Source organism: Streptomyces sp. NPDC091649 (genome assembly GCF_044756785.1).
Lineage (GTDB): Bacteria > Actinomycetota > Actinomycetes > Streptomycetales > Streptomycetaceae > Streptomyces.
This window is the reverse complement of record NZ_JBIVTR010000001.1, coordinates 171234-286576: the sequence shown is the minus strand read 5'-3', so window position 1 is coordinate 286576 and position 115343 is coordinate 171234. Positions and strand designations below refer to the sequence as shown.

Here is a 115343-nt window from a genome sequence, read left to right as displayed (position 1 = left end):
CGCGAACGCGGGCGAGGAGTCTCCGGTTACGCCTTCGCCCGCCACCGGCACGCGGTGGCCCGGCTGCTCCGCGACACCGAGCACGGGCTGCTGCCCCCCGGCTGCACCTCCGCGGTGCTGCTGGACCGCGCGGCCGCGGGGGCGCTCGCCCGGATCTCCTTCCGGGCCGCGCAGCCCGCGCAGCCCGCCGAAGGTTAGGGTGCTGGCCGGAGCAGGACGGCCGCCCCGCGCGGCCGAGGCGGTGGAGAGAGGGCACAGAGGCAGTGGACATTCCGGCACCCGCACCGGCGCATCCCCAGCAGGGGTGGCCCGCCAACGAGCTCGAAGAGGTGCTGACGGCCTCGCTCGGCGTCCCGGACGCGGGCGGCCGCCTCGTCGAGGTGCTCGGCCGCAGTTCCGTCTGGGTGCCGCTGCCGGCCGGCGGCTCGCCCGCGAGCGCGGACCTCGACCTGCCGATGATCGAGCTCGACGGCGCGGCCTTCGTCCCCGTCTTCAGCTCCGAGGCCCAGTTCCTCAGCTGCGTCGGCAGCCACATGTCCTTCGCCGTCGCACCCGCCCGCGACTTCGCCCGGGGCCTGCCCCCGCAGGTCGGGATCGCCGTGAACCCCGGCGGCGCGGTCGGCGTCCCGGTCCCGCCGCCCGCCGTCGCCGAGCTCTGCCGGGCCGGCCGCACCAGCCTGGACGGGCCCGCGACCGGCGGCCGGGTCCGGCTGTTCGAACCGGACTGGCAGCACGACCCGGTCGACTTCCTCGCCGCCGTGTCCGAGGAGTTCGACGCCACCGGAGTGGTGAGCACCGCCCGCCGGGCGCTGGCCAGCATCGAGGGCGACGACCCGGTCCTCTTCGTCGGCGTCGAGTTCGCCGCCTGGGACGGCGCGGGGCAGAGCGCTCCCATGGACGCCGTCGGCCGTGCGCTCGGCCGGGTCCAGGCGCCCTGGCCGGTCAACCTGGTCCTGCTCGATGTGGCCGAGGACCTCGTCGGCGACTGGATGCGGGAGAAAGTTCGCCCGTTCTACCGGCGCGAGGGCCTCTGACCCCGCGCGGGTCCCTGATTCCACCGACACGGCGGTCACCGACGGCAACGGACCGGCCCCCGTCGGACCCGGGCGTCAAGTCGGTGTCAGAAGTGGCGCATAAGCTGGTTTGATGGCGTGGTCGCTCCCGTGTGCCCGGGAGCGTCGGCGCGAACACGACGGATCGACGAGGGGCGGAACCCAGGGTGAGTGCGTCAGGCACTGCGGCGGCCGGTGGGGCCTTCCCTGATCGAGCGGCGCCGGGTGCCTCGGGGAAGGTCGAGCACCTGATGCGCCAGGTGACCCCCGGGCGGTACGACGCCTACGAGGCGCTGCTCGCCGCGGTCGCCGAGGGCCGGATCTGGATGCTGCTCTGGCACGGCACGGCCGGCTCACCGGACGCCCAGTACGGCAACATGGAGATCGACGGCCTGGGCTACGCCCCCTGCGTCACCTCCGCCCAGGAGCTCTCGGCCAGTGGCTGGAACCGGGCCCACGAGCTGGTCACCGGACGCGATATCGCCCGCGCCCTGTTCCCCGACCGCTGGGGCATCTGGCTCAACCCGCACGCCCCCGGGGGAGGCGTCGGCATCCCCTGGCTCGACCTGCGGCGCATCGCCACCGGCCTGGACCGGCTGCCCGCCGGGCCGCTCCGGCTCACCGACCCCGCCATCGAACTCCCGCAGTTCTACGCCCTGCTCACCCAGAACGCCCACCGCACCCCCGCGATCCGCTCCCTGCGCCGCGCCTGGGTGCACCCCGCGGTCGGCGTCCCGTATCTCGCGATCGGCCTCGACCTCTACGACACCGGCCGCGCCTCCGTCGAATCGGTGCGCGAGATGATGCGGCAGTCGGTCGGGGCGGTCCCCGAGGGGCTGCCCGTCTCCACCGTCGCCATGTCCGACGAGTACGACCCGGTCGGCATGTGGCTGCGCGCGAACGCCCGGCCCTTCTACGACCGCGAGGCCCACGCCCCCGGCGGCCCGCCGCCCCTCGCCGCCCCCGGCTACGGATACCCGCCCCAGCCGCGCTGACCGGCGCGAGCCGGACGCCCGGGGCGCGCGGGTTCCCCGCCCGCCCTGCTCGGGGCTCCTCGGCGGCGTTCAATCGGGTGGCCTCCGCGGCGTACGCGGCGGTGCGCAACGCCGACGTCGGTCACCCTCCGTCGAACTCCCGTCGAACTCCCGGCGATGTCCGGCTTGTTAACTTCCACCGCGAGGATGTCCCGGAACTGGACGGTTTGTTAACTGTCCGGGTCTCGACTAGGTCTCACCGCTATCCGGACTGTTCTCTTGCGGCAGGCACCGTCTGTAGTGTGCGGCCATCAAACCTCACCACATGGCGAACCAGGGGTGGACCCATGCGAATATTCAAGTCCCGGACCGTCCGGGCGATCACGACAGCGGTCGCTGTCGGTCTGATCGCCACGGGCTGTTCCAGCGAGCGGGACGAGAGCGACTCCAAGGGGGGCGACAAGGACACCTTCGTCTTCGCCGGAGCCGGTGACCCCGGTTCCCTCGACCCGGCCCTCGCGAGCGACGGCGAGACGTTCCGTGTCACCCGTCAGGCGTTCGAGGCGCTCCTGGAGCACGAGCCCGGTGGCAGCAAGCTGGTCGGCGGCCTCGCCGAGAAGTGGTCGAGCGACCCGGCCGGCAAGGTCTGGACGTTCAACCTGCGCCAGGGCGTGAAGTTCCACGACGGCGAGGCGTTCAACGCCGCCGCGGTCTGCGCGAACTACGACCACTGGTTCAACTGGAAGGGCACGTACCAGTCCAGCGCGGTCTCCTACTACTGGCAGACCATCATGGGCGGGTTCGCGAAGAACGAGGACGCCGAGGCGCCCGAGCCCAACTACAAGTCCTGCACCGCCAAGGACGACAACACGGCCGTCATCGAGGTGAACGAGCCCTCGGCGAACCTGCCGGGCGGATTCTCCCTCCAGGCGCTGGCGATCCACTCGCCGAAGGCCATCAAGGAGTACGAGAAGCAGGACGCGAGCGCCAAGGGCGACGCGATCACGTACCCCAAGTACAGCCAGGAGGCCGGCACGGTCGCCGGCACCGGCCCGTACAAGATCACGAAGTGGAACAAGGGCAACAAGGAAGTCTCCCTCGAACGCTTCGACGGCTACTGGGGTGACAAGGCCAAGGTGAAGAACCTGGTCTTCCGCACCATCTCCACCGAGGAGACCCGCCGCCAGGCGCTCCAGGCGGGTGACATCGACGGCTACGACCTGGTCGCGCCGGCCGATGTGACGACGCTGGAGAAGCAGGGCTACGAGGTCCCCACCCGTGACGTCTTCAACATCTTCTACCTCGGGATGAGCCAGTCGGCGAACCCGGCGCTGAAGAAGCCCGAGGTCCGTCAGGCCATCACGCACGCCATCGACCGCGAGAACCTCGTCAACACCCAGCTGCCCGAGGGCGGCAAGGTCGCGACCCAGTTCATGCCCGACACGGTCGCCGGCTTCTCGGACAAGGTGAAGACGTACCCGTTCGACACGGCCAAGGCGAAGGACCTCCTCAAGCAGGCCGGTGCGGAGAAGCTGAGCATCGACTTCTGCTACCCGACCGAGGTCACCCGCCCGTACATGCCTGCCCCGCAGGACATGTTCGAGCTGATGAAGGCCGACCTGGAGAAGGCCGGCATCACCGTCAAGCCGAAGGCCATGAAGTGGGCCCCGGACTACCTGGACGCCACCGAGGCGGGCTCCTGCGCCCTGCACATGCTCGGCTGGACCGGTGACTTCAACGACGGCTACAACTTCATCGGCACCTGGTTCGCCGGGCCGGACAAGCAGTGGGGCTTCAAGGACGAGAAGGTCTTCGACGCCGTGAACGCCGCTTCCAAGGTCACCGACACCGCCGGTCGCACCGAGGCGTACAAGAAGGCCAACGAGGCCATCATGGAGTACGTCCCGGGCGTGCCGATCTCGTCGTCGCCGCCGGCCATCGCGTTCGCCAAGAACGTCAACCCGCCGAAGGTCTCTCCGCTGACGCAGGAGAACTTCGCCGAGGTCTCCTTCAAGTAATCGCACACCAGCGGGTCCGCCCGGCCACAGCAACCAGGTGGCCGGGCGGGCCCGCATCGACGCACGTGAGAAAGGGGCATGCGGGGTGCTGCGACTCGTCGTAAGAAGACTTCTCCAGCTCATTCCCACCCTGCTCGGCCTGTCGGTCCTGCTGTTCCTCTGGCTGAACCGACTGCCCGGCGGACCCGCCACAGCGATCCTGGGCGAGCGGGCCACCGAAGCCGAAGTAGCGAGAATCAACCGGGCACTCGGGCTCGACGAGCCCGTCCACGTCCAGTACTGGCGGTTCCTCAAGCGCATCTTCGAGCTCGACCTCGGAACCTCCACCCAGACCGGCCAGCCGGTGTGGGACGAATTCACCCGCGCTTTCCCCGCGACGGCGGAGCTGAGCGTCGCGGCGATTCTGATCGCCGTCGTCGTGGGCATCCCGATGGGCTACCTCGCGGCCAAGCACCGCGGCGGCTGGCTGGACGTCGCCTCCGTCTCCGGCTCACTGCTCGGCATCTGCATCCCGGTCTTCTTCCTGGCCGTGCTGCTGCGCGGGATCTTCTCCGTACAGCTCCAGTGGTTCCCGAGCCAGGGCCGGCTCGACCCCGGCATCAACGCCACCGACGTCACCGGATTCGCCGTACTGGACGGTCTGTTGACGGGTGAGTTCGACGCGAGCTGGAACGCGATCATGCACTTGGTCCTGCCCGCCGTCGCCCTGGCCTCGATCCCGCTCGCCGTCATCGTCCGGATGACCCGGGCCAGCGTCCTGGAAGTGCTCGGCGAGGACTACATCCGCACCGCCGAGTCCAAGGGCCTGGACAAGAAGACCGTGCGCGGGCGCCACGTCCTGCGCAACGCCCTGCTGCCCGTGATCACCGCGGTCGGCCTGCTGACCGGCAGCCTGTTCTCCGGTGCGGTGCTCACCGAGTCCGTCTTCGACTTCGGCGGCCTCGGCTCCTTCATCCGTACCGCGATCGACGGCCGCGACTACCCGGTCCTCGTCGGGTTCATTCTCTTCATCGCGATGGTGTACGTGCTGATCAACCTGCTGGTCGACCTCGCGTACAGCATCATCGACCCGAGAGTGCGGGTGCACTGACGTGACGATCCTGACCAACAAAGCAGACAAGGTCGACCGGCTCGCCGAGCTGACCCAGAGTTCCGAGACCGTCGCCGGCACCAGCCTGTGGCGTGAGGCGTTCCGTCGGATGCGGTCGAGCAAGATGGCGATCATCGGCGCGGCGATCATCGGCGTGTTCGTCGTCGTCGCGATCGTGGGCCCCTGGGTCGCACCGCACGGCCCCACCGCGCAGAACTGGCGCAGCGAGGTCTTCCCCAACCAGGGCAAGTTCATCGGCATGCGCGGCGAGAACTGGTTCGGCCTGGACCACCTGGGCCGCGACATGTTCTCCCGCTGGCTCGTCGGCGCCCGGCAGACGCTGCTCGTCGGCGTCGTCTCCATGCTCATCGGCCTGATCGTCGGCGCGTTCGTCGGTGTGCTCTCCGGAGCGGCCGCCACCCTCGGCGGCAGGGTCGGGCAGCGCGTCGACACCGTGATCATGCGCTTCACCGACATCATGCTGTCGCTGCCCTCGCTGCTGCTCGCGGTCTCCATCGCCGCGGTCCTCGGCCAGTCGCTGACCACTGTGATGATCGCCGTGGGTGTCGTCCAGATCCCCATCTTCGCCCGCCTGCTGCGCGGTTCGATGCTGGTGCAGGGCGGTGCCGACTATGTGCTCGCCGCGAAGGCGGTCGGTATCCGGCGCAAGCGGATCGTGCTCACGCAGATCCTGCCGAACTCGCTGAGCCCCGTGATCGTCCAGGCCACCCTGAGTCTGGCCACCGCGATCATCGAGGCCGCGGCCCTGTCCTACCTGGGGCTCGGCAACCCCGACCCGGCCATTCCGGAGTGGGGCGTGATGCTCTCCCAGGCACAGCGCTTCTTCGACAACGACCCGATGATGGCCGCCTACCCGGCCGTCGGCATCATCATCACCGCCCTCGGCTTCACCCTGCTCGGCGAGGCCATGCGCGAAGCCCTCGACCCGAAGTTGCGAGGCTGAAGTCCTATGTCACTGCTCTCCGTTGAGGAACTCAGCGTCACCTTCACCGCCGCCGGCCGCAAGGACGCCACCGCCGTGGACGGCGTCTCCTTCGAGGTCGACCAGGGCCAGGTCGTGGGCCTGGTCGGCGAGTCGGGCTGCGGCAAGTCCGTCACCTCGCTCGCCCTGATGGGCCTGCTGCCCCGCAAGGGCGTGCGCGTCGGCGGCCGTGCCGAGTTCGACGGCCAGGACCTGCTGACCATGAACGAGCGCAAGCTCCGCGACCTGCGCGGCAGCCAGCTGGCGATGATCTTCCAGGACCCGCTCTCCTCGCTGAACCCGGTCGTGCCCATCGGCATCCAGGTCACCGAGATCCTCCAGCGCCACCGCGGGCTGAAGGGCGAGAAGGCCCGCAAGGAGGCCGCGTCCCTGCTCGACCGGGTCGGCATCCCCGACCCGGACCGGCGGCTCAAGGAGTACCCGCACCAGCTCTCCGGCGGTATGCGCCAGCGGGCGCTGATCGCCATGGCGGTCGCCTGCGCCCCCCGGCTGCTGATCGCCGACGAGCCGACGACCGCTCTGGACGTGACCATCCAGGCGCAGATCCTGGAGCTCCTGAAGGAACTGGTCGACGAGGAGGGCACCGCCCTGCTGATGATCACGCACGACCTCGGCGTCGTCGCCGGACTCTGCGACGAGGTCAACGTCCTGTACGCGGGGAGGGCGGTGGAGTCGGCGGGCCGCCGCGAGCTGTTCGCCCATCCCACCCACCCGTACGCGCACGGGCTGCTCGGTTCCATCCCGCGCCTGGACGCACCCCGCGGCGAGCCGTTGCAGCCGATCCGCGGGTCCATCAACGACAAGATCGCCTGGGCCGACGGCTGCGCGTTCGCACCCCGGTGCGACCACTACACGATGGAGTGCCTCACCGGCACCCCCGAACTGACCGAACCACGCACGGCCGGACACCAGGTGCGCTGCGTCAACCCGGTCCTGCCCAAGGCGGAGGTCCCGGCATGAGCCTTCTCGAACTGGACGGCGTCAAAGTCCACTTCCCGGTCAAGAAGGGCCTCTTCTTCGACCGTACGGTGGGTCACGTCTACGCGGTCGACGGCATCTCGCTGAGCGTCGAGGCCGGCCAGACCTACGGGCTGGTGGGCGAGTCGGGCTGCGGCAAGACGACGCTGGGCCGCGCGGTCCTGCGGCTGAACGACATCACCGAGGGCGAGGTCGTCTTCGACGGCACCGACCTGGCGAAGCTGCCCTCCGAGGAGATGCGAGCCTTCCGCCGCAGGCTTCAGATGGTCTTCCAGGACCCGCTGGGCAGCCTCAACCCCCGGCAGAACATCGAGTCCATCCTGTCCGAGGGCATGGCCGCCCACGGCATCGGGAAGGACGGGGCGGAGCGCCGGGAGAAGATCAAGGACATCCTCGCCAAGGTCGGCCTGCCGGCCAACGCGATGTCCCGCTACCCGCACGAGTTCTCCGGCGGCCAGCGCCAGCGCATCGGGATCGCCCGTGCCCTGGTCCTGGAACCGGACGTGATCATCTGCGACGAGCCGGTTTCCGCGCTGGACGTCTCCGTCCAGGCGCAGGTGATCAACCTGCTGGAGGAGCTCCAGGAGTCGCTGGGCCTGACCTACCTGGTCATCGCGCACGACCTCGCGGTCGTCCGGCACATCTCGGACGTCATCGGGGTGATGTACCTCGGCGGGCTCGTCGAGGAGGCCCCGAGCGACGCGCTCTACGCGGGGCCCCGGCATCCGTACACCAAGGCGCTGATGTCGGCGGTCCCGGTACCCGACCCCGAGGTCGAGGACCGGCGGGAGCGCATCCTGCTCCACGGCGACCTGCCCTCCCCGGCGAACCCGCCGGCCGGCTGCCGGTTCCACACCCGCTGCCCGTGGGTGCAGGAGACCAAGTGCGCCACGGAGCGCCCGCCGCTGCTGGACACCGGCGACGGGCACAAGGTGGCCTGCCACTTCACGGCCGGGATCGAGGCCGGGACGGTGAAGCGGGCCCTGCCCACGGGCGCCGACGCGGTCACCGCCACGGAAACGGTGGCGGCCGATGCGGTGGAGACCGCGGAAGGTGAGGCCGAGGCCGCCGGGAAGACGCCCGCGTCCGTCCCGGCCCAGGCCGACGCCGACGTCGCGCGACGGGCGGAGGGCGGCCCCACCTCCTAGCACCGGCACAATTGCCCGGTGCTCACCGAACTGTTCACGCCCTCCGTCCAGCATGCGCTCGACCTCGTCGGGATCTTCGTCTTCGCGATCTCGGGCGCCCTGCTCGCCGTCCGCAAGAACTTCGATGTCTTCGGCATCGCGGTCCTCGCGGAGGTGACAGCGCTGGGCGGAGGGCTGTTCCGTGACGTGATGATCGGCGCGATCCCGCCCGCCGCCTTCACCGACCTCGGCTACTTCATCACCCCGCTGTTCGCCGCCGGCCTGGTCTTCTTCCTCCACCCGCACGTGGAGCGCATCCAGGTCGGCGTCAACGTCTTCGACGCGGCGGGGCTGGGCCTGTTCTGTGTGGCCGGCACGGTCAAGGCGTACGAGTACGGCCTCGGGCTGACGTCGTCGGCGGCGCTGGGCCTGGCCACCGCGGTCGGCGGCGGTGTGCTGCGCGACGTCCTGGCCAACGAGGTGCCCTCGCTGCTGCGCTGGGACCGCGACCTGTACGCCGTGCCGGCGATCGTCGGCGCGACCATGGTGGCCCTGTGCATCCGCTTCGACACGCTCAACGCCCTGACCAGCGCGCTGGCGGTGATCACCGCGTTCACCCTGCGTCTGCTGGCGCTGCGCTTCCACTGGCGGGCGCCGCGCGCGTACAACCGCTCGTCCGCACGGGCCGAGAAGGGCTCCGCGGCCACGTAGGAGAGGAGAGCCCCCAAAAAGCTACCGTTCGGTATGGCGGCCGATGTACCGTGCATTCCATGGCACAGGCAGCGACTGAGGCGGCGCAGACCGCACGGGCAACCATCGGCGACAGCGAGTTCGACCGGGACACCGCGATCACCCGGCGCGAGGAGGGCGTCTACGATGCCGACCTCTCCGCGGGCTGGACCATCATCCAGGCGGTCAACGGCGGCTATCTGCTGGCCCTGCTCGGCCGGGCCCTGGGCGACGCCCTGCCGCACAACGACCCGTTCTCCGTCTCGGCGCACTACCTCACCGCCTCGGTGCCGGGACCCGCCGTCGTGCGCACCGAGGTCGTCCGCACGGGCCGCACCCTCTCCACGGGACAGGCGTCCCTCTTCCAGTACGCCGAGGACGGCAGCGAGATCGAGCGCATCCGGGTCCTGGCCACGTACGGCGATCTGGACACCCTCTCCGACGACGTCCGTACGACGGCCCTGCCGCCCGCCATGCCCGACCGGGACCACTGCCTCGGCCCGGGCGACGGCGCGCCCAAGATCCCCGGCAGCTCCGCCATCACCGACCGCCTCGACATCAAGCTCGACCCGGCGACCGTCGGCTGGGCCCTCGGAGCCCCGTCCGGCAAGGGTGAGATGCGTGGCTGGTTCGGCCTGGCGGACGGCCGCGACCCCGACCCGCTGTCGCTGCTGCTCACCGTGGACGCCCTGCCGCCGACCGCGTTCGAGCTCGGCCTGTCCGGCTGGACCCCCACCGTCGAGCTCACCACCCACATCCGCTGCCGTCCCGCCCCGGGCCCGCTGCGGGTATCCATCACCACGCGCAACCTCGCGGGCGGCTTCCTCGAAGAGGACGCGGAAGTCTGGGACAGCGCCGACCGCCTCGTCGCCCAGTCCCGCCAACTGGCCAAGGCCCCGCGCGGCGAGTAGCCGCGGCGGGGGCGGCAGGCAGCCGGGCGCCGGAGGCGGGCCTCCCGGGGCGGCGGGGCTCCCGGGGCGGCGGGGCCCCCGGGGCGGCGGGCCTCCCGGGCGTGTCCGCTCACCCCTCGTCCAGCCAGTGCTCGCGGCCGATCGATACCAGCCGCAGCCGGCGCCGGGCCACCCGGACGATCTCCCGCTCACCTGCCGGACCGGCCTCCAGCAGGGCCGACGCGGTGATCACCATGTGGTCCACATAGAGGCCGCCCAGCATCAGCAGGTCCTCCGCCCGCCACCCGGCCGACTCCGGCTCCTCGCCCAGCGCGGACGCCACCTCCTCCGCGAACCGCAGCAGTTGGGCGGCGATGGCCGCGCGCACCGCGCCCACCCCGCCGTGCTGCTCACGGGCGATGAACCGGAAGTGGGCGGGCTGCGCGCCGACATGGCGCGCTATCACCTCCACGCTGCGGTCCAGCCGCTCCTCGCTGTCGCCCGTCGCCGCGAGCACCGCGCCGATCAGCCCGTGCAGGCTGCCCAGGGTCTCCTCGACGAGGGCGACGCCGAGTGCGGCGGTGTCCTCGAAGTGCCGGTAGAAGGCCGTCGGAGTGACCCCGGCGGCCCGGGTGACCTCCCGCAGGCCCAGGCTGCTCAGGCTCTGGTGTTCCAGCAGCGCGAGCGCCGCGTCCAGAAGCGCCCGGCGCGTCCTGAGCTTCTGGGCCTGGCGGATGCCGGCGGGGGTGTGACTCATGCCATTCAGTAAACAACCGTTCTCCGAGTCGAGGAAGGGGGCAGGGGTTTAGGCTTCTGAGTCAGTGAACACTCGTACTCCGACTGGTTTCCGAGTGGCCTCCGGAACGGCTCCGGAACGGCCTCCGGACGTCCTCGTCGTCGCACAGAGAGGTTCCGCCGTGCTCGTCCTCGTCGCCGCGCTGCTGCTGCTGGGGATCGCCCTCGGGGCGGTCGCCCACATCCCGCTGCCGCTGACCCTGGTCGCCGCGAGCGTGATCGGCGGCTGGCTGCTGGCCTTCGCCGTCCGCGAGCGCACGTCGCGCCGCACTCGCTGACCCGCTCCGCCGAAGCGCCCGCGCCCGCTCCGCCGAAGCGCCCGCATCCGTCGAGCCCGCCGTTCCCCGGACCGATCCGAAGGAGCTCGCACCATGACCCCCACTGACCTCGCCCGCCGCCCGGCCGCCACCGATGCCGCCGGCGGCCGGGAAGCCGGCGGCGCCGCTCCCGAAGGCGCCGCTCAGCGCCCCGCTCCGGTCGCGGATACGGATACGGCCGCCGGGGCCTTGCGGGCCGTGGGCCGGGACGCGGACGGTCTCGCCGTCGCCTCGTTCGTCCTCGGTCTCGTCGGGCTCCTGGTCTTCAACATCCTGCTCGGGCCCACCGCCATCGTCATGGCCCTGATGGCCCTGGCCCGCCGCACCCGCCGCCGGGGGCGCGCCCGGCTGGGGCTCGCCCTGGGCGTCGCCGACCTCGCCGTACTCGCTGCCCTGGTCACCGTCGACGGCACGGTCGTCTGGGACCTCGGCGGCTGACGCCCGCACCTGGTGCCGCCCCGTACGCCGTACCCTCCGTTCCGGGCCGCCTCCGTACCGGGCCCCGTTCCGGGCCCCGTTCCGGGCCCCGTTCCGGGCCCCGTTCCGGGCCCCGTACCGGGCTCCGAGCCGCCCGCCGCACGCCGGCGCGGGCGTGCGCGGGGACCGGGCCGTGACGCGCCCGGCATGCGCCCCGCCCGGGGCTCGTAGAATCGGCCCCACCATGGCCTACCTCGACCACGCCGCGACCACCCCGATGCTTCCCGAAGCGATCGGGGCGATGACCGCCCAGCTCTCCGCCACCGGCAACGCGTCCTCGCTGCACGCCGCCGGGCGCCGGGCCCGCCGTACCGTCGAGGAGTCCAGAGAGGCCCTCGCCGACGCCCTCGGAGCACGCCCCAGCGAGGTCGTCCTCACCTCCGGCGGGACGGAGGCCGACAACCTCGCGGTGAAGGGCCTCTACTGGTCCCGCCGCGACGCCGACCCCCGCCGTACCCGGGTCCTCTCCGGCCCCGTCGAGCACCACGCCGTCCTGGACGCCGTCGACTGGCTCGCGGAGCACGAGGGCGCGACCGTCGACCATCTCCCCGTGGACCGCTACGGCCGGGTGCACCCCGAGGACCTGCGCGAGGCGATCCTCCGCAATCCCGACGACGTCGCGATGATCACCGTGATGTGGGCCAACAACGAGATCGGCACCATCATGCCGGTACGGGAACTGGCGGCGGTGGCCGCGGAGTTCTCCATCCCCATGCACGCCGACGCGGTTCAGGCGTTCGGTCAGCTGGAGGTCGACTTCGCCCGCTCCGGACTGGCCGCGATGACGGTCAGCGGCCACAAGATCGGCGGCCCCTTCGGGATCGGCGCGCTGTTGCTGGGCCGGGACCACACCCCCGTACCCGTGCTGCACGGCGGCGGCCAGGAGCGGCACGTGCGCTCCGGCACCCTGGACGTGCCCGCCGTCGCCTCCTTCGCGGTCGCCGGACGGCTGGCGGCCGAGCGGCGCGAGCAGTTCGCGCGGCGGGTGGGCTCCCTGCGCGACGACCTCGTGGCCGCCGTGCGCCGAGCCGTGCCGGACGCCGTCCTCGGCGGCGACCCGGACCCGGCCGGACGCCTCCCGGCGAACGCCCACTTCAGCTTCCCGGGCTGCGAGGGCGACTCTTTGCTGCTGCTGCTGGACGCCCAGGGCATCGAGTGCTCAACCGGTTCCGCGTGCACCGCCGGGATCGCCCAGCCCAGCCACGTCCTGCTCGCCACCGGCACCGACCCGGACCTGGCCCGGGGCACCCTGCGCTTCTCGCTCGGCCACACCTCGACCGAGGAGGACGTGAAGGCGCTCGCCGAGGCGATCGGCCCGGCGGTGGAGCGGGCGAGGACGGCCGGTCTCAGCTGAGGCGGGCGCGGCTACGCCTTCGCCGACGGCGAGGGGGAAGGGCCGGGCGTCGCCGTCGCGGCCCGCCGCACCAGCTCCAGGTAGCGGTCCCAGTCCCAGTGCGGTCCCGGATCGGTGTGGTCGGTGCCCGGCACCTCCACATGGCCGATGATGTGCTCCCGGTCGACGGGTATGCCGTGCCGGGCGCAGATCGACGCCGTGAGCCGCGCCGAGGACGCGTACATCGCCTTCGTGAGGTCCTTCGGCCGGTCCACGAACCCCTCGTGCTCGATGCCGACGGCTCGCTCGTTGTACGCGCGGTCGCCCGCCTGGTACGCCACGTCCAGCTCGCGGATCATCTGCACCACCCGCCCGTCCTGTCCGACGATGTAGTGCGTGGCGGCCCGGTGGGCGGGGTCCTGGAACACCCTCACCGCGCTGGCGAAGCTGCCCTGGGTGACATGGATGATCACCCGGTCGATCGTGAAGTCGTCGGGGCGGTCGGCACGCCGCCAGTTCGCCTCCGACGCGGCGACCCAGGTCGCCCCCGGGTAGTCCAGCTCGCCCGGCTTCCGGGGCTTCTCGACGCCGGGCACCCGCCACCACAGGCGCTTCACCCGGTCCCGCGCGAGCACGGCGGCCGTGCCGGCGGCCGCCACCGCACCGCCGCCGATCAGCAGGGCGCGCCGGCTGACGCCGTTGGCCGGCGTCTTCCGCGACGACGAATCTGCGGGCTGGTCCGACGCCCGGGTGCTCTCGTTGTTCCCCATGTGATCGTCAACGCGTATCCGCGAGCGTTCGGTTCCCGGTGACCCGTACCCTGGGGGAGCTATGACTCAGACTTCCCAGCGCCCCCTGCGTGTCCTCGCCGCGATGTCGGGCGGCGTGGACTCCGCCGTCGCCGCCGCCCGCGCCGCCGAGGCGGGCCACGACGTGACCGGTGTCCACCTCGCCCTGTCCGCGAACCCCCAGTCCTTCCGGACCGGGGCCCGCGGGTGTTGCACGATCGAGGACTCCCGGGACGCCCGCCGCGCGGCCGACGTCATCGGTATCCCGTTCTACGTCTGGGACCTGGCGGAACGCTTCCGCGAGGACGTCGTCGAGGACTTCGTCGCCGAGTACGAGGCCGGGCGTACGCCCAACCCGTGCCTGCGCTGCAACGAGAAGATCAAGTTCGCCGCGCTGCTCGACAAGGCCCTCGCCCTCGGCTTCGACGCCGTGTGCACCGGCCACTACGCCACGGTGGTGCTCGCCGAGGACGGCAGCCGTGAGCTGCACCGCGCCTCCGACATGGCCAAGGACCAGAGCTATGTGCTCGGCGTCCTGGACGAGAAACAGCTCGCCCACGCCATGTTCCCGCTCGGCGACACCCTCACCACCAAGGACGAGATCCGGGCCGAGGCCGAGCGCCGGGGCCTGGCCGTCGCCAAGAAGCCCGACAGCCACGACATCTGCTTCATCGCCGACGGCGACACCCAGGGCTTCCTGGCGAACCGCCTCGGCGGCCCGGCCGAGGGCGACATCCTCGACGAGTCCGGTACGAAGCTGGGCACCCACGAGGGCGCGTTCGGCTTCACCATCGGCCAGCGCAAGGGCCTGAAGATCGGCCACCCGGCGCCCGACGGCAAGCCGCGCTACGTCCTCGACATCTCCCCGGTGAACAACACCGTCACCGTCGGCCCGGTCGAGGCGCTCGACGTGACCTCGCTGACCGCCATCAAGCCCCGCTGGTGCGGTACGCCGCCGTCCGGCCCGGGTACGTACACCGCCCAGCTGCGCGCCCACGGCGGGGAGAGTGAGGTCACGGCCGAGCTGGTGGACGGCACCGAGCTGAACGTCACCTTCACCGAGCCGGTCCGCGGCGTGGCCCCCGGCCAGGCGGTCGTCCTCTACGACGGCACCCGGGTCGTCGGCTCGGCCACCATCGCCACGACGGGCCGCCGCGAGCGGATGCCGACGGGCGGCTGAGCACCCGCCCCTGAGTCCCGCCCCCGAGCCCGGGCCTTCGTCCGGACCGGCCGGGGGCCGACACGACGCGTGAAGCGCGCGACCGCCCCCCGGCTCAGGACGCCTGCCGGTAGGCGTACACGTCCCGGGCGAAGAAGTCCGCCAGCACCGGGGCGAGCACGTGGGGCGCCACCTCGCGCATCTGGCCCGTCAGCGTGCGGTGCCGGCCGCGCGGCAGGGCCTCGGCCAGGGTCCGGGTCGCCGCGCGCGCCGGGGCGCCGCTGAAGCCGCCGCAGACCACCAGCGTCCGTGCGGTGACGGCCGCGAACCGGTCCGCCGGGACCGTCCCGTCGCCCAGCAGGGCGTCGTCGTACGCCAGGGTGTGCGCCATCGCCTCCAGCTCCGCCCATCTCGGGGTGCGGCGGAGACGGGCGGCCGTCTCCGGCGCGACGCCCGTCATGGACAGGAACAGCTCCACCGCGCCGCCCCGGTCCCCGGCCGCCAGCAGCCGGTGCAGCCGGGCCGTGCAACGGGCCTTGAACAGCAGGCCGGACGCGCCCGGCGTGTAGGGCGGCTCGTACACGGCGAGCCGCTCCACCGGGAGCCCGGCGGCCGCCGCCTCCAGCGCCAGCGCCCCGCCCGACGACATCCCGAACACCGAGGCGCCCGCTCCGGCCGCACCGACGACGGCGGCGAGATCCTCGGCCTCCCGCGCCACGGTCCAGCGCCCGGCGTCACCGCTGGCGCCGCGGCCCCGGCGGTCGTAGGTGATCACTGTGAAGCGCGGGGCGAGCAGAGCCGCCAGCGGTACGTCGGCCGCCGCGGCGCTCAGCGCGCCGCCGACCAGCACCAGCGGCGGCCCCTCGCCCAGGCGGCGGTAGGCGATGGGCGTGCCGTCGGCGGAGAGAGTCCTGTCCATGGGAGTGCAGACCGCAGCGGCCCGGAAAACTCATCGCCGCGGGGAGGGAAAACGCGGCCGTTCCGGTCGAGGCGCCCGGCCGGAGCGGCGCCCTCGCGTCCCCCGGGGGCCCGCGAGGGTCCAAGGACAGCGCGGCCGCCGGGGTCCTCGACCGTACCGGTCACTTCTTCACGGGCTTGCGGGACGGGTTGTACAGCTTCTTCGGCAGGAAGGTGGACGTGGGCGCCTTCTGCGTCTGGCAGAACTCCTTGAGCGACTGACGCTGTCCGGCCTGCTTGCCCTCCTTCGGCGGAGGAACCGCCGGCGTCAGGTACGGGATGTAGACGAAGTCGCCCCTGGCCTGCGCGTCGGGCATCGCCCTTCCGTAGTACTCGAACCCGCCACCGGACGCGGCCGGCGTGAAGTCGTGGTACTTGCCGCCCCTGACGTCGGAGGCCGAGAGCTTGAAGAAGGTGTACTTCGTGATGTGCGCCCGGCTCAGACCCGTCTCCTTGCCCAGTTCCTCGACCGTCGTCCCGTCCGCGACCTCGGTCCACTGGGCGGGGTCGAAGTCGGCGACCTTCTGGTTTTTGGTGAGCATCAGGATCTTCTTGAGGGTTTCGGCCCTCTCGGGGTTCTCCATGCCGGGCTTCTTCAGGTCCGTGCCCAGCGAGACGAGCTGGCCGAACTGCTTGTCGCTGAGCGAGGTGAAGTACTGGCCGTCGGTGTCGATGTCGTCGCCGCTCGCCGACGGCTCCGCCCGGATCGAGGTGTTGGGGCCGACGAACTGATTGCCCGCCTGCCACTCGAAGAAGGAGTGACGGATGTCCTGGAAGGAGATCCCGTGCACGGACTCGGTGTTCGGGACGCCGCGGTCGGCGAGCCGCTTCCTCAGGGCCTCCCGGTAGGCGGGGGTGTTCCCGACCTCCGGTGGCACCTTCACCTTGAGGTTGGCGAGCATGCCCTCGGTGATGACCTTGGGTATAGCGGCGGTGAGGACGTCGAGCCGCTCCTCCTCGCTCAGGGCCGCGAGGGCGGTGGTCAGCGTGGCATGGGCCACGATGTGGTGCGCGGTGGTCGTCCACCCGTTGTGGTCGGTGGCCTTGGCGTACGGGTTGTCCTCGCGCCGCTGCACGGCGGGCGACGCCGGGGCCGCGGCGGCCACGGAACGCTGGGCGGCCACCGGCGCGTCCGGCACGGGCCCCGAGAGCACCCGCCTCGCGTTGGCCTCGGCCTCGCGTTCGAAGCGGTCCGACGGGTCGGACACCTTCAGCCCGGAGCCGTTGTCCGTGCCCGCGACCGGGCCCCGGCGCTGCTGTATGACATGGGTCAGCTCATGGGCGAGGGTGTGCTTGTCGCCGCCTCCCTCACCGATGACGACATGGCTGCCGGAGGTGTAGGCGCGGGCTCCGACCTCCGTCGCCGAGGCTCTGGCCGCGCTGTCGTCGTGGATGCGCACGTCGGAGAAGTCGGCGCCGAGCCGTGCCTCCATCTCGCCGCGCGTCGCGGCGTCCAGCGGCCGGCCGCCGGAGCGCAGGGTGTCATGGACGGCGGAGCGCTGTACCTGGGGCCGTTCGGCCGGCTGATGGCCGCACCCGGCGTCGTGCCGATGCCGCTCCGGCCCCTCGCTCCGTACGCCCGGCCGTCCCGCCGAGTGGAGCATCTGCAGTACGGCGGCGTTGCCGACACTGCTCTGGAGGGCGAGGAGAGCGGGCTGCGGTGACCCGGCGTCGCCGACCGGGCCGGCCGGCGGCACACGGCTCGCCGCGCGACTCTCCTTCCCGGCCGCCGGTTGCTGGACCTTGCCTTGATCGCGCATGGATCTTCTTCCGCAGAGAGTGACACTCCTTCCTGCATACCGGCTCCGCGCGCGCGGGGACATGACCGGGAGGGCAGCGTTCGACGTCTGCGGAGGCACCACCCACGGTGCCCACCGGACAGGGGCGGTGCGGCCGTGTCCGCGACGGGCCGAACGGGAGACCGCCCGAGGCGGGTCGTACGGTGGCCCCATGAACATCTGCGTCTTCCTCTCCGCCGCCGACCTCGACGACCGCTACACCGTGCCCGCCCGGGAGTTCGCCGAGCTGCTCGGCCGGGGCGGGCACACCCTCGTCTGGGGCGGGTCGGAGAGCGGCCTGATGAAGGTCGTCGCGGACGGCGTGCAGCGGGCGGGCGGACGGCTCGTGGGCGTGTCCGTCGACTTCCTCGCCGCGAAGGCCCGGACCGACGCCGACGAGATGGTCATCGCCCGCGACCTCGCGGAGCGCAAGGCGCTCCTCCTGGCGAAGGCCGACGCCGTGGTGATCATGGTCGGCGGGACCGGGACGCTCGACGAGGCCACCGAGATCCTGGAGCTGAAGAAGCACGGCAAGCACACCAAGCCGGTCGTCCTGCTGAACACGGCGGGCTTCTACGACGGGCTGCGCCAGCAGTTCCAGCGCATGGAGGACGAGGGCTTCCTCCCCGTTCCCCTGACCGACCTGGTCTTCTTCGCCAAGGACGGCGTCGGCGCGCTCGCCTATCTGGAGGAGTCCGCCGGTCACCAGTGAGCAGGGGCGTCCCTCGGACTCGATGATCACGGCTCGGCCTAGGATCGCCCCATGTCTACCCACCTCATCACCGGCGCCGGTTCCGGCATCGGGGCCGCTGTCGCCCGCCGTCTCCTGGAGCGCGGTGACGACCTCGTCCTGCTGGCCCGCGACGCCGGCCGCGCCAAGGAGTTCGCCGACCGCTACCCGGGCGCGCGCACGCTCGTCGGCGACCTCGGCAACCCCGACCGGCTGTCCTGGGCGTTCGGCCAGCAGACCATGCCCGAGCGGATCGATACCCTGCTGCACATCGCGGGCGTCGTCGAACTCGGCACCGTGGGGGAGCTCACCCCCACGGCCTGGCACTTCCAGCTCAACGCCAACCTGATCGCCCCCGCCGAGATCACCCGCCTCCTCCTCCCGCAGCTCCGCGTCTCCCGGGGTCACGTCCTGTTCGTGAACTCCGGCGCCGGGCTCGCCGCCCACGCCGAGTGGAGCGCGTACGCCGCGAGCAAGCACGGCCTCAAGGCGCTCGCCGACTCCCTGCGCCACGAGGAGCACGGCAACGGCGTACGCGTCACCACCGTTTATCCCGGCCGCACCGCCAGCCCCATGCAGGCCAAGGTGCACCAGCAGCAGGGCCAGGAGTACGACGCCGCCCGCTGGATCGACCCCGAGTCGGTGGCGACGACGATCCTGATGGCCATCGACCTGCCGCGCGACGCCGAGGTCAACGACCTCACCGTCCGCCCCGGCCGCTGACGCGACGCCCCGCGTACGCGGTGGGCGCGCGGATGACCGTAGGCTTCCCGCGTGAGCGAGAAGAGCAAGTTCAGCGGGTGCCCGGCGACCGGCATCGGGTCGATGCCCGGAGGAGACGCGAGGGAGGCGGCGAAGACCGTCACCGGCTCCTTCGCCGACGGCCAGGGCATGCCCCACCTGGCGGAACTGCCCACGCGCGGGCCGGGCGCCGACATGACCGGCCGGACCATCGGCATGCTCGTCGAGATGTACGGACACGTCGAGCCGAGCGGCTGGCGGATCAGCGACCGGCCCGGCCGCGACACCCGGCGCGCCCGTTCCTGGCTGGGTGAGGACCTGGACGCACTGGAGGAGTTCACCCAGGGGTACGAGGGCCTGCTCAAGGTCCAGGCCGTCGGTCCCTGGACCCTGGCCGCCGGACTGGAACTGCGCGGCGGCGAAGCGATGCTGGCCGACCCGGGCGCCTGCCGTGACCTGGCCGGATCGCTGGCCGAGGGAATCCGCGCCCACCTCGCGGAGGTCCGCCGGCGGATGCCCGGGGCGAAGGTCGTCCTCCAGCTGGACGAACCCTCCCTGACCGCCGTCCTGCTGGGCCGGGTCCGCTCCGCCAGCGGCTACCGCACCTACCGTGCCGTCGACCGCCAGGTGGTCGAGGCGACCCTGCGCGACGTCCTGGCCTCGGCGGGCGAGGACGGGACGACGCTCGTCCACTCCTGCGCCCCCGAAGTGCCTTTCGGGCTGCTGCGCAGGGCCGGGGCCGACGGAATCTCGATCGACTTCTCGTTGCTGACCGAGCGTGAGGAGGAGGCGGTCGGGGAAGCCGTCGAGGGCGGCACCCACCTGTTCCTCGGTGTGGTGCCCTCCACCGACGCCGCCTCGGACGCATTGTCGGACCCGGGCGGTAGCGTCATGGGAGTCAGGACGCTGTGGAGCAGGCTGGGGCTGAATCCGGGGACTCTCGCCGAGTCCGTCGCGATCACCCCGACGTGCGGCCTCGCGGGTGCGTCGCCCGCGTACGCCCGTACCGCGCTCGCCCACAGCGCCAGAGCGGCGAGGTCGCTCGCGGACAACCCTGAGTGACGGGGACGACGGGCAAACGGGAGGACGGGACGATGGCCGGCGAACAGCGGGTGGAGCAGGAGAGCTCGGTTCCGGCGGGTGTGCGGGAGGAGCACGCCCTGCTGGCCGAGCAGATCGAGGAGCACCGCTTCCGCTACTACGTGAAGGACCAGCCGGTCATCAGCGACGGCGAGTTCGACCGGCTGATGCGCTCGCTGGAGGCGCTGGAGGAGGAGCACCCGGCGCTGCGCACCCCGGACTCCCCGACCCAGAAGGTCGCCGGGCCCTACCGCACGGAGTTCACCTCCGTGGAGCACCGCGAACGCATGCTCTCCCTGGACAACGCCTTCGACGACGAGGAGCTGGCCGCCTGGGCGGACCGGGTCGGCAGGGACGTCGGCACACCCGGCCACCACTTCCTGTGCGAGCTGAAGGTCGACGGCCTCGCCGTCAACCTCACCTACGAGCACGGCCGCCTCACCCGGGCCGCGACCCGCGGCGACGGCCGCACCGGCGAGGACATCACCCCGAACATCCGGACCATCGCCGAGATCCCGCACCGCCTGACGGGTGGGGACATCCCGGCACTCGTCGAGATCCGCGGCGAGGTCTTCTTCCCCATGGAGGACTTCGAGGAGCTGAACGCCCGGCTGGTCGCGGCCGACGACAAGCCCTTCGCCAACCCGCGCAACGCGGCGGCCGGTTCGCTGCGCCAGAAGGACCCCAGGGTCACCGCCACCCGCCCGCTGCACATGGTGGTGCACGGCATCGGCGCCCACGAGGGCCTGAGCATCGACCGCCTCTCCCAGGCGTACGAGCTGCTCAACGCCTGGGGGCTGCCCACCGCCCGGCACAACAAGGTCGTCGGCTCCCTCGACGGCGTACGGGAGTTCATCGCCCACTACGGCGAGAACCGGCACTCCGTGGAGCACGAGATCGACGGTGTCGTCGTCAAGCTCGACGAGATCCCCCTCCAGGGACGCCTGGGCTCCACCTCGCGCGCCCCGCGCTGGGCCATCGCCTGGAAGTACGCCCCCGAAGAGGTCAACACCAAGCTGGTCAACATCCGCGTCGGCGTCGGCCGCACCGGCCGCGTCACCCCGTACGCCCAGGTCGAGCCGGTCGAAGTGGCCGGTTCCGAGGTCGAGTTCGCCACCCTGCACAACCAGAACGTGGTCAGGGCCAAGGGCGTCCTCATCGGCGACACCGTGGTCATCCGCAAGGCCGGCGAGGTCATCCCCGAGATCCTCGGCCCGGTGGTCGACCTGCGCGACGGCACCGAGCGGGCCTTCGAGATGCCGTCCCACTGCCCCGAGTGCGGGACGGAGTTGCGCCCCATGAAGGAGGGCGACATCGACCTCCGCTGCCCGAACGCCCGCTCCTGTCCTGCCCAGTTGCGCGAACGGGTCTTCTACCTCGCCGGGCGCAAGAGCCTGGACATCGACCACTTCGGCTATGTGGCCGCGGCGGCGCTGACCCGGCCGCTGGAGCCCGCCGAGCCCGTCCTGCGGGACGAGGGCGACCTGTTCTCCCTCACCATCGACCAGCTGCTGCCGATCCGCGCGTTCGTCCTGGACCAGGACAGCGGGCTGCCCAAGCGTGACCCGAAGACCGGCGAGGAGAAGATCGCGACGGTCTTCGCCAACCAGCGGGGCGAGCCGAAGAAGAACGCCCTCGCCATGCTGGAGGGCATCGCCGCCGCCAAGGAGGCCCCCCTCGCGCGGGTTCTCACCGGGCTCTCCATCCGGCACGTGGGCCCGGTCGCCGCCCAGGAGCTGGCCCGTCAGTTCCGCTCCATCGACCGGATCGACGAGGCGAGCGAGGAGGAACTGGCCGCCGCCGACGGGGTGGGGCCGACCATCGCGGCCTCGGTCAAGCAGTGGTTCGCCGAGGACTGGCACCGCGAGATCGTGCGGAAGTGGCGCGAGGCCGGCGTACGGATGGCGGACGAGCGTTCCGACGAGGACGAGGGACCCCGCCCCCTCGAAGGTCTCACCGTCGTCGTCACGGGCACCCTGGCGGGCCACACCCGGGACGGTGCGAAGGAGGCGCTCCAGGCCCTCGGCGCGAAGGTCGCCGGATCGGTGTCCAAGAAGACCGCCTTCGTGGTCGTCGGCGACAACCCCGGCTCCAAGTTCGACAAGGCGATGCAGCTGAAGGTTCCCGTGCTCGACGAGGACGGATTCGCGATCCTGCTCGAACAGGGCCCCGAACGTGCCGAGGAGGCGGCCCTGCCGGTCCCGGAGGCCACGCCCGGAGCCGCAGCGGAGAAGAGCACGGAGTAACCGCCCGCCGGACCGGTGTTCGCCCGGCGTTCTCCGGATCGAGACGCCTTCGAGACGCTGCTCCGGCGTGGCGCGGCCTGTGCGGGGAATGAATCGGGGCAGAGGGGCGAAGAAGGGTCGGCCGGCCCCCGAACGGCCCTGCCGTACCACTCGTTCGGGTCACCGGCGGATGGTGACGGGTGGTCGGTTCGCATTCGGGCAAGAGCTGTGGAGCGCTGCCCCTGGAAGCCTTTCGCGGCCTACTGTTGAGAGGTGCGCCCGCCGTGCACGGCCGCTCGACCGGGCCGTGGCGCCACGGGAGCGGGCGCCACCGAGGGACATCGGCACCGCCGGCTGTGAGAGGGACGGAATGAAACCGACCGAGAGCGCCGCCCCGGTGTCGCGGCTGCGAGGTTTCGTCGGCCTCACGCCCCCCGTGGGCGCCGTCGTCGTGGGCATCGCCGCCCTGCTGCTGGCGGTCGGCTCCTATCGGACCGTCCAGCTGGGCCACGCGCTCTTCCCGGACGGGGCGGTGGGCTGGTCCCTCGCCGTGCTCACCGGAATCATCGTCGGCCATCTCGTGGCGCTCGGCCGCGACCGCTGGTGGGGCGGCACCGGCTCCGGGGCGGCCCTCACCCTCGCCGTGCTGCTGCTGTACGGCTGGCTGCCGGCCGTGCTGGTCAGCCTCGCCGTCGTGGTGCTCGTCGGGACCGCCCGCAGACACCGCTGGTGGCAGGGGCTGCTGCACGGCGGGGTGGACATGCTGGGCATCGGCGCGGCCGCCCTCGTGCTGGCCGCCTTCGGCGAGGTGCCCACCGTCGAGAACCCCTGGCGGCCACTCGACTGGGGTATCGCCGCCGTGCCGGAACTGCTGCTGACGGCGTCGACGTATCTGCTCGTCACCCGGGTCCTGCTGTGGTACGCGCAGGCCCCGCACAACGGCGGGCTGCCCACCATCGCCCGTACCGCGATGCTGCGGCAGGGGCTCGTCGCCGTGGCGCTCCTCGGGCTCGCCCCGCTGATCTGCGCCGTCGCGATGTCCATGCCCGTCCTGCTGCCGCTCTTCGCGGTCCCGCTGATCGCGCTGGACTCCACGCTCTGGATCGCCCGCGCCCGCGCCGAGGAGCAGCTGCGCGACCCGCTGACCGGGCTGCCCAACCGTCAGTGGCTGCTGGAGCGGACCTGGTCGGCACTGGAGGACGCGGAGAGCATCGGCACCCGCTCGGCCCTCGTCCTGATCGACCTGGACCGGTTCCGGGCGGTCAACGACACCCTGGGCCACCTGGCCGGCGACCGGCTGCTGCTGCAGATAGCGGAGCGCCTGAGGCTCGCCCTGCCCCGCGGCGCGGAGGCCGCCCGGCTCGGCGGCGACGAGTTCGCCGTCCTGCTGCCGCACACCGACTCGACGACCAGCGCCCAGCAGGTCGCCCGCCATCTGGTCGCCGCGCTGTCCTCGCCGCTCGATCTGGACGGGCTGACCCTCGTCCTGGAGGCCAGCGCGGGGGTCGCCGTCTACCCCGACCACGCCCTGGACGCCGAGGGCCTGCTGAGGCGGGCGGACGTCGCGATGTACCAGGCCAAGCGGGACCGCACGGGTGTGGAGGTCTACGAGTCCAAGCGGGACAGCAACACCCCCGACCGGCTCGGGCTCCTCGGCGATCTGCGCCGGGCGCTGGACGCGAGCGAGGTCGAGCTGCACTACCAGCCCAAGGTCCGCTTCGACGGACAGGTGGTCGGCCTGGAGGCGCTGGTGCGCTGGGTGCACCCCGAGCGCGGACGGGTCCCCCCGGACGAGTTCATCGCGATCGCCGAGTCCTCCGGCCTGATGCCGCACCTCACGGAGTACGTCCTGGAGACGGCGCTCGCGCAGGTCGCCCGGTGGCGGGCGCAGGGCCTGTTCGTGCCCGTGGCGGTCAACGTCTCCCCGCGCGACGTCCACACCCCCGGCTTCGCGGGGGGAGTCGCGGCGCGCCTGGCCCGTCACGGCGTGCCCGCGGGAGCGCTCCAACTGGAGATCACCGAGCACGTACTGCTGGAGGACCCGCAGCGCGCCGCCGACACTCTGGCCGGGCTCACCGCGCACGGCGTGAAGATGTCCCTCGACGACTTCGGCACCGGCTACTCCTCCCTGGTCCACCTGCGCAGACTGCCGGTCAGCGAGCTGAAGATCGACCGGTCCTTCGTGGCCCGGCTGGCCGTCGACCACGAGGACGCGGAGATCGTCCGCTGCACCATCGACCTGGCCCACTCGCTGGGTCTGGTCGTCGTCGCCGAGGGCGTCGAGGACGACGAGACGTGGGAACGGCTGCGGGACCTCCGGTGCGACGCGGTGCAGGGCTGGCTGGTGGCGGCCGCGATGCCGCCCCTGGAGACGACGGCGTGGCTGCGGGCGCGCGGCGAGCACGGCTGGCGGCGGCCGGCGGAGCTGAGGGCGCAGGCGGCGGCCACCGCCACCGGGTCGGCGACCGGCTCGATGAACCCGTCGCTGAACGGCGTGGCGAAAGGCGCGGCGAACGGCGTGGCGAAGGGTGCGGTGAACGGCGCGGTGAAGGGAACGGCGGAGACCGAGAGCCCCTGAGCGACCCGGGGGCGCCTCCTCCGGTTCCCGGGGGCCGCCGGAAAAGGGCTGGGCCGATCGGGGTGGGGTACCCGCTCCCGGAGGACCCCATAGGATTGGGGGCCGGCGGCACATTTTCCACCAGCCGCGTGGAAACGAGCCCCGGCCCCCGGCCAGAACCACACACCAACCCCTGAGGATCGCTGCATGCCTGGCATCACGCGCGAGGAGGTCGCCCACCTCGCCCGGCTGGCGCGTCTGGAGCTGAAGGGCGAAGAGCTCGATCACTTCGCCGGTCAGCTCGACGACATCATCGGCGCGGTCGCCCGCGTCTCCGAGGTCGCCGACCAAGACGTACCGCCGACCTCCCACCCGCTGCCGCTGACCAACGTCATGCGCGCGGACGAGGTCCGTCCGTCGCTCACCCCCGCGCAGGCGCTCTCCGGCGCCCCTGCCCAGGAGCAGCAGCGTTTCAAGGTGCCGCAGATCCTGGGGGAGGACTAACCGCCATGACGGACATCAGCACCATCATCAAGCTCACCGCGGCCGAGATCGCCGGGAAGATCGCCTCCGGCGAGCTGACCGCCGTCGAGGTCACCGAGGCCCACCTGGCCCGGATCGACGCGGTCGACGAGAAGGTCCACGCTTTCCTGCACATCGACCGCGAGGGCGCCCTCGCCCAGGCCCGTGCCGTGGACGCGAAGCGGGAGGCGGGCGAGAAGCTCGGCCCGCTGGCCGGCGTGCCGCTCGCGCTGAAGGACATCTTCACCACCAAGGACATGCCGACCACGGTCGGTTCCAAGATCCTTGAGGGCTGGATCCCGCCGTACGACGCCACGCTCACGCAGCGGCTGCGCGCCGCCGACGTCGTCATCCTCGGCAAGACCAACATGGACGAGTTCGCCATGGGGTCCTCCACCGAGAACAGCGCCTACGGCCCCACCGGCAACCCCTGGGACCTCACCCGCATCCCCGGCGGCTCCGGCGGCGGCTCCTCCGCCGCGCTGGCCTCCTACGAGGCCCCGCTCGCCATCGGCACGGACACCGGCGGCTCGATCCGCCAGCCCGCCTCCGTCACCGGCACGGTCGGCGTCAAGCCCACCTACGGCGGCGTCTCCCGCTACGGCATGGTCGCCTTCTCCTCCTCCCTCGACCAGGGCGGGCCCTGCGCCCGTACGGTCCTGGACGCGGCGCTGCTGCACGAGGCCATCGCCGGGCACGACCCGCTGGACTCGACCTCCATCGACGCGCCGGTCCCGCCGGTCGTCGAGGCCGCCCGCAACGGCTCCGTACAGGGCATGCGCGTCGGCGTCGTCAAGCAGTTCCGCGGCGAGGGCTACCAGGCCGGCGTCCTGAAGCGGTTCGACGAGTCGGTCGACCTGCTGAAGTCGCTCGGCGCCACGGTCGTCGAGCTGGACTGCCCGTCCTTCGACCTCGCGCTGTCCGCGTACTACCTGATCGCGCCGTCCGAGTGCTCCTCCAACCTGGCCCGCTTCGACGCCATGCGCTACGGCCTGCGGGTCGGCGACGACGGCACGAGGTCGGCCGAGGACGTCACCGCGCTCACCCGTGAGGCGGGCTTCGGCGACGAGGTCAAGCGCCGCGTCATCCTGGGAACGTACGCACTCAGCTCCGGCTACTACGACGCGTACTACGGCTCGGCCCAGAAGGTCCGCACCCTCATCACCCAGGACTTCGAGAAGGCGTTCGAGCAGGTCGACGTGATCGTCTCCCCGACGACCCCGACCACCGCCTTCCCGATCGGCGAGCGCGCCGACGACCCGATGGCGATGTACCTCGCGGACCTGTGCACGATCCCCACCAACCTGGCCGGCAACTCCGCCATGTCGCTGCCCTGCGGCCTGGCCCCGGAGGACGGTCTGCCGGTCGGACTGCAGATCATCGCCCCCGCCATGAAGGACGACCGGCTCTACAAGGTCGGAGCGGCCGTCGAGGCCGCGTTCGTGGAAAAGTGGGGGCACCCGCTGCTTGAGGAGGCTCCGTCGCTGTGAGTGCCATGGCAAAGAAGGCCAGTAACTTCAAGAAGTCCAAGACCGGGCTGTACATCTCGCTCGGCAGTACCGCGTTCGGCGCGATCACCGTCGCCAAGCAGGCGAAGCTCGCGCGCGAGGACAACGACGTGCTGCGGCTCGTCGACGCGGCCGTCTCCGCGGCCGCCATCGTCACCGGACTCGCGATCCTCTATCGCGAACTGAAGCGTCTCGGCGACGACGACGTCCTGCTGGGCTGAGAGGGAAAGTTTCACCGTGACTGTCACTGACCTGGTGTCGTACGAGGACGCGCTCGCGTCCTACGACCCCGTCATGGGCCTTGAGGTCCATGTCGAGCTCGGCACCAAGACCAAGATGTTCTGCGGCTGCTCCACGGAGCTGAAGCAGGACGCCAACTCCCAGACCTGCCCCGTCTGCCTCGGACTGCCCGGCGCGCTGCCGGTCGTCAACGAGATCGGCGTCGAGTCGGCCGTCAAGATCGGTCTCGCGCTCAACTGCGAGATCGCCGACTGGTGCCGCTTCGCCCGGAAGAACTACTTCTATCCGGACATGCCGAAGAACTTCCAGACCTCCCAGTACGACGAGCCGATCGCCTTCGACGGCTATCTGGACGTCCAGCTGGAGGACGGCGAGATCTTCCGGGTGCAGATCGAGCGCGCCCACATGGAGGAGGACACCGGCAAGTCGACGCACGTCGGCGGCGCCACCGGCCGTATCCACGGCGCGTCCCACTCCCTGCTCGACTACAACCGGGCCGGCATCCCGCTCATCGAGATCGTCACCAAGCCGATCGATGGAGCCGGCGCCCGAGCCCCCGAGGTCGCCAAGGCGTACGTCGCCGAACTCCGCGAGCTGATCAAGGCTCTCGGGGTCTCCGAGGCGCGCATGGAGATGGGCCAGATGCGCTGCGACGTGAACCTGTCGCTGCGCCCGCACGGCCGCGAGGCGTTCGGTACCCGCTCCGAGACGAAGAACGTGAACTCGCTGCGTTCCGTCGAGCGGGCCGCGCGCTTCGAGATCCAGCGGCACGCCGCCGTGCTGTCCTCGGGCGGCACGATCGTGCAGGAGACCCGGCACTTCCACGAGGAGGACGGCTCCACCACGGCCGGCCGCATCAAGGACAACGCCGAGGACTACCGCTACTTCCCCGAGCCGGACCTGGTCCCCGTCGCGCCCGCGCGCGACTGGGTCGAGGAGCTCCGCAAGGGCCTCCCCGAGCTTCCCCGGCTGCGCCGGGCGCGGCTCAAGGAGGAGTGGGGCGTCACCGACCACGACATGCAGTCCATCCTCAACGCGGGCGCGGTCGATCTGATCGTCGCCACCACCGAGGAGGGCGCGCCCTCCGACCAGGCCCGCAAGTGGTGGATGGGCGAGCTGGCCCGTAACGCCAACGAGACCGGCCGCGGTCTGGACGAGCTGCCGATCACCCCGGCGCAGGTCGCCCGGGTGGCCGCGCTCGTCGCCGCCGGCGACCTCAACGACAAGCTGGCCCGCCAGGTCATCGAGGGTGTCCTCGCCGGCGAGGGCGACCCGGACACCGTCGTCGAGAAGCGCGGCCTGAAGGTCGTCTCGGACGAGGGCGCGCTGTCCACGGCCGTGGACGAGGCCATCGCGGGCAACGCGGCCATCGCGGACAAGATCCGCGGCGGCAAGGTCGCGGCGGCGGGCGCGCTCGTCGGCGCGGTCATGAAGGCCACCCGCGGCCAGGCGGACGCGGCCCGCGTGCGCGAGCTGATCCTGGAGAAGCTCGGCGTCGAGGGCTGATCCCCGGCGGGCCGCCCACGGGGCGGCCCGGCCGCCGCCGATCGCGTCCCCGGAGGGGCGGTGCACCCGCGCAGCGCGGGAGCACCGCCCCTCCGGCCGTATCGCCCCCTCGGGGCGCCTCGCAGGCCGCCCCTCCGGTTTGGACTTTCCGGCCGGCCTGTTGGACGTTCACCACCGGGCCGTACGAGGGCCTTCCCGTCGCCACCTGGCGTGACTAGCTTCCCGGCTGTAACCACCGGAACCAGGAGGCTCCTTTGACCACGGACATGTCACGGCGACGGCTCTTCGCGCTGGGCGGCGGCGCACTCGGCGCCGCTGCGGCCGGATCGTTCCTGCCGCCGTCGCTCCAGGCCGCCATCGCCGCGCAGCCCGCCCACGCGGGGTCCGGCGGAGACCTCGGGTCCATCAAGCACGTGGTGATCCTGATGCAGGAGAACCGTTCCTTCGACCACTACTTCGGCACCCTGCGCGGCGTACGCGGCTTCGGTGACCGCAACGCCGTCGAGCTGCCCACCGGCGGGACGGTGTTCGAGCAGCCCGGCGCGTCCGGTACCGCCGTGCTCCCCTTCCCGGTGCGCGGAGCGGCCGAGGAGCAGAAGAAGGACCTCCAGTACATCGGAGCCCTCGACCACTCCTGGAACGGCGGCGCCCGGGCATGGGGCGGCGGCTGGATGAACGGCTGGATCAGCGCGAAGACCGCCGCCACGATGGCGTACTACGACCGCCGCGACATCCCGCTCCACTACGAGCTGGCCGACACCTTCACCGTCTGCGACGCCTACCACTCCTCGATCCACACCTCCACCAGCCCCAACCGCAACCACCTCTGGAGCGGGAAGACCGGCTTCGAGCAGAACGGGAAGCGGGCCGTCGGCAACGACGCGTACAGCGAGGGAACCCACCCCGGCTACGACTGGTCCACCTACGCCGAGCGGCTGGAGGAGGCCGGGCGCAGCTGGCGCACGTACACCGAGTGGGAGAACTTCACCGACAACCAGATCGAGTTCTACGCCACCTTCAAGGCGATCGCCCGCAAGGCGCTGGCCCGGACCGGCGGCCACACGTACATGGAAGCCTTCTACGCGAAGGTCCGGGCCGCCTCCGGGGCCGAGCGGGAGCGGCTGCTCGGGCTGCTGGAGGAGGGCGTCGCCACCCTGGACCGGCGCGAGCGCAGCCTGTTCGAGCGGGGGCTGCGCCGGGTGCCGACCGGAACGCTGGCGGACGAGTTCGCCAAGGACGTGGCGTCCGGGACGCTCCCGGCCGTCTCCTACCTGGTCCCCTCGGCGATCGACTCCGAGCACCCGAGCGTCTCCACACCGGTCCACAGCGCCACCGTGGTCTACAAGATCCTCGACGCGCTCGGCAAGCATCCCGACGTGTGGCGGCACACCGCCGTACTGATCAACTACGACGAGAACGACGGCTTCTTCGACCACGTCCCGCCGCCCGTCGCACCCCCCGAGGTCACCGACGAGCAGTGGGAGGGCCGGCCCACCGGGCTCGGCATCCGGGTGCCGCTGCTGGTCGTCTCGCCGTGGACCGTCGGCGGCTACGTCTGCTCCGAGGTCTTCGACCACACCTCCGTCATCCGCTTCCTGGAGCGCTGGACCGGTGTGCGGGAACCCAACATCAGCGACTGGCGGCGGCGCGTCACCGGCGACCTCACCTCCGCCTTCGACTTCGACCGGCCCCGGCGGCAGCCCTCCGTGGAGCGGCCGGCGGCGATCGGGCCGGCCGGCGGACGCTGGCAGCCGAGGCCGCCCGCCGTCCAGCGGCTGCCCGAGCAGGAGCCCGGCGCACGCCCGGCGCGTCCGCTGCCGTACCAGCCGGACGCCCGGGTCCGGCGTACGGGCGAGGTGCTGCGGGTGGAGCTCGCCAACACCGGCCGGTCCTCGGCGCACTTCGCGCTGTACCCGTACGCGGGCGAGTTCCCGGCCCCGCAGCACAAGGACGTCCGGGGCACCGCGCACTGGACCGTCCCGCTGACGGGGGAGGCGTACCGCTTCACGGTCACCGGGCCGAACGGCTTCCGGCGCGAGTTCGCCGGACCGGCCGACGGGGGAGCGGAGGTCGCCACCCGCATCGACCCCCGCGACCGGGACCTGCACCTCACCCTGCGCAACACGGGCCGCCGGGCCCTGACCTTCCTGGTGCGGCCGCTCGGCTACGTCGACGAGGACGACGTACGCGACTGGACCCGGCGCGTCACGGTCAAGCCGGGCCGGAGCCGGGCGCTCGTGCACTCGGCCGCCGACGCCCACGGCTGGTACGACCTCGACGTCACCGTCGACGGGGAGGACGGCTTCCGACGGCGGCTCATGGGACACATCGAGAACGGCCGCGCCAGCGTCTCCGGCTGACCGGCCGGGCCGGCCCGGTCCTGACCGCCTGAGGGGCACAGGGCCTGATCTGTCGGGCGTAAGGAACAGATCAAGCCCTGTGACCATGGCCACGAAACGGACAAAGGATCACGTTCTGCTGACAGAGTGACGATCTCAGGTCAGAGACGTTTACGGGCAGACAATGTCATCTGCGGGTAAAAGTCCACGAACCCGCAGGGAGCTCGTCCGTTGGCCGCCATCGCCCGCTGGTGCATCAGGCACCGTCTCGTCGCCGTCCTCATCTGGCTCGCCGCCCTCGGCGGGACCGCCGCCGCGGCGGGCTTCGCGGGGTCGGCGTACTCCAACGACTACGAGATCCCCGGCACCGAGTCCGGCCGGGCCGCCGAACTCCTCTCGCGCGGCTTCACCGACCTCGGCGGCGACACCGACACCGTCGTCTGGCACACCACCGGCTCCACGGTCCGGGCCGCCGACGTCGAGCAGACCATCACCCGCACGCTCCACGCGATCGAGGACCTGCCGGGCGTCGGCGCGGTCACCGGACCCTACGGAGCCGCCGGCCCCGACCGGATCAGCGCGGACGGCCGCACCGCCTACGCCCAGGTCACCTTCGACCACCCCGCCGACGAGATCCCCGCCGCCCAGGCACAGGCCCTCGTCGACACCGCGAAGGCCGCCGAGACGGACGGGCTCCAGGTCGAGCTGGGCGGCGCCGCCGTCGCCCTCACCGAAGCACCCTCCGTCCACCTCGCCGAGGGCGTCGGCGTCGTCGTCGCGGCCGTGGTGCTCTTCCTGGCCTTCGGCTCGCTCGCCGCCAGCCTGCTGCCCATCGCCACCGCCCTGGTCTCCGTCGGCACCGCCTACGCGGGCATCGTGCTGCTCGGCCACCTGATGACCGTGGCCGACTTCGCCCCGATGCTCGGCATGCTCATCGGCCTCGGCGTGGGCATCGACTACGCCCTGTTCATCGTCACCCGGCACCGCAGAGGGCTGCGGCGCGGCATGTCGGTGCCCGAAGCCGCCCAGAACGCCGTCGCGACCACCGGCCGCGCCGTCGTCTTCGCCGGGGCCACCGTCTGCATCGCCCTGCTCGGCATGCTGATCCTGCGGCTCGGCTTCCTCAACGGCGTCGCCATCGCCGCCTCGCTCACCGTCGTCCTCACCGTGCTGGCCTCGGTCACCCTGCTGCCCGCCCTGCTCTCCCTCATCGGCATGCGGGCACTCAGCCGCCGCGAACGGCGGCAGCTCGCCGAACACGGCCCGCGGCCCGAACTGCCCACCGGCTTCGCCGCCCGCTGGTCGGCCTTCGTGGAGCGCCACCCCAAGCTCCTGGGCGGGATCGCGGCCGTCGTCATGCTGGTGCTCGCCCTGCCCGCGCTCGGCCTCCACCTGGGCACCTCCGACCAGGGCAACAACCCGGCCACCGCCACCACCCGGCAGGCGTACGACCTGCTCGCCGACGGCTTCGGGCCCGGCGTCAACGGCCCCCTCACCATCGCCGCCCAGCTCGACGGCGCGGACGACCGGCTGGCGCTCAACTCGCTGCCCGAGGAGCTGCGCGCCACCGAAGGCGTCGCCTCGGTGAGCCCGGCCACCTACAACAGCGCCGGCGACACCGCCTTCCTCACCGTCGTCCCCGACTCGTCCCCCCAGTCGCAGGACACCAGCGAACTGGTCGACCGGATCCGGGACGACGTACTGCCGCCGGTCCAGGACGACACCTCGCTGGAAGCCCATGTCGGCGGGGTGACGGCGAGCTACGACGACTTCGCCGAGATCATCGTCGGGAAGCTGCCCCTCTTCGTGGGGGTCGTCATCGGACTCGGCTGCCTGCTGCTGCTCCTGGCCTTCCGGTCCATCGGCATCCCCGTGAAGGCCGCCGTGATGAACGTGGCCGCCGTCGCCTCCTCCTTCGGCGTCGTCGTGGCCGTCTTCCAGTGGGGCTGGGGGAGCGAACTCCTCGGTCTCGGCAGCGCCGGGCCCATCGAGCCCTTCCTCCCCGTGATCATGGTCTCGGTCCTCTTCGGCCTCTCCATGGACTACCAGGTCTTCCTGGTCGGCCGGATGTACGAGGAGTGGCTGGAGACCGGCGACAACCGGCGCTCGGTCCGCGTCGGCCTCGCCGAGACCGGCCGGGTCATCAACTCCGCCGCCGTGATCATGATCTCCGTCTTCCTCGCCTTCGTGCTCAGCGGCGACCGGGTCATCGCCATGTTCGGCATCGCGCTGGCCACCGCCGTGGCCCTGGACGCCTTCGTCCTGCGCACCCTGCTCGTACCCGCCCTCATGCACATGCTCGGCGGAGCGAACTGGTGGCTGCCGGGCTGGCTGGACAGGCGGCTGCCTCGGATCAGCATCGAGCCGCCCGACTGCGTGCCGTCCCGTGCGAGGATTCCCGAGGCGCGCGCGGACGACGGGACCGAACCGTCGGACGAGCGTGCCGAACTGGTCCGGGAGCCCGAGAAGGAGCACGATGTTCGCCATATCGCTGGGTGACGACACGGCCGAGCTGCGCCCGCTGGAGGTCTGGCAGGCCGCGGAGTTCCTCGCCCATATGGACCGGGCCCGGGACGTGGTCGACCCCTGGATCCCGTTCGCGTCCTTCGCCACCGACCTGGAGTCGGCGACCGCCCTGCTCCAGCGGTACGCGGAGAAGCAGGCGGCGGACACCGGGCGGCTGTACGGCATCTGGCTGGACGGCGCCCTCGTCGGCGGTGTCCTCTTCCGGGTCTTCGACGCGAAGTCGGGCAACTGCGAGATCGGCGTGTGGCTGGAGAGCGCCGCCCAGGGCCGCGGCCTGGTCACCCGCGCGGCCGAGCACCTGATCGGCTGGGCGGTGCACGAGCGCGGCATGCACCGCGTGGAGTGGGTCGCCTCCGCCGCGAACACCAGGTCGATCGCGGTGGCGAAGCGGCTCGGGATGACCCGCGACGGGGTGCTCCGGGAGAACTACCACTACCGGGGCGTACGTCACGACTCCGAGATCTGGTCCGTCCTCGCCCCGGAGTGGCGGGCCCGCACCGAGCGCTGAGTACCGGCGCGGCCCGGGCGCGGTCCCGGTGTGCGCGGTCCCGGTGTTAAGAGGGCTCTCATCCGGGCCGCCTAGCGTGCGGCGTATGAACACCACCCCCTCCAGGACGACGACCCCGCCCACGACCACACCCCCGCCCGCCGGGACGACCGGCCCCGCCGAGGGCGCCGCCGACGCCGTCACGGAGGAGCCCGTAGCGAAGGACCCCCCGGCCGGGGAGCCCCCGGCGGAGGACGCCGACATGCCGTCCGGCACCCCCGGCACGCCGTCCGGCCCGGCCGGTACGCCGTCCGACTCCGCCACGGCCCCCGACGACCTCGCCGGGCAGCCCGGTGCCGAGGACGAGGACGGGGACGGGGACGCGGAGCCCGACGCCTTCGCCGAAGCCCGCCACGGCGTCGGCGCGGGCGCGGCGGCCGTCGTCTCCGCCGCCCTGGGCGTCGTCGCCCTGACCGGCGCGTGGACCGGCCGGGTCGCCGCCGAGCGCGAGACGCTCATCGGCCAGATCGCGACCGCCGGTGGCGGCAGCCCGGCCCAGCAGATCTCCGAGATCTACGGGGACGCCTGGCACGCCACCGCCCTGGTCAACGGCCTCTTCGCCGTCCTGTCCCTGCTCGTCGGCGCCTTCGTCCTGGTCCGCCCCGCCTTCGGCGCCCCCTCCGAGCGGCCGCAGCCCACCTGGGTCCGCGCGGTCGCCCTGGCCGGTGTCGCCCTCGGCGTCATCGGGGTGCTGATCTCCGCGGGCATGTACCTCGACCTCTTCGTCGCCCTGCCCAGTGCGGGCGCACCGGCCGGCGGCTGACCCCGCTCCGGCGCCCCTACGGCACCGGCCCGGGGCGCCCGCCCGCCCCTCGGACACCCGGAGGCCGGCCCTAAGGCCCCCGGCACGGGGAAGATGCGGAACTCGCCCGATGCGGCACCCCCTCCTGGCCGACGACAGTGGACACACAGCGAACACAGGGCCCCGGCCGACCGGCCGGGCGCCCCCCGGTCCGCTGCCACGACCAGGAATCAGGGACCCGCCATGTACGAGTACGAGCTCTACCGCTCCACCTCCGCCGAGCTGATCCGCCGGGCCGACGCCGAGCGCGAGATCGGCCGGGCCCGCCGCGCCCGCCGGGCCGCCCGCCGCACCGGACGCGGTGACCCCGAAGGGAAGGCGGTGCAGGACCGCACCCGCTTCGCTCCCGCCGCCTGACGATGTCCGCGCCCGGGACGACCACCGCGCCGGGCACCGGCCCCGCCGACGCCCCCTCGGGGCCGGGCGGGGCGGGCCCGGACCGCGCCGGGAACATGATCACCGTCAGCGAAAGGGGTGCCGTCGCCTCCTACGCGTATGCGATGCTCGGCGGCGTGGAGACCAGGTCAGTCAGCCCCGTGTTCGTCGGGCGCACCGAGGAGCTCGCCTCGCTCACCGAGGCACTCGCGCGGGCCGCGTCCGGCGATCCGCAGGCCCTGCTGATCGGCGGCGAGGCGGGCGTCGGCAAGACCCGCCTGGTCGAGCAGTTCGTCGCGGCGGCCGAACGCCGCGACGCCGTGGTGGCCGTCGGGTCCTGCGTCGAGATCGGGGCCGACGGGCTGCCGTTCGCCCCGTTCCCCGCCGCCCTGCGCGCGCTGCGCCGCGCCCTGCCCGAGGAGACGGCCGCCGCCTGCGCCGGCCAGGAGGGCGAGCTGGCCCGGCTCCTGCCCGAGCTGGGCGAGGTCCACGGGGACGCGACCGACGAGCACAGCATCGCCCGCCTCTTCGAACTCACCGCACGCCTGCTGGAGCGGATCTCCGCGGACCGCGCGGTCGTCCTCGTCCTGGAGGACCTGCACTGGGCCGACGCCTCCACCCGGCACCTGCTCGCCTATCTCTTCCGCACCCTGAGCAGCGGCCGCCTCGTGGTCGTCGGCACCTACCGGGCCGACGACATCCACCGCCGCCACCCCCTGCGCCCGCTCCTCGCCGAGCTGGACCGGCTGCGCACCGTCACCCGCGTCGAGCTGGACAGGTTCAGCCATGACGAGGTCGGCCGCCAGCTCGCCGGGATCCTTGCCGAGACCCCCGAGGCCCGGCTCGTCGACGAGATCTTCGACCGCTCCGACGGCAACGCCTTCTTCGTCGAGGAGCTGGCCCGCTCCCTGGAGTGCTGCGGCGACAGCTCCGGGCTGACCGAATCGCTCCGCGACCTCCTGCTCGTCCGCGTGGAGGCACTCCCCGAGCACGCCCAGCGAATCGCCCGGACCGTCGCGGAGGGCGGCTCCTTCGTCGAACACGAACTGCTGGCCGCCGTCGCCGGACTCGGCGAGGACGACCTCGACGAGGCCCTGCGCGCGGCCGTCGGCGCCAACCTGCTGCAACCCGCGCCGGACAACGACGGCTACCGCTTCCGGCACTCCCTGGTCCGCGAGGCCGTCAGCGACGACCTGCTGCCCGGCGAACGAACCCGCGTCAACCGCCGGTACGCCGAAGCCCTGGAGGCCGACCCCTCGCTCGTCCGGGACGACGAACGCGCCACCCGCCTCGCCAGCTACTGGTACGCCGCCCACGACGCGGCCAAGGCCCTGCCCGCCGTGCTCCGGGCCGCCGTCGAGGCCCGCCGCCGCTACGCCTACTCCGAGCAACTGAGGCTGCTGGAGCGGGCGATGGAGCTCTGGGACGACGTGCCCGACGCGGTACGCGCCACCCTGCGCCCCTTCGACTACGCGGAGGTCTACCCGGCCTCCGGCTGCGACCCGGAGCACACGCCGCTGCGCTACCTGGACGTGATGGCCGAGGCCACCGTCGCCGCCCGCTTCGGCGGCGACCGCAAGCGCTCCCTCGCCATCTCCAAGAAGGCGATGCGCGTCCTGGCGTCCGAGGCCGATCCACTGCGCGAGGCATGGTTCTGGGTCCAGCGGTCCCGGCTGATGCAGGGGCTCGACAAGGGGGACGGCTGGGAGGAGCTCGCCACCGCGCAGGAACTGGTGCGCGGGCTCCCGCCGTCCCCCGTGCAGGCCGACGTCCTGACCAATGTGGCCAGTTGGCGGGCGCTGCACCAGCCGGGCCCCCAGGCGCTCGCCGACAGCGACCGCGCCGTGGAGTACGCCCGGCTCGTGGGCGACGAGTACATCGAGCTGCACGCCCGCCTCACCCGGGGCTGGCTCACCGCGGACGCGGGCGGCGTGGAGGACGGGCTCGCCGAGATGTACGCGGTCCGGGACCGCGCCGAGGAGCGGGGACTGGTGCACCTCCTGGGCCGGGCCAGCATCAACCTGCCCTCCTCGCTCGAAGCGATGGGCCGCTCGCTGGAGGCCGTCGCCGCCGCCGACCACGGCATCCAGGTGTGTCACCGGCACGGCCTGGCCGACTCCGGCGCCTGGGTGTACGCCAACCAGGCGCAGTCCCTGTTCTCCCTCGGGCACTGGGACCAGAGCGAGGCCGCCGCCGCGTCCGCCGACCGCCTCGCGCTCGCCGCGAAGGCGAAGGGCCTCGCGGCTCTCCGCCGTACCGAACTGGCCGTCGCGCGCGGGGACATCGCCGAGGGGGAGGAGCTGCTCGCCCTGACCCGCCGGCACTTCGGTCAGCGCGATCCGCAGCCCCAGCACCTGATCACTCCGGTCCGGCACGCCGTGCTGCTCGCCGCCGCCCAGGGCAGACTCGCCGACGCGCGGGCCGCCTTCGAGGAACTGGCCCGGCACGGCTTCCCGCCCGGCACCCAGCGCTACGCCCTGCCCCTGCTCCAGACCGCCGCCATGATCGAGGCCGACGCCCGCGGGCTGCCCGCCGCCGAACCGGACCGCGCACAACTGCTCGCGCTGATCCGCCGGTGCGCGAAGAACCTTCCGATGCTCGTGCCCGTGTGGGCGGCCCACGGCGTCCTCATCGAAGCGGAGCTGGCCCGCGCCGAGGGCACGGACACCCCCGCGCACTGGGCGCGCGCCGCCGAGGCGTTCGGCCCGCTGAGCCGCCCGTACGAACTGGCCCAGGTCCACCGCCGCTGGGCGGAGTCCCTGCTCATCGCCCCCGGCGACCGGTCCACCGCCACGGCCCTGCTGCACCGCGCCCACGAGGCCGCCCGACGACTCGGCGCACGCCCGCTCACCGAGGCGGTCGAACAGCTGGCGGCCCGGGCCCGCATCGCTCTGGACGGCTCCGGCACGGCACTCGGCCACGACGCCGCGATCCGTCCGGCCGCCCTGGCCGACGCATCCGACGCGGGGGGCTCCGGGCCGCCGTCGCCCGAGGAGCGGGATCCCGCCGTCGCCGCCGTGGCGTCCCTGGGGCTGACCCCGCGCGAACAGGATGTGCACCGCCTGGTGGCGGCCGGGCACACCAATCGCAGGATCGCCGAGGAGCTGTTCATCTCGCCGAAGACCGCGAGCGTCCACGTCTCCAACATCCTGGCCAAGCTCGGCGTCTCCAGCCGGGGCGAGGCAGCGGCCCTCGCCCACCGCCTGAGGCTCTACCCGGCCGCGTAACGGCTCCGGGGCGGGCGTCGGCTCCCCACCGCGCCGACGCCCGCCCCGGCCCCGGCCACTACGCCTCGGGTTCCTCGTCCGCGCGGCGCTGCGGCCCGCTCGCCGGCTGCCCGGGCCGCGGCCGGTCGAGCACGGCGTCCCGCTCCGGCACAACGTCCCGCTCGGGCACGGCCGGCCGCAGGCAACCCTCGCCGGGCCCGGGGGCGCCGTCCGCGATCGGGGCGCGGACGGTCACCTTGCCGGAGACCAGATCTATCGGCCCCCGGTTCGGATCGCCGACGCCGAGCTCCACCCGGCTCAGCTCCAGCCGCTTGCGCTCGTCGGAGACGTGTTTGCGTCCCGGGGAGAAGAGATCCTCGAAGAAATTGAACACCGGCCGTGCTCCCTCCGACATGCCGCGCGGGCGGACGGCTACCGCACGTCCACCCGGAGAATCCTGTCGTCCCCGGGCTTCGGCGTGCCCCGTCCGTCCGTGTTGCTGGTGACCAGCCACAGACGGCCGCTCCCCGCACTCACCACAGTGCGCAGGCGGCCGTGCTTCTCCTCCAGGAACGCCTGGGGGTCCGCGGAAGGTTCCTCGGTCCCTTCGCCGGACAGCGGAATCCGCCACAGCCGCTCGCCGCGCAGACCGGCCATCCAGATCGAGCCCTCCGCGTACGCGATCCCGCTGGGGGACGCCTCCGAGGTCTTCCACTGGGCCACCGGGTCGACGAACCCGCCCTCGCCCTCCCGGCCCTCCACCTCGGGCCAGCCGTAGTTGCCGCCGGGCTCGATCAGATTCAGCTCGTCCCAGGTGTCCTGGCCGAACTCGGCGGCCCACAGCCGTTTCCGCGCGTCCCAGGCGAGCCCCTGCACATTGCGGTGCCCGTACGAATACACCACCGAGTCCGCCTCCGGATTGCCGTGCACCGGCTCGCCGTCGGGGGTCATCCGCAGGATCTTGCCCGCCAGCGACTCCTTGTCCTGGGCCAGCCCGGTGTCCCCGGTCTCGCCCGTGCCCGCGTACAGCATCCTGTCCGGACCGAACGCGATCCGGCCCCCGTTGTGGACGCTGCCCTTGGGGATGCCGCGGAGCACGGTGTCCGGGGCCCCGAGCTGTTGTCCGGCCGGGCGCTTCTCGTCGTAACTCATACGGACGATCCGGTTGTCGGATGTGGTGGTGAAGTAGGCGTACACCAGCCGGTCCGCGCCGAACGTCGAGGAGACGGCGAGCCCCAGGAGCCCGCCCTCGCCGCCCGGGGACACCCCGGGCACCTCGCCCAGCAGCGTCTTCTTCCCGCTCTCGCCGTCGATGCGCTGCACCGTGCCCTCGTCGCGCGAGGACACCAGCAGGTCACCGCCCGGCAGCGGGGCCAGCCCCCAGGGCGACTTCAGGCCCTCGGTCAGCGTCGAGACGACCTTCGCCGAACCCTTCGCGGGCGGCCGGTCCGCCGACCGGCTCGGCGAGGCCGAGGGAGCGGAGTCCCCCGAGGCGCTCGGGGGACCGGCGGGCCGGCCGGACGGCCCCCCGTCCCCGTCGCCGGAACACGCGGCGGACAGCAGCAGGGCGGCCGACGCCAGCACGGCCACCGCCCCCCTGCGCATCGCCGGGGACTGCACAGGTCCGAACAGAGCACCACGCACGGAACCGATCCTTTCGACGGTTGCCTGACCAAGGGCTGTCCCGTAACCCCCGGCGGGCGCGCGACGACGGCTACGGCACCTGGGGAATTGCGGGACAACCCTTACCCGTTACTACACCGCGGCCGGTCCAGGAGTTCCCGATGCGCCCATTCTCCCGCCGGACGCCACACGGCGACCGGCCACATGACGCCCGGCCGGGTCAGGCCGGCAGCGTGACGGCCGGCCCGGCCACCGTGCGACCGCCCCCGCCGGACTCCGTACCTCGGCGAGCGGTCCCGTGACGCTCAGTCCCACGACTCGCGCGCGGCGGGCAGCCCGTCGATCTCCGTGAGGTCCCGGTCGTCCAGGACCACCCGCGCCGCCCCGGCGTTCTCCACCGCCCACCGCTCCCGCTTCGCCCCCGGCACCGGCACCACGTGCGGGCCCTGACGCAGCACCCACGCCAGTGCCACCTGGGCCACGGTCGCCCCGCGGCGCTCCGCGACCCGCCGCAGCCCGGCCACCACCGGCTGGTTCGCCGCCATCACCTCCGCCGTGAACCGCGGATGGCGGGCCCGCAGGTCCTCCGGCTCGAAACCCTGGCCCGGCTTCAGCGTCCCGGTCAGATAGCCGCTGCCCAGCGGCATCGCGGCCAGCAGCCCGACGCCGCGCGCCACGCACCACGGCAGCAGCTCCGCCAGCGCCTCCCGCGACCACACCGACAGCTCCGCCTCGACGGCGCTGACCGGGAAGACCTGCTGGATCCGCTCCAGCTGCCGGATCGTTCCCTCGTGCGGCCCCTCGCCCGACCGGCGCGGGGCCCGCGCGCCCACCGCGCACAGGCCCAGCGAGCGCACCTTGCCCGCGGTGACCAGCTCCGCCATCGCACCCCAGGTCTCCTCCACCGGCACCTCGGGGTCGGCCCGGTGCAACTGGTACAGGTCGATCACATCGGTCTGGAGCCGCCGCAGCGAGGCGTCACAGGCCCGCCGGACGTACCCCGGCCGGCCGTTGGCGACGATGTGCTGATCGCCCACCAGCAAGCCGCACTTGGTGGAGACGAACGCCTCCTGGCGGCGGCCCTTCAGCGCCCGCCCCACCAGCAGCTCGTTGGTGAACGGCCCGTACATGTCCGCGGTGTCGAGCAGCCGGACGCCCGCGTCCAGCGCCGCGTGCACCGTCCGCACCGAACGGTCGCCGAGCCGCTGCGACGCGCTGTAGCCCCAGCTCATCGGCATACAGCCCAGCCCGACCGCCCCCACGGCGAACCCCGCGGCCCCGATAGTCCTGCACTCCAACTCCCCGAACCCTCCCTAGGGCCTGCCGTCACATGCCCGCCCGCCGGGCGGCGTCCGGCACGCCACGCTCGCGGCGCTGCCGAAACGTCCTGGCAGCCCCGCCGCGAGACCACTCCGGCGCCGTGCGACCGCACCTCACCGGCAGAGCCCCCGGCCGCCCTTCGGGCGACGACGGCAGCGTGACCGCGGGCCCCGGGGCCCGCCATCGCACTCCCGTCGGCCGGGCGACGCCTGGTCCGGGCCCGCCGGCTCCCGCTCCCGCCGTCACGGACCGTGCCGCCCCCCCCAAAGTAGCCTCTGCCCGAACCGGTCGAGCGCGCAGCCGTCCTGGAGCGCTCGCACACCCGTCGCATAGCCTCCTGACCATGACTGCGACGACTGCCCGCGTGTGGCTGCCCTTTCCGGCCGATGAGATCGACGGGCTCCCCGAGGGCCTCGACTACCTCTTCTGGGACGGCGAACCGGACTTCCCCGGAGATCCGGCCGACTGCGCCTACTACGTCGTCCCCTACATGAAAGGCCCCGAGGTCGCGGTGCGCCCGCTCGCCGCGATGAGCGCCGTCCGGGTCGTACAGACACTCTCCGCCGGCATCGACCACGTGGAGCCGGGCCTCGGCCTGCTGCCCGCGGGGGTGCGGCTCTGCAACGCCAAGGGGGTGCACGAGGCGTCCACCGCCGAGCTGGCGCTCACCCTGATCCTCGCCTCCCTGCGGGATGTTCCCGGGTTCGTCCACGGCCAGGGCAAGGAGGAGTGGCGCTCCGGCTTCTACCCGGCGCTCGCCGGCAAGTCCGTCCTCATCGTGGGCTACGGCTCCATCGGCTCGGCCATCGAGGACCGGCTCGCCCCGTTCGAGTGCGCGCGGGTGGCGCGCGTCGCGCGCTCCGCGCGGACCACCGCACGCGGTCCCGTGCACCCGCTCGACTCGCTGCCCGCCCTGCTGCCCGAGGCCGACGTCGTGATCCTCTCCACCCCGCTGAACGCCTCCACGCGGGGGCTGGTGGACGCCGGGTTCCTCGCCGCGATGCCCGACGGGGCCCTCCTGGTCAACGTCGCCCGCGGCGGAGTCGTCGACACCGAGGCCCTGTTGTCCGAACTCGAGTCCGGACGCCTGCGGGCCGCACTCGACGTGACCGACCCGGAACCCCTGCCCGCGGGCCATCCTCTCTGGCATGCTCCGCATGTCTTGATCACGCCTCATGTGGGCGGCAGCACCTCGGCGTTCGAACCGCGCGCCAAGCGGCTGCTGGCCGCACAGCTCACCCGGTTCGCCGCCGGAGAACCGGTGGACAACGTCGTACGCACCACCGGCTGACCCTCCACGACGGGCTCACCGGAGGGCGGTCCGGACGCACGCGGTGCCCTTCACCTCGCATTTCGTCACAGAGCGTAGAGAATCTATGGCCCTGAGTGACGAATCTGGTGTATCGTCCGATCCGGGGGGCTGCGCCGTGGAAGGGACGGCGCGGGGGGAGCACCGGAACGCGAGGGGGCGACGGGCGATGTGCTGGCCATGGAGAGACGATCCGACGCGGACGGGCGCACCGTCGAGGCCGTCCGCGCCGACGGAGCGCAGCGCCCGCCGATGGCCGGATCCCTGCCCCGGAGCGACGGTGCCGAAGCGGCCCCGGCCGGGCCGGAGCGAGCGGCGCCGGCAGGGCCCGGAGAAGCACCGGGCGCCGGGGGGCACGTCTCCGGCGGGGCGGGGAGCCCTCCGGTGAGCGCGCTGGGGACCCTGCTCGCCCCGCGGTCCACCTCCGGCACGACGGGGATGCGGTCCCGCATCCTGCTCGGCGTCGTCTGCGCGGGGTATTCGGTGGGTGCCGCCTTCGGCTGGGGATCGTCGCGAGTGGCGCTCGTCATGGGCGACTTCGGTCTCGCCGCGGCAGCGCTGATCGCCGCGGTCTCCTGCTTCCTCTACGCACGGGCGGGCACGGGCCGACTGCGGCCCGCGTGGCTGCTGTTCGCGCTCTCCTCCCTCATGGCGGCCTGCGGAAACGCCGTCTGGGGCTGGTACGAGGTGATCCTCGGCGTCGCCGTGCCCACGCCCTCCCTGGCCGACCTCTTCTTCCTCTGCTTCGCGCCGCCCGCCATCGTCGGGCTGCTCGTGCTCGCCAAGCGCCCCGTCACCCGCGCCGGCTGGGTGTGCCTGGCCCTGGACGCCTGGCTGATCGGCGGCTCCCTGCTGACGCTCGCCTGGAGCCTCGCCCTCGCGCACACCACGCACCTGACGGGCTTCCAGGACGCCAGCGTCGCGCCCGCGGCCCTCTCGCTGGCCTATCCGCTGCTCGACATCGTGCTCGTGTCGATGGTGCTCGCCCTGCACTTCCGCCGGTCCGGGGTGAACCGGTCCGCGGTGAACACCGCCATCGCCGCCCTGGCGCTCACCGTGCTGAGCGACGCGGTGTTCACCTCACCGCTGCTGCGCTCCACCTATCACTCGGGCCAACTCCTCGACGCCGGCTGGTTCGCCGGGTCGCTGCTCCTCGCCTACGCCCCCTGGGGCACCCGGCGCGGGACCCGGCCGCCCGCCCGCCCCGGCCCCCCGCGAGCCATCGCCAGCCGCCCGATCGCCGGCTCCCTGGCGGCCCTGACCCCGTATCTCGCCGCCGCCGTCTGCACGCTGGGCATCCTGTACAACGTGGTCGACGGCCGCCGGGTGGACCGCGTCGTCATCTTCACCGGCTGCACCGTCGTCCTGGCGCTGGTCGTCCGGCAGGGCATCATGCTCCTCGACAACATCTCGCTCACCCAGGAGCTGGCCCAGAAGGAGAACCACTTCCGCTCCCTGGTGCAGGGCTCCAGCGACGTCATCATGATCGCCGCGCCCAACGGCACCCTGCGCTACGTCAGCCCCGCCGCCGCCGGGGTCTACGGACGCGAGGCGGAGGACCTCGTCGGCTCCGAGCTTTCCTCGATCATCCACCCCGAGGACCTGGGCCGGTTCGTCCACGAGGTGCGGCGCTTCCTCGCCGCCCCGCCGCGCGAGGAACCCACCACCCGCATCGAATGCCGCTTCCGCTCGGGTGCCGGCGACTGGCTCCACGTCGAGTCGACCGTCAACCGCCACCAGGGCGGCCTCCTCCTCAACAGCCGGGACGTCACGGAACGGGTCAGACTCCAGGCCCAGTTGCAGCACAACGCCGAGCACGACCCGCTCACCGACCTGCCCAACCGGGCCCTGTTCACCGCCCGGGTCCGCCAGGCGCTCGGCGGCCGCCGCTCGGGCGACTCGGGCACCGCCGTCCTCTTCATCGACCTCGACGGCTTCAAGGCGGTCAACGACACCATCGGCCACCAAGCGGGCGACGAACTCCTCGTCCAGGCCGGCCGCCGCCTCCAGGACTCCGTCCGCGCCGGCGACACCGCCGCCCGGCTCGGCGGCGACGAGTTCGCCGCGCTCATCATGGGCGACGGCACCCGCGACCAGGGCGCCCGGGAGTACCAGGTCCACGAGATCGCCGACCGGCTGCGCCTCACCCTCTCCCAGCCCTACCGGATCGGCCCCAGCGAGGTCCGGGTGGCGGCCTCCATCGGCGTGGCCTTCGCCGAACCCGGCATCAGCCCCACCGACCTCATGCGCAACGCGGACCTCGCGATGTACCGCGCCAAGGCCGGCGGCAAGGACCGGGTCGAGCTGTACGCCCCCCAGATGCAGGCCGACGTCGTACGCCGATCCGAGCTGGCCACCCGGCTGCGCACCGCCCTGCGCGACGGCGAGTTCGCCCTGCTCCACCAGCCCGTCGTCCACCTCGCCAGCGGCTCCATCGCCGCCGTCGCCGCCCAGGCCCGCTGGCGCTCCGCCCAGGGCATCCTCTTCACCCCCGCCGAGTTCCTGAGGGTCTCCGGCGACGACGACCGCACCGCCGAGCTCGGCAACTGGCTCCTGGAGGAGGCGGTGGCCCAGGCCGCCGACCGGGCCAGGGCCGGGCACCCCGTCTCCGTCTCCGTCCGGCTCTCCGCCGCCCGGCTGCTGGACGCGGCGCCGCCCCCCGGCTCCATCGAGGCGCTGCTGACCCGCCACGGCCTGCCCTCGGGCGCCCTGATGGTCGAGGTCGCCGACAGCGACCCGCGCGTCTCCTTCGACGCCCTGGAACAGCGCCTGGTGTCCCTGCGCCGCCTCGGGGTGCGGATCGCGCTCGACGGCTTCGGCAGCGGCTTCGCCGCGATCAACGCGCTGCGCCGGCTCCCCATCGACGTACTGAAGCTCGACCGGAACCTGGTGGAGGGGGTGGTCGAATCGGCCAGGCTGCACAAGATCACCAGCGGCCTCCTGCGGATCGCCTGCGACCTCGGACTCCAGTCCGTCGCGGACGGCGTCGACGTCCCCGAACAAGTCCTGGCCCTGCGTGCCATGGGGTGCACCCACGGCCAGGGGATGGCCTTCTCGGGCCCGCTGGACGAGTACCGGCTGCGACGCGCCCTGGTGCGGGGGGAGTTTCCCGTGCCGGGCATCCCCGGCCCCCGGCCGGTGATGGCGGGCGGCTCGATTCCGCTGCTCACCGGATCACATGCTGAGACGCCCGTCCCACCTACTTGACACGTCATGCGTGCCGGAGAGAGGGTCAATGCCATGCGCACCCGAATTCTCGTACTTGGAAAGCGCGTCGGCTGAAGCGGAGTCACTCCACGACACTCTGCGGACCGCACCCGGCGCGCTCCCCTCGCTTGCCTCACGGCACGAGGGGTTTTTTGTTGCACCGACACCTCTCAAAACGCTGTAAAACACCCGCGAAAACCCTCAGCTTCGAGAAGAGAATGCCGATGACCGAGCAGGCCACCGGGGCCCACCACCCGCAGCCGCGCGCCCGTAACGGCGGACAGCCGTCCGTCGCCGTTGAGCACGTCACGGGCGCGCAGTCCCTCATCCGCTCTCTCGAGGAAGTCGGCGCCGACACGGTATTCGGCATTCCCGGCGGTGCGATCCTTCCCGCCTACGACCCGATGATGGACTCCACCCGGGTCCGCCACGTGCTCGTCCGTCACGAGCAGGGCGCCGGCCACGCCGCCACCGGGTACGCGCAGGCCACCGGCAAGGTCGGCGTCTGCATGGCCACCTCGGGCCCCGGCGCCACCAACCTGGTCACCCCGATCGCCGACGCGCACATGGACTCCGTGCCGCTCGTCGCGATCACCGGCCAGGTCGCCTCCCAGGCGATCGGCACCGACGCCTTCCAGGAAGCCGACATCTGCGGCATCACGATGCCGATCACCAAGCACAACTTCCTGGTCACCAAAGCCGAGGACATCCCGCACACCATCGCCGAGGCGTTCCACATCGCCTCCACCGGCCGCCCCGGACCCGTCCTCGTCGACATCGCCAAGGACGCCCTCCAGGCGCGGACCACCTTCAGCTGGCCGCCCGTCCAGGACCTGCCCGGATACCGCCCGGTGACCAAGCCGCACGCCAAGCAGATCCGCGAGGCCGCGAAGCTGATCACCCAGGCCAAGCGCCCCGTGCTGTACGTCGGCGGCGGCGTCCTGAAGGCCGGGGCCACCGCCGAGCTGAAGGTCCTCGCGGAGCTGACCGGTGCGCCCGTCACCACCACCCTGATGGCGCTCGGCGCCTTCCCCGACAGCCACCCGCTGCACGTGGGAATGCCCGGCATGCACGGTGCGGTCACCGCCGTCACCGCGCTGCAGAAGGCGGACCTGATCGTCGCCCTCGGAGCCCGCTTCGACGACCGCGTCACCGGCAAGCTGGACAGCTTCGCCCCGTACGCCAAGATCGTCCACGCCGACATCGACCCGGCCGAGATCGGCAAGAACCGCACCGCCGACGTGCCCATCGTGGGCGACGCCCGTGAGGTCCTGGCCGATCTGGTCCAGGCCGTGCAGGCCGAGCACACCGAGGGCCGCACCGGCGACTACGCCGCGTGGTGGAAGGACCTCAACCGCTGGCGCGACACCTACCCGCTCGGCTACGACCTGCCCGAGGACGGCAGCCTCTCCCCGCAGCAGGTCATCCAGCGCATCGGCAAGCTCGCCCCCGAGGGCACGATCTTCGCGGCGGGCGTCGGCCAGCACCAGATGTGGGCCTCCCACTTCATCGACTACGAGCAGCCCGCCACCTGGCTCAACAGCGGCGGCGCCGGGACGATGGGGTACGCGGTCCCGGCCGCCATGGGCGCCAAGGCCGGGATGCCCGACCGGACGGTCTGGGCCATCGACGGCGACGGCTGCTTCCAGATGACCAATCAGGAACTGACCACCTGCGCGCTCAACAACATCCCGATCAAGGTCGCCGTCATCAACAACGGCGCGCTCGGGATGGTCCGCCAGTGGCAGACCCTCTTCTACAACCAGCGCTACTCCAACACCGTGCTGCACTCCGGCGCGGACACGGACGGCGTCCCGGCCAAGGGCACCCGCGTCCCGGACTTCGTCAAGCTGTCCGAGGCCATGGGCTGCTACGCCATCCGCTGCGAGGACCCGGCCGACCTGGACAAGGTCATCGAAGAGGCCAACTCCATCAACGACCGCCCCGTCGTGATCGACTTCATCGTCCACGAGGACGCCATGGTCTGGCCGATGGTGGCCGCCGGCACCTCCAACGACGAGGTCCAGGCCGCCCGCGGCGTCCGCCCCGACTTCGGCGACAACGAAGACGACTGAGAGACAGAGAGAGAACGACTCCCATGTCCGAAAAGCACACGCTCTCCGTCCTGGTCGAGAACAAGCCCGGTGTCCTCGCCCGGATCACCGCGCTGTTCTCCCGACGCGGCTTCAACATCGACTCACTCGCGGTCGGTACCACCGAGCACCCCGACATCTCCCGCATCACCATCGTCGTGAATGTCGAGGGCCTGCCCCTGGAGCAGGTGACCAAGCAGCTCAACAAGCTGGTCAACGTCCTGAAGATCGTCGAACTCGAGCCCGCCGCCGCGATCCAGCGGGAGCTCGTCCTGGTGAAGGTCCGCGCCGACAGCGAGACCCGCTCCCAGATCGTCGAGATCGTCCAGCTGTTCCGCGCCAAGACCGTCGACGTGTCCCCGGAGGCCGTCACGATCGAGGCGACCGGAGGCGCCGACAAACTGGAGGCGATGCTCAAGATGCTGGAGCAGTACGGCATCAAGGAGCTCGTCCAGTCCGGCACCATCGCCATAGGGCGCGGCGCGCGCTCGATCACCGACCGGTCCCTGCGCGCCCTCGACCGCTCGGCCTGAGCGGACGGACCGGGGCGGAGCCCACGGCTCCGCTCGCATGGCAAGACCCGACAACGCAACGACGCACCCCGCCGTACGGTGGGACGCAACACCTGCACACCAAGGAGAAGACCCAGTGGCCGAGCTGTTCTACGACGACGATGCCGACCTGTCCATCATCCAGGGCCGCAAGGTCGCGGTTCTCGGTTACGGCAGCCAGGGCCACGCCCACGCGCTGTCGCTCCGTGACTCCGGCGTCGACGTCCGCGTCGGTCTGCACGAGGGCTCGAAGTCCAAGGCCAAGGCCGAGGAGCAGGGCCTGCGCGTGGTGACCCCGGCCGAGGCCGCCGCCGAGGCCGACGTCATCATGATCCTCGTCCCGGACCCGGTCCAGGCCCAGGTCTACGAGGAGTCCGTCAAGGACAACCTCAAGGACGGCGACGCGCTGTTCTTCGGCCACGGCCTGAACATCCGCTTCGGCTTCATCAAGCCGCCGGCCGGCGTCGACGTCTGCATGGTCGCGCCCAAGGGCCCGGGCCACCTGGTCCGCCGCCAGTACGAGGAGGGCCGCGGCGTCCCGTGCATCGTGGCCGTCGAGCAGGACGCCTCGGGCAAGGGCCTGGAGCTGGCCCTGTCGTACGCCAAGGGCATCGGCGGCACCCGCGCCGGCGTCATCAAGACGACCTTCACCGAGGAGACCGAGACTGACCTGTTCGGTGAGCAGGCCGTTCTCTGCGGTGGCACCGCCGCCCTGGTCAAGGCCGGTTTCGAGACGCTGACCGAGGCCGGGTACCAGCCGGAGATCGCGTACTTCGAGTGCCTGCACGAGCTGAAGCTCATCGTCGACCTCATGTACGAGGGCGGCCTGGAGAAGATGCGCTGGTCCATCTCGGAGACCGCCGAGTGGGGCGACTACGTCACCGGCCCCCGGATCATCACCGACGCCACCAAGGCCGAGATGAAGAAGGTGCTCACCGAGATCCAGGACGGCACCTTCGCCAAGGCGTGGATGGCCGAGTACCACAACGGTCTGCCCAAGTACAACGAGTACAAGAAGGCCGACAGCGACCACCTGCTGGAGACCACGGGCCGCGAGCTGCGCAAGCTCATGAGCTGGGTGAACGACGAAGAGGCATAAGTCATGGGGGCGGGGCGGATCCGGACGGGTCCGCCCCGCCCCGCAGTACCGGGGAAGCCACTCCGTACGGGAGTACCGGAGGGGCTGTTCCGTACGGGTGTACACGAGGTCCACCTCGTGCGGGTGATCCTTCCACCGGGGCGCGGTACGAAGCCCGTCGCACGACTACACTTCTCAGCACATACACGCGTCAGGGCCCACAGTGTCGTGCGTCTACCACGCGGCTAGCCCCTCCACCGCCTGCGGCCGTCGGGACGGCCGTCCGCACTGGACTTGTGAGGACTCACGTGAGCTCGAAACCTGTCGTACTCATCGCTGAAGAGCTGTCGCCCGCCACCGTGGACGCTCTGGGTCCGGATTTCGAGATCCGGCACTGCAACGGCGCGGACCGCGCCGAGCTTCTCCCCGCGATCGCGGACGTCGACGCCATCCTGGTGCGCTCCGCCACCAAGGTCGACGCCGAGGCCATCGCCGTCGCCAAGAAGCTCCGGGTCGTGGCCCGCGCGGGCGTCGGACTGGACAACGTCGACGTCTCCTCGGCCACCAAGGCCGGCGTGATGGTCGTCAACGCCCCCACCTCCAACATCGTCACCGCGGCCGAACTGGCCTGCGGTCTGCTGGTGGCCACCGCGCGCAACATCCCGCAGGCCAACTCCGCGCTGAAGAACGGCGAGTGGAAGCGCTCGAAGTACACCGGGGTCGAGCTCAGCGAGAAGGTCCTCGGCGTCGTCGGCCTCGGCCGCATCGGCGTCCTGGTCGCCCAGCGCATGTCGGCCTTCGGCATGAAGATCGTCGCCTACGACCCCTACGTCCAGCCGGCCCGCGCCGCACAGATGGGCGTCAAGCTCCTCAGCCTGGACGAGCTGCTGGAGGTCGCCGACTTCATCACGGTGCACCTGCCCAAGACCCCCGAGACGCTGGGGCTGATCGGTGACGAGGCGCTGCACAAGGTGAAGCCCTCGGTGCGCATCGTCAACGCCGCGCGCGGCGGGATCGTCGACGAGGAGGCCCTGGCCTCCGCGCTCAAGGAGGGCCGCGTCGCGGGCGCCGGCCTCGACGTGTACGCGAAGGAGCCCTGCACCGACTCCCCGCTGTTCCAGTTCGACCAGGTCGTCTGCACCCCGCACCTCGGCGCCTCCACCGACGAGGCGCAGGAGAAGGCCGGCATCGCGGTGGCCAAGTCCGTCCGCCTCGCGCTGGCCGGCGAGCTGGTCCCGGACGCGGTCAACGTCCAGGGCGGCGTCATCGCCGAGGACGTACGCCCCGGTCTGCCGCTCGCCGAGAAGCTCGGACGTATCTTCACCGCGCTCGCGGGCGAGGTCGCGGCCCGGCTCGACGTCGAGGTGTACGGCGAGATCACCCAGCACGACGTCAAGGTGCTGGAGCTGTCCGCGCTCAAGGGCGTCTTCGAGGACGTCGTCGACGAGACCGTCAGCTACGTCAACGCCCCGCTGTTCGCGCAGGAGCGCGGTGTCGAGGTCCGCCTCACCACCAGCTCCGAGTCGCCCGACCACCGCAACGTGGTCACCGTGCGCGGCACGCTCTCGGACGGTCAGGAGGTCTCGGTCTCCGGCACGCTGGCGGGCCCGAAGAACCTCCAGAAGATCGTCGCCATCGGTGAGCACGACGTCGACCTGGCGCTCGCCGACCACATGGCCGTCCTGCGCTACCAGGACCGTCCCGGTGTGGTGGGCGCGGTCGGCAAGATCCTCGGCGAGGCCGGGCTGAACATCGCGGGCATGCAGGTGTCCCGGGCTGCCGTGGGCGGCGAGGCGCTCGTCGTCCTCACCGTCGACGACACGGTCCCGCAGCCGGTGCTGACCGAGATCGCCGAGGAGATCGGCGCCTCCTCGGCCCGCTCGGTGAATCTCACCGACTGACGCCGACACTCCGGTGAACCTCACCGGCTGACGCAGGCGCACAGCGGTACGCCCCCGCTCCGTACCCGGCAGCGGGGCCACTCGTCCCGGACGAGAGGTCCCGCCGCCGGGTACGGTGCGTTTCCGGGCGCCGGGGCTGACCAACCCCGGGTGGGCCCGGGGTTGGGCCCTGGGGCCCACGACGTGGGAGGCCCCCGGCCGTAGCGTGACCCGTCGTCATGTCACTCGTGGGCACCGGGGGTCGGATCGCGTATGGCTGCTGTCGGTGGCATACCCCTGGCCGGAGGCCCGGCCCCCGCCGCCCCGCGGCGTGAACTCCCGCGCCCGCTCGCGCTGGTGCGCGTGCTGCTCCTCGTGCTGTTCGGGGCGACGGTGCTGGGGGCGGCCGGCCTGTCCGGCTCGGCCCTCGCCACGGAGTCGATGGGCGCCGAGGTGCTCGGCATCCTGCTGTACGCCTCCGCGCCCGGGGTGCTCGCGGCGCTGCTGGCCCGGCACGTCAGGACCGGTCGCGCGCGCGTGCGGTGGGCCGTCGTCGCGGTACAGGTGTGGCTGATCCTCGGCGGCCTCGCCAACGTGGGGGACGGATCGCCGGACGGGGTGACCCAGTTGGTCCTGCCGGTCCTGATCATCGTTCTGATCAGCCGTGCGGGGAGCCGGGCGTGGTTTCGCCTGCCGCCGGGCGAGCGGGGACAGCCGCCGGAGTTCTCGCTCCCGCACATGATCACCTGGCGGCGGGACCGGGGGCAGAGCGCCCTGGAATACCTGGGCCTGGTTCTGATCGTCGTCGCGCTGGTCGGGGCGCTGACCGTGGGCGGCCTCGGCGGCCGGATCACCGAGGGCCTCCAGTCCGCGATCTGTTCGCTGACCGGCAGTTCCTGCCCGGTCTCCTCGGGCAGCGGCGCCTTCGAGGAGGGCGCCCGCCCGTCCGGCGGCGAGGACGGGGGAGTCGACGGCGGCCCGCCCGGCGGCGCGGACGGGGGCGTGGACGGGGGTGCCGAAGGCGGTGTTGACGGCGGCTCGACGACCACGGGCGGCGTGACCGGCGGCTCCGCGGACGGTTCCACCGGCGGCCCGACCGGCGGTTCCACGGGCGGCGACGCGACCGGCGGCACGGGCGGTCCGGGCGGTCCGGGCGGGTCCGGCGGTACGGGAGGCGCCATCGGCGGCGACGGCTCCGGCTCCACCGCGGCCGGCGGCGGCACCGGACGCCCCGGCGTCGGCGAGGACACCTACCCCGAGGACAGCGAGGAACCCGAGGCCGCCTATGACGTACAGGCGACCGACGACGGCGACGCCGTGGGCGGCGGTGAGCAGGCCGAGGAGCAGGAGGACTGCGGCGGCTGGGCTTTCTTCGGCTGCGCCTGGGACCGTACGACCCAGGTCGTCAAGGGTCTCGTGGTCGACGGGCTCTGGGGCGACATCTCCGGGATCATCGACCTGTTCAAGCCGGAGACCTGGTCGGGACTCGTCGACTACGGCGGGCAGCTCGGCGACCAGTGGGCCGAGGATTCCTCGGGCGCGGGCCGCGCATGGGCGGACGGCGACTACCTGGGCGCGCTGCGGGACTGGGGCACGGCCTCCGTCAACACCGTGGTCACCGTCGGCGACGACGTCTTCGTCGGGGACGAGGTCCGTGAGCGCTGGGACAACGGGGAGAAGACCCGCGCGGTCACCGACGTGATCTGGAACATCGGCTCGGTCTTCATCCCCGGCTACAACGTCGGGAAGGTCGTCGGCAAGGTCGGCAAGCTCGGTGTGCTGGGCCGGGCCGCCGGAGCCGTGGGCCGCGCCGCCGACGGCGCGGGCGCGGCGGCCCGCCGGGCCCGTAAGGCCGCGGAGGCCGGCGACCTCGACGGCGTACGGAAAGCGGCGAAGGAGGCCGACGAGGCGGCGGACACCGCCGAGGACGCGGCGCGCCGGACCGGCTGTGCCATCGCCTCGGGCCCCCCGCCGGTGCGGTACGGCGGCGGGGCCACCGGTGTCCCGGGCGCGGGCACCGGCGTGCTGGCGGGCGGCTCCCCGGGCCGGACGGTCCTCGCGAACGACGGATGCGACGAGGCGGCCAAGGCGGCCGCAGCCCGGGCGCGCGCGGCGGAACGGGCCGCCCACCTGGAGCAGAAGCGGCTGGAGGAGCCGGAGCGGGCGCGCAGGGCGGCGGCGGAGAAGAAGCGGTACCCCGATCCGAAGCGCAACGACACCTCCGACCCGCGCAACTACACCCCGCCGTCCTGGGCGAAGGACCTCGTCGACCGCAAGCTCGGCGACGCCGACGGGGGCGACGGCTACTGGGCGGGCCGGGACCGCAACCCCGCGCCCAACTGGGAGAGGAACGAGCCCTGGCTCCGCTACCAGGAGCAGGTCACCGGCACCAGGCGGGGCCAGGAGTACGTCGTACCGCACCCCCGGGAGGGCAGGCCGGCGGTGGAGTACGACGGCTGGGACTCCTCCCGGCAGACGTTCCTGGAGGCCAAGAACGGCTACGGCAGCTATCTGTCCAAGACCGGCAACGGCACCCTCACCCCGTCCGGCAAGGACAAGTTCGTCACCGAGGCCCGCGCCCAGGTGGAGGCGTCCGGCGGCCGGACCGTGGAGTGGCACTTCTCCGACCCGGCCGTCGCCAAGGCCGCGCGCAAGGCGTTCCGCGACGAAGGACTGCCGGTCAAGGTGGTCCACAGCCCGACGAAGCCCAATGACAGCAAGAGGAAACCGGGGGCCTTCGACGAGTAGGCCGCGCCAGGACGGAAGGCCCCGGCCCGGGGCCCCGGGCCGAGTAGCCTGCAACGCGTGGTGATCCCGGCCGCCGTCCGGCCGGGGCACCGCGCGCAGCGGGCCGGCCGACGGAGGAGAGACGAGATGCGACGTGTAGTGCGGGGCTTCTGGGGCCCCCGGCCGGAGCCGGTCGAGGCGCTGGCGGACCGGTGGCGGCGGGCCCTGGACGGGCTCGCCGGGCTGGTCCCGCAGGCGGCCGACGCCTGGAGCCAGGTCCACGGGAGTGGACCCGCCACCGCCTTCGCCCCCGACGGGGACGCCCTGCTCCGCGCGCTGCGCACCGCCCAGAGCGCGGCCGACTGGTCGGACCTCACCGGCACCGGGCTGCGCCTCGTCGGCACCGGGACGCCCGGCTGGGAGGCGGAGATCAGCGGACTGGCCGGGGGAGCCCCGGAGTTCCTGCTCCAGTCGTTCGCGATCGTCCTGCACGCCCCGGACGAGGCCGTGGTCCCCGAGGAGGCGATCCTGTCGCTCGTCGCCCGAGTGTGGGAACCCGACTTCGGCGACGTGAGCGACGACGACGTGCTGGACGCGCTGGAGGACGACGCCGGGTACTCCGTCGGCGATCCGGTGATCGGCCGGACCGGCTACCTCTCCCCGGCCCGCGCGGCCCTGGTCCCCGACGACCTGGAGACGGTCCGCGAACCGCTGCCCGGCGGCGGGGAGTTGCTGAGCGTCGCGGCCCCGGGTGACAGCGCGGGCGTGGTGCGGGTGTACGAGCGGCTGCGCGGGGCGGGGGCGCTGGCCCCGCTGCCCCGCCCGATGGACCGGGCTGTCCTGTGACGTCCCGGGCGGGCGGGGCCTTCGACCCGGAGCGCGCGGTGACGGAGGTGACCGAGCTCCTCGCCGCCCCCGTGCCCGCCGCCGGCCCCGCCACCGCCGAGGGCGACCCGGCCACCGGCGAGTGGACGGCCACCGCCGGAGAGGGCTTCCGGATCGTGCCGCTCTGGGAGGGTGATCCGCTCACCGGCGTGTACGCCCCCGAGTGGAACGACGCCGAGGAGGCCGCCGAGGACCATCTGGCGGTGCTGGCGCGAGCGTTGGACGACCGCTGGGGTCCGCACCGGGTGCTGCGGGTGCTCGGGGCGCTGCCGCGGTGGCGGTCCGGGGCGTCCGTGGAGCCGCTGTTCGGGGCGCTGTTCGCGGAGGACCTGTACGGGGACCTGCAAGTCTGGGGCCCGGTGGCCCCCGGCGGCCGGTGGGTGGCCCTCACCCTCGGTCACAGCGACGGTGACGCGCCCCTGGTTCTGGCCGCGCTGGTCAGCGACCGTCCGATCGGTGAACCGGAGGGCGGCCACGGCCCGTTGTGAGCCCCGCCCGCACTCCGCCGGATGCGGCCGGGACCGCCGGCAGGGTGCTCCGGCACCCGCCGTCCTGTGATGGAGTGGACCCATGAAGCTGCTTCCCCTGTTCCTCCGACGGCCGATCGAAGCGGTGTACGAGCGCCGGCTCGCCGCCACCCTGGTGGGCCTGCCGCGCCCCCAGCACGTCGGGATCATGGTCGACGGCAACCGGCGCTGGGCCCGGAAGGCCGGGCACACCGACGTCCGGGAGGGCTACCGGGCGGGCGGCGCCAAGGTGACCACGTTCCTGGGCTGGTGCACGGCCGCCGGAATCGAGCACGTGACCCTCTTCATGCTTTCCGACGACAACCTGGGCCGCCCCGCCGAGGAACTCGGTCCGCTGATCGAGGTCATCGAGGAGACCGTCCGGGACATCACCGCCGAGGGCCGTGACTGGGAGGTCCGGGCGATCGGCTCGCTCGACATGCTCCCCGGCACCAGCGCCCGGGTGCTCAAGGAGGCCACCGCCGCCACGACCGGGCGCGGCGGCCTCAAGGTGGACGTGGCGGTCGGCTACGGCGGCCGGCGCGAGATCGTCGACGCGGTGAAGAGCGCCTTCGAGGAGCACATCGCGGCCGGCGGGGACCCGGCCGAACTGGTCGCCCGGTTCGGGATCGACGACATCTCCCGGCACCTCTACTCACCCGTGGCCGACCACACCGACTTCATCATCCGCACCTCCGGGGAGCAGCGGCTGTCCGGCTTCCTCCTCTGGCAGTCCGCGTACGCCGAGATGCACTGGGTGGACTGCTTCTGGCCGGCCTTCCGGCACGTGGACTTCCTGCGCGCGCTGCGCTCGTACGCGAACCGGGAGCGCCGCTTCGGCAAGTGACGGCCGCCGCCGCGCGCTCCGGCCCGCCGCAGCCCCGGCAGCCGCTTCCGGTACACCGGCGGCGTCAACATCGCCGGAGCCCTCGCCCTGGCGGCGGGCGTCGCGGCGGCGGCCCTGGGCGTCGACACCGTGTACACGGGCCCGGTCGCCGCTGCCCTGGGCGGCGTCGACGTCTCGCCGGCCGGCACGGCCGTCGCCGCGGGCTGCTACGCCCTGCTGACGCGCCGGAGCCTCGACGCGCCGCCGGCACGGACGGCCTGAGGGCGGCGCCCCCGGCGCGTGAACCCCTCACAGCGGTGCGCCCGCCACAGCCGTGCCCTCGTCACGGCCGTGCGCCCGTCACACTCGCCGGCCCGTCACAGCCGTGCGCCCTTCAGCGCCATGTGCAGCAGCAGCCGGTCCTCGCCGTCGCTGAGGTCGAGGCCGGTGATCTGCTGGATGCGGGAGAGCCGGTAGTAGAGCGTCTGGCGGTGGATGCCCAGCGCGGCGGCCGTCCGGCTGGCCTGCCCCGCCCGGTCCAGGAACACCTCGGCGGTCCGCACGAGGTCCCGGTGCGGGGGAGCGAGCAGGGTGGCGACCGCCGGGTCGCGGGCGGCGGTGGCCGAGTGGGGGAGGGCGGTCAGCAGGCGGTACGGGCCGATCGCCGACCACCGGGCGACCGGGCCGAAGCGGGGCTCGGCCCGAGCCGCGCGGGCCGCCGCCGTGGCCTCGCGCCAGGAGAGCGCCAGCTCGCCCAGGCCCCGGCGGGGCGCCGCGATCCCCCCGGTGGCGGCCGGGCCGGCGTTCGCGCGCAGCCGGTCCGCGGCGCTCAGGGCCGGATCGAGGCGGTCCGGTGAGCGCAGTCGGACGAGCGCGGCCAGTGACAGGACCCCGGCGGCCCCCGGCGCGGCGACCGTGGCCAGCGCCGCCGCCGAGGCCACCCCCCGTACCGCGGGCGTGTCCTCGGCCCACGGGGTCACGCACACCACCGTGTGCAGCCCGTCAGCGTCCCGTCCCAGAGCCTCGGCCAGCGCGGCGACGGCGGTGTCGTGCTGCCGGCCGGGGCCCGCCGTGAGCACCGCGCCGAACTCGCGCGAGAGGTCCGCGCCCGCCCGCGCCTCGTCGGCGAGCAGGGCCCCGATCCGGGCGGCGACCTCCATGGCGGCGCTCAGCCGCTCCTGAGCCGGGCCGGGGTCGGTGTCGAGCAGCCAGACGTAACCGAGGACGACACCCCGATGGCGTACCGGAAGGCAGAGACGGTCCCGGAAGACCCCGGCCTCGGGGGCGGCGGGGATGCGGACGGGGCCGGTCGCCCGGGTGATGCCGAAGCCCTCGAACCAGGCGCGTACGGCGGGCGTGGAGCGCCGGGTCAGGATCGAGCGGGTGCGGACCGGGTCCATCGCGGAGTCGTCGTCGCTGTCGTGGGCTCCGAAGGCGACCAGGCCGAAATCCCGGTTCTCCAGGGTGGCCGGGGCGTCGAGGAGGGCCGAGATCTCGTCGACCAGTTCCTGGTAATCGCCTGTCACCCGGCCATTCTCGCACTCCTTCATACAGCTGTCTGAGATGACGGCCACGAATGCGTGACAGGTGTCGATGGCACAGCATCGGAGCGGTGCCTAGATTTCACGGTGGTTATCCGTGCCGTACCGGTCCGTTCACGTACGTACCGTTATGGCCCTTCGTCCGTACATTCGTGGAGGTGCCCCGTGCTGGGTCCCGTGATTCTCGCCGCATCGCGCAGCGACAAGATGCGCCGGTTCGTCTCGGCCGCGCCCGGCACCAAGCAGGTCGTCGACCGCTTCATCGCCGGGGAGACCGTCGACCAGGTCGTGCCGATCGTCGAGGACGCCGCGGACAAGGGGCTGGAGGTCACGCTCGACGTCGTCGGCGAGGACATCACCACCCCCGCGCAGGCCGAGGCCGCCCGCGACGCCTACCTGGAGCTGATCGAGCGCCTGAAGGCCCTGGACCTGGGCGCCCGCGCCGAGATGTCCGTCAAGCTGTCGATGTTCGGCCAAGCGCTGGAGAACGGCCACGAGCTGGCCCTCGCCAACGTCCGCCCGGTCGTCGAGGCGGCGGCCGCCATCGGCACCACGGTCACCCTGGACGCCGAGGACCACACCACCCTCGACTCGATGTTCGCCATCCACGAGGAGCTGCGGAAGGACTTCCCGCAGACCGGCTGCGTCATCCAGTCCTACCTGTTCCGCACCGAGGACGACGCCCGCAGGCTCGCCGCCGCCGGCAGCCGCGTACGCATCGTGAAGGGCGCCTACAAGGAGCCCGCCTCCGTCGCGTACCAGGACAAGGCCGAGATCGACAAGGCGTACGTCCGCATCACCAGGATTCTGATGGAGGGCGAGGGCTACCCGATGATCGGGTCCCACGATCCCCGTCTCATCGCCATCGCTCAGGAGCTGGGCCGCCAGGCCGGGCGCAAACTGGATGAGTACGAGTTCCAGATGCTGTACGGCATCCGCAGCGACGAGCACATCCGGCTCGCGGCCGAGGGCCACCGGATGCGCGTCTACACGGCGTACGGCACCGACTGGTACGGATACTTCATGCGCCGCCTCGCGGAGAAGCCGGCCAACCTGCTGTTCTTCGGCCGCTCGATCCTCACCAAGGGCTGAGCCGGCCCCCGGGCCGACCCACATCCCCGCCGACACCCAAGGAGACAAGGCAACCATGGACGCCGTCACCCAGGTCCCCGCGCCGGTCAACGAGCCGGTCCACTCCTACGCCCCGGGCTCCCCGGAGCGCGCCCGTCTGGAGGTGAAGCTCAAGGAGCTCGCCGACAATCCGATCGACCTGCCGATGACCATCGGCGGCGAGAAGCGGATGGGCGGCGGCGAGCGTGTGAACGTCGTACAGCCGCACAACCACCGGGCCGTCATCGGCACCTTCGCCGGGGCCACCGAGCAGGACGCCCAGGACGCCATCGACGCGGCCCTCGCCGCCGCCCCGGCCTGGCGCGCGATGTCCTTCGACGACCGCGCGGCGATCATCCTGCGCGCCGCCGAGCTGCTGGCGGGCCCCTGGCGCGAGACGCTGGCCGCCTCCACCATGCTCGGCCAGTCCAAGACCGCCCAGCAGGCCGAGATCGACACCCCCTGCGAGCTGATCGACTTCTGGCGCTTCAACGTGCACTACGCGCGCCAGATCCTCGCCGAGCAGCCCCCGGCGAACTCCCCGGGCGTGTGGAACCGGATGGACCACCGCCCGCTGGAGGGCTTCGTCTACGCGATCACGCCGTTCAACTTCACGGCCATCGCGGGCAACCTCCCCACCGCCCCCGCCCTCATGGGCAACGTCGTGGTGTGGAAGCCGTCCCCGACCCAGACCCACGCCGCCGTGCTGCTGATGCAGCTCCTGGAGGAGGCCGGTCTGCCCAAGGGCGTCATCAACCTGGTCACCGGCGACGGCATCGCCGTCTCCGAGGTGGCGCTGAACCACCGCGACCTGGCCGGCATCCACTTCACCGGCTCGACCCCCACCTTCCAGCACCTGTGGAAGACGGTCGGCAACAACATCGCCAACTACCGCACCTACCCGCGGCTCGTCGGCGAGACCGGTGGCAAGGACTTCGTCGTCGCGCACCCCAGCGCCGACCGCGCCGTCCTGAAGACCGCGCTGACCCGCGGCTCCTTCGAGTTCCAGGGCCAGAAGTGCTCCGCGTCCTCGCGGGCGTACGTCCCGGCCTCGATCTGGAACTCCGGTTTCCAGGAGGAGTTCGCCGCCGAGGTCGACTCCATCACGATGGGTGACGTCACCGACCTGTCGAACTTCATCGGAGCGGTCATCGACGAGCGCTCGTTCGCCAAGAACAAGGCCGCGATCGACCGCGCGAAGGCCGACCCGACGTGCACCGTCGTCGCCGGCGGCACCTACGACGACTCGGTGGGCTACTTCATCCGCCCGACCGTCATCGTGTGCTCCGACCCCGAGAACGAGGTCTTCACGACCGAGTACTTCGGCCCGATCCTCGCGATCCACGTGTACGAGGACGAGAAGTACGACGCCATGCTGGAGCAGATGGAGTCGGTCTCCGACTACGCGCTGACCGGCTCGGTCATCGCGGGCGACCGCGCGGCCGCCGCGTACACGATGGACAAGCTCCGCTACGCCGCGGGCAACTTCTACATCAACGACAAGTCGACCGGCGCCGTCGTCGGCCAGCAGCCCTTCGGCGGCGGCCGGGCGTCGGGCACCTGCGACAAGGCGGGCGCCCCGCAGAACCTCCAGCGCTGGACCCTGACCCGGGCCATCAAGGAGACGCTGGTCCCGCCGACCGACTACACCTACCCCCACCAGGGCTGACGCCCTCCCGGGGCGCCGCAGCACGACGCCCCGGCCCGGGGTCTCCGCCGCGGAGGCCCCCCTGAGCACCGCCCCCCGACCGGCCCCCCTGCCGGCCGGGGGGCGGTTTCCACGTGTGCCCCGTCCGCGGGGCCCGGCGAGGCTTCTCAGATCTCCACGAGCACCTGGTCCAGCGACTTGCGCACCAGGTCGGGGACCTCGCAGTCGTCGGCGGGATAGCCGACGGGGATCACGGCGAACGCCTTCTCGTTCGCGGGCCGGTTCAGGACCTCGCCGAGGAAGCGCATCGGGCTCGGGGTGTGGACCAGCGCGGCCAGCCCCGACAGGTGCAGGGCGGTGAGCAGCATGCCCACCGCGATCCCGACCGACTCGTCCACGTAGTAGTGCTTGCGCTTCGTGCCGTCCTCGCCCAGCCAGTAGCGCTGCTGGAACACCACGATCAGGGCGGGCGCGTCCGTCATGTGGGCCTTCACCGCGTCCGTACCCAGCGGGCGCAGGGCGGCGAGCCACTCCTCGCCGAGCCGCCCGTCGTAACTCACCTTCTCCTCGTGCTCCGCGGCCTCCCGGATCAGGCGGCGGACCTCGGGGTCCTTGACCAGGACGAAGGTCCACGGCTGCTGGTGGGCGCCGGAGGGGGCGGTGGCCGCGCACGCGACGGCGTCGCGCAGCACCTGCTCGGGGACCGGGTCGGGGGAGAAGGAGCGCACGGTCCTGCGCTCGTCCATCCGCCGCCGCAGCCGGGCGGCGTGGGCCAGGGCCGTCCGGGCGGCTATCCGCTCGGGTCGGTAGGGCGCGGGACGGTACGGGTCGCCGTGGGTGGGCGACCACTGCGGGGGCGTGGGTGCGGTGTCGGACATGGCGGCAGTGTGCGCGGTGGCGACGGTCCGGGGGAAGCGGGGCTTCGGACAGGCGCGGGGCCGGTCCCGGTCAGTGTCCGGTGACCGGGGCGGTCTGTCCGCCCACCGGTTCCCCGGAGTACGCGGTCTTGTGGCGGAGGTAATGTGCATGTCAAATTCCTTCTCGGTACGTCCCCACACGTCACCCAGAAGGAGCTCCCCTTGAGAGCGAACTCCCGCGCGCGCTTCGGCGTTTCCCTGCTGCTCGTCACCGGCGCCCTCGGCCTCGGCGCCGCTCCCTCCACCGCCGCCGACGCTCCGGCCGCCGCCCCCTCGGCGGTCCCCGCCCCGTCCGCGTACGCGCTCGACGCGGCCGTCGAACGGCAGCTCGGCGCCGCCACCGCCGGAAGCTACCTCGACGCGAAGACCGGGAAACTGGTCGTCACCGTCACCACCGACCGGGCCGAGGAGCAGGCCCGAGCCGCCGGCGCCACCGTCCGCCGGGTGGCCCGCAGCGCTGCCCAGCTCGACGCCGCGATGCGGACCCTGGAGGCGGAAGCGAAGATCACCGGCACCTCCTGGGGCGTCGACCCGCGCACCAACCGGGTCGCCGTCGAGGCCGACTCCTCCGTCTCGGCACGGGACATGGCCCGCCTCGAAGCCGTCGCCGAACAGCTCGGCGGCGCGGTCGACGTCAAACGCGTACCGGGCGTGTTCCACCGCGAGGTCCTGGGCGGCGGAGCGATCTACGGCGGCGGCAGCCGCTGCTCGGCGGCCTTCAACGTCACCAAGGGCGGGGCCCGTTACTTCGTGACCGCCGGTCACTGCACCAACATCTCAGCCAACTGGGCGGCGAGCTCGGGCGGTTCGGTCATAGGGGTCCGGGAGGGCAGCAGCTTCCCGACCAACGACTACGGCATCGTCCGCTACACCGACGGCTCCGCGCCCGCCGGGGCCGTGGACCTGCACAACGGCAGCCGCCAGGACATCGCCTCCGCCGCCGACGCCGTCGTGGGCCAGGCGATCCGCAAGAGCGGCTCCACCACGAAGGTGACCAGTGGCACGGTCACCGCCGTCAACGTCACCGTCAACTACAGCGACGGGCCCGTCTACAACATGGTCCGCACCACCGCCTGCTCGGCCGGCGGCGACAGCGGCGGGGCGCACTTCGCCGGTTCCGTCGCCCTCGGCATCCACTCCGGCAGCTCGGGCTGCTCCGGCACCAGCGGCTCCGCCATCCACCAGCCGGTCAGGGAGGCGCTGGCCGCGTACGGCGTCGCCGTGTACTGACTCTCTCCCGCACCCCGCCCGCCCGGAGCGCCGAGCAACCCGGCCGGGCGGGCGCCCGCGTCCGGGGCCGGGAGTCCGGCGGTCCGGCCGGGCGGACCGCCTGCGAAGCTGGGGGACATGACCGAGCGTCCCGTCGTACGCGCCGCCCACACCTTCGAGCTGACCGCACCCGAGCGCGAAGCGGTCCGCGCCCTGCTCGACACCGCCTTCGACGGCGACTTCGGCGACGAGGACTGGGACCACGCCCTCGGCGGCGTCCACGCCCTCGTACGCGACACCGACGGCCTCCTGATCGCCCACGGCAGCGTCGTCCAGCGCCGGGTCGTGCACGCGGACCGCTCCTACCGGGCCGGATACGTCGAGGCCGTCGCCGTCCGCGCCGACCGCCGCCGCGAGGGACTCGGCCATCGGGTGATGGCCGCGCTGGAGCGCGTCATCGACCGGGCGTACGACTTCGGGGCGCTGTCCGCCTCCGACGCGGGCGCCGCGCTGTACACGGCACGCGGCTGGCAGGTCTGGCCGGGCCCGCTCGGCGCCCTCGGCCCGGCCGGCCCGGTCCCGCTGCCCGAAGAGCGGGGCAGTACGTACCTGCGCCCCGCGGCCGGCCGGCCGCTGCCCGCCCCCGGTCAGCCGCTGGCCTTCGACTGGCGCGACGGCGACCTGTTGTGACGGCGGCCCGGGGTGGGCGCGACCCCGGCGGTGCGCGCTGATCCGGGGGGAGCGGGCGGAGCGCGGCGGAGCGCCGTCTCAGATAGTAGGAAGCCCGAGTAACTGTGGAGACAGAGCGGCCGGACTGTCCTAACGTTGTAGAAGCCGAACGAATCGCTCGATCGAGCGACCGGCGGAAGCGGGCGCACGCCCCGAAGCAGGCAACCCCTGCGGCGTACGCTCCCCGCCCCTCCCGGCCCCCGCAACCCGATCCCGCTCGCTCGACGCCGTGCTGCCCGCCGGTGCCCGCGACCGCCCGCCGGTCCGTCGGCCCCGCCCCGCGTCCTCGGCCTCGACACCCACGCGATCCACAGGAGTGATTCCCCATGGCCGAGCCCACCGCCCGCCGCGTCCGTCACGCCTCCCGCCCGGCCGAGGCGGAGCGCAGGAACGCCGCCGCCGCCCTGCAGCGCGCCCTCGACCGCCGCGACAACGGCGGCTCCACCGGCCACTGAGGGCGGCCGGCCCGACGCGGCCGCCCGGACGACGCGCACGGCCGGCCCGGACCCGGCGTGCCCGACGGCGGCCGGCCGCCGGCCCCGCCCGCCAGCTCACCCGCGGGCCCCGCCCCGCACCGGCGACCCGTGCACCAGCGGCCCCACTGCCGCCCGCCCGTATCCCGGCGGCCCGCACACCGCCCCGCCCGTACACCGAACACCCTTGCCTCGCGTCCATATGGTGGACGTCGAATGTCATGGGGTGGGACGCACCGTTAGGCTTCCGGCATGTCTCGCAGCATCGATCTCGCAGTGATCCCCGGTGACGGAATCGGCCAGGAAGTCGTGGCCCAGGGCCTCAAGGTCCTCAACGCTGTCCTCCCGCAGGATGTGAAGCTGGAGACCAAGGAGTACGACCTCGGCGCCCAGCGCTGGCACCGCACCGGCGACACCCTCCCGGACGCGGAGCTGGAAGCCCTCAAGAACCACGACGCCATCCTCCTCGGCGCGATCGGCGACCCGTCCGTACCCTCCGGCGTCCTGGAGCGGGGGCTGCTGCTGAAGCTGCGTTTCGCCTTCGACCACTTCATCAACCTGCGGCCCTCCAAGCTCTTCCCGAACACCGCGACCCCGCTCGCCGGCCGCCCCGACATCGACTTCGTCGTGGTCCGCGAGGGCACCGAGGGCCCGTACACCGGCAACGGCGGCTCGCTGCGCACCGGCACGCCCGCCGAGGTCGCCACCGAGGTCAGCCTCAATACGGCGTACGGCGTCGAGCGCGTGGTCCGGGACGCCTTCGAGCGCGCGGCGGCCCGCCCGCGCAAGAAGCTGACGCTGGTCCACAAGAACAACGTCCTCGTCTACGCCGGCCACCTGTGGAAGAGCACCTTCGACCGGGTGGCCGCCGAGTATCCGCAGGTCAGCACCGACTATCTGCACGTCGACGCCGCGACGATCTTCTTCGTCACCCAGCCGGAGCGCTTCGACGTCATCGTCACCGACAACCTCTTCGGCGACATCCTCACCGACCTGGCCGCCGCCGTCTCCGGCGGCATCGGCCTGGCCGCCTCCGGCAACATCAACCCGACGGGCGCCTTCCCGTCGATGTTCGAGCCGGTCCACGGCTCCGCCCCCGACATCGCGGGGCAGGGCAAGGCCGACCCGACCGCCACGATCCTCTCCGTCGCCCTCCTGCTGCGCCACCTCGGCCACGAGGCCGAGGCAGCGCGCATCGAGGACGCCGTCTCCGCCGACCTGGCGGAGCGCGACGGGGCTGCCGCCACGCGTACGACCGACGAGATCGGCGACGCCCTCGCGGTACGCGTAGCGGGCTGACCCGACGACTCCCTTCGAAGCCGCCGGGTCAGCGAAAGCACCCGGCGGCTTCACCTGTGCGGCCCCCGGGTGCCACCATCGACCCCTGGACCGCATTCGCGCCATTTCGTGCACGGCCCCCCGCAAGTGATAATCGAACGCGGGGCCGTGGCTCGCGGTAAAGCTCGGACGTCCTAGGACCTGACCGAAAAACGTCGGGCAGAGACGGGCGTGAGCGCGGTCCATCACACACAAGACCGGTGAAGGACACGCACTCATGACGACGCCCACGATCGAGCTCAAGCCCTCCGCGAACCCGCTGTCCGACGCGGAGCGCGAGGCGATGCTGGTCAACCCCGGATTCGGTCGGCACTTCACCGACCACATGGTGACCATCCGCTGGACCGAGGGCCGCGGCTGGCACGACGCCGAGCTGGTCCCCTACGGCCCGCTGTCGCTGGACCCGGCCAATATGACCCTGCACTACGCGCAGGAGATCTTCGAGGGCCTGAAGGTCTACCGTCAGCCGGACGGCTCGGTCGCCTCCTTCCGCCCCGACGCCAACGCCCGGCGCTTCCAGCGCTCGGCCGCCCGGCTCGCCATGCCCGAGCTCCCCGTCGAGACGTTCATCGCCGCGTGCGACGCGCTGGTGCAGCAGGACAAGGCGTGGGTTCCGGCGCACGGCGGCGAGGAGTCGCTCTACCTGCGCCCGTTCATGATCGCCACCGAGGTCGGTCTCGGCGTGAGGCCGGCCAACGAGTACCTCTTCCTGGTCATCGCCTCGCCCGCCGGCGCCTACTTCCCCGGCGGCGTGCAGCCGGTCTCCATCTGGCTCTCGGAGAACCGCGTCCGCGCCGTCCCCGGTGGGGTGGGCGACGCCAAGACCGGTGGCAACTACGCCGCCTCCCTGCTGGCCCAGGCCGAGGCCGCCGCGCACGGCTGCGCCCAGGTCGCCTACCTCGACGCGGTCGAGCACAAGTGGGTCGAGGAGCTCGGGGGCATGAACCTCTACTTCGTGTACGCCCAGGAGGACGGCTCGAAGAAGATCGTCACCCCGTCCCTCACGGGCTCCCTGCTCGCCGGCGTCACCCGCGACTCCCTCCTCACCGTCGCCCGCGACCTCGGTTACGGCTCCGAGGAGGGCCGGGTCTCCATCGACCAGTGGCGCGACGACACCGCGAAGGGCACCCTCGTCGAGGTCTTCGCCTGCGGCACCGCCGCCGTCATCACCCCCGTCGGCCTGGTGAAGTCCGAGGGCGGCGAGTGGACCCAGGGCGACGGCGAGCCCGGCGAGGTCACCATGAAGCTGCGGGAGCGCCTTCTCGACATCCAGCGCGGTGTCGTCGAGGACACCCACGGCTGGATGCACCCGCTCGGCCGGGACCGGCTGGTCTAAGTACCGCGAGAGGGCGGGGCTTCCCGGAGGGGCACCTGGTGCTCCGACCGGGAAGGCCCGCCGGGCGGACGGTCGCTCCGTCTCGGAGGCGGCCGCGAGGGGGCGGCGGTGGAAGGGCGCGCGGCGCCGAGGCGCCCTCCGGCCCGGCCGCTGCCGGCCCGAGGCGCCTGCCGATGCCGGTCCTGGCGCCGGTGCTCCGAGCTGCCCTGCCACGGCCATGGGAGGGTGAGCCCGAGGGTCACGAGAGGTCGCCGACGGTCCGGCGGGCCACCTTGAGCAGAGGGTCCGGAAGAGAGCCGTAGCCGAGATCAGCGGCCGTGCTCCGGCCGTCCTCGCTGAGGGAGTGGGTGAGGGAGGCGCGGAGGGCGTCGGCGTCTTCGCCCCCTTCGCAGACGACGGCGTAGACCGGCTGGAGCACCGGGTAGGCGCCGGTGCGGCGGGACCGCGGGTCGTGGGTGAGCGCGAGGTCCGCAGGACCGCGGCCGCTGACTTTCGCCTCGCTCAGCGCTCTGGTGACAGCCTGGGGGGTGGCGGTGACGGAGGGCTGCCGCCCGGTGGCCAGTGCCAGCCCGTGCGCCCCGGCGTGCTCGGCCGCGAAGGGGCCGGGCAGGATGGAGACCGCTCCGGGTGTGCCGGCGACCGCCATGACTACCCCCGCACCGTCCTGTGCCGGGACCCCCTTCGGGAGGGTGACGCGATCGGCTGCCCCCCACTCCTGCGGGGCGTTGGCGGCGAGGTACGCGGTGAACGCCTTCGTCGTGGTCCCCTGCTGGAGGGGGAACAGGCGCACCGGTATGTCGGGCAGGGAGACGTCCGGGTTGGTCTCGGCGATGGCGGGGGCGTTCCAGCGGGTGATCGAGCCTTTGAAGATCAGCGCCAGGGCGGAGGGGCTGAGAGCGACGTCCTTCAGGCCGGGGAGGTTGCCGATCACGGCGACGGGCGCGGCGCCGAGAGGGATCTGGCCGGCTTCGCCGCTCGGGCAGTCGCGCGACACCTCGTCGAACTCGTCGGGCCCCAGAGGCTTCTCGACGGTGGCGAAGGCGGCCTTCCCCTCACGCAGCTCATGAACACCGGCCCCATGGCCCAGGGGCTGGTAGGTCATGGCCACGTCCGGGCAGAGCCGGGTGAACTCCTGGATCCATACGTTCATCAGCCCCTTGTGCACCGTCACCCCGCTCCCCACGACCGCGTCGGCGGAGGTGGGGCAGGCGGTGGAGGCGGGGGAGGCGGGGGAGGCGGTGCTCCCGCCCTGGCGTGCCGCCTTCTCCTCGCTGTCCACGAACCGCGGAGCCACGGTGGCTGCCGCGACCACCGATGCCGCCGCGAGGCCCACCAGGGTCCAGCGCCGCGCACGGCGGCGGAGGGGCCGGGCCACCGGGGAAGTGGACCCGACGGGGGCGGCCGGCGGCTCGGGGGGCGTACTGGGCATGGGGGGCGGGGCGCCGGGAGGAAGCGGCGAGGCGGGAGGCCCGGCCGGGTCCGTCGCCGCGTACGCCGACGGAGGCGTGGCCTTCACGGGCCGAGTCCGGGTGTGCGGCTGTTCGCCCGGCGCGACCGAGGGTGCGCCCGACGGCTCTGTGGGCGGGTGCGTCACCGCCGGCCGGGAGTGCGGTGGAGCGGCAGGGCCGACGTCCGGCAGCGTACGCAGGAGCGCGGCCACGGTGGGCCGGGCGGCCGGTTCCTTGGTGAGGCAGTTCAGGACGAGAGAGTGCAGAGAGGCGGGGAGTCCGGAGAGGTCCGGCTCCTCGTGGACGACGCGGAAACCGACCGCGTGGGAGTTGTCCCCGTCGAAGGGGCCGTGCCCGCTGCCCGCATGGGTGAGGACGCCGCCGAGGGAGAACACGTCCGTCGCGGGACTCACCTCGCCGCGCCGGAACTGCTCCGGCGCCATGAACTGCGGGGTGCCGACGACCAGTCCGGTGCTGGTGAGCCGGGTGGCGTCGGCGATGCGGGCGATACCGAAGTCGATGACCCGGGGGCCGTCGTCGGCCAGGAGGATGTTGCCCGGCTTGAGGTCGCGGTGCACGAGCCCCGTGCGGTGGATGTCGTGCAGCGCTTCCGCGAGGCCCCCGGCGAGCCGGTACACCTCCGTCTCCGTCAACGGGCCCTCACGGGCGACGTGTTCGGCGAGCGTTGGCCCCGCTATGTAGAGAGTGGCGAGCCAGGGGGTCTCGGTGTCGCAGTCGGCGTCGACCACGGCGGCGGTGAAGGCTCCGCTGACCTGGCGCGCCACCTCGACCTCGCGGCGGAAGCGCGCGCGGAAGCCCGGGTCCTGCGCCAGATCCGGCTGGATCACCTTCACCGCGACCTGTCGTCCCGACGGCGACCGCGCCAGGTAGACCACGCCCATGCCGCCCGCGCCGAGCCTGCTCAGCAGCCGGTAGCGGCCGATCGTGCGTGGATCCTCCGCCGAGAGTGTCACTTCCGCTCCCCCGCAAGCCGACAGCCGTCCCCGTGGCTCCGGCGGCGACGCACGGAGCCGACGTCAGCGTATCCGTATCCGGCACCCGAGCCCCCGCACTCCTCCGGTGCGGGGGAGGGGCGGCCGCCGTGGCGGAACGAGCGGCACGCGGGACCCCCGACTCTTCGGGGAAGCCCCTGGGTCTTCCCCGTCCATGCCTGGAGTGTTGCTCAAAACCAAGGGAGGTCACTTCCATGGCCCCCTGGTAAACATTAGAGTGAAGCTCTAATTCCTGAGCCAGGAGCATCCATGATCGCCACCCCCGCCGTCACCCCCGCCCCCTTCCGCATGCCCCCCGAGTGGGCCCCGCACGAGCGCACCTGGATGGCCTGGCCGGGGCCCAACCTCACCTTCGCCTCCGCCGCCGAGCTGGACGAGGCCCGCCGCGCCTGGGCCGGCGTCGCCCGTGCCGTGCGCCGCTTCGAGCCGGTCACCATGGTCGTCGGCCCCGGTCAGGAGGACACGGCGGCGGCGCTCCTCGGGCCGGACGTCGAGCTGGTCGTGCGCCCGCTCGACGACGCCTGGATGCGGGACATCGGCCCCACCTTCGTCACCGACGGCCGGACGCTCGCCGCCGTCGACTGGACGTTCAACGGCTGGGGCGCCCAGGGGTGGGCCCGCTGGGAGCGCGACCAGCACATCGCCCGGGCCGTCGCCGGGCTGGCCGGAGTCCCCTCCCACGGCTCCCCGCTCGTCAACGAGGGCGGCGCGATCCACGTGGACGGCGAGGGCACCGTCCTGCTCACCGAGACGGTCCAGCTCGGCGAGGAACGCAACCCCGGCTGGACCCGCGAGCAGGTCGAGGCGGAGATCCACGCCCGCCTCGGCACCGAGAAGGCCATCTGGCTGCCCCGGGGGCTGACCGGCGACTACGGGACGTACGGCACGCTCGGCCATGTCGACATCGTCGCCGCCTTCGCCCGACCGGGCACCGTCCTCGCCCACGTCCAGCCGGACCCCGCCCACCCCGACCACGGGGTCACCCGGGAGAACCTGGCGATCCTGCGCTCCGCCACCGACGCGAGGGGCCGTGCGCTGGAGGTCGTCGAGGTGCCCGCGCCCACCGTGCTGCGTGACGAGGACGGCGAATGGGTGGACTACTCCTACATCAACCACTACCTCTGCAACGACGCCGTGATCCTCTGCGCCTTCGACGACCCGCGCGACGAGGAGGCCGCCGCGATCTTCCGGGGCCTCTTCCCGGACCGTACGGTGACCCTCGTCGACGCCCGCTCGATCTTCGCCGGCGGCGGCGGCATCCACTGCATCACCCAGCAGCAGCCGAAGGTCTGACCCCGCGAGCCTCCGAGCCTCCGAGCCCCGAGCCCCGAGCCCCGAGCCCCGAGCCCCGAGCCCCGAGCCCGGGCTCGAAGGCCCAGCCCCGAGCCCAGCCCCCGCCGAAAGTCCGGTCCGATGACCTCCTCACGCCGCACCCACCACCCCGCCCCGCCCCGCGAGGACGTCCTCGCCGCCGCCATGGCCACCATCGCCGAGCGCGGGCTCGACGGGCTGACCATGGCCGGGCTCGGGCGGGAGGTGGGAATGAGCAGCGGACACCTCCTCTACTACTTCCGCACCAAGGACGAGCTGCTCCTCCAGACCCTGGAGTGGAGCGAGCGGCGCCTCGGGGCCGAGCGGGGGGCCCTGCTCGCCCGGCCGGGTACCGCCCGCGAGCGGCTGGAGGCGTACATCGGCCTCTACCTGCCCGCCGGACACCGGGACCCGCACTGGACGCTCTGGCTGGAGGTCTGGGGCCGCTCGCAGAACGCCGACGACGACGCCCGCGCACGCCAGGCCGCCATCGAGGGGGTCTGGCACCGCGACCTGGTGGCGTTGCTCGCCGAGGGGGTTTCGCGCGGCGAGTTCCCTCCGGTGGACGCCGACCGGTTCGCCGCCCGGCTGCGGGCGCTGCTCGACGGGTTCAGCATCCACGTGACGGTCGGGCTCCCGGGGACGGGACGCGAACAGGTGCTGGGGCAGGCGGCGGAGTTCTTGGACGAGACGCTGGCACGGGCCCCGGGCCCGGCCACGGCCGCCGGGTGATCCTCTGTGCCGCCCGCCGGCCGCGTGACCCACCGTGCGGCAGGGATGCGACCAGCGTCACGACCGCATCCTGAGACACCGCCGTCGGAGGGCCGACGCTGTGCCAGACTGCTGCCGTGTCCTCGTTCGTCATGATTATTGGCAGCAGGCGCGCCGGTCCGCAGTGACCGCCCCGTACCACCATGTGCGGCGCGGCCATCGTGCCCCAGACCCGCGCGCAGACCTCTCGCACCCGCGAGGGGTTTTTTCGTTTTCCGGCCCGCACCCGGGCCCGGGCGGAGTGCGCGGGATGATGGGGGCAAGTGGAGCCCGATCGTCCGGATCCACTCATCCGACAGGAGTCAGATCAGCATGACCACCAAGGCCAACGCCACCGACGACAGTTTCCATGTCTTCGACACCACACTGCGCGACGGTGCTCAGCGTGAGGGCATCAACCTGACGGTCGCCGACAAGCTGACCATCGCCCGTCATCTGGACACCTTCGGGGTGGGGTACATCGAAGGGGGCTGGCCCGGGGCCAACCCGCGCGACACGGAGTTCTTCGCCCGCGCCCAGCAGGAGATCACGTTCGAGAACGCCCAGCTCGTGGCGTTCGGCGCCACCCGCAGGGCCGGTGGCAGCGCGGCCGAGGACCCCCAGGTGAAGGCGCTCCTGAACTCCGGCGCCCCGGTCATCACACTGGTCGCCAAGTCCCACGACCGCCATGTGGAGCTGGCCCTGCGCACCACCCTGGAGGAGAACCTGGAGATGGTCCGCGACACCGTCTCCCACCTGCGCGAGCAGGGCCGCCGGGTCTTCGTGGACTGCGAGCACTTCTTCGACGGCTACCGCGCCAACGCCGAGTACGCCAAGTCCGTGGTCCGCACCGCGTACGAGGCGGGCGCCGAGGTCGTCATCCTCTGCGACACCAACGGCGGCATGCTCCCCGCCCAGGTCCAGGCCGTCGTCTCCACGGTCGTCGCCGACACCGGCGCCCGCCTCGGCATCCACGCCCAGGACGACACCGGCTGCGCCGTCGCCAACACCCTGGCCGCCGTGGACGCCGGAGCCACCCACGTCCAGTGCACGGCCAACGGCTACGGCGAGCGGGTCGGCAACGCCAACCTCTTCCCGGTCGTCGCCGCGCTGGAACTCAAGTACGGCATGAAGGTGCTGCCGGAGGGCGCGCTCGCCGAGATGACCCGCATCTCGCACGCCATCGCCGAGGTCGTCAACCTCACCCCCTCCACCCACCAGCCGTACGTGGGCGTCTCGGCCTTCGCCCACAAGGCCGGGCTGCACGCCTCCGCCATCAAGATCGACCCCGACCTCTACCAGCACATCGCCCCCGAACTGGTCGGCAACACCATGCGGATGCTGGTCTCCGACATGGCGGGCCGCGCCTCCATCGAGCTGAAGGGCAAGGAGCTCGGCATCGACCTCGGCGACGACCGCGCCCTGGTCGGCCGGGTCGTGGAGCGGGTCAAGGAGCGCGAACTCCAGGGCTACACCTACGAGGCCGCCGACGCATCCTTCGAACTGCTGCTGCGCGGCGAGGTCGAGGGCCGGGCCCGCCGCTACTTCCGCACGGAGTCCTGGCGCGCCATCGTCGAGGACCGCCCCGACGGCACCCACGCCAACGAGGCCACCGTGAAGCTGTGGGCCAAGGGCGAGCGGATCGTCGCGACCGCCGAGGGAAACGGCCCGGTCAACGCGCTGGACCGGGCCCTGCGCGTCGCCCTGGAGCGCATCTACCCGCAGCTCGCCAAGCTGGAACTGGTCGACTACAAGGTCCGCATCCTGGAGGGCCGCACGGGCACCGAGTCCACCACCCGGGTGCTCATCACCACGGGCGACGGCACCGGCGACTGGGCGACCGTGGGGGTCGCGGAGAACGTCATCGCCGCTTCCTGGCAGGCGCTGGAGGACGCGTACACCTACGGACTGCTGCGCGCGGGCGTCGAGCCCACGGAGTAGCCGGACCGGCCGGACCGGCTCCGGCTCGACCGACCGGACCGACCGGACCGCATGGCGAGAGCCGCCCCCGTCACCGGGTGGCGGCTCTCGCGCGTTCGGTGATGCGGCGGGAGGTCCCGCGCCGGCTCGTCCGGTCGAGGGAACGGCCGGACTCCTCGGTCGTGTTCCTCGCCCGTGCCGTCTCCCTCCTGATCGAATTCCCGGACCGGACCGGGACCGGACCGGGACCGGACCGGGACCGGGACCGGACCGGACCGGACCAGCGAAGACCGGACCGGACCAGCGAACCGGGCCGGGCCGGGCCAGGCCATAGAAGACCGGTCCAGGCCCGACCGGACCAGACCACGGCAGACCGGACCGGACCGGATCGCGTTCACGCACGGACGCCGGAGCGCCGAGACCGGCAAGGGCGCCGACCGCGAGGTGTGCCGCCGCGCCACCGGCCCCGCCCCCCGCGCTCAGCCTCGCTCCGCACCCGGAGGCCGTCACACCTCGGCACGTTCAGGAACTCGACCGACCGCGAGAAGAGAGCGCTTCCGGATGCCTCGCACACCGCACCCCCGGCCCACGCCCCTCCCCACGGCCCGGCCCGTGAAGGGCGGGGCCGGGCCCGCGGCGGCCGTCTTCACCGTGCTGGCCACCCTGGTCGCCGGCTCGGCCACCGGTCCCGTGTCGGCGGCCACCGAGCCGGTCGCCGCGAGCGTCGTCACCGACGCGGCGGTCCACCCGGTGCGGAACGGCGACAGCGCGGCGGTCGGCCTCTCCGTCACCACCAGCGGCTCCGTCCCCACCGAGGGCCCCGTCACGATCACGTACGCCACGAAGGGCGGGACCGCCGAGGCCGGGCGGCACTACGTCCCGGTCACCGGCAGCCACACCTTCCCCGCGGGCACCGCTTCCGGCACCACCCACCAGGTCACCGTCCGCACGGCCACGGCACCGAAGCCCGCCGGGGCGAGAACGATCCCCCTGGAACTGACCGTCACCGGCGCGACGGCACCCCGGGAGGACCCGCAGGTCGTCATCGACGCCCACGGACTCCCGTACCAGAACCCGGAGCTTTCCGTGGAACGGCGCGTGGCGGATCTGCTGGGGCGCATGTCACTCGCCGAGAAGGCCGGCCAGATGACGCAGGCCGAGCGCGGCGCGCTCCGCGCCCCCGGCGACATCGCCGCCTACGGCCTGGGCTCCCTGCTATCGGGCGGCGGCTCGGCCCCCACCCCCAACACGGCCGCCGCCTGGGCGGAGATGGTCGACGCCTACCAGCTGCGCGCGCGGGCCACCCGCTTCCAGATCCCGCTGATCTACGGCGTGGACGCGGTGCACGGGCACAACAACGTCGTCGGGGCGACGATCATGCCGCACAACATCGGCATCGGCGCGGGCCGCGACCCCGGGAGCGCGGAGCGGACCGGGGAGGTCACCGCCAGGGAAGTGCGCGCCACCGGCGTCCCGTGGGACTTCGCCCCCTGCGTCTGCGTCAGCCGCGACGAACGCTGGGGCCGGTCCTACGAGGCGTTCGGCGAGGACCCGGCCCTGGTCGAGGCCATGGAGACGGTCATCCAGGGTATGCAGGGCGACCCGTCGGGCAAGGACCTCCACCGCAACGACAAGGTGCTCGCCGGCGCCAAGCACTTCGTCGGCGACGGCGGCACCGCGTACGGCTCCGCCACCACCGGCTCGTACACGATCGACCAGGGCGTCACCGAGGTCACCCGGCAGGAGCTGGAAGCCGTCCATCTCTCCCCGTTCGAGGAGTCGGTGAAACGGGGCGTCGGCACGGTGATGCCCTCGTACTCCTCGCTGGACGTCCTGGGCGACGGCCGGGGCCCGGTGAAGATGCACGCCAACGCCGAGATGATCAACGGGGTCCTCAAGGACCGGATGGGCTTCGAGGGCTTCGTCATCAGCGACTGGCAGGCCATCGACCAGATCCCCGGTGACCACGCGAGCGACGTGCGGACGTCCGTGAACGCCGGACTCGACATGATCATGGTCCCGACCGCCTACCAGGACTTCACGAGGACACTGCGTGACGAGGTGGCGGCCGGCCGGATCTCCCGGGCCCGGATCGACGACGCGGTCGCCCGCGTCCTCACCCAGAAGTTCCGCCTCGGCCTCTTCGAGAAGCCGTACGCGGACACCACCCACCTCGCCGAGGTCGGTTCGGCCGGGCACCGCGCGGTGGCCCGCGAGGCGGTCGCCAAGTCCCAGGTGCTCCTGAAGAACGAAGGGGCGGCCCTGCCCATCGAACCCGGCCGGAAGGTGTACGTCGCCGGGTCCAACGCCGACGACATCGGCAACCAGGCCGGCGGCTGGACCATCGGGTGGCAGGGCTCCTCCGGGAGGACCACCACCGGCACCACCGTCCTGGAGGGTATGCGGAAGGCGGCGAGGAGCCCGGACTCCGTGACGTTCTCCCGGGACGCCTCCGCCGCCACGGACGGGCACGACGTCGGAGTGGTGGTCGTCGGCGAGACCCCGTACGCCGAAGGCGCCGGCGACGTCGGCAACGGCCACGACCTGGAACTGGCCCCCGCCGACCGGGCGGCGATCGACACGGTCTGCGCCGCCATGAAGTGCGCCGTCCTCATCGTCTCCGGCCGCCCCCAGCTCATCGGGGAGCGGCTCGGGAGCATCGACGCCCTGGTGGCCTCCTGGCTGCCGGGTTCCGAGGGCGACGGAGTGGCCGACGTCCTCTACGGCAGGCGCCCCTTCACCGGACAGCTTCCGGTCACCTGGCCGAAGTCCGCCGCCCAGCTGCCGATCAACGTAGGCGACACGGGCTACGACCCGCAGTTCCCCTACGGCTGGGGCCTGACCACCCTGTCGAAGCCGCCGGCAGGCGGTGAGCCGGACCTCGCGGCACTCGCCCTCGCCGCCCGGGCCGCCGAGAGGGCGCACCGGGAGAAGGCTCCGGCGGGCAGGGCGATCGTGGACCGGGCCCGGTTGCTGGTCCAGCGGAAGATCGACGGAAGGTTCACCCAGGCGGTGTCCAAGCCGTTCGCGGAGGCGGACCACCTGCTGCTCACCGGGGACCTGACCGGAGCGGTGGCCAAGCTGCGCACGGCGTACCGCGCCGCGGAGGAGTAGGGGGCCCGGGGGCGGGGGGCGGGCGGCGGCGTTCGCCGCCCGTCTGGAGTAGCGTGAAGTATGAGGAAAAGGCTCTTCCCCGCGCTGCTGGCGGGCCTGCTGCTCATCTGCGCAGCGGCGGCTCTCGCCCTGACATCACCTGCGTCGGCCGCCCCCGCCGCGACCATCCAGGACGCCGCCGAGGCCCTCCGCGACGACCCGGTCTACGTGGACCCGGGCGCTCGCGATCAGCTCTCCGTCGCTGAGGAGAAGGCTCTGGAGAACAAGATCACGGGTGCCGGCAAACCGGTGTTCGTGGCCGTCCTCCCCGATACCGAGGCTTTCCCCGAGGAAGGTCTCCTCCCGACCCTGCGCAGCGACACCGGCATCACCGGCGTCTACGCGGTCCGTCTCGGCGACGGCTTCGACGCCGGCGCCGACCCGCAGGTCATGCCCACCCGCGCGGTCGACAACCTCACCGCGTCCGTGGAGAACCCCGCCACCGCCGCGGACACGAACGCCCAGCTCAACGCCTTCGTGGACCGCGCCGTCGAACAGGCCCGGGGCTCCGCCCCCGCCTCCTGGTCCGGCGGCGCGGCGGACGGGACCGGGGCGCCGGTCGGCGGCCTGATCACGCTCGGCGCGCTCGTCGCGGCGGGCGGCGCCGGAGCGTACGCGATCTCCCGCCGGAACAAGCGCCGCCAGGAGGAGGAGGAGCGCGCCGCGCTCGACAGGCTCCGGGTCGTCGTCGACGAGGACATCACCGCGTACGGCGAGACGCTGGAGCGCCTGGACTTCCACCCCGCCGAACCGGGCGCGGACGACGCCATGCGCGCCGACTACGAACGGGCCCTGGACTCCTACGAGAGCGCCAAGGCCGGGATGGACCGGGCCGCACACCCCGCGGACGTCCGGGACGTCACCCGGTCCCTGGAGGAGGGCCGCTACTCCCTCGCGGTCCTGGAGGCACGCCGCACCGGCGCGGAGATCCCGGCCCGCCGCCCGCCGTGCTTCTTCGACCCCCGCCACGGCACGGCGGTCACGGAGGTTCTGTGGACCCCGCCCGGCGGTGCGTCCCGGGAGGTCCCGGTCTGCGGCGCGGACGAGGCCCGGCTCGGCCGGGGCGAGGTCCCCATGGGCCGTACGGTCGACGTCGGCGACGGCAACCGCCGTCCGTACTGGGAGGCGGGCCCGGCCTACGGCCCCTGGGCGGGCGGCTACTTCGGCGGCGGCCTGCTCCCCGGCCTCCTGGTCGGCACCATGCTCGGCTCGATGCTCGCCACCCCGGCGTACGCCTCCGAGTACGGCGGCGGTGACTTCGGCGGCGGCGCGGGCGGCGACTGGGGCGGCGGCGACTTCTCCGGCTCCGACTTCGACGCCTCGGGCTTCGGCGGGGGCGGCGGGTTCGGTGACGGCGGCGGCTTCGGCGGCGGCTTCGACGGGGGCGGCTTCTGAGCCCCGCCCGCATCGGGGAGCGGCTCCCGCCCGTGCGGGGCCGGGCTCAGCCGGTGACCCTCAGGGTGCCCGAGGCCGCGGCGTCCGCACCCGTGCCGTCGGAGGGTGCGGCGGTCAGCCGCCACGTGTAGCCGCCCGTCGGCGCTGCCCCGCCCGACGCGGACGTGCCGTCCCAGTCGACGTGTACGGCGCCGCGTGAGCCCTCGCCCGTCCAGGTGCGTACGACCTCGCCGGTCGCGCGGCGGGTCAGCGTCAGCCGCCAGGAGGCCGCCGGCTTGGAGAGCCACCATGCGGCGCTCCACCCGCCGGCCGCGGTGGCGGGGACCGTGCTGTGGGTGACGCGCAGGGGGGAGACCGCCTGCTGCGGGGCGGCGACGTGGACGGTGTCGTCCGTCCCGACCCAGGCGAGCTTGCCCGCGTCCGCGTCCAGGGTCCAGGTGGAGCCGCGGCCGTCGCCGTCCGAGGCCGGCTTCACGCCGGTGACGGTGCCCAGGCCGGCGGTGGAGCCGTCGGGGCGCAGAGCCGTGAGGCGCAGTTCCCCGGACGCGTCGCGGTGGGCCAGGAAGCGGTCGCCCAGCAGGACCCCGGACACCGGCGCGGGGTAGTCGCGATGGGTCGCCGTGTCGAACACGCCCGCCGCGTCCCCGGAGGCGCAGCTCCAGTACAACAGGGTCCCGCTGCGCTGGAGTTCACGGGGGACGCAGTCGGAGCCGATGTCGTGGGTCCCGGTCACCGTGCCGGTGCGCGGGTCGACCGCGTTCACCGTGCCGGGCTTGTGCGGGGCGGACTTGTAGAGCAGGTCCCCGTCCAGCACCGCGCCCTGCGCCGGCTGTTCGCGGACGACGAGGTCGCGGACGGTGTCGACGACGTACTGCCGGCCGCCGGCCTGGTACAGCACGAACTCCGGTGAGGCGTCGATGACGCGGCCGCCCGTGCCGGGCAGCGGCAGGCCCTCGGTCTGCACGTCCGGGTCGTCGCCGGTCACGAGGACGTCGGCGCCGGTGCCGGGATCGGTGACCAGCCGGGCCAGCCCCTCGTCCGTCCCGTCGGCGAAGCGGCCTGCCACGAGACCGGCGAAGTCGGCGAGCCGCGCGCCGTCCGCCGGGTCGAGGCCGGTCCCGATGTCCTTGCCGTGCAAGGTGTCCTTCCCGGCCAGCGCGTTGACGTACCGCAGCCGCCCCCGGTCGAGGCTCAGCGCCCCGATCTCGCCGTCCGCCGTCTTGACCTTCGGGACCTCCCGCATCACCAGGTCGAACACGGTCCCGCTGCCGTCCTGGCTGAACGAGTGGATGGCCCGCTTGCCGTCGGCGTCCTTGCCGAGCGCCAGCACGCTTCCGTGGCCCTCGGCCCGGAGCTGGGCGAACTCCACCGTGTGCAGGAGCGTGCGCTCGGTGTCCGCGCCGGTGAGGGCGTGAGCCGCAGCGGGCCGCCGATGCCCTCGTGCCAGACGATGTTGTCCTCCACCACGAACGAGGTGACCTCGGTGTCGGGGGACGTCGTGGCGAGCGGGACGATCCGGGGCGCGGCCGTGCTGCCCCGCTGCATGACCCTGACCCCCTGGCCGCCGCTGCCGTTGCGCGAGAACCAGCTGATGGTGTTCTGGGTGAAGCGGAAGCTGCTCGCGTCGCCGGTCACGGGCAGCGGAGTCACCCGGCCGTCGTACGCGGTCAGGATTCCGTAGCCCGGGGTGCCGTCGGCGAGGCGGTAGCCGATGAGGACGTCACTGTGCTGCCCGCCGAGCACCACGGGCCGGGCGTCCGTGGTGGCTCCGGCGGGCAGCCGCACGACGGGGTCCGCCGAGGGCTCACCGCCCCGGGCCACCCGCATCTCGTACGTCCCGTCGCCGCGGTCGACGGTCGCCAGCACCCAGTTGCCCGCGTAGCGCAGGTTGAGGTATCCGGCGGGCACCCTGAGGGTGCTGTTGAAGGCGGGGTCCTCGATGCCGACCCGTACGACGTTGGTCCCGCCGTCCGCCCGCTGCTGCGTGTAGGTGGCCCGGTTGTGCTCGTCGTGGCCGCCCACGAGCAGTTTCTCCGGCACCGAGGCGATCTCGGTGACGACCCTGGTCCGGCTGTTGTACGAGTTGGTCCAGAGGTAGTCCGCGCCCTCGCGGTGCAGGACGCCGTACCTGCCGGTCGCCAGTATGGTCTCCGGCCCGTCGCCGAACGCGTCGGGCGCGGGTATCAGGACTTCGGCGGCCTCGGTCGCCTCGGCCGCGTGCGCCGTGACCGGCAGCGCCGTGGCGAGCCCCCCGGTCAGCGCCACCGCGATCGCCGCCGCCCCCGCGGCCCTTCCGGTACGCCGGGTGCGGCTGCTCGTGTACAGGTGTCGGGACACCTGCCCCCCCCTTGTTTCGTTGACCCGCAACGCGCGTCTGCGCTGCGAACGCGGTCAACTTTATTCATATGTAGGGGAGTTGTGGGCGGAACATGCGCAACAGGTGTCGTGGGGCGAACAGCCCGATCCGGGTCGGGCGCCGGGCGGTCACCCCGCCGGCGTGCCGGCGGCCGGAGAGCTGCGCCGCGCGGACACCGCTTCCGTGGCGCGGTGGCGGTGGCGGTGGCGCGGTGACGGTGTCGCTTCGGCGACGGCGGAGCGGTCGTCGCCCCTGGTCACCGCCGCCGGAGAATCGGAGCGTGCCCTTTGCCGGGTGCCGACCGTTGAACGGGCATGAAGAAGCGAAGCGTACTCGCCGTTGTCACCCTCGCCGCCGGAGCGGTCATCGCCGCGATCAGCCCGCCCCCGGGAGGCGGCGACACGGCGCACGCCGCCGAGCCGCCCGTCAGCCTGGGCGCGCTGGACGACGTCGGTGCCCTCGGCACCCTGGTCGACGGCGCGGCGGGGGCGACCACCTCCACCGCGGGCACGGTCACCAGCACGGTGGAGGACGCCCGGTTCAGCTGAGCCGACGCGCACGGAACCGGCCCACCGGGAAGAAACGGTGGGCCGGTTCGGCGTGAGTGCGGCCGCCCCGCCTCCGCCGCGCCGACACCCGCGGCGGACGTCGGCCGTCGCGGTCAGGCCAGGAAGTCGACCTGCGGGAAGGAGCCCGTTCCGGCGGCGGCCCGGTACACGGGCCAGGCCAGGGCCAGGTCCTGCCAGGGCAGACCGACGGGTGCGTAGACGGTGATCTGCTCGCTCGTCCCACGGCCGGCCCGCTCACCGCTGAACACCTGCCCGAGGGTGGCGTCCGCGGCGTCGGCGTTCAGTCCGCTGTTGCCCAGAGCCCCCATGGCGACCGCGAGTTCGAGGTCGTCGACCACGGTGCGGGCGCGGCGCAGGGCGTCGGCGGCGAGTTCGGTCTTGCCGGGTTCGTCGGCGCCGAGCGTGGTGACGTGCATGCCGGGGCGCAGATCGGCGGCATCGAGCAGAGGGCTGCGCGACCAGGTCGCGAGGACGACGACGTCCCCGCGTGCGGCGGCCTGCCGTGGTTCGCTGACCGTCTCGACCGGGATGCCGAGGAGCTGCTCGTGTTCCGCGGCGAACGCGCCCGCCCGCACGGGGTCGGTGTCGCACACGGTCAGCCTGGACACCGTGCGCAGTCGCACGAGACCGCGCAGCACCATCCGGGCCTGGGCGCCCGCGCCGACGATGCTCACCGAGTCGGCACGCTCGTCGGCCAGTACGTCGGTCGCCAGTGCCGCGGCCAGTCCGGTGCGCCAGGCCGTGACCGTGGCCGAGTCCAGCACGGCCAGCAACTGTCCGTCCGCCAGGCCGTGCAGGCAGACCAGGCCCCGCAGTGCCGGAACCGCATCGGGAAACTTCGCGTTGACCTTCACCGTGTAGGCCGGAATCCCGTCGATCACTCCGGGCAGAAGCGCGGTCGCCGTACCCGGGCCGGGGAGATCCGTGCGCACGCGCAACGGCCGGACGTCCGGACCGGCCGCGAGGAAACCCGCGCGGAGCCCGGCCATCACGGTGTCGGGGTCGAGCAGCTCGGTGATCCGGGAACGAGTCAGTAGCAAGGTCACCCGGCCACCCTCGCTCCCCGGCCGTGACCAGGGCAACTTCGCGGAGGCGACCCCTCCGCGACGTCCCGGGAGCAGCTCCTCGCCGACCCGACCGATCCGGGCACGGACGGTCGGGTCCGGCAGGATGGCCCGTTCCTACGGTGAACGGGCAAGGGAAGGAGTCAGCGGTTGCTGGAACGGCTGAACGACGCGATGGAGCACATCGAGGCGCACCTCGGTGAGCGCATCGAGGCGGCGGAGCTGGCACGTATCGCGATGACCTCGGAGTACCACTTCCGCCGGATGTTCTCCGCGCTCGCGGGCCTCCCGCTGTCGGAGTACATCCGCCGTCGCCGCATGACGGTCGCGGGGGCCGAGGTGCTCAGCGCCCCCGGCCGGACGCTTCTGGACGTGGCCGTGCGGTACGGCTACGACACGGGCGAGGGCTTCGCCCGCGCCTTCCGGGCCGTGCACGGCATCGGACCCGGCGAGGCACGGCGGAGCGGCGCGGTTCTGCGGTCCCAGCAACGGCTGACCTTCCGACTCGTCGTCGAAGGGAGTAGCGCCATGCGCTACAGGCTGGTGGAGAAGGACGCGTTCCGGGTGGTGGGGAAGAAGGCCCGCGTCCCGCTCATCCACGAGGGGCCGAATCCGGCCATCGCTGAGTTCATCCGGGGCATCGGACGGGAGGAGCTGGACCGTATCGCGGCCCTCTCCGACCAGGACCCGGCCGGGCTCGTCGGGGCGAGCGACCAGCTCGACCCGAGCCGCGCGGAGGGCACCGAACTCGACTACTACCACGGCGTGGTGAGCGGCGCGGAGCCTCCGGGGGACCTGGACGCCCTGGACGTACCGGCGGGCACGTGGGCGGTCTTCGAGAACGAGGGGGAGTTCCCCCAGGCCCTCCAGTACCTCTGGCGGGATGTCTTCACCCAGTGGTTCCCCTCGAACCCATACGCCTCCAGGCCCGGACCGGAGATCCTGCGGGTGCGGCTGTCCGAGGAGGGGAAGCGGGCGGAGGCGGAGTTGTGGATCCCGGTGGAGCGGTCGGCCACCGGCTGACAGGAGAGCCGCCCCGCTTCCGGCCGCGTTGGGGGCGGGGCGCCTCGTCCCGGGTGAGGGGTGCGGATCAGACGGCCGTGCTGCCGTGCACGAAGGCGCTCCAGGCGGCGGGCTCGACGGTGAGGACGGGCCCGCCGGTCACCTTGGAGTCGCGGACGTGCACGGCGGCGGGGTGCGCGGCGACCTGTACGCAGTCGCCGCCCTGATCGCTGCTGTAGCTGGACTTGTGCCAGTGGTAGGCGACCTCGACGCAGTCTCCGCCGTCGCCGTTGCTGTAGCTGGACTTGAACCAGTGGAGGGCTGTGGGGCCAAGGGCGGGGTGTGCTGCGCGGGACATGTCTCTCCAAGCAGTGCGTCAAGCAGTGCGTCCAGTAGCCGGGTGCTCTCCGCGACGGTGAGCGCCTGGGAGCGCAGCATCCCATACCTCTGCATAAGTGCGCTGACGTCAGCCGGTTCGTCGTACAGCTCCCCACGCAGCTGGCCGTCGACGTAGACGAGCCCGTCGTGGTCGGGTGTCTCCAGTAGAACGAGTGGCCCTGCCAGCCCGGCGTGCCGAGGGGTATTCCGGGGCATGATCTGAAGGGGGACGAACGGCAGATCCATGCAGTGTCGCAGGTGGAGAAGCTGCTCCCGCATCACTTCGGGGTCGCCCATCTGGGCGTGCAGAATGCTCTCCTCCAGGATGAAGTGGAGGATCGGCCGGGGCTTGCGCCCCAGGATCTTCTGGCGGTCCAGGCGGTTCGCCACCCGCTTCTCGATCTCCTCTTCCTCCAGCGGCGGATAGTTGCAGCCGAAGATGAAGCGCGCGTACGCCTCGGTCTGCAACAGCCCTGGGATGAGCTGCGACTGGTACGAGAACAGGCTCACCGCGTCCTGCTCGTACTGCACGAAGTCCTTGACCAGTGCCTGATAGCGCTCCTTTCGCGGAATTCGCTCCACCGCGACTCGCAACATGCCCTTGGATTCCAGCAGTTCATCGAGCTGGACGGCCAGGTCCAGTTGAAGTGCCCGCCGCCCCTGCTCGATCGAGGCGATGGTGTCCTCGCCCACCCCGAGCTGCTCGGCGAGGGCGGCCTGTGTCAGCCCGGCGAGCCTGCGGAGGTGGCGCAACTGCGCCCCGACCAGCTGCCATGAGGTAACTCGCCTGATGCTGCTCTGCTTTCCGGTTTGCATGCCCTGGCTCTCCCCGTATCGGTCCCGATGTCAACCCGTCAGAACCCGTACAAAAGCTTTTGTACGTCTCTCCGCTCTGCTGAAGCGTAGTGACGTTGTGTGAGCGTGGAAGCATGAACGAGACAACTCAACTCCCCTACTTTCGCGCTGCCTTCTACTGCCGTGAACGCAGGTCGATCCCGGTCGTGCGCAAGTTCACCCGCAAGGCTCTCGTCGCGTGGGAGTGCGAGAAGCGTGCCGACGACGTGCTGCTCTGTGTAACCGAACTGGCGACCAACGCTCTCCGTCACGGTGTTCCGCCGGGGCGCGGCTTCAAGGTCCACATCTACCTGGAGCGGATCGAGAGCATGGTCCGCGTCGAGCTGCACGACAGTGGCGACGGTGAGGTGCGCCCGGTGGGCGGGTTGCCCGGGGCCGACGACGAGGGCGGGCGCGGGCTGCTGCTCGTGGCGGCGCTGGCGGACAAGTGGGGGGTGGCCGAGCGGAGCCCCGGCAAGGTCGTGTGGTGTGAATTCGGCATCGCGTGAGTTGCTGATTCGGCAAGGATGTTTGTCGTTTCAGCCGCATGGGCGCACTCTCGTCATCGAGCGGAGGTGATCCGCAGGGGTACGAAGGAGGAGCGACATGAAGCAGCAGCGGTACGACGTGGTGATCGTGGGCGGCGGGGCCGCCGGCCTGAGCGGGGCGCTGACCCTGGCGCGGGCCCGGCGCTCGGTCCTGGTGATCGACGCGGGCGAACCCCGCAACGCGCCCGCCTCCCACGTGCACAACTACCTGGGCCGCGAATCGACCCCGCCCGGCGAGCTGCTGGCGATCGGCCGGGGCGAGGCCGCCGGGTACGGGGCGGAGATCGCCGAGGGGCGGGTGGCCTCGGCCGAGCGGCTGCCGGGGGAGCGCGGCTTCCGGGTGGTGACGGAGGGCGGCCGGTCGGTCGAGGCGCGCAGGCTGCTGGTGACGACGGGGCTCGTCGACGAGCTGCCGCCCGTGCCCGGTCTGGCGGAGCGCTGGGGGCGCGAGGTGCTGCACTGCCCCTACTGCCACGGCCACGAGGTGGCGGACCGCCCGATCGGCGTACTCGCCACCGGCCCCCTCGCCGTGCACCAGGCGCTGATGTGGCGGCAGTGGAGTGGGGATGTCACCCTCTTCCGCCACACGGGCCCGGAGCCGTCGGACGAGGAGTACGAGGAGCTGGCGGCCCGGGGCGTGGCCGTGGTGGACGGCGAGGTGACGGGCCTGGAGGTGGCGGACGACCGGTTCACCGGCGTACGGCTCGCGTCCGGCCGGGTCATCCCGCGCGAGGCGCTGGTGGTCCAGGCCCGCTTCACCGCCCGGTCTGCGGTCCTGGAGTCGCTGGGGCTCACCCCGGTGGCGCAGGAGATGGGCGGGGTCGTGATCGGTTCGTACATCCCGACCGATCCGACCGGTGCGACGGAGATTCCCGGAGTCTGGGCGGCGGGCAACGTCACCCGCCTCACCGAACAGGTGATCGGAGCCGCCGCGGCGGGTCTCATGGCCGGCGGGGCGGTCAACGGCGACCTGATCGCCGAGGACACCCGGCTGGCGGTAGCGGCCCGGCGGGGCTGAAGGGGCGGGCCGGGGGGCGAGGCGGGAGGCCGGGCCGCGGGGTTCCGCGACCGAGGACTTCCGCCTCGCCGGCGGACGCCCGCGTTCCTTCGCCCGTGCGGCCCTTCTCCCCGCTCCGCCTCTCCTCTTTCCTCGTCCTGCTTCTTCCCCGTCTTTCTTCCTCGCCTCTTCCCGTCCGGCGTAATGCCGGACGGGAATGACGGCGGCCTGCGGCGACGGTCGGGGCCCGGCCGATGTGTGATCTCCGGTTACGGGGATACGCGGAGAGCGCCGGGTGCCACGAGGGCGCCGGGCGTCGACAGCGCAAAGGGAGATTTTCGTGAGCATCATCGCCTGGATACTCATCGGTCTGTTCGCCGGCCTCATCGCCAAGGCGCTGACGCCGGGCAAGGACCCGGGGGGCTGTCTCCTCACGGTGGTGATCGGCGTCGTGGGCGGGCTGCTCGGCGGCTGGCTGGGCAAGGTGATCTTCGGTGTCGACTCGATCGACGGGTTCTTCAGCCTGTCGACGTGGATCGCGGCCATCGTCGGTTCGGTGATCGTCCTGCTCGTCTACCGCCTGGTCACGGGGCAGCGATCCCGCTGACGCGGCACGGAAATCCGTCGTGAGCGATTCCTCGACGAGTCAATTCATCCCGGTTTGCCTACATTGGCAGAGGGTCGGCAGGGCAGCCGTAGGGGGAGACATCGCCGACGCGTCCGCGGAAGACGAACAAGAGGAAACGACGACATGACCGACACCTCGCGCAAACCGACCACCTCCGACTCCGGTGCCCCGGTGGAGAGCGACGAGCATTCGCTCACCGTCGGCCCGGGCGGGCCGATCCTGCTCCAGGATTCCTACCTGATCGAGCAGATGGCCCAGTTCAACCGCGAGCGCATCCCCGAACGCCAGCCGCACGCCAAGGGCAGCGGCGCCTTCGGGAAGTTCGAGGTGACCGCGGACGTCTCCGCGTACACGAAGGCGGCGCTGTTCCAGCCCGGCACCACGACCGACCTGGTCATCCGGTTCTCCACCGTCGCGGGGGAGCGGGGCAGCCCGGACACCTGGCGGGACCCGCGCGGCTTCGCGGTGAAGTTCTACACCAGCGAAGGCAACTACGACATGGTGGGCAACAACACCCCCGTGTTCTTCGTGAAGGACCCGATGAAGTTCCAGCACTTCATCCGGTCCCAGAAACGCCGGGCGGACAACAACCTCCGCGACCACGACATGCAGTGGGACTTCTGGACCCTCTCGCCCGAGTCGGCCCACCAGGTCACCTGGCTGATGGGCGACCGGGGCATCCCGCGGACCTGGCGCCACATGAACGGCTACACCTCGCACACGTACATGTGGATCAACGCGCAGGGGCAGCGGTTCTGGGTGAAGTACCACTTCAAGACCGACCAGGGCATCGAGACGTTCACGCAGCACGAGGCCGACCAGATGGCCGCCGCGGACACCGATTACCACACGCGTGACCTCTTCGAGCACATCCGCGACGGGGAGTACCCGAGCTGGACCCTGAAGGTCCAGGTCATGCCGTACGAGGACGCGAAGGACTACCGGTTCAACCCGTTCGACCTGACCAAGGTGTGGCCGCACGGCGACTACCCGCTGATCGAGGTCGGCCGGATGACGCTGGACCGCAACCCCACGGACAACCACGCCGAGATCGAGCAGGCGGCCTTCCAGCCCAACAACCTGGTCCCCGGCATCGGCCCGAGCCCGGACCGTATGCTGCTGGCCCGGCTGTTCAGCTACGCGGACTCCCACCGCTACCGCATCGGCGGCAACTACCAGCAGCTGCCCGTCAACGCGCCCGTCGTCCCTGTGCACACGTACTCCAAGGACGGGGCGATGGCGTACCGGAAGACCACCGACCCGGTCTACGCCCCGAACTCCAAGGGCGGCCCGGCGGCCGACACGGAGCGCTACGGCTCCCCGCCGAGCTGGTACGCCGACGGCGACATCACCCGCGCGGCCTACGTCGACCACGCCGAGGACGACGACTGGGGGCAGGCGGGCACCATGGTCCGCGAGGTCCTGGACGACGCGGCGCGGGACCGGCTGGTGGACAACATCGTCGGCCACCTGCTGAACGGGGTGACCGAGCCGGTGCTGAAGCGGGCGTTCCAGTACTGGTCGAACGTCGACAGCACCCTCGGCAGGCGCGTCGAGGAGGGGGTGCGCGCGAAGGCGGACGAGAAGGACCCCAAGGCGGCGCAGCAGGCCAACCCCGCGCGCTCGTCGATGCAGCACAAGGCTTGATGCAAACCCCCGGCCCCCTTCCGGGCGTACGACAGGCACCCACTCCGTCGACCGGCGGAGCGGGTGCCTGCGTGTTGCACCCGAGGAGCGGGCCCGGCCGACCGCGTAGCCGGGCCGGAGGAGGCCGAGCCGGCCGCTGGTTCTATGCTTGCCGCGCGATCGCAGGGGGCAACGGTGCGGCGATACGACTGGTACGGCGGCGAGGAGTCCGAGAGGAACCCCGACGCCGGGGCCGAGGCGCGTAAGGCGAAGGTGCACGCCGGTCTCGCGGGGAGCTGTGGGCTGACGGTGCTGCTGGCCGTCGCCGCGGGGGTGGCCCTGCTCGCCGTGGTGGCGGTGCCGGTCTGGGCTTGGATGTCCAGCCGCTGCTGATCCGGTGCCGGGCCGTGGCTCCGTGGCGCCCGGCACCACCGGCCCCCCGACCTCCTCAGTGCTGGACCCGACCGCCGACCGGGACGTGGTCTACGTGGCCGGAGGGCGGAAGGGTCCGCGCCAGAGCGAGCCCGACGTCCACCAGCGACGACCGGCGCAGGCGGGCGACCTCGGACAGCGGGGTCCACACCGACTCGGCGGTGTCGCCGTTCGGTTCGGGCCGGAGCCTGCCACCGGTGACGCGGACGCGGTAGAAGACGCCGACGTTCTGCAACTCGGGCGCACCGGGTCGGCGGCGCTCGGCCGCCGGAACCACCCGTGAGTCCACGCCGAGCAGGCGCTCGACCACGGCCTCCAGACCGGTTTCCTCGGCGACTTCCCGGATCACCGCGTCGTACGGGTCCTCGGCGTGCTCGACCCCGCCGCCCGGGAGAGTCCACGTCCTCTCGCCGCCCGGGCCCACGGCAAGCGCGAGCAGTACCCGTCCGTCCTCGATGCACACCGCGTAAGCGGCCAGTCGCCGATCCATTCCGGGAGGCTACCCCCGGCGCCCGGAGGGAGCGGACCCCGCCCGCCCGCCAAGATCATCGCGATGCAGAATGACCTGTATGTCGACAACGAACATGCCTCAGGCGGCCACGCTCGACGACGCTCCGTCGATCAGCCGCACCCTGGCCCGCGCCTTCGCCGACGACCCGATGATGGGGTGGTTCTTCCCCGGCGGGGCCACGCGCGAGCCCGACCTGGTCCGCTACTTCGCCACGATTTTCACCCGGCAGTACGGCCGCCACGGCGTGTGCGAGCGCACCGCGTCGGCCGCCGCGTTCTGGGTGCCGCCCCAGGGGCAGGAGAAGGCCGTCCCCGACGCGGAGACCATCGCGGAGCTGGAGGAGATCCTCGGCGACCGGGCGCCCCTGTTCCGGGACGCCGTCGAGGCCGCCGCCCAGCACGGACCCCAGGAGCCGCACTGGTACCTGGCGGTCGTCGGAGCGGACCCGGCCGCCCGGGGCCAGGGGCACGGGGCGGCGCTGCTGCGTTCCGGGCTGGCCAAGGCGGACGCGGCGGGCCTGCCGGTCTACCTGGAGTCCTCCAAGCCGGACAACCTGCCCTTCTACGAGCACTTCGGCTTCACCGTGCTCGGCGAGGCCCGGCTGCCGGGCGACGGCCCGCTCTTGTGGGTGATGCGGCGCGAGCCGCGCCCGGCCGACGCGTAATACGACCCGGGACCGAGGACGAGCGCCCGATGCGCGCCTGGTCGCCGGCTTCGTACGGTACGGGGACGAGCAGCCGGTCCGCAGGAGGGCCGTGCGCCCGACCGGAAGGAATCCCATGCCGGCAGACGCCACCGCCCATGTGCGCATCGCCCGCCCGTCCCGCGACCTGGAGGCGGCCGAACGCTTCTGGGCCGCGGGGCTCGGCCTCGGCGTCCAGTACCGCCACGAGGCGGACGGCACTCCCGGCCACCACTCGCTGCTCATGGTCGGCTGGCCGGACGCCGCCTGGCACCTGGAACTCGTCCACGACCCGACGGCCCCGGTGGAACCACGCCCGACCCCCGAGGACCTGCTGGTGGTCTACCTCGGCGAACCGGTCCCGGACACGCTCGTGGAGCGCCTCGAACAGCACGGCGGCACGAGGGTGCCCGCGCACAACCCGTACTGGGACACCTGGGGCGTCACGATAAGGGACCCGGACGGCTACCTGCTGGTGCTGTCCACCCGGACCTGGTCGTCGTCCGGCGCCGGCTGAGGGGCGGCGCGGCGGGGCTCGCCACCTTCCCGCGCCTGAGGGGCTGTCGGGTGGCCACGGGGCGGGGCGGTTACGCCCCAGCGCGCGCTTGTGGCGTTGTCTTCGGTCGACGACGCTCCGCGTCGCCTCCCTTCTCCGCCTGGGAATCACCTGCACCGGACCGCGCCCACTGTCCGCCCCGTGGCCACCCGACAGCCTCTGAGAACCCGAGAGTTCGTCTTCGGTGACCCGGCCACCTGTAAAACCCCCGACGCACAGACGGTGACCGCGACACGTCTCTACGGCACCGCCGTCGCACGGGCATGGGACCGGCTCCACCCGAGACTGACCCACCGCTCGGCCTGGACCGCCCAGCTAGGCGCGCTGCCGGTCATCGAAGGCACGGTGATCCGCCTGCAGGTCGAGCACCGCCCAGCGGCGCGACACCCAAGCCAGTCTGGCTGTGGTGGTCAGGCACCGACGCCACCACGGTCCAGGTCGACCGTCTGTGGCAGGCGTTTCTGCGGCGATTCGACATCGAGCACACCTTCCGTCTGTTCAAGCAGACCCTGGGCTGGACCTGCCCGAAGATCCGCACTCCTGAAGCCGCAGACCGCTGGACCTGGCTGATCCTCGCGGTTCTCACCCAGCTCCGACTCGCCCGCCCACTGGAGGCAGACCTCCGCCGGCCGTGGGAGAAGCCGACTCCGCCCGACAAACTCACCCCCGCACGAGTCCCCCGCGACTTTCGGCACCTCCGCCCGAAGGCCACCTGCCCAGCCGGAGCACCGAAATTGACGCAGCCCGGTCCAGGACGACCACCCGGCCGCAAGAACAGCCAGCCCACCGCACGCTACGACGTGCACACCGTCAGCAAACCCGGCTCCACGAAGCGACGAACGAAGAAGTCAACGACCCCACGCCCACGCCGCACAGGTTAAAGATCAAGCTAAGAGTTGTCCCGTAACTGCTGGTCACGGGTGAGATGATCTTGGTGTGGCTGGTGTGATCACGGCGTCAGAGCCGTCTTGGATACGTCCGTTCACCGGGCTGAGCCCGCGCTGCTTCGGCAAGTTGGTGACCGCGGTACAGCGCGCGAGCGCAGCCGAACCACGGACGGGGCGTCCGTGGGGCCTGCCGCTTGAGGACCGTATCCTCCTGGTCGCGGCCTATTGGCGCACCAACTTGACCATGCGCCAACTGGTCCCGCTATTCGGGATTTCGAAGTCGGCGGCTGACCGGATCATCGACCACATCGGGCCTCTGCTGGCCTTGCCGGCCCGACGGCGCTTCGCGAGGGTCACTGTGCTGATCGTGGACGGAACGTTGGTGCCCACCCGCGATCACGCCGTGGCCGAGCAGTCGAAGAACTATCGGTACTCCACCAAGCACCAAGTTGTCATCGATGCCGACACCCGCCTGGTCGTAGTGGTTGGACGGCCCCTGCCAGGCAACCGGAACGACTGCAAAGCCTGGGAGGAACCGGGGGCCAAAACAGCGGTCGGCCGGACGACCGTGATAGCCGATGGCGGCTATCCAGGGACGGGATTGATCATGCCGCACCGCCGCACCCATGGCGAGGAACTGCCTGGTTGGAAGCTGGAGCACAACCGCTCGCACAAGCAGGTGCGTGCACGAGTGGACCACGTCTTTGCCCGGATGAAGACCTGGAAAATCCTCCGCGACTGCCGGCTCAAGGGCGATGGCGTCCACCACGCCATGCGCGGCATCGCCCGCCTGCACGATCTCAACCTTGCTGGATAGGACCATGGCCGAACTCAGGCAGGTCCCTCACCCACGTCCGCCAGCGGGGGCGGCGTGTGCCGCGGCCACTGCGCGCTCACCTGTTCCGCCACAGCGTCCCGGAATGCTTCCAGGAGGACGCATCCCGGATACGTCCCGAACGCTCCGTACTTCCAGCGGTAATAGCACGACCAGTAGCTCACCACGCGCCGCTCCGTGCGCGCGAAGAAGGCCGGATTCTGAGCGATGAACTCCCCGTAGAGTCGGCGCTGCGCCGAGCTCGGGACCGCGAGCCCGGGAAGCCCCCGGCCGATCGCCTCAAGGATCTCCAGCACGTATTCGCCGGCCAACTGCACCACGAACGGAACTACCCACGGCTCGCCCGACGCCACGATCTGCTCTAGGTGCCGCTGGCGGACCCGGCCATCACTGTGCCGGGAGTACAGGCAGTGCAAAATCACGTGCTGGGTTCCGGACAGGGGTCGCCCCATGTCGGCGCCCGGCTCCTCGTTGTAGATGCGCGAGGGGATGGCGACGGTCTCGCCCTGCACATCGACCTCGAATGGCATCGCGGGCGCGAGCCTGGTCTCCGGCATGACCGTCAGGACGCTCTGCACGTCACCAGCAAGACGGGTCGGAAACGCTGCCACCAGGGCATGGGCGACGTTCGACGGATCCCGAGGCAGCTCCACAACACGAGGATAGGCGGCGAACCCCTCGGTCTCTCAACCTGCCGCCTCAACGTTGCGGGACAGCGCTTAGCTCGCCGATGTTCCTGAGCCCGCCCACGTCTGAGGCGCCCATACCCCCGACCGCTTCAGCGACGCCGGGCAGTGGCGGAAGATCTCGTCGATCTCGACGACCAGGGCGAGCTTCGGGCGTTGGCCCTTCACCGTCATCGCGTCGAAGAACGGGGCGTCCGTGACGATGCGGGCCCGGCCGTTGACACGCAGGACGTCCATCGCGCCGGGTATCAGGTAGAGCAGGCCCACACGCGGGTTCGCCAGGATGTTGTGGAAGCTGTCCGCGCGGCGGTTTCCCGGGCGGTCAGGCAGGGCGATGGTGCCCGGGTCCAGGACATGGGTGAAGCCGGGGCCGTCGCCGCGCGGGCTGGCGTCGCAGTTTCCGGCCGCGTCCGACGTGGCCAGCGTGCACAGCGGGGAGCGGGCGAGCAGGTCCAGGTCGTCGTCGGTGAGCCGGTCGTGGACCTTGTCGATGACGATCGGGTGCGGGACGCCCAGGAGTTCGCGCAGTTCGTCCGCCGAACCCAGGGGCACGGCCCCGGCCAGTGGACCGGTGGCGAGGGCGGTGGTGTCGGCGGCGTACGGCAAGGAGGGGCTCCGAAGCTGGGGAGGGCGTGGCGGCGCACGGTCGAACAGGCGCTGTTAGGGTGACCTTACTTTGGGTCCCCTCGCGTTCCCTGTCCGGGGTGGACCGGCCAACGAGGGCGCCTCCCGGTCGCCGAGCGCCGACGAACCAGCGTGAGGAACAACAAGTGCACCACCGCATACCGGCTGCCCCGGCGGCCGGGTCGTGAGCGGCCCGGCCCTCCTGGAGAAGGAGAAGGTGTCGGGCGGCGGCAAGGAGGCGCGGCGCAAGCACAGCCGGCCCGTGCTCGCCCTCGGGCTCCTGGCCGCCCTCGCCGTGCTGTTCCTCTCCGCGGTCGCCAGTCTCGCCATCGGCTCGGGCGACGTGCCCTTCCGGGACGTCGTCGACGGGGTGCTCGACCCGGACGTCTCGGTCAAGGGCCAGCTCATCGTCCAGGAGGTCCGCGTCCCGCGCACCGTCGCCGGGCTGCTCGCCGGTGCGGCGCTCGGCCTCGCGGGCGCGGTGATGCAGGGCGTCGCCCGCAACCCGCTCGCCGACCCCCAGCTCCTCGGCATCAACGCGGGCGCGGCCGTGGCCGTGGTGTGCTCGATCACCCTGCTCGGCTTCACGGTCGCCACCCAGTTCATCTGGTTCGGCTTCCTCGGCGCACTGCTCGCCGCCCTCCTCGTGTACGGGGTCGGCTCGCTCGGGCGGGAGGGTGCGACGCCGGTGAAGCTGGCGCTGGCGGGGGCCGCCACCAGTGCCGTCCTCACCTCGGTGACCAGCGCGATCCTCCTCCAGGACCGGGGCGGCTACGACCAGTTCCGGTTCTGGCAGCTCGGCGCGCTGACCGCCCGCGGCTCCGAGGTGCTCTGGCAGATCTCGCCGTTCATCGCGGTCGGCGTCGTCCTCGCGCTGGCCCTCGGGCCGCAGCTCAACGCCCTCTCCCTCGGCGACGACCTGGCCCGCGGCCTCGGCCAGCGGGTCGGGACCATCCGACTGGTGTCCGCCCTGGCCGTGGTGATCCTGTGCGGGGCCGCCACGGTCGTCGCCGGGCCCATCGGCTTCGTCGGGCTCGCCGTACCCCACGCCGCCCGCCTCATCACCGGACCCGACTACCGCTGGGTTCTCCCGTACAGCATGGTCCTCGCCCCGGTCATGCTGCTGGTCGCCGACATCGTCGGCCGGGTCATCGCCCGCCCCGGCGAGGTGCAGGTCGGCGTGATCACGGCCGCCATCGGCTGCGTCCCGTTCATCTGGCTGGTCCGGCGCAGGAAGCTGGTGGAACTGTGAGCCGGGCGTACGTCATCGCCGAGGACGCCGCGAACGCGGACAAGGAGCGGCTCGCCGAAGCCGTACGCCAGGTGTCCGCCGTACGCGGCCGGAGCCTTCGGCGCTCCGTCCTCGTCGGCGGCGCACTGCTGGCCGCCGTGATCGTCGCGTTCGGCGTCTCGCTCCGCTTCGGCGACATGGTGATGCCGATCGGGAAGGTCGTCGCCACCCTGTTCGGCGGCGGCGACGGCGGATCACGGTTCGTCGTCCTGGAACTGCGGTTGCCCCGCGCCCTCCTCGCGATCCTCGTCGGCGCCGGCTTCGGCCTCTCCGGAGCCGTCTTCCAGACCGTGCTGCGCAACCCGCTCGCCAGCCCCGACCTCATCGGCATCAGCGCCGGGGCCTCTGCTGTCGCCGTCACCGCCGCCCTGCTCTTCCAGGTCAGCGGGCTCGCCCTCTCCGCGAGCGCCCTCTCCGGCTCCCTGGTCGCCGGGGCGGGCATCTATCTGCTCGCCTGGCGGCAGGGCATCGCCGGCCAGCGCCTGGTCCTCGTCGGGATCGGCGTCGGGACGGGCCTCTCCAGCATCGTCTGGTACGCGATGGCCCGGTCCGACGTCACCGATGCGCAGGAGGCGTTCCGCTGGCTGGCGGGCAGCCTCAACGGCCGTTCCTGGGGCCAGGTGTGGCCGCTGCTCGCGGCCCTCGGCGTCCTCGTCCCGCTGACCTTCATCGCCGCCCACGCGCTGCGCCCCCTCCAGCTCGGGGACGACGCCGCCGCCGGGCTCGGTGCGAAGGTCGAGAGCGGCCGGCTCGCGCTGCTGGGCTGCGCGACCGCGCTCGCCGGGGTCGCGACCGCCGCCGCCGGGCCCGTCGGGTTCGTGGCGTTCGTCGCCGCACCGATCGCCCGCCGCCTGGTCCCCGGCCGGGGCGCGGCCCTGCCGCAGGCGGCCCTGACCGGGGCGCTGCTGGTGCTGGTCGCCGACTTCGCGGCGCAGCACGCGCTGCCCTCCGTGCAACTGCCGGTGGGCGTGGTCACCAGCGTCATCGGCGCCCCCTACCTGCTCCTGCTCCTGGCCCGCGCCAACCGCGTGGGCGGAGGGGGTTGAGATGGCGACGTACCAGAAGGACATGGCGACGTATCAGACGGACGACGAAAGGCGTGGCCCCCTCGTGGCCGATCACACTCTGGAAGCCCGCGACGTCCGGCTCGGCTACGGTGAACGCGAGATCGTCCCCGGCCTGAGCGTGGCCGTGCCGCCCGGGAGGATCACGGTCATCGTGGGCCCCAACGCCTGCGGCAAATCGACGCTGCTGAGGGCGATGGCCCGGCTGCTGGCGCCCACCGCCGGGGCGGTGCTCCTGAACGGCCGGTCCATCCAGGAGACGCCGACCAAAGAGGTCGCCTCCGTCCTCGGGATCCTGCCGCAGAGCCCCACCGCCCCGGAGGGCATCACCGTCTCCGACCTGGTCGGGCGGGGCCGTTACCCCCATCAGGGCTGGTTCCGCCGCTGGAGCGCCGAGGACGACGAGGCGGTCGCGCGGGCGCTGCTGTCGACCGACGTCCTCCAACTCGCGGACCGTTCCGTGGACGAGCTGTCGGGCGGCCAGCGCCAGCGGGTGTGGATCGCGATGGCGCTGGCCCAGCGCACGGACATCCTGCTGCTCGACGAGCCGACGACCTTCCTGGACGCCAGTCACCAGTTGGACGTCCTGGACCTGCTCACCGACCTCAACCGCGAGCAGGGCGTCACCATGGTGGCCGTGCTGCACGACCTGAACCTGGCCTGCCGGTACGCGGACCACATGATCGCGATGAAGGCGGGGCGGATCGTCGCGGAGGGCCGGCCGGTCGACATCGTCACGGAGGAGCTCGTCGGTGAGGTCTTCGGCATGCGCTGCTCGGTGATCGAGGACCCCGCGTCGGCCACCCCGATGGTCGTACCGCTGGGCCGCCACCACGTGAAGGGCCCGGCCGCCTGAGCGTCGTGCGTACCGGGGTACCGGGGTGTGCCGGGGCCCCGCCCCGTACGCACTCGGGCGCCCCGGGTCCGACCTACCCGATGGCACCGTTGTCATTAGGTGAGGCTAACCTAAGGGTATGAACGCTTCCGCTCTCCGCACCTGGCGCCCCCGCCGCACCCCCGTCCTCGCGGCCGGTGCCGTCGCCGCCCTGCTCGTCGGCCTCTCGGCCTGCGGTTCGTCGGACGACACCGACAGCTCCGCGTCCTCGTCCGCCTCCACGGGCGCGTCCGACGGCGCCTTCCCGGCCACGGTGGCGACGAAGTTCGGTGAGGTCACCGTCGACAAGCGGCCCCAGCGCATCGTCGCCCTCGGCTGGGGCGACGCCGAGACCGTGCTGGCGCTCGGTGGCCAGCCGGTCGGGGCCAGCGACTGGCTGCCGTTCGGCGGCGAGGGCGTCGGCCCGTGGGCCAAGGGCCTGTACGACAAGAAGCCGGAGCTGATCGGCACGATGGAGCCGGAGTTCGAGAAGATCGCCTCCCTCCAGCCGGATCTGATCCTGGACACCAAGTCCAGCGGCGACCGGACCCGCTACGACACCCTGAAGAAGATCGCCCCGACCGTGGGCGTGCCCGAGGGCGGTGACCAGTACAAGATCTCGTGGGAGCGGCAGACCACGATGATCGCCGCCGCGATGGGCGTGCCGGAGAAGGGCGAGGAACTGATCGCGGAGACCGGGAAGAAGTTCGAGGCCGCCGCGAAGGCCCACCCGGAGTTCAAGGGCAAGACCATCACGGTCGGCTCGCGCACCTCGGAGGGCTTCGGCGTCTACGTCGGCGGCACCGGGCGCGTCGACTTCGTCGAGCGGCTCGGCTTCGAGAACAACCCGAAGGCCGAGGCCGAGGCGGGCGAAGGTTTCTCCGTCCCCGTCTCCAAGGAGAACCTGGACCTGCTCGACGCCGATCTGACGGTCATGGCCCCGATCGGCATCCCGGCCGCCGACATCAGCGACGACCCGCTGTACAGGGCCGTTCCGTCGGTCGAGGCGGGCAACGACCTCGTCTTCGACGACCAGGGCATCTCGCAGGCGTTCGCCACGGACTCGGTCCTGTCCGTCTCGTACGCGCTGGAGAAGGTCGTCCCGCTGTTCGCGGAGAAGGTGGCGAAGTAGCGGGAGAAGGCGGCGAAGCAGCGCCGGACGCGACGCTTGCGTCGGCGCCGGACACGCCTCCCGGCGAACCCGGGACGCGGAGCGGTACGGAACGCGCGGCGCGCCCCGTTCCCGGGAAACCGGGTGCGGGGCGCTGCTGCGTACCGGGCGGACGCGCTCGACGGCGGGGGCGTCAGGCCGCCGGGGCGGCGGCCTTGATCGCGGAGATGTCGAAGGTCAGCTTCACCTTGTCGCTGACCATCACACCGCCGGTCTCCAGCGCCGCGTTCCAGGTCAGGCCCCAGTCGGAGCGCAGGATGTCGGCGCTGCCCTCGAAGCCGACGCGCTCGTTGCCGTAGACGTCGGTGGCGGAGCCGTTGAACTCCAGGTCGATGGCGAGCGGGCGCGTGACGTCCTTGATGGTCAGGTCGCCGGTGATCCGGTACGCCTCGCCGCCCAGCTGCTCGGCCTTCGTCGAGCGGAACGACATGAGGGGGAACTTCTCGGCGTCGAAGAAGTCGCCGCTGACCAGGTGGCCGTCGCGGTCGGCGATGCCGGTGTCGACGCTGGCGATCTTCACGTCGATGGAGGCGGAGGAGTCGGACGGGTCGGTGCCGTCCAGGACCAGGGTGCCCTCGTGCTCGCCGAAGGAGCCGCGCACGTTCGTGACCATCGCGTGGCGCACGGTGAATCCGATGCTGCTGTGTGCGGGGTCAACGGTGTACGTGCCGGTCAGGGCGGCCAGCGCAGGGTCCACCGCGGGGGCCTCGGTGACGGTCGGGGCGGCGGTCGACTTGCGGTTGAACAGAGCCATGGCTCCTCCTCGGGGATGCGCTGCGGGGGACGGATCGAGCGGCGTCGAAGGTGTTGTTCAACCTTCAACGAGTTCGACTGTAACCGCATCTAGTTCAAAGTTCAACATCTGTGACGGGGTGCGGCGACGGCGCGCGCCAGTGCCGGTCGGGCTCCGGCGGCGTCCGCGCGGACGAGGGCGACCACGGGGGCGTGACGTACTGCGACTGCGGAGGCCGCTGACACGGGCGACGGCCCGGGGCCGTCCCGCGCCGCGCCGGGGCGGCCCCGAGTGCTCAGGTCCTACGCGAGGGGGTCGGCGTCCGGGCCCTCCCGCTCCAGCAGGTCCCGGGCGAAGTCCTCCCACTGCGCGTAGCGGTCCGGGTGCGCGGACCGCTGGACCGCCTGGCACACGTCGCCCGGCTCCATCGACTCCCAGCCGACGGTCTGGAGCAGTCCCGGATTCGCGCTGGGCGACGGGAGCCCGTAGAAGGACTTGGACGCGGTCGGCACATGGGTGATCTGTGCCGGCGTGCCCCAGCCCATGCTGGGGCGCTGCTGGAACACGCCGAGCGAGTCGTGGTCGACCGGGGACGTGTAGTTGACGAACTTCGACTCCTGCATGGCCGTCATCAGTGCGATGACCTGTGCCTCCTCGGGGAGCTCCGCCCCCTTCCCGACGCCGATGACCGTCCTGGCGTGGGCCAGCTGCTCCGGGCCGAGGTCGGACGGGGCGGCGAAGAACGTCCGCAGCTCACTGTCCGGGGCCGTCCTGAGCAGCTGGGCGGTGACGGTGTCCACGCGGCCGGTCGGGGGCAGCCCGTAGCTCTGCTGGAAGGCGCGCAGACCGTGCGCGCCGGGGGCCTGGGGAGCGGGGGACCCCGGCGGGGAGGGGGCCGCGTGGGCCGGGGCCGCGACGATCAGCAGGAATCCGGCGGCGACTGCCGTGAGGAGCCGCCGGGGGAGTCGGTTCATTCGCATACGGCACCGTCCCGGAGTGATAGGGCGAAGTCAAGAACGCCACACAAGCGGTCAATTGATGAGATATCGGATGCCGCCCTTCGGGTGCTGGCCGGATGAGTGAGAGCCCGTCCGGCGGGCGGAGGGCGGCGGGCGCGTGCCCGTGGCGGAGGCGGGACCCGCCCGCCCGAAAGGCGGGAGAGGTTCTCCCGTCCGCAGGGCGCGCGATGGGGCCGGGCGCCCGTCGGCGCCCGTCGCGCCCCCCGCCCGGCAGGCGGGGGGCGCGACGGGCCTGGCGCGCGGGCGGGGCGCCGCCGCCTGCCGGGCGGGCGGGCGGGCGTCAGGAGCCCACGCTCACCGTGAAGCGACGCGGATTCCCGTCGTGGGCCGCCCCCGAGACGTCCGGCTCGCCGTCCGGGCGGACGTCGTCGTACGGGAACGCGTAGCCGATCGGGCTGTTCGCGTGCACCACCCGGGACCAGTGGTTGGTGACCGGCCCCCTGTAGTAGTCCGCCGCCGACGTGCCGTTCGGCTGGCTCGGGTGGCTCAGCATGATCGAGCGGTTGAAGCCCGCCGCCAGCCGGGCCAGGATCGCCTTCTTGTCGTCGGAGTCGCCGGGGTTGTTGGTGAACGGGCCGTGGTTGCAGGTGAAGATGTCCTTCGTCTCCGGCCTGACGAAGGTGTGGCCGCCCTCGAAGGTCAGCGTGTCCCCGATGACCCGGCCGGCCCGTGTGCCCCGGCCGCCCTGGAGGTCGATGCGCAGGTCCTGGGAGCGGTACTTCTCCCAGACCTCGTCGATCCGCGCGGTGAACAGGTCCCGGAACGGCATCTCGGCGGGGCGGTCGAAGAACGGGGCCATGACGTTCTGCGGCGAGACGACCCGCAGGACGTCGCCGTCGCCGCTCCGGGTGATCAGCTTGTCCCACGGCTGCCCGTCGGCCGCGGCCTGGGCGAGGAGGTCGTCCGCGATCCGCCGTACCGCGTCCTGCGGGTGCGGTGCGACGACGTGGGTCCCGTCGCCCTCCAGGGTGATTCCGATCGGCAGGGCGGTGATCAGGTCGACGTAGCTGATGTTGGAGTACAGCTGCTGCGTGTTGAAGGTGAACTCGCAGAACGACCAGGTGCGTCCGTAGTTCGGGTCCGCCGGCGTCGCGAAGGCGGGCTCGACCAGGGCGGGGCCCGGGTTGAGGTAGAAGTCCAGCTTGTCGTCGCGGACGAAGTAGATCCGCGCCCCGTACATCTGCGGCAGGGTCAGCACGACCGGACCCGCGCCCGCGCCCCTGAGCGGGATCGCGCAGTCGACGGGCAGCGGGGTCTGCGGGGCGCCGGGGGACTCGGGGCGGTAGACGCCGCCGTCGGCCCTGAGCAGCGTCCAGCGGCCGGTGCCCAGCTCGCGGCCGGTCACATAGGCGTGCACCGTGCCCGGCAGCGACCTGTTCTCCAGGGCCAGTTCGCAGGTCGCGGGGGCCGCCGAGGCGCGGGGGCTCAGAGCGGCGCCCCAGGCGGGGTACGTCAATGCCGCGGCCGTGGCGGCGCTGCCGGTCAGGAACGTTCTGCGTGAGATCACGAGGGACTCCCGAGGTGTGTGTGGGGGCCGCAGGCGGGTGGTGGGGGGTGGCGCCGGAAGGGTCCGGGCCGTGGGGGCGCCTGCGGTGCGCACCACTTTCGCGAGGCCCGGCGTGAGCGTCAAGACATGCGACTGAGAGCGCTCTCACTTGCTCGGAGTCTTCACAACTCGACGCCTCGAAGCGGTACTTGACGGAACCGAGCGGATGCGAACCGCGACCGTACGGGAGAGGAGCCGGCCAAGAGGTGAACGAAGCCCGGACCCGGCCCGCACCGTCCTGACTTGGACTAACGCACCGGGGTTGTTGGACGGAGTCGCCCCCCGGTGCCGAAGTTCGTTGACGGTGTCCGGACACGGCGACTACTCAGGGGCCATGTCGCCAAGATTCCCTCGCCCCGGCCTGGTCGCCGCGGCCTCAGCAGCCGTCCTGGCGCTCGTGGGGACCGCCCTCCCCGCCGCAGCCGCCGACCCGTCCCCCTCTCCGGCGGGGGCGTCGGAGGCCGGCGGATCCGCCGTCATCGGATCCGGCCGGCTCGCCGTCGCCGTCGCCGACGACTTCCCGCGCGTCCTGTCGTACACCGACCGGGCGAGCGGTGAGCAGCTGCTCGGCTCCACCCGGCCGGTGACCGCGGTCACCCTCAACGGGACCGCCCGCCCGGTGAAACTCAAGGGCGAACCGGAGGTCACCCGCTCCGCGGCCCGCTACACCCTCGCCTTCGAATCCCTGCCGGGCGTCGAGATCGACGCCTCGCTCACCGTCTCCGGGCGGGCCACCACGTTCCAGGTGACCGCCGTCCGCGACACGGCCGCCTTCCGGGTCGGCACGATCGACATCCCGGGGCACGACCTGATCTCCGTCGGGTCCACCGAGGCCGGGGCCGCCACCGCGTTCACGAAGCTCGACCCCGACTCCACCCGCACCGCCGACGTCTTCGCGGAGATCACCGACGCGACGAAGCCCGACGCGGCGCCCGCCGGCGCCAGCTACGCGATCGTCAACCACGGCGCACTCGCCGCGGCCGTCGAGTCCAACTCCTCGTACGACAAGCCCGCCGGGGCCACCGGCGGCGACGACGCCCGCTTCTGGCACCAGGCGCGCACCGAGGAGGGCGGCGGCGTCCGGGTCGGCGTCTGGTCCGGCCAGTGGACCTACCGGGGCGAGGGCGCGCCGAAGCCCGAGAGCGGCGAGAACCTGCCGTGGGCCAAGGTCGTCGTCACCCCCGACGCCAACGGCGACAAGGCCGTCGACTGGCAGGACGGAGCCGTCGCCTTCCGCTCGATCGGCGTCACCGCGCCCGGCAGCGAGGACACCGCGAACCGGGTCGTCACCCACATCCCGTTCAACTTCGCCAGCCAGGCCACCCACCCCTTCCTGCGCACCCTGGACGACGTCAAGCGCGTCTCGAAGGCCACCGACGGCCTCGGCCAGCTCGCCGTCCTCAAGGGGTACGGCTCCGAGGGCCACGACTCCGCCCACCCGGACTACGGCGGCAACTACAACAAGCGGGCCGGCGGGCTGAAGGACCTCAACACCCTGCTGAAGCAGGGGAAGAAGTGGGGCGCCGACTTCGGCGTCCACGTCAACGCCACCGAGTCCTACCCGGAGGCGAACGCCTTCTCCGAGCAGCTCGTGGACAAGGCCAGGCCCGGCTGGAACTGGCTCAACCAGAGCTACTACATCGACCAGCGCCGCGACATCAACAGCGGCGACCTGGCCAAGCGTTTCCAGCAACTGCGCGACGAGACCGACGAAAACCTCGACTTCCTCTACATCGACGTCTACTACAGCCACGGCTGGATCGCCGACAAGACGATCCAGGCCGTGCAGAAGCAGGGCTGGACGGTCGGCACCGAGTGGGCCGACAAGTTCGAGCGCGCCTCGCTCTGGTCGCACTGGGCCAACGACCTGAACTACGGCGGAGCCACCAACAAGGGCCTGAACTCACAGATCATCCGGTTCATCCGCAACAGCGAGAAGGACGTCTGGAACAACCACCCGGTCCTCGGTCAGAGTGCCCTGGAGGACTTCGAGGGCTGGACCGGCGAGACCGACTGGAACGCGTTCACCGCCAACATCTGGCAGAAGAACCTCCCCGCGAAATACCTCCAGCAACAGAGGATCACCCGCTGGGACGGCAACGACATCACCTTCACCGGCGGGGTGCGCGGCACGGTCGAGGACGGCGAGCGGACCTTCTACGACCAGGGCCGCAAGGTGCTCAGCGGCACCGACTACCTGCTGCCGTGGGACGGCGGGAAGAAGTTCTACCACTACAGCGAGACCGGCGGCACCAGCACCTGGGAGGTGCCGGGCAACGGCCCCCACACCCTCTACGAGCTGACCGACAACGGGCGGAAGAAGGTCGCCACAGTCCGCCCCGAGAAGGGGAGGGTCACACTGGCCGCCACCGCCGGACAGGCGTACGTCCTGTACCCCCACCGGGCGCCGAAGGAGTCCGCCCCCGACTGGGGGAAGGGCACCGGACTGACGGACCCGGGCTTCAACGACCGAGACCTGACGGGCTGGACGAAGACCGGCACGGTCGTCCGCGACACCGACGAGCAGGGCCGCAACAGCGCCGGACTCACCGGCCGGAACCGGGCCTCGCTCTCCCAGACCGTCACCGGCCTCACCCCGGGGAAGCGCTACACCGCCTCCGCCCTCATCGAGGTCGAGCCGGGCGAGAGCCGTCGTACGGTGCTGAGCGCCGGCGGGAGTTCGGTGGCGGTCGAGCGCTCCACGGCCGAGGACTTCGTCGCCGCGTCCGACTGGCACGGCACCTCCTTCCAGCGCGCCAAGGTCAACTTCACCGCCCCCGCGAACGGCCGCGCCACCTTCCGCGTCGAGGCGGCGGCGGGCAGCTCGGCGAGGGTTCGCGCCGATGACGTACGGATCGTCGAGAACGCCCCCGCCACCCGCCCCGGCACGGTGGTGTACGAGGACTTCGAGGCCGTCGACCAGGGCTGGGGCCCCTTCCTCAAGGGCGACGCGGGCGGTTCCACCGACCCCCGCACCAGCATTTCGCAGCTCCACGCCCCGTACACCCAGTCCGGCTGGAACGGGAAACTGATCGACGACGTGCTCGGCGGGAAGGAGTCCCTGAAGTCCCACGAGGAGAACACCGGCCTCGTCTACCGCACCGCCCCGTGGACCGTCCCGATGAAGGACGGCCACCGGTACGAGGTCGAGTTCGACTACCAGTCCAGCCACGCGGGGGCCTACAGCTGGGTGGAGGGCTACGACCGGGTCGCCGGCGGCAAGGCGTCCTCGACCGAGACCCGGGCCACCCCGATCGGGGAGCAGCGCACCACCGGGCACTTCAGCCGGACGCTCACCGCCGGCTGCGGCGACGCCTGGACCGGGCTGCGCAAGCGGTCCGGGGCGCCCGAGGGCGCGGACTTCGTGCTCGACGGCTTCACGGTGACCGATCTCGGACCGGCCCCCGCCGGGCAGGAGGCCGTCTGCGGCACGCTCGGCCTGGCCGCCGACGCCGAGACCCTGGAACCGGGAGCCCCGAACACCGTGAAGGCGACCTTCGGCAACGACGAGGCGAGTGCCGCCACCGGTGTGCGGCTCGCGCTGACCGTGCCCGAGGGCTGGAAGGCCGAGCCCGCGGGCGCGGTCGCCTTCGACTCGGTCGCCCCGGGCGCGAAGGTCACGGGCAGCTGGCGGGTCACCCCGCCGGTCGACGCCCCGTACGACACGTACGCGCTGGAGGCGCAGGCCACGTACGCCGTCGGGGGAGCCGCTCGGACGCTCGGTGCGGGAACCTCCGTTCGTACTCTCCCGCCGCCGCCCACCGCGGACAGCTGGGCCGGCGACCTCGACTGGACCGCCTCGCAGAACGGCTGGGGCCCGGTCGAGCGCGACCGGTCCAACGGGGAGGCCGCGGCAGGCGACGGCGGCCCGCTGAAGGTCGGCGGCGTCGCCTACGCCAAGGGCCTGGGCACGCACGCGCCGGCGAAGATCCGCTACTACCTGGGCGGGAGGTGCACCTCCTTCACCGCCGAGGTGGGCGTGGACGACGTCCAGGCCACCCGGGGCAGTGTGCGGTTCTCGGTGACCGCCGACGGCACGGAGAAGGTGGCGTCACCGGTGCTGGGGGCGGCCGACCCCGCCTGGAAGCTCACCGCCGACGTCACCGGTGCGAAGTACGTCGAGCTGGTCGTCCGGGACGGTGGCGACGGCAACGGCAACGACCACGCCGACTGGGGCGACGCCCGCTTCCACTGCGGAGGTTGACCCACGAGGCCGATGGGGGAGGCTGACGCGGAACGACCGCGGCGGGGGCGGCACCGGGGGACCGGGGCCGCCCCTGCGGCGTCGGGCCAAGGGCCTGCGGCATACTCGGGGGAGCCCGGAATCCTCGGACGAGGCTCGGGTTCCGCTCGATGGCCTGTGGTCCACGGCACACCCCCGCCTTTGTAGGGATCACACAAGGGGAGGCGGCGTTCTGCTGGTGGTTCGCGTGCATGGAGCCACGGTTCTGTTCACTCCCACCACGAAACCGGGCAGGAGACTGTACGGAGTGGACGGCACGATTTCTGGGTCGGTGTTCGTAGGGTCGGTACATGACCGTTGTGGACGAAACCCAGGGTGAGCCGAACGACGCCCGAGGCCGGGTGGCCGAACTGCTGGCCCTGCGCGAGCAGGCGCGGCGCGGACCGAGCGAGCGGGCGACCGAGGCACAGCACGCCAAGGGCAAGCTGACGGCCCGTGAGCGGATCGAGCTGCTGGTCGACCCCGGTTCGTTCAAGGAGGTCGAGCAGCTCCGCCGGCACCGGGCCACGGGATTCGGCCTGGAGGCCAAGAAGCCCTACACCGACGGTGTCATCACCGGGTGGGGCACGGTCGAGGGCCGCACGGTCTTCGTCTACGCGCACGACTTCAGGATCTTCGGCGGGGCGCTGGGCGAGGCCCACGCCACGAAGATCCACAAGATCATGGACATGGCCATCTCGGCCGGGGCCCCGCTGGTGTCGCTGAACGACGGCGCCGGAGCCCGTATCCAGGAGGGCGTCTCCGCGCTCGCCGGCTACGGCGGCATCTTCCAGCGCAACACCCGGGCCAGTGGCGTGATCCCGCAGATCAGCGTGATGCTCGGCCCGTGCGCGGGTGGCGCGGCCTACAGCCCGGCGCTCACCGACTTCGTGTTCATGGTCCGTGAGACCTCGCAGATGTTCATCACCGGACCGGACGTCGTCAAGGCGGTCACCGGCGAGGAGATCACCCAGAACGGCCTCGGCGGCGCGGACGTGCACGCCGAGACCTCCGGCGTCGCGCACTTCGCGTACGACGACGAGGAGACCTGCATCGCGGAGGTCCGCTACCTCATCGGGATGCTGCCCTCCAACAACCGCGAGAACCCCCCGACGGTGGAGAGCGACGACCCCGCCGACCGGCGCGGCGACGTGCTCCTGGACCTGGTCCCGGCGGACGGCAACCGCCCGTACGACATGCACAAGGTGATCGAGGAGCTCGTCGACGACGGCGACTACCTGGAGATCCACGAGCGCTGGGCCCGCAACATCATCTGCGCGATGGCCCGCCTGGACGGCCAGGTCGTCGGCATCGTCGCCAACCAGCCGCAGGCGCTGGCCGGGGTGCTGGACATCGAGGCGTCCGAGAAGGCCGCGCGTTTCGTCCAGATGTGTGACGCCTTCAACATCCCCATCATCACCCTTCTGGACGTCCCCGGCTTCCTACCCGGCGTCGACCAGGAGCACGGTGGGATCATCCGGCACGGTGCGAAGCTGCTGTACGCCTACTGCAACGCCACGGTGCCGCGGATCTCCCTGATCCTGCGGAAGGCATACGGAGGCGCGTACATCGTCATGGACAGCCAGTCCATCGGAGCCGACCTCACCTACGCCTGGCCCACCAACGAGATCGCGGTGATGGGCGCCGAGGGCGCGGCCAACGTCATCTTCCGCCGCCAGATCGCCGACGCCGAGGACCCCGAGGCCATGCGCGCCCGCATGGTCAAGGAGTACAAGGCCGAGCTGATGCACCCCTACTACGCGGCCGAGCGCGGCCTCGTCGATGACGTCATCGACCCCGCCGAGACCCGCGAGGTGCTCATCGCCTCGCTCGCCATGCTCCGCAGTAAGCACGCCGACCTGCCGTCCCGCAAGCACGGCAACCCCCCGCAGTAGTCGCCCCCGCAGCGGCGCGATCCGCCGCGCGGCCCACGACATCCTGCCGAGAAGACGGAGACACCCCGCATGAGCCTGACGTCCGCCGAGTCCGTCCTGCGCGTCGAGAAGGGTCACGCCGACCCCGAGGAGCTGGCGGCCATCACCGCCGTCCTGATGGCCCGCGCCGCCGCCCAGCCCGCGGCCCCCGCCCACCGGGGCCGTGACACCGCCGGCTGGCGCCGCCTGGAGCGCACCCCGGGCTTCCGCGCGCCGCACAGCTGGCAGGGCTGAGCGCCCGCCCGCCACGGAGAAGGGCCCCGCACTCCTCACGGAGTGCGGGGCCCTTCCCGTCGTGCCGGAACCTCAGCGCAGGCGTGCCATCAGCGCGTGCTCGACCAGTGTGATCAGCGCGCTCTTGGCGTCCGCGCGGTGGCGGGCGTCCGTGGTCAGGATCGGGGTGTCGGGTCCGATCTGGAGTGCTTCGCGTACTTCGTCGGGGGTGTAGGGCTGGTGTCCGTCGAAGCCGTTGAGGGCGATGACGAAGGGCAGTCCGCTGTTCTCGAAGTAGTCGACGGCGGGGAAGCAGTCGGCGAGGCGGCGGGTGTCGACCAGGACGACGGCGCCGATGGCGCCGCGGACGAGGTCGTCCCACATGAACCAGAAGCGGTCCTGGCCCGGTGTGCCGAAGAGGTACAGGATCAGATCCTGGTCGAGCGTGATGCGGCCGAAGTCCATGGCCACCGTCGTGGTGGTCTTGTCCCCGGTGTGGGTCAGATCGTCGATGCCCGCCGAGGCGGACGTCATCACGGCTTCGGTGCGCAGCGGATTGATCTCCGAAACGGCACCGACAAACGTGGTTTTACCCACGCCGAAGCCCCCTGCCACCACGATCTTCGCCGAGGTAGTGGAGCGGGCCGCTCCGCCGCTAGAGCTTGCGAAGTCCACTGAGCACCCTTTCGAGCAGTGTCACATCTGGCTGGCCCCCGGCGGTCTCGTCGCCGCCGGGCTGATGGATAGCGACGAGTCCGGCCTCGGCCAGGTCGGCGACGAGGATCCGGGCAACGCCGAGGGGGATCGAGAGAAGGGCCGAGATCTCGGCGACCGACTTGATCTCGACGCAGAGCCGGCAGATCCGCTGGTGCTCGGGCAACTGCCCTTGCAGCCGGGACGGATCGGCCGTGGTGCTGACCAGCGCCTCGATGGCGAGCTGGTACCGCGGTCGGGTCCGGCCGCCGGTCATGGCGTACGGACGGACCAGCGGATTGTGCGCGGCGGGCTTGGCGGGCTCGGGAGCCCGTCGCCGCTGCCCCGGCTGAGGAGGCGCGTCGTACCGCTGGGGTTGCTGAGGCTGCGGCTGCTGGGACTGCTGCGGCCACCCGGCCCCCGGCTGCTGCGGAGGCCACTCGGAGCCCTGGGCGCCGTGAGCCTCCTGCTGCGGCTGGTGCCGTGGCTGCCGGTAGGGCCGGTACTGCCCGGGGCCCTGCCCACCAGGTGCGGCGGGGAAGCCGAAACGGTTGTCACCGTGCTCACCCGGGACCTTCTGGTCACCGTCGTAAGGGTGTCCGCCTGTGGGTGCTGCCACGTTTCCTCCTCCGACTGCCGGTCGCCGATCCCAGTGGGGCCGCGCCACCGCACTTTATGGTGCGGTGGCGTGAAACGCACTGTGTGTTTGCTAGTTAAGAAGACTTCCCTGAAGTTCGGCGCGGAGGTCCGGAGTCAGAACGCTGCCCGCGCGGTCGACCAGAAGGGCCATTTCATACCCAACCAGGCCGATATCGGCGTCCGGGTGGGCCAGAACAGCGAGCGAGGACCCGTCGGAAATGGACATGATGAAGAGGAATCCACGCTCCATCTCCACAACGGTCTGATTCACGGCGCCGCCCTCGAAGATCCGCGAGGCGCCCGCGGTCAGCGACGTCAGACCGGAGGCGACGGCCGCCAGTTGGTCGGCGCGGTCGCGCGGGAATCCCTCGGACATCGCCAGCAGGAGTCCGTCGGCGGAGACCACCACCGTGTGCGACACCCCTGGGGTGTTGTCCACGAAATTGGTGATCAACCAGTTGAGATTCTGCGCCGCCTGGCTCATCGGGCTCACACTAACGCTCCTGGTTGTAGGTGGTACTGGTGTCCGACCCCGCGCTGCGTCCCTGCTGGACCCCTCGCCGCAGGTTGCTCAACCTGCCGCGGACGTCCTCGGGCGCACGGGAGACCTGTGGGCCGCCCTGCTGGGTCTGCTCCGCCGTGCCCTCGACCAGGTTGGCCTTGGGCACGCGCCGGGGGAGACCGGAGGGGGTGATTCCGCCCGCCTTCGGCTCACGGAGTTGCTCGGCCCGCTCCCAGCGCTCGTCGTTCGTCGAGCGCCAGTCGTCGGTGCCGTCCCCGTCCGTCTGCGCGTCCTGCCGCTGTTCCTGCTCAGGCGGGGACTGCGGAGCCGGATCGGGCTGGTCGTTTCCATGCCCGCCGGGCTGCCAGTGCTGCTGACCGCCCCGGCGCGGCAGACCGGCTTCGGTCAGCTCGTGGCCGACGTTCGGGGCGGACCCCGGACGATCGAAGCCTACGCTCTCCGCGGGCTCCGCGGGCGCGCTCGGAACAGAATCCGACGCTGCGGGAGCCATCGGCTCATAAGCGTTCTGGGAACCGCTCTGAACAGGCCAGTCATCCTGGTGGGCCGGGGCCGCCGGCGCCGCGTACGGGTCGGCGTACTGACCCGCGGGAGCGTCCGGCACGCCGTAGGCCGCTTCCGGGTAGGCGTCCGCCGGGTGCCGCTCGTCCTGCTGCGGCTGCTGGTCCCGCTGCTGCGGATAGCCGGCCTCGGCGCCGTACTGCTGATGCTGCTGGTACGACTCCTGGTACGGCTGCTGCCCGTACTGGTCCTGGCCGTAGCGCTCATCGGCGTACTGCTGCGGCTGCTGCTGCCCGGCGTACGGGTCGCCCGCGTACGACTCCGCCGCGTAGCCCCGCTGCTCCTGGGCGCCGTCCCCGTACGGATCGCCCGCGCCCGTCTGGGCCTCCAGGGCCGCCCTGCGCTCCTCGCGCATCAGCGAGCGGCCGACCGGGTCCAGCTGCGCCGGGTCCGCCGGGACCTCGTAGCGCGAGTCGTCGAAGCCGAGCTCCGCCGCGGTGCGCATCGGGGCCTGCCGGGGCGCCTGCTCGAAGGTCTGCTGCTGCTCCGGAATGATCGAGGAGACGGTGAAGTCGTCCTGGCCGCCGTGCGCTTCGCCACCGCCACCGTGGGTGATGGCGTCCGGCAGCATGACCAGCGAGGTGGTGCCGGCCTGCTCGCCGGAGGGGCGCAGCTGGACCCGGATCCCGTGCCGGTCGGCCAGCCGGCCGACGACGAAGAGGCCCATGCGCTGGGACACCGCGGCGTCCACGGTCGGCGGGTTGGCCAGCTTGTGGTTGATGTCGGCGAAGTCCTCGGCCGTGAGCCCGATGCCCTTGTCGTGGATCTCGACCATCACCCGGCCGTCGGGCAGCCGGGTCGCGGTGACCTTGACCTTCGTCTGCGGCGAGGAGAACGTGGTGGCGTTCTCCAGCAGCTCGGCCAGCAGGTGCACGAGGTCGGTGACGGCCCGGCCGTGGATCTCGGCCTCCGGCACACCGGACAGCTCGATGCGCTCGTAGGACTCCACCTCGGAGGAGGCGGCCCGCAACACGTCCACCAGCGGCACCGGCTGGTCCCAGCGGCGGCCGGGCTCCTCGCCCGCGAGGACGAGGAGGTTCTCGCCGTTGCGGCGCATGCGCGTCGCCAGGTGGTCCAGCTTGAAGAGGCTCTCCAGCTGGTCCGGGTCGGCCTCGTTGTTCTCCAGGTCGGTGATGAGGGTCAGCTGGCCCTCGATGAGCGACTGGTTGCGGCGCGAGAGGTTCGTGAAGATGGCGTTGACGTTGCCCCGCAGCATGGCCTGCTCGGCGGCTAGCCGGACGGCCTCGCGGTGGACCTGGTCGAAGGCGCGGGCGACCTCGCCGATCTCGTCCTGCGTGGTGATCGGGATCGGCTGCACCCGGGTGTCGACCCGGCCGGGGTCGGTGCGCGAGAGCTGGTCGACGAGGGAGGGCAGCCGCTGCTCGGCGATGGAGAAGGCGGCGGTACGCAGCTGGCGCATCGAGCGGCTCATCTGGCGGGCCATGAGCCCGGCCAGGATGAACGCGGCGAGCAGCGCGATGACGACGACGAGGCCGTTGACGAGCGCGTCGGTCTTGGCGTCCGCGGAGATCTCCGCGGCCTCGTTCACCGCCTTGCTCAGCAGCTCGTCCTCGACGGTGGCGTACCCGTCGAACTTGGCGGTGGCAGCGGCCATCCAGGTCTCGGGCGTGACGCCCTTGGCCGCCAGCGCCTCGGGGTCCTGCCCCTTGCCGATCTCCCGGGCCATGCCGTCGAAGACCGAGCCGTCGATGCTGGGCGGGGCCACGAAGGGCTCGCCCGCGGCGTCGGCCTGCTCCTTGGCCGCCTTGAGCCGCTTGGCGCCCTCGGCGGCCTGGCCGGCCATGACCTGCTTGAGGCGGTCGACGTCGGCCTGGGTCCCGCCGGAGTTGAACTCGGCGAGCGCGATCTGCTCCAGGTAGTTGTACGAGCTGAAGGCTTTGACCTGTTCGTCGTACGTGCCCGGCTTCTTGCTCGGGCGCACCAGCAGGTGCGTGCCGATCGAGCGCTGAAGCGATTCTGCGGCCTTGGACAGCTCGATCGCGTAGACGGTACGGCCGTAGCTGGTGATGTTGCCGGTGCCGAGCCCCAGCTCATTGGCGAACTGCATCAGGGAGTGCTGGACCTCGGTGTAGCCCTCTTCGGTCTTCACCGGGTCCAGGGCCTGCGCGTAGGCGGCCTTGCGGAGCTCGGGGAGCTTGGGCTCCTCGGCCTTGAAGAGCTTCAGACGCCGCTCCAGGCTGGGCTTCGCCGGCATCTTTTCGACCGCGGCGTCGAACTTCCGCGCCGCCTCGTCCGTGGTGGCCCGGGTCTCCTCGATCACATCGGCGTCCCGGTCGCCGGAGAGGAGCGGCTCGGCGGTGAGGTCCCGCTCGTTCAGCAGCGCCTGCCCGTAGTCGGACGCGGCGCGAACGACGAGGGCGATCTTCTCGGCTTCCTGCGCCTCGCTCCAGGTGTCGATGGAGCCCTTCACCTGGAAGCCGCCCATGACGAGGCCGACCAGCACCGGGATCAGGAGGATCGCGTTCAGCCGGGTGGCCACCCGCCAGTTGCGCGGGGCCATCCGGCCGGTGCTGCCGCCACCCGCGGGCTCTCTGCCGGGCGCCTCCGCAGGGGACGCCGCAGCGCGCGACGGCGGGGTGAAATTGCCCCGCTCGGGCTGAGCCGCAGAGCCCTCGTTGCTTCGCCTCACTCGACCAACAACCTCTCGGCGTCGGCACCTACGCTGTGCCGGATTATTCGTTCAGGGCCGTACTACTGGGGAGTTCGTCGCATTGCAGCATGGGGACGGTCCCCGTTCCAAACACTCGGAATCTCTGATTCCGAGTGGCCCAGACCTCAGATAAAACGGGCATAAAGAGCGAGCCCCGTCAAAAGGCGGGGCTCATGTGAGCGCAGTGGCACCGAACGGATGCGTCGGGTGGCGGTGTGGAGTCAATTCTCTGTCGAAACGTTATGAACGCGGGGGCGGATCGTGTCAAACGACACAGCCGCCCCCGCGTGAGTACCACAACTTCCGTATGCCGATATCGACTTACGCCTGGTGGAAGAACTACTTCAGGCGTGCCATCAGCGCGTGCTCGACCAGCGTGATCAGGCCGCTCTTGGCGTCCGCGCGGTGGCGGGCGTCCGTCGTGATGATGGGGGCGTCGGGTCCGATCTGGAGTGCTTCGCGTACTTCGTCGGGGGTGTAGGGCTGGTGTCCGTCGAAGCCGTTGAGGGCGATGACGAAGGGCAGTCCGCTGTTCTCGAAGTAGTCGACGGCGGGGAAGCAGTCGGCGAGGCGGCGGGTGTCGACCAGGACGACGGCGCCGATGGCGCCGCGGACGAGGTCGTCCCACATGAACCAGAAGCGGTCCTGGCCCGGTGTGCCGAAGAGGTACAGGATCAGATCCTGGTCGAGCGTGATGCGGCCGAAGTCCATGGCCACCGTCGTGGTGGTCTTGTCCCCGGTGTGGGTCAGATCGTCGATGCCCGCCGAGGCGGACGTCATCACGGCTTCGGTGCGCAGCGGGTTGATCTCCGAGACGGCCCCGACGAACGTGGTCTTGCCCACGCCGAAGCCGCCCGCCACCACGATCTTCGCCGAGGTGGTGGCGCGGCCCGTACCGCCGTTAGAGCTTGCGAAGTCCACTGAGCACCCTTTCGAGCAGTGTCACATCCGGCGCGCCGCCGGCCTCTCCGTTGCCCGGCTGGTGGATGGCCACCATGCCGGCTTCCGCCAGGTCCGCCACCAGGATCCGGGCGACGCCGAGCGGCATCGACAGCAGCGCCGACACCTCCGCCACCGACTTGACCTCACGGCAGAGGTGGCAGATCCGCTGGTGCTCGGGGAGCAGAGTCCCCAGATGCGCCGGGTCTGCCGTCGTGCTGACCAGTGCCTCTATCGCGAGCTGGTAGCGCGGCCGGGTCCGGCCGCCGGTCATGGCATAAGGACGAACCAGCGGCTGGTCGCCTTCCCCGTCGTACGACGCGTGGTGCAGTGCGCCGTACGGATCGGGTGAGGCGGGTGGCGGGGTCATGAATCCTCCGGGCGTGACAGCAGGTTCTCGGCTTGCCGTCTGCAAGGGGCCGGTGAGGGGACTAAAGCGGCCTGACGGGTGAGGGTTGTGGGCATTACCTGGGGGGATCGTGTCGTGAATCCGCTGGATGGCCGCCTAGTGGAGCAGACTGCCTTGGAGCTCGGCGCGGAGGTCGGGCGTGAGGACAGTGCCCGCACGGTCGACCAGGAGAGCCATTTCGTACCCGACCAGACCGATATCGGCGTCCGGATGGGCCAGAACGGCCAGTGACGAACCGTCGGAGATGGACATGAGGAAGAGGAATCCCCGCTCCATCTCCACAACCGTCTGACTGACGGCGCCGCCCTCGAAGATCCGGGACGCACCCGCGGTCAGCGAGGTGAGACCCGACGCGACGGCGGCGAGCTGGTCGGCGCGGTCGCGCGGAAATCCTTCGGACATCGCCAGCAGCAGGCCATCCGCGGAGACCACCACCGTGTGGGACACCCCTGGGGTGTTGTCCACGAAGTTGGTGATCAGCCAGTTCAGATTCTGCGCGGCCTGACTCATGGGGCTCAACTAACGCTCCTGCTGGTGAGTGGGGCCGAGATGGATACCGCCGGTCTGCGGGCCGTTGTTGGCCTGCCGACCCTGCTGGATGCCCCGGCGGAGATTGGTCAGACGACCGCGCACGTCATCGGGCGCGCGCGAAACCTGAGGTCCGGACTGGTGATTCTGCTGCTGTGCGGTCCCCGGAACCAAATTGGCGCGGGGAACACGGCGGGGCAGACCGGAAGTGGTGATGCCGCCGGCGGCGGGCTTCTTGACCCGTTCGGCCTGGCGTACGAGTTCGTCGTTGGGCGAGGCCCGCCAGGAACTGGTGACCGAGGTGTCGGCCGCGCCGCGCTGCGGCATGGGCGGCACGGCCTCCGGAGCGGCCGGAGCCTGCGGTTCGGCGGGCGGCTGCTGGCCGCCCTGGCCCGGACCGTGGAACCAGTTCGTCTCCAGGGTGTCGTACAGCGGCGTACGGCCGTCCCCCGGGCCGGCCGGCGGCAGGGCCTCCGGCTGCTGAGGCAGCGCGGGACGGTAGGGAGCCTCGTCCGCCGGGGAGGCGGACGGACGCGGTGCACCGAAGTCGTTGCCGTCCTGAGCGTGCTGACGCGGCGCGAGCGGCTGCTGGTCCTGGCCCGGCCGGCCCTGGCCCTGGCCCTGCTGGGGCTGGTACGGGGCGCCGAAGTCGGGCCGTGCGAACTGCGTGGTGCTCGCCGGGTCCTGGCCCTGCGGAGCGCCCTGCTGGAACGCCCGGTCCCCGGGAGCGCCCGGGGCCGGGAAGTCCGGCCGGGCGAACTCGGAGGTCGCGCCGGGACCCTGCTGGTCGTCCGACGGCCGCTGGTTCAGCGGGGCGTTGAACGACTGCTCCTGGCCCGGGTCCGCGGGACGGGCGAACTGCCCGGTCGCTTCGTGCTCCTCGTGTCCGCGCGGAGTGTCGGCTCCCCAGCTGGTGGCCGGCGGCCGCTGCGGCTGCGGGTTGCCCCCGGGCAGCTCGGCACGCGGTCCTCCGGGCGGCGGCAGCTGGCGGCCGGGGCCGCCGGACTGCTGGAAGCCGCCCTGGGCCTGGCCGCTCTGCTCCTGGCGGCCCTGGGGCTGCTGGGCTCCGTGGCCCTGCTGGCCCTGCTGGTTCTGCTGGTTCTGCGTGTTGTGCCAACCGGACGGGCCCTGCTGGTTCTGCGGTGCGAACTGGCCCGTACGGCCGTTCTGCCCGGGGGAGGCCGGAGCGCCGTGCCCGAAGAGGTTGGGCTGCGCAGCGTCGCCCCGTCCGGGCGCCTCGCGCTGGGGGCCGCCCTGGGCGTCGCGGGCGCCGAGCCGGGCGCTGTTCCCGAAGGCGCCGGAGAGGCCGCCGCCGCCCTGGCGCTGGGGAGCCGGACCCTGGCCCGGGAAGTCCTGGCCCGGGCCGCCGTTGTCCGGCCGGCCGTCGGCCGCCGGCCCCTGCGGACGGCCCGCCTGGCTGTCGCGGGCCGGCAGGG

97 protein-coding genes and 2 pseudogenes (2 of these 99 cut by a window edge) are annotated in these 115343 nt (G+C 72.2%); 70 read left to right on the top strand and 29 right to left on the bottom strand.

Annotated features, from left to right (window positions below; genetic code table 11):
- The 10 genes from ACIQMU_RS01265 to ACIQMU_RS01220 form a co-directional block, all read left to right on the top strand.
- Positions 1 to 198: the end of an AAA family ATPase gene (locus ACIQMU_RS01265; RefSeq protein ID WP_352238318.1), read on the top strand. Its footprint begins 501 nt before the window's first position; 198 of the gene's 699 nt are visible here — the last part of the coding sequence; its start codon lies off the left edge, out of view; its stop codon occupies positions 196 to 198.
- 65 nt (positions 199 to 263) lie between these two features.
- Positions 264 to 1034: an enhanced serine sensitivity protein SseB C-terminal domain-containing protein gene (locus tag ACIQMU_RS01260; RefSeq protein WP_352238319.1), complete on the top strand. Its 771-nt coding sequence runs from the start codon at positions 264 to 266 to the stop codon at positions 1032 to 1034.
- A 185-nt stretch (positions 1035 to 1219) separates the two neighbouring features.
- A complete protein-coding gene (locus tag ACIQMU_RS01255; RefSeq protein ID WP_402688017.1) occupies positions 1220 to 2047 on the top strand; it encodes an enhanced serine sensitivity protein SseB C-terminal domain-containing protein in 828 nt (275 codons plus the stop codon).
- 326 nt (positions 2048 to 2373) lie between these two features.
- On the top strand, positions 2374 to 4044 hold the full coding sequence (locus tag ACIQMU_RS01250) for an ABC transporter substrate-binding protein (protein WP_352238321.1): 1671 nt from the start codon (positions 2374 to 2376) through the stop codon (positions 4042 to 4044).
- A gap of 85 nt (positions 4045 to 4129) precedes the next feature.
- Positions 4130 to 5134, top strand: coding sequence for an ABC transporter permease (locus ACIQMU_RS01245; protein WP_352238322.1), 1005 nt, complete (start codon positions 4130 to 4132; stop codon positions 5132 to 5134).
- Between the two features lies 1 nt (position 5135).
- Positions 5136 to 6098 carry an ABC transporter permease gene (locus ACIQMU_RS01240; RefSeq protein WP_352238323.1) on the top strand — a complete coding sequence of 321 codons (963 nt, stop codon included), beginning with the start codon at positions 5136 to 5138 and terminating at the stop codon, positions 6096 to 6098.
- 6 nt (positions 6099 to 6104) lie between these two features.
- Positions 6105 to 7097: an ABC transporter ATP-binding protein gene (locus tag ACIQMU_RS01235; protein WP_352238324.1), complete on the top strand. Its 993-nt coding sequence runs from the start codon at positions 6105 to 6107 to the stop codon at positions 7095 to 7097.
- Positions 7094 to 8263 (top strand): oligopeptide/dipeptide ABC transporter ATP-binding protein, encoded by a 1170-nt coding sequence (locus ACIQMU_RS01230; RefSeq protein ID WP_352238325.1) that lies wholly within the window; start codon positions 7094 to 7096, stop codon positions 8261 to 8263. Before ACIQMU_RS01235 ends, ACIQMU_RS01230 begins: the two co-directional genes overlap by 4 nt.
- Positions 8264 to 8281: 18 nt before the next feature.
- Positions 8282 to 8953, top strand: coding sequence for a trimeric intracellular cation channel family protein (locus ACIQMU_RS01225; RefSeq protein ID WP_352238326.1), 672 nt, complete (start codon positions 8282 to 8284; stop codon positions 8951 to 8953).
- 59 nt (positions 8954 to 9012) lie between these two features.
- Entirely contained in the window at positions 9013 to 9882 is an 870-nt protein-coding gene (locus ACIQMU_RS01220) for a thioesterase family protein (RefSeq protein WP_352238327.1), read from the top strand.
- Positions 9883 to 9991: 109 nt separating this feature from the next.
- Here ACIQMU_RS01220 and ACIQMU_RS01215 read toward each other — a convergent pair whose 3' ends face one another.
- The gene (locus ACIQMU_RS01215) at positions 9992 to 10618 is read right to left on the bottom strand and encodes a TetR family transcriptional regulator (protein ID WP_352238328.1); all 627 of its coding nucleotides are present in this window, start codon (positions 10616 to 10618) and stop codon (positions 9992 to 9994) included.
- A gap of 94 nt (positions 10619 to 10712) precedes the next feature.
- Here ACIQMU_RS01215 and ACIQMU_RS01210 point away from each other — a divergent pair, with 94 nt between their 5' ends.
- The 3 genes from ACIQMU_RS01210 (at position 10713) to ACIQMU_RS01200 (ending at position 12804) form a co-directional block, all read left to right on the top strand.
- Positions 10713 to 10934, top strand: a complete 222-nt coding sequence (locus ACIQMU_RS01210; protein WP_352238578.1) for a hypothetical protein — start codon at positions 10713 to 10715, stop codon at positions 10932 to 10934.
- A 93-nt stretch (positions 10935 to 11027) separates the two neighbouring features.
- Positions 11028 to 11411 (top strand): hypothetical protein, encoded by a 384-nt coding sequence (locus ACIQMU_RS01205; RefSeq protein WP_352238329.1) that lies wholly within the window; start codon positions 11028 to 11030, stop codon positions 11409 to 11411.
- A 223-nt stretch (positions 11412 to 11634) separates the two neighbouring features.
- The gene (locus ACIQMU_RS01200) at positions 11635 to 12804 is read left to right on the top strand and encodes a cysteine desulfurase family protein (RefSeq protein WP_352238330.1); all 1170 of its coding nucleotides are present in this window, start codon (positions 11635 to 11637) and stop codon (positions 12802 to 12804) included.
- Positions 12805 to 12815: 11 nt separating this feature from the next.
- Here the strand turns inward: ACIQMU_RS01200 and ACIQMU_RS01195 are convergent, their stop codons facing one another.
- Positions 12816 to 13553 carry a peptidoglycan recognition family protein gene (locus tag ACIQMU_RS01195; RefSeq protein ID WP_352238331.1) on the bottom strand — a complete coding sequence of 246 codons (738 nt, stop codon included), beginning with the start codon at positions 13551 to 13553 and terminating at the stop codon, positions 12816 to 12818.
- A gap of 61 nt (positions 13554 to 13614) precedes the next feature.
- On the opposite strand from ACIQMU_RS01195, the gene mnmA reads away from it, so the two are divergent.
- Entirely contained in the window at positions 13615 to 14751 is a 1137-nt protein-coding gene (gene mnmA, locus ACIQMU_RS01190) for a tRNA 2-thiouridine(34) synthase MnmA (protein ID WP_352238332.1), read from the top strand.
- A gap of 94 nt (positions 14752 to 14845) precedes the next feature.
- Here mnmA and ACIQMU_RS01185 read toward each other — a convergent pair whose 3' ends face one another.
- On the bottom strand, positions 14846 to 15649 hold the full coding sequence (locus ACIQMU_RS01185; protein ID WP_352238333.1) for an alpha/beta fold hydrolase: 804 nt from the start codon (positions 15647 to 15649) through the stop codon (positions 14846 to 14848).
- Between the two features lie 160 nt (positions 15650 to 15809).
- On the bottom strand, positions 15810 to 17447 hold the full coding sequence (locus tag ACIQMU_RS01180) for a DUF4157 domain-containing protein (protein ID WP_352238334.1): 1638 nt from the start codon (positions 17445 to 17447) through the stop codon (positions 15810 to 15812).
- 190 nt (positions 17448 to 17637) lie between these two features.
- Between ACIQMU_RS01180 and ACIQMU_RS01175 the strand changes: the two genes are divergently transcribed.
- From ACIQMU_RS01175 to ACIQMU_RS01105, 15 genes are all read left to right on the top strand, one after another.
- Entirely contained in the window at positions 17638 to 18177 is a 540-nt protein-coding gene (locus ACIQMU_RS01175) for a TIGR00730 family Rossman fold protein (protein ID WP_352238335.1), read from the top strand.
- A 51-nt stretch (positions 18178 to 18228) separates the two neighbouring features.
- Positions 18229 to 18918, top strand: coding sequence for an SDR family oxidoreductase (locus tag ACIQMU_RS01170; RefSeq protein WP_352238336.1), 690 nt, complete (start codon positions 18229 to 18231; stop codon positions 18916 to 18918).
- 51 nt (positions 18919 to 18969) lie between these two features.
- Positions 18970 to 19998: a methionine synthase gene (locus ACIQMU_RS01165; protein WP_352238337.1), complete on the top strand. Its 1029-nt coding sequence runs from the start codon at positions 18970 to 18972 to the stop codon at positions 19996 to 19998.
- A gap of 32 nt (positions 19999 to 20030) precedes the next feature.
- A complete protein-coding gene (gene ligA, locus ACIQMU_RS01160; protein ID WP_352238338.1) occupies positions 20031 to 22262 on the top strand; it encodes an NAD-dependent DNA ligase LigA in 2232 nt (743 codons plus the stop codon).
- A gap of 349 nt (positions 22263 to 22611) precedes the next feature.
- Positions 22612 to 24819 carry a putative bifunctional diguanylate cyclase/phosphodiesterase gene (locus ACIQMU_RS01155; protein ID WP_402688016.1) on the top strand — a complete coding sequence of 736 codons (2208 nt, stop codon included), beginning with the start codon at positions 22612 to 22614 and terminating at the stop codon, positions 24817 to 24819.
- 186 nt (positions 24820 to 25005) lie between these two features.
- Positions 25006 to 25302, top strand: coding sequence for an Asp-tRNA(Asn)/Glu-tRNA(Gln) amidotransferase subunit GatC (gatC, locus tag ACIQMU_RS01150; protein ID WP_003966094.1), 297 nt, complete (start codon positions 25006 to 25008; stop codon positions 25300 to 25302).
- A 5-nt stretch (positions 25303 to 25307) separates the two neighbouring features.
- Positions 25308 to 26810, top strand: coding sequence for an Asp-tRNA(Asn)/Glu-tRNA(Gln) amidotransferase subunit GatA (gatA, locus tag ACIQMU_RS01145; protein WP_402688015.1), 1503 nt, complete (start codon positions 25308 to 25310; stop codon positions 26808 to 26810).
- 5 nt (positions 26811 to 26815) lie between these two features.
- The gene (locus ACIQMU_RS01140; protein WP_336680144.1) at positions 26816 to 27049 is read left to right on the top strand and encodes a hypothetical protein; all 234 of its coding nucleotides are present in this window, start codon (positions 26816 to 26818) and stop codon (positions 27047 to 27049) included.
- 16 nt (positions 27050 to 27065) lie between these two features.
- A complete protein-coding gene (gatB, locus tag ACIQMU_RS01135) occupies positions 27066 to 28574 on the top strand; it encodes an Asp-tRNA(Asn)/Glu-tRNA(Gln) amidotransferase subunit GatB (protein ID WP_402688014.1) in 1509 nt (502 codons plus the stop codon).
- A gap of 254 nt (positions 28575 to 28828) precedes the next feature.
- Positions 28829 to 30934, top strand: a complete 2106-nt coding sequence (locus ACIQMU_RS01130) for a phosphocholine-specific phospholipase C (protein WP_402688013.1) — start codon at positions 28829 to 28831, stop codon at positions 30932 to 30934.
- A gap of 210 nt (positions 30935 to 31144) precedes the next feature.
- Positions 31145 to 33412 (top strand): MMPL family transporter, encoded by a 2268-nt coding sequence (locus tag ACIQMU_RS01125; protein WP_402688012.1) that lies wholly within the window; start codon positions 31145 to 31147, stop codon positions 33410 to 33412.
- A complete protein-coding gene (locus ACIQMU_RS01120) occupies positions 33390 to 33947 on the top strand; it encodes a GNAT family protein (protein ID WP_352238344.1) in 558 nt (185 codons plus the stop codon). The genes ACIQMU_RS01125 and ACIQMU_RS01120 overlap by 23 nt, the downstream gene beginning before the upstream one ends.
- An 85-nt stretch (positions 33948 to 34032) precedes the next feature.
- The gene (locus ACIQMU_RS01115) at positions 34033 to 34749 is read left to right on the top strand and encodes a hypothetical protein (RefSeq protein ID WP_402688011.1); all 717 of its coding nucleotides are present in this window, start codon (positions 34033 to 34035) and stop codon (positions 34747 to 34749) included.
- A 222-nt stretch (positions 34750 to 34971) separates the two neighbouring features.
- Entirely contained in the window at positions 34972 to 35145 is a 174-nt protein-coding gene (locus ACIQMU_RS01110) for a hypothetical protein (protein ID WP_352238346.1), read from the top strand.
- Between the two features lie 2 nt (positions 35146 to 35147).
- Positions 35148 to 38390: an AAA family ATPase gene (locus ACIQMU_RS01105; protein WP_402688010.1), complete on the top strand. Its 3243-nt coding sequence runs from the start codon at positions 35148 to 35150 to the stop codon at positions 38388 to 38390.
- A 58-nt stretch (positions 38391 to 38448) separates the two neighbouring features.
- Here the strand turns inward: ACIQMU_RS01105 and ACIQMU_RS01100 are convergent, their stop codons facing one another.
- From ACIQMU_RS01100 to ACIQMU_RS01090, 3 genes are all read right to left on the bottom strand, one after another.
- Entirely contained in the window at positions 38449 to 38763 is a 315-nt protein-coding gene (locus ACIQMU_RS01100; protein ID WP_352238347.1) for a DUF6191 domain-containing protein, read from the bottom strand.
- A gap of 38 nt (positions 38764 to 38801) precedes the next feature.
- On the bottom strand, positions 38802 to 40013 hold the full coding sequence (locus ACIQMU_RS01095; RefSeq protein ID WP_352238348.1) for a PQQ-dependent sugar dehydrogenase: 1212 nt from the start codon (positions 40011 to 40013) through the stop codon (positions 38802 to 38804).
- 284 nt (positions 40014 to 40297) lie between these two features.
- A complete protein-coding gene (locus tag ACIQMU_RS01090) occupies positions 40298 to 41254 on the bottom strand; it encodes an aldo/keto reductase (protein WP_352238565.1) in 957 nt (318 codons plus the stop codon).
- A 401-nt stretch (positions 41255 to 41655) separates the two neighbouring features.
- Between ACIQMU_RS01090 and ACIQMU_RS01085 the strand changes: the two genes are divergently transcribed.
- The 11 genes from ACIQMU_RS01085 to ACIQMU_RS01035 all read left to right on the top strand — a co-directional run bounded on the left by ACIQMU_RS01085 (position 41656) and on the right by ACIQMU_RS01035 (position 56656).
- Positions 41656 to 42603, top strand: a complete 948-nt coding sequence (locus tag ACIQMU_RS01085; protein WP_352238349.1) for a 2-hydroxyacid dehydrogenase — start codon at positions 41656 to 41658, stop codon at positions 42601 to 42603.
- Positions 42604 to 43005: 402 nt separating this feature from the next.
- Positions 43006 to 45828 (top strand): EAL domain-containing protein, encoded by a 2823-nt coding sequence (locus ACIQMU_RS01080; protein ID WP_352238566.1) that lies wholly within the window; start codon positions 43006 to 43008, stop codon positions 45826 to 45828.
- Positions 45829 to 46046: 218 nt separating this feature from the next.
- Complete coding sequence (locus ACIQMU_RS01075; protein ID WP_352238350.1) at positions 46047 to 47903, top strand: acetolactate synthase large subunit; 1857 nt, start codon at positions 46047 to 46049, stop codon at positions 47901 to 47903.
- Positions 47904 to 47926: 23 nt separating this feature from the next.
- Complete coding sequence (gene ilvN, locus ACIQMU_RS01070) at positions 47927 to 48454, top strand: acetolactate synthase small subunit (protein ID WP_003966072.1); 528 nt, start codon at positions 47927 to 47929, stop codon at positions 48452 to 48454.
- Positions 48455 to 48569: 115 nt separating this feature from the next.
- Entirely contained in the window at positions 48570 to 49571 is a 1002-nt protein-coding gene (gene ilvC, locus ACIQMU_RS01065; RefSeq protein WP_352238351.1) for a ketol-acid reductoisomerase, read from the top strand.
- A 287-nt stretch (positions 49572 to 49858) separates the two neighbouring features.
- A complete protein-coding gene (serA, locus tag ACIQMU_RS01060; protein ID WP_352238352.1) occupies positions 49859 to 51451 on the top strand; it encodes a phosphoglycerate dehydrogenase in 1593 nt (530 codons plus the stop codon).
- Between the two features lie 252 nt (positions 51452 to 51703).
- On the top strand, positions 51704 to 54178 hold the full coding sequence (locus tag ACIQMU_RS01055; protein WP_402688009.1) for a Tox-REase-5 domain-containing protein: 2475 nt from the start codon (positions 51704 to 51706) through the stop codon (positions 54176 to 54178).
- A 126-nt stretch (positions 54179 to 54304) separates the two neighbouring features.
- Positions 54305 to 55003: a hypothetical protein gene (locus ACIQMU_RS01050; RefSeq protein WP_352238354.1), complete on the top strand. Its 699-nt coding sequence runs from the start codon at positions 54305 to 54307 to the stop codon at positions 55001 to 55003.
- A complete protein-coding gene (locus ACIQMU_RS01045; protein WP_352238355.1) occupies positions 55000 to 55530 on the top strand; it encodes a hypothetical protein in 531 nt (176 codons plus the stop codon). The genes ACIQMU_RS01050 and ACIQMU_RS01045 overlap by 4 nt, the downstream gene beginning before the upstream one ends.
- Positions 55531 to 55612: 82 nt before the next feature.
- Positions 55613 to 56395 carry an isoprenyl transferase gene (locus ACIQMU_RS01040; protein WP_352238356.1) on the top strand — a complete coding sequence of 261 codons (783 nt, stop codon included), beginning with the start codon at positions 55613 to 55615 and terminating at the stop codon, positions 56393 to 56395.
- 129 nt (positions 56396 to 56524) lie between these two features.
- The gene (locus tag ACIQMU_RS01035) at positions 56525 to 56656 is read left to right on the top strand and encodes a hypothetical protein (protein WP_352238357.1); all 132 of its coding nucleotides are present in this window, start codon (positions 56525 to 56527) and stop codon (positions 56654 to 56656) included.
- A gap of 95 nt (positions 56657 to 56751) precedes the next feature.
- Here ACIQMU_RS01035 and ACIQMU_RS01030 read toward each other — a convergent pair whose 3' ends face one another.
- The gene (locus ACIQMU_RS01030) at positions 56752 to 57900 is read right to left on the bottom strand and encodes a PucR family transcriptional regulator (protein WP_402688008.1); all 1149 of its coding nucleotides are present in this window, start codon (positions 57898 to 57900) and stop codon (positions 56752 to 56754) included.
- A 180-nt stretch (positions 57901 to 58080) separates the two neighbouring features.
- Between ACIQMU_RS01030 and ACIQMU_RS01025 the strand changes: the two genes are divergently transcribed.
- Complete coding sequence (locus ACIQMU_RS01025) at positions 58081 to 59007, top strand: proline dehydrogenase family protein (protein ID WP_352238359.1); 927 nt, start codon at positions 58081 to 58083, stop codon at positions 59005 to 59007.
- A 55-nt stretch (positions 59008 to 59062) separates the two neighbouring features.
- The gene (pruA, locus tag ACIQMU_RS01020; protein WP_402688007.1) at positions 59063 to 60694 is read left to right on the top strand and encodes an L-glutamate gamma-semialdehyde dehydrogenase; all 1632 of its coding nucleotides are present in this window, start codon (positions 59063 to 59065) and stop codon (positions 60692 to 60694) included.
- 146 nt (positions 60695 to 60840) lie between these two features.
- On the opposite strand, the gene ACIQMU_RS01015 is transcribed toward pruA, so the two are convergent.
- Positions 60841 to 61551, bottom strand: a complete 711-nt coding sequence (locus ACIQMU_RS01015; protein WP_352238361.1) for a nitroreductase family protein — start codon at positions 61549 to 61551, stop codon at positions 60841 to 60843.
- Positions 61552 to 61752: 201 nt separating this feature from the next.
- Here ACIQMU_RS01015 and ACIQMU_RS01010 point away from each other — a divergent pair, with 201 nt between their 5' ends.
- The 5 genes from ACIQMU_RS01010 to ACIQMU_RS00990 all read left to right on the top strand — a co-directional run bounded on the left by ACIQMU_RS01010 (position 61753) and on the right by ACIQMU_RS00990 (position 66675).
- Entirely contained in the window at positions 61753 to 62820 is a 1068-nt protein-coding gene (locus tag ACIQMU_RS01010) for a S1 family peptidase (protein ID WP_402688006.1), read from the top strand.
- A 117-nt stretch (positions 62821 to 62937) separates the two neighbouring features.
- On the top strand, positions 62938 to 63489 hold the full coding sequence (locus tag ACIQMU_RS01005) for a GNAT family N-acetyltransferase (RefSeq protein WP_402688005.1): 552 nt from the start codon (positions 62938 to 62940) through the stop codon (positions 63487 to 63489).
- A 365-nt stretch (positions 63490 to 63854) separates the two neighbouring features.
- On the top strand, positions 63855 to 63983 hold the full coding sequence (locus ACIQMU_RS01000) for a hypothetical protein (protein WP_352238364.1): 129 nt from the start codon (positions 63855 to 63857) through the stop codon (positions 63981 to 63983).
- A gap of 270 nt (positions 63984 to 64253) precedes the next feature.
- Positions 64254 to 65300, top strand: a complete 1047-nt coding sequence (locus ACIQMU_RS00995) for a 3-isopropylmalate dehydrogenase (protein WP_352238365.1) — start codon at positions 64254 to 64256, stop codon at positions 65298 to 65300.
- A 256-nt stretch (positions 65301 to 65556) separates the two neighbouring features.
- Complete coding sequence (locus ACIQMU_RS00990) at positions 65557 to 66675, top strand: branched-chain amino acid aminotransferase (protein ID WP_402688004.1); 1119 nt, start codon at positions 65557 to 65559, stop codon at positions 66673 to 66675.
- 238 nt (positions 66676 to 66913) lie between these two features.
- On the opposite strand, the gene ACIQMU_RS00985 is transcribed toward ACIQMU_RS00990, so the two are convergent.
- Positions 66914 to 69097, bottom strand: a complete 2184-nt coding sequence (locus tag ACIQMU_RS00985) for a serine/threonine-protein kinase (RefSeq protein ID WP_402688003.1) — start codon at positions 69095 to 69097, stop codon at positions 66914 to 66916.
- Between the two features lie 288 nt (positions 69098 to 69385).
- Between ACIQMU_RS00985 and ACIQMU_RS00980 the strand changes: the two genes are divergently transcribed.
- The 5 genes from ACIQMU_RS00980 (at position 69386) to ACIQMU_RS00960 (ending at position 77665) form a co-directional block, all read left to right on the top strand.
- On the top strand, positions 69386 to 70429 hold the full coding sequence (locus ACIQMU_RS00980) for an agmatine deiminase family protein (RefSeq protein WP_352238368.1): 1044 nt from the start codon (positions 69386 to 69388) through the stop codon (positions 70427 to 70429).
- A gap of 120 nt (positions 70430 to 70549) precedes the next feature.
- Entirely contained in the window at positions 70550 to 71179 is a 630-nt protein-coding gene (locus ACIQMU_RS00975) for a TetR/AcrR family transcriptional regulator (protein WP_352238369.1), read from the top strand.
- A 351-nt stretch (positions 71180 to 71530) separates the two neighbouring features.
- Positions 71531 to 73138, top strand: coding sequence for a citramalate synthase (gene cimA, locus ACIQMU_RS00970; protein WP_352238370.1), 1608 nt, complete (start codon positions 71531 to 71533; stop codon positions 73136 to 73138).
- A 540-nt stretch (positions 73139 to 73678) separates the two neighbouring features.
- Positions 73679 to 76231, top strand: coding sequence for a glycoside hydrolase family 3 N-terminal domain-containing protein (locus tag ACIQMU_RS00965; RefSeq protein WP_402688002.1), 2553 nt, complete (start codon positions 73679 to 73681; stop codon positions 76229 to 76231).
- Positions 76232 to 76291: 60 nt separating this feature from the next.
- Entirely contained in the window at positions 76292 to 77665 is a 1374-nt protein-coding gene (locus ACIQMU_RS00960) for a hypothetical protein (protein WP_352238372.1), read from the top strand.
- A 46-nt stretch (positions 77666 to 77711) separates the two neighbouring features.
- On the opposite strand, the gene ACIQMU_RS00955 is transcribed toward ACIQMU_RS00960, so the two are convergent.
- Positions 77712 to 78908, bottom strand: coding sequence for a FlgD immunoglobulin-like domain containing protein (locus ACIQMU_RS00955; RefSeq protein WP_352238567.1), 1197 nt, complete (start codon positions 78906 to 78908; stop codon positions 77712 to 77714).
- On the bottom strand, positions 78908 to 80002 hold the full coding sequence (locus ACIQMU_RS00950; protein ID WP_352238373.1) for a hypothetical protein: 1095 nt from the start codon (positions 80000 to 80002) through the stop codon (positions 78908 to 78910). The genes ACIQMU_RS00955 and ACIQMU_RS00950 overlap by 1 nt, the downstream gene beginning before the upstream one ends.
- 333 nt (positions 80003 to 80335) lie before the next feature.
- Here ACIQMU_RS00950 and ACIQMU_RS00945 point away from each other — a divergent pair, with 333 nt between their 5' ends.
- Positions 80336 to 80569: a hypothetical protein gene (locus ACIQMU_RS00945; protein ID WP_352238374.1), complete on the top strand. Its 234-nt coding sequence runs from the start codon at positions 80336 to 80338 to the stop codon at positions 80567 to 80569.
- A 113-nt stretch (positions 80570 to 80682) separates the two neighbouring features.
- Here the strand turns inward: ACIQMU_RS00945 and ACIQMU_RS00940 are convergent, their stop codons facing one another.
- A complete protein-coding gene (locus tag ACIQMU_RS00940; RefSeq protein WP_352238375.1) occupies positions 80683 to 81636 on the bottom strand; it encodes an ornithine cyclodeaminase family protein in 954 nt (317 codons plus the stop codon).
- Positions 81637 to 81804: 168 nt separating this feature from the next.
- Between ACIQMU_RS00940 and ACIQMU_RS00935 the strand changes: the two genes are divergently transcribed.
- A complete protein-coding gene (locus tag ACIQMU_RS00935) occupies positions 81805 to 82677 on the top strand; it encodes an AraC family transcriptional regulator (RefSeq protein WP_352238376.1) in 873 nt (290 codons plus the stop codon).
- A 67-nt stretch (positions 82678 to 82744) separates the two neighbouring features.
- Here the strand turns inward: ACIQMU_RS00935 and ACIQMU_RS00930 are convergent, their stop codons facing one another.
- Both ACIQMU_RS00930 and ACIQMU_RS00925 read right to left on the bottom strand, forming a co-directional pair.
- Positions 82745 to 83014 carry a DUF397 domain-containing protein gene (locus ACIQMU_RS00930; RefSeq protein WP_402688001.1) on the bottom strand — a complete coding sequence of 90 codons (270 nt, stop codon included), beginning with the start codon at positions 83012 to 83014 and terminating at the stop codon, positions 82745 to 82747.
- Between the two features lie 89 nt (positions 83015 to 83103).
- Positions 83104 to 83850: pseudogene (locus ACIQMU_RS00925) on the bottom strand (Scr1 family TA system antitoxin-like transcriptional regulator); the annotation flags it as partial.
- 113 nt (positions 83851 to 83963) lie between these two features.
- Between ACIQMU_RS00925 and ACIQMU_RS00920 the strand changes: the two are divergent.
- The 5 genes from ACIQMU_RS00920 (at position 83964) to ACIQMU_RS00900 (ending at position 88060) form a co-directional block, all read left to right on the top strand.
- On the top strand, positions 83964 to 84377 hold the full coding sequence (locus ACIQMU_RS00920) for an ATP-binding protein (RefSeq protein WP_402688000.1): 414 nt from the start codon (positions 83964 to 83966) through the stop codon (positions 84375 to 84377).
- Positions 84378 to 84474: 97 nt separating this feature from the next.
- The gene (locus ACIQMU_RS00915) at positions 84475 to 85434 is read left to right on the top strand and encodes an NAD(P)/FAD-dependent oxidoreductase (protein ID WP_352238379.1); all 960 of its coding nucleotides are present in this window, start codon (positions 84475 to 84477) and stop codon (positions 85432 to 85434) included.
- 319 nt (positions 85435 to 85753) lie between these two features.
- Complete coding sequence (locus tag ACIQMU_RS00910) at positions 85754 to 86020, top strand: GlsB/YeaQ/YmgE family stress response membrane protein (protein WP_402687999.1); 267 nt, start codon at positions 85754 to 85756, stop codon at positions 86018 to 86020.
- A gap of 144 nt (positions 86021 to 86164) precedes the next feature.
- On the top strand, positions 86165 to 87688 hold the full coding sequence (locus tag ACIQMU_RS00905; protein WP_352238381.1) for a catalase: 1524 nt from the start codon (positions 86165 to 86167) through the stop codon (positions 87686 to 87688).
- A 174-nt stretch (positions 87689 to 87862) separates the two neighbouring features.
- Positions 87863 to 88060 carry a hypothetical protein gene (locus ACIQMU_RS00900; RefSeq protein ID WP_402687998.1) on the top strand — a complete coding sequence of 66 codons (198 nt, stop codon included), beginning with the start codon at positions 87863 to 87865 and terminating at the stop codon, positions 88058 to 88060.
- A 55-nt stretch (positions 88061 to 88115) separates the two neighbouring features.
- Here the strand turns inward: ACIQMU_RS00900 and ACIQMU_RS00895 are convergent, their stop codons facing one another.
- Positions 88116 to 88589: an NUDIX hydrolase gene (locus ACIQMU_RS00895; protein ID WP_402687997.1), complete on the bottom strand. Its 474-nt coding sequence runs from the start codon at positions 88587 to 88589 to the stop codon at positions 88116 to 88118.
- A 70-nt stretch (positions 88590 to 88659) separates the two neighbouring features.
- Between ACIQMU_RS00895 and ACIQMU_RS00890 the strand changes: the two genes are divergently transcribed.
- The 4 genes and pseudogenes from ACIQMU_RS00890 to ACIQMU_RS00875 all read left to right on the top strand — a co-directional run bounded on the left by ACIQMU_RS00890 (position 88660) and on the right by ACIQMU_RS00875 (position 91552).
- Positions 88660 to 89274, top strand: coding sequence for a GNAT family N-acetyltransferase (locus ACIQMU_RS00890; protein ID WP_352238384.1), 615 nt, complete (start codon positions 88660 to 88662; stop codon positions 89272 to 89274).
- Positions 89275 to 89389: 115 nt separating this feature from the next.
- Complete coding sequence (locus ACIQMU_RS00885; protein ID WP_402687996.1) at positions 89390 to 89809, top strand: VOC family protein; 420 nt, start codon at positions 89390 to 89392, stop codon at positions 89807 to 89809.
- Between the two features lie 204 nt (positions 89810 to 90013).
- Positions 90014 to 90729: pseudogene (locus ACIQMU_RS00880) on the top strand (transposase); the annotation flags it as partial.
- Positions 90730 to 90784: 55 nt separating this feature from the next.
- The gene (locus tag ACIQMU_RS00875; protein WP_402687995.1) at positions 90785 to 91552 is read left to right on the top strand and encodes a transposase; all 768 of its coding nucleotides are present in this window, start codon (positions 90785 to 90787) and stop codon (positions 91550 to 91552) included.
- Positions 91553 to 91566: 14 nt separating this feature from the next.
- Here the strand turns inward: ACIQMU_RS00875 and ACIQMU_RS00870 are convergent, their stop codons facing one another.
- Entirely contained in the window at positions 91567 to 92223 is a 657-nt protein-coding gene (locus tag ACIQMU_RS00870) for a hypothetical protein (RefSeq protein ID WP_402687994.1), read from the bottom strand.
- A gap of 66 nt (positions 92224 to 92289) precedes the next feature.
- Complete coding sequence (locus ACIQMU_RS00865) at positions 92290 to 92862, bottom strand: MSMEG_1061 family FMN-dependent PPOX-type flavoprotein (RefSeq protein WP_352238388.1); 573 nt, start codon at positions 92860 to 92862, stop codon at positions 92290 to 92292.
- Positions 92863 to 93064: 202 nt separating this feature from the next.
- Here ACIQMU_RS00865 and ACIQMU_RS00860 point away from each other — a divergent pair, with 202 nt between their 5' ends.
- The 4 genes from ACIQMU_RS00860 (at position 93065) to ACIQMU_RS00845 (ending at position 97241) form a co-directional block, all read left to right on the top strand.
- The gene (locus ACIQMU_RS00860; RefSeq protein WP_352238389.1) at positions 93065 to 94132 is read left to right on the top strand and encodes an iron chelate uptake ABC transporter family permease subunit; all 1068 of its coding nucleotides are present in this window, start codon (positions 93065 to 93067) and stop codon (positions 94130 to 94132) included.
- Entirely contained in the window at positions 94129 to 95217 is a 1089-nt protein-coding gene (locus tag ACIQMU_RS00855) for a FecCD family ABC transporter permease (protein WP_402687993.1), read from the top strand. The genes ACIQMU_RS00860 and ACIQMU_RS00855 overlap by 4 nt, the downstream gene beginning before the upstream one ends.
- A 22-nt stretch (positions 95218 to 95239) precedes the next feature.
- Positions 95240 to 96091: an ABC transporter ATP-binding protein gene (locus ACIQMU_RS00850; protein WP_352238568.1), complete on the top strand. Its 852-nt coding sequence runs from the start codon at positions 95240 to 95242 to the stop codon at positions 96089 to 96091.
- 118 nt (positions 96092 to 96209) lie between these two features.
- Positions 96210 to 97241 carry an iron-siderophore ABC transporter substrate-binding protein gene (locus tag ACIQMU_RS00845; protein ID WP_402687992.1) on the top strand — a complete coding sequence of 344 codons (1032 nt, stop codon included), beginning with the start codon at positions 96210 to 96212 and terminating at the stop codon, positions 97239 to 97241.
- A 172-nt stretch (positions 97242 to 97413) separates the two neighbouring features.
- On the opposite strand, the gene ACIQMU_RS00840 is transcribed toward ACIQMU_RS00845, so the two are convergent.
- The 3 genes from ACIQMU_RS00840 to ACIQMU_RS00830 form a co-directional block, all read right to left on the bottom strand.
- Positions 97414 to 98034, bottom strand: coding sequence for a YceI family protein (locus ACIQMU_RS00840; protein ID WP_402687991.1), 621 nt, complete (start codon positions 98032 to 98034; stop codon positions 97414 to 97416).
- A gap of 281 nt (positions 98035 to 98315) precedes the next feature.
- Positions 98316 to 98993, bottom strand: a complete 678-nt coding sequence (locus tag ACIQMU_RS00835) for a peptidoglycan-binding domain-containing protein (protein ID WP_402687990.1) — start codon at positions 98991 to 98993, stop codon at positions 98316 to 98318.
- A gap of 319 nt (positions 98994 to 99312) precedes the next feature.
- The gene (locus ACIQMU_RS00830) at positions 99313 to 100539 is read right to left on the bottom strand and encodes a beta-1,3-glucanase family protein (protein ID WP_352238394.1); all 1227 of its coding nucleotides are present in this window, start codon (positions 100537 to 100539) and stop codon (positions 99313 to 99315) included.
- Between the two features lie 373 nt (positions 100540 to 100912).
- Between ACIQMU_RS00830 and ACIQMU_RS00825 the strand changes: the two genes are divergently transcribed.
- The 3 genes from ACIQMU_RS00825 to ACIQMU_RS00815 all read left to right on the top strand — a co-directional run bounded on the left by ACIQMU_RS00825 (position 100913) and on the right by ACIQMU_RS00815 (position 106968).
- The gene (locus ACIQMU_RS00825) at positions 100913 to 104782 is read left to right on the top strand and encodes an endo-alpha-N-acetylgalactosaminidase family protein (protein WP_352238395.1); all 3870 of its coding nucleotides are present in this window, start codon (positions 100913 to 100915) and stop codon (positions 104780 to 104782) included.
- A gap of 329 nt (positions 104783 to 105111) precedes the next feature.
- Positions 105112 to 106695, top strand: a complete 1584-nt coding sequence (locus tag ACIQMU_RS00820) for an acyl-CoA carboxylase subunit beta (RefSeq protein ID WP_352238396.1) — start codon at positions 105112 to 105114, stop codon at positions 106693 to 106695.
- 69 nt (positions 106696 to 106764) lie between these two features.
- A complete protein-coding gene (locus ACIQMU_RS00815; protein ID WP_030076048.1) occupies positions 106765 to 106968 on the top strand; it encodes an acyl-CoA carboxylase subunit epsilon in 204 nt (67 codons plus the stop codon).
- 72 nt (positions 106969 to 107040) lie between these two features.
- Here ACIQMU_RS00815 and ACIQMU_RS00810 read toward each other — a convergent pair whose 3' ends face one another.
- From ACIQMU_RS00810 to ACIQMU_RS00775, 8 genes are all read right to left on the bottom strand, one after another.
- Positions 107041 to 107622: an ATP/GTP-binding protein gene (locus ACIQMU_RS00810; protein ID WP_014048542.1), complete on the bottom strand. Its 582-nt coding sequence runs from the start codon at positions 107620 to 107622 to the stop codon at positions 107041 to 107043.
- Positions 107603 to 108259: a DUF742 domain-containing protein gene (locus tag ACIQMU_RS00805; RefSeq protein WP_402687989.1), complete on the bottom strand. Its 657-nt coding sequence runs from the start codon at positions 108257 to 108259 to the stop codon at positions 107603 to 107605. Before ACIQMU_RS00805 ends, ACIQMU_RS00810 begins: the two co-directional genes overlap by 20 nt.
- 90 nt (positions 108260 to 108349) lie before the next feature.
- Positions 108350 to 108763, bottom strand: a complete 414-nt coding sequence (locus ACIQMU_RS00800; RefSeq protein WP_006127847.1) for a roadblock/LC7 domain-containing protein — start codon at positions 108761 to 108763, stop codon at positions 108350 to 108352.
- Positions 108764 to 108773: 10 nt separating this feature from the next.
- Entirely contained in the window at positions 108774 to 112010 is a 3237-nt protein-coding gene (locus ACIQMU_RS00795; protein WP_402687988.1) for a nitrate- and nitrite sensing domain-containing protein, read from the bottom strand.
- 360 nt (positions 112011 to 112370) lie between these two features.
- The gene (locus tag ACIQMU_RS00790; RefSeq protein ID WP_073213974.1) at positions 112371 to 112952 is read right to left on the bottom strand and encodes an ATP/GTP-binding protein; all 582 of its coding nucleotides are present in this window, start codon (positions 112950 to 112952) and stop codon (positions 112371 to 112373) included.
- Positions 112933 to 113340 (bottom strand): DUF742 domain-containing protein, encoded by a 408-nt coding sequence (locus tag ACIQMU_RS00785; RefSeq protein ID WP_003966010.1) that lies wholly within the window; start codon positions 113338 to 113340, stop codon positions 112933 to 112935. Before ACIQMU_RS00785 ends, ACIQMU_RS00790 begins: the two co-directional genes overlap by 20 nt.
- Positions 113341 to 113475: 135 nt before the next feature.
- Positions 113476 to 113889 (bottom strand): roadblock/LC7 domain-containing protein, encoded by a 414-nt coding sequence (locus ACIQMU_RS00780; protein WP_006127850.1) that lies wholly within the window; start codon positions 113887 to 113889, stop codon positions 113476 to 113478.
- Between the two features lie 9 nt (positions 113890 to 113898).
- A protein-coding gene (locus ACIQMU_RS00775; protein WP_402687987.1) for a nitrate- and nitrite sensing domain-containing protein crosses the window boundary here: on the bottom strand, positions 113899 to 115343 show its end. Its footprint extends 2362 nt past the window's final position; 1445 of the gene's 3807 nt are visible here — the last part of the coding sequence; its start codon lies beyond the right edge, outside the window — the gene reads right to left on this strand; the stop codon is at positions 113899 to 113901.

What these genes read in the sequence shown, in the direction of transcription:
- ACIQMU_RS00815 (WP_030076048.1), top strand. Translation starts at nt 106,765, where the DNA reads ATGAGCCTGACGTCCGCCGAGTCCGTCCTGCGCGTCGAGAAGGGTCAC.
- ACIQMU_RS01185 (WP_352238333.1), bottom strand. Translation starts at nt 15,649, where the DNA reads ATGGACAGGACTCTCTCCGCCGACGGCACGCCCATCGCCTACCGCCGC.
- ACIQMU_RS01055 (WP_402688009.1), top strand. Translation starts at nt 51,704, where the DNA reads ATGGCTGCTGTCGGTGGCATACCCCTGGCCGGAGGCCCGGCCCCCGCC.
- ACIQMU_RS00990 (WP_402688004.1), top strand. Translation starts at nt 65,557, where the DNA reads ATGACGACGCCCACGATCGAGCTCAAGCCCTCCGCGAACCCGCTGTCC.
- ACIQMU_RS01015 (WP_352238361.1), bottom strand. Translation starts at nt 61,551, where the DNA reads ATGTCCGACACCGCACCCACGCCCCCGCAGTGGTCGCCCACCCACGGC.
- ACIQMU_RS01050 (WP_352238354.1), top strand. Translation starts at nt 54,305, where the DNA reads ATGCGACGTGTAGTGCGGGGCTTCTGGGGCCCCCGGCCGGAGCCGGTC.
- ACIQMU_RS00980 (WP_352238368.1), top strand. Translation starts at nt 69,386, where the DNA reads ATGATCGCCACCCCCGCCGTCACCCCCGCCCCCTTCCGCATGCCCCCC.
- ACIQMU_RS00850 (WP_352238568.1), top strand. Translation starts at nt 95,240, where the DNA reads ATGGCGACGTATCAGACGGACGACGAAAGGCGTGGCCCCCTCGTGGCC.
- ACIQMU_RS00975 (WP_352238369.1), top strand. Translation starts at nt 70,550, where the DNA reads ATGACCTCCTCACGCCGCACCCACCACCCCGCCCCGCCCCGCGAGGAC.
- pruA (WP_402688007.1), top strand. Translation starts at nt 59,063, where the DNA reads ATGGACGCCGTCACCCAGGTCCCCGCGCCGGTCAACGAGCCGGTCCAC.
- ACIQMU_RS01105 (WP_402688010.1), top strand. Translation starts at nt 35,148, where the DNA reads ATGTCCGCGCCCGGGACGACCACCGCGCCGGGCACCGGCCCCGCCGAC.
- ACIQMU_RS01220 (WP_352238327.1), top strand. Translation starts at nt 9,013, where the DNA reads ATGGCACAGGCAGCGACTGAGGCGGCGCAGACCGCACGGGCAACCATC.
- ACIQMU_RS00895 (WP_402687997.1), bottom strand. Translation starts at nt 88,589, where the DNA reads ATGGATCGGCGACTGGCCGCTTACGCGGTGTGCATCGAGGACGGACGG.
- ACIQMU_RS01000 (WP_352238364.1), top strand. Translation starts at nt 63,855, where the DNA reads ATGGCCGAGCCCACCGCCCGCCGCGTCCGTCACGCCTCCCGCCCGGCC.
- ACIQMU_RS01230 (WP_352238325.1), top strand. Translation starts at nt 7,094, where the DNA reads ATGAGCCTTCTCGAACTGGACGGCGTCAAAGTCCACTTCCCGGTCAAG.
- ACIQMU_RS00835 (WP_402687990.1), bottom strand. Translation starts at nt 98,993, where the DNA reads ATGCGAATGAACCGACTCCCCCGGCGGCTCCTCACGGCAGTCGCCGCC.
- ilvN (WP_003966072.1), top strand. Translation starts at nt 47,927, where the DNA reads ATGTCCGAAAAGCACACGCTCTCCGTCCTGGTCGAGAACAAGCCCGGT.
- ACIQMU_RS01215 (WP_352238328.1), bottom strand. Translation starts at nt 10,618, where the DNA reads ATGAGTCACACCCCCGCCGGCATCCGCCAGGCCCAGAAGCTCAGGACG.
- ACIQMU_RS01140 (WP_336680144.1), top strand. Translation starts at nt 26,816, where the DNA reads ATGGCAAAGAAGGCCAGTAACTTCAAGAAGTCCAAGACCGGGCTGTAC.
- ACIQMU_RS00820 (WP_352238396.1), top strand. Translation starts at nt 105,112, where the DNA reads ATGACCGTTGTGGACGAAACCCAGGGTGAGCCGAACGACGCCCGAGGC.
- ACIQMU_RS01075 (WP_352238350.1), top strand. Translation starts at nt 46,047, where the DNA reads ATGCCGATGACCGAGCAGGCCACCGGGGCCCACCACCCGCAGCCGCGC.
- cimA (WP_352238370.1), top strand. Translation starts at nt 71,531, where the DNA reads ATGACCACCAAGGCCAACGCCACCGACGACAGTTTCCATGTCTTCGAC.
- ACIQMU_RS01235 (WP_352238324.1), top strand. Translation starts at nt 6,105, where the DNA reads ATGTCACTGCTCTCCGTTGAGGAACTCAGCGTCACCTTCACCGCCGCC.
- ACIQMU_RS00845 (WP_402687992.1), top strand. Translation starts at nt 96,210, where the DNA reads ATGAACGCTTCCGCTCTCCGCACCTGGCGCCCCCGCCGCACCCCCGTC.
- ACIQMU_RS00965 (WP_402688002.1), top strand. Translation starts at nt 73,679, where the DNA reads ATGCCTCGCACACCGCACCCCCGGCCCACGCCCCTCCCCACGGCCCGG.
- ACIQMU_RS01005 (WP_402688005.1), top strand. Translation starts at nt 62,938, where the DNA reads ATGACCGAGCGTCCCGTCGTACGCGCCGCCCACACCTTCGAGCTGACC.
- ACIQMU_RS01110 (WP_352238346.1), top strand. Translation starts at nt 34,972, where the DNA reads ATGTACGAGTACGAGCTCTACCGCTCCACCTCCGCCGAGCTGATCCGC.
- gatC (WP_003966094.1), top strand. Translation starts at nt 25,006, where the DNA reads ATGCCTGGCATCACGCGCGAGGAGGTCGCCCACCTCGCCCGGCTGGCG.
- ACIQMU_RS00780 (WP_006127850.1), bottom strand. Translation starts at nt 113,889, where the DNA reads ATGAGTCAGGCCGCGCAGAATCTGAACTGGCTGATCACCAACTTCGTG.
- ACIQMU_RS01250 (WP_352238321.1), top strand. Translation starts at nt 2,374, where the DNA reads ATGCGAATATTCAAGTCCCGGACCGTCCGGGCGATCACGACAGCGGTC.
- ACIQMU_RS01200 (WP_352238330.1), top strand. Translation starts at nt 11,635, where the DNA reads ATGGCCTACCTCGACCACGCCGCGACCACCCCGATGCTTCCCGAAGCG.
- ACIQMU_RS01155 (WP_402688016.1), top strand. Translation starts at nt 22,612, where the DNA reads ATGAAACCGACCGAGAGCGCCGCCCCGGTGTCGCGGCTGCGAGGTTTC.
- ACIQMU_RS01180 (WP_352238334.1), bottom strand. Translation starts at nt 17,447, where the DNA reads ATGCGCGATCAAGGCAAGGTCCAGCAACCGGCGGCCGGGAAGGAGAGT.
- ACIQMU_RS00995 (WP_352238365.1), top strand. Translation starts at nt 64,254, where the DNA reads ATGTCTCGCAGCATCGATCTCGCAGTGATCCCCGGTGACGGAATCGGC.
- ACIQMU_RS01115 (WP_402688011.1), top strand. Translation starts at nt 34,033, where the DNA reads ATGAACACCACCCCCTCCAGGACGACGACCCCGCCCACGACCACACCC.
- ACIQMU_RS00955 (WP_352238567.1), bottom strand. Translation starts at nt 78,908, where the DNA reads ATGCGGGAGGTCCCGAAGGTCAAGACGGCGGACGGCGAGATCGGGGCG.
- ACIQMU_RS00930 (WP_402688001.1), bottom strand. Translation starts at nt 83,014, where the DNA reads ATGTCCCGCGCAGCACACCCCGCCCTTGGCCCCACAGCCCTCCACTGG.
- mnmA (WP_352238332.1), top strand. Translation starts at nt 13,615, where the DNA reads ATGACTCAGACTTCCCAGCGCCCCCTGCGTGTCCTCGCCGCGATGTCG.
- ACIQMU_RS00890 (WP_352238384.1), top strand. Translation starts at nt 88,660, where the DNA reads ATGACCTGTATGTCGACAACGAACATGCCTCAGGCGGCCACGCTCGAC.
- ACIQMU_RS00945 (WP_352238374.1), top strand. Translation starts at nt 80,336, where the DNA reads ATGAAGAAGCGAAGCGTACTCGCCGTTGTCACCCTCGCCGCCGGAGCG.
- ACIQMU_RS00960 (WP_352238372.1), top strand. Translation starts at nt 76,292, where the DNA reads ATGAGGAAAAGGCTCTTCCCCGCGCTGCTGGCGGGCCTGCTGCTCATC.
- ACIQMU_RS01175 (WP_352238335.1), top strand. Translation starts at nt 17,638, where the DNA reads ATGAACATCTGCGTCTTCCTCTCCGCCGCCGACCTCGACGACCGCTAC.
- ACIQMU_RS01195 (WP_352238331.1), bottom strand. Translation starts at nt 13,553, where the DNA reads ATGGGGAACAACGAGAGCACCCGGGCGTCGGACCAGCCCGCAGATTCG.
- gatA (WP_402688015.1), top strand. Translation starts at nt 25,308, where the DNA reads ATGACGGACATCAGCACCATCATCAAGCTCACCGCGGCCGAGATCGCC.
- ACIQMU_RS00785 (WP_003966010.1), bottom strand. Translation starts at nt 113,340, where the DNA reads ATGACCCCGCCACCCGCCTCACCCGATCCGTACGGCGCACTGCACCAC.
- ACIQMU_RS00905 (WP_352238381.1), top strand. Translation starts at nt 86,165, where the DNA reads ATGACCGACACCTCGCGCAAACCGACCACCTCCGACTCCGGTGCCCCG.
- ACIQMU_RS01205 (WP_352238329.1), top strand. Translation starts at nt 11,028, where the DNA reads ATGACCCCCACTGACCTCGCCCGCCGCCCGGCCGCCACCGATGCCGCC.
- ACIQMU_RS00800 (WP_006127847.1), bottom strand. Translation starts at nt 108,763, where the DNA reads ATGAGCCAGGCGGCGCAGAATCTCAACTGGTTGATCACCAATTTCGTG.
- ACIQMU_RS00840 (WP_402687991.1), bottom strand. Translation starts at nt 98,034, where the DNA reads ATGGCTCTGTTCAACCGCAAGTCGACCGCCGCCCCGACCGTCACCGAG.
- ACIQMU_RS01040 (WP_352238356.1), top strand. Translation starts at nt 55,613, where the DNA reads ATGAAGCTGCTTCCCCTGTTCCTCCGACGGCCGATCGAAGCGGTGTAC.
- ligA (WP_352238338.1), top strand. Translation starts at nt 20,031, where the DNA reads ATGGCCGGCGAACAGCGGGTGGAGCAGGAGAGCTCGGTTCCGGCGGGT.
- ACIQMU_RS01085 (WP_352238349.1), top strand. Translation starts at nt 41,656, where the DNA reads ATGACTGCGACGACTGCCCGCGTGTGGCTGCCCTTTCCGGCCGATGAG.
- ACIQMU_RS01120 (WP_352238344.1), top strand. Translation starts at nt 33,390, where the DNA reads ATGTTCGCCATATCGCTGGGTGACGACACGGCCGAGCTGCGCCCGCTG.
- ACIQMU_RS00920 (WP_402688000.1), top strand. Translation starts at nt 83,964, where the DNA reads ATGAACGAGACAACTCAACTCCCCTACTTTCGCGCTGCCTTCTACTGC.
- ACIQMU_RS00915 (WP_352238379.1), top strand. Translation starts at nt 84,475, where the DNA reads ATGAAGCAGCAGCGGTACGACGTGGTGATCGTGGGCGGCGGGGCCGCC.
- ACIQMU_RS00825 (WP_352238395.1), top strand. Translation starts at nt 100,913, where the DNA reads ATGTCGCCAAGATTCCCTCGCCCCGGCCTGGTCGCCGCGGCCTCAGCA.
- ACIQMU_RS01170 (WP_352238336.1), top strand. Translation starts at nt 18,229, where the DNA reads ATGTCTACCCACCTCATCACCGGCGCCGGTTCCGGCATCGGGGCCGCT.
- ACIQMU_RS00885 (WP_402687996.1), top strand. Translation starts at nt 89,390, where the DNA reads ATGCCGGCAGACGCCACCGCCCATGTGCGCATCGCCCGCCCGTCCCGC.